The 115,343-nt window shown below is 55.1% G+C and carries 94 protein-coding genes and 1 pseudogene (2 of these 95 running past the window's edge); 49 read left to right on the top strand and 46 right to left on the bottom strand.

Annotated elements, in window-relative coordinates; genetic code table 11:
• Positions 1-1,139 carry the start of a DNA internalization-related competence protein ComEC/Rec2 gene (locus AAFH99_RS10415; protein ID WP_406827697.1) on the bottom strand. The gene continues 1,402 nt to the left of window position 1, outside the view, so 1,139 of the gene's 2,541 nt are visible here — the first part of the coding sequence; the start codon lies at positions 1,137-1,139; its stop codon lies beyond the left edge, outside the window.
• Between the two features lie 200 nt (positions 1,140-1,339).
• On the opposite strand from AAFH99_RS10415, the gene AAFH99_RS10410 reads away from it, so the two are divergent.
• Complete coding sequence (locus AAFH99_RS10410; protein WP_406827696.1) at positions 1,340-2,272, top strand: porin; 933 nt, start codon at positions 1,340-1,342, stop codon at positions 2,270-2,272.
• A gap of 209 nt (positions 2,273-2,481) precedes the next feature.
• On the top strand, positions 2,482-5,436 hold the full coding sequence (locus AAFH99_RS10405) for a M16 family metallopeptidase (protein WP_406827695.1): 2,955 nt from the start codon (positions 2,482-2,484) through the stop codon (positions 5,434-5,436).
• A 94-nt stretch (positions 5,437-5,530) separates the two neighbouring features.
• Here the strand turns inward: AAFH99_RS10405 and AAFH99_RS10400 are convergent, their stop codons facing one another.
• Positions 5,531-5,896 carry a hypothetical protein gene (locus AAFH99_RS10400; RefSeq protein WP_406827694.1) on the bottom strand — a complete coding sequence of 122 codons (366 nt, stop codon included), beginning with the start codon at positions 5,894-5,896 and terminating at the stop codon, positions 5,531-5,533.
• Between the two features lie 162 nt (positions 5,897-6,058).
• A complete protein-coding gene (locus tag AAFH99_RS10395) occupies positions 6,059-8,272 on the bottom strand; it encodes an OsmC domain/YcaO domain-containing protein (RefSeq protein WP_406827693.1) in 2,214 nt (737 codons plus the stop codon).
• 258 nt (positions 8,273-8,530) lie between these two features.
• Here AAFH99_RS10395 and AAFH99_RS10390 point away from each other — a divergent pair, with 258 nt between their 5' ends.
• Positions 8,531-8,971 (top strand): hypothetical protein, encoded by a 441-nt coding sequence (locus tag AAFH99_RS10390; protein WP_406827692.1) that lies wholly within the window; start codon positions 8,531-8,533, stop codon positions 8,969-8,971.
• 61 nt (positions 8,972-9,032) lie between these two features.
• Here AAFH99_RS10390 and dbpA read toward each other — a convergent pair whose 3' ends face one another.
• Positions 9,033-10,436: an ATP-dependent RNA helicase DbpA gene (dbpA, locus tag AAFH99_RS10385; protein ID WP_406827691.1), complete on the bottom strand. Its 1,404-nt coding sequence runs from the start codon at positions 10,434-10,436 to the stop codon at positions 9,033-9,035.
• Positions 10,437-10,639: 203 nt separating this feature from the next.
• Between dbpA and AAFH99_RS10380 the strand changes: the two genes are divergently transcribed.
• The 19 genes from AAFH99_RS10380 to AAFH99_RS10290 all read left to right on the top strand — a co-directional run bounded on the left by AAFH99_RS10380 (position 10,640) and on the right by AAFH99_RS10290 (position 30,126).
• Positions 10,640-11,782: an FAD-dependent oxidoreductase gene (locus tag AAFH99_RS10380; protein WP_406827690.1), complete on the top strand. Its 1,143-nt coding sequence runs from the start codon at positions 10,640-10,642 to the stop codon at positions 11,780-11,782.
• A gap of 756 nt (positions 11,783-12,538) precedes the next feature.
• Positions 12,539-13,084 carry a flavodoxin FldB gene (fldB, locus tag AAFH99_RS10375; RefSeq protein ID WP_406827689.1) on the top strand — a complete coding sequence of 182 codons (546 nt, stop codon included), beginning with the start codon at positions 12,539-12,541 and terminating at the stop codon, positions 13,082-13,084.
• Positions 13,081-14,637 (top strand): AMP-binding protein, encoded by a 1,557-nt coding sequence (locus AAFH99_RS10370; protein WP_406827688.1) that lies wholly within the window; start codon positions 13,081-13,083, stop codon positions 14,635-14,637. Before fldB ends, AAFH99_RS10370 begins: the two co-directional genes overlap by 4 nt.
• Complete coding sequence (locus AAFH99_RS10365) at positions 14,628-15,476, top strand: hypothetical protein (RefSeq protein WP_043316390.1); 849 nt, start codon at positions 14,628-14,630, stop codon at positions 15,474-15,476. Before AAFH99_RS10370 ends, AAFH99_RS10365 begins: the two co-directional genes overlap by 10 nt.
• Entirely contained in the window at positions 15,473-16,516 is a 1,044-nt protein-coding gene (locus tag AAFH99_RS10360) for a 3-oxoacyl-ACP synthase III family protein (protein ID WP_043316392.1), read from the top strand. The genes AAFH99_RS10365 and AAFH99_RS10360 overlap by 4 nt, the downstream gene beginning before the upstream one ends.
• 55 nt (positions 16,517-16,571) lie before the next feature.
• Positions 16,572-16,826, top strand: coding sequence for an acyl carrier protein (locus AAFH99_RS10355; RefSeq protein ID WP_043316394.1), 255 nt, complete (start codon positions 16,572-16,574; stop codon positions 16,824-16,826).
• Between the two features lie 14 nt (positions 16,827-16,840).
• A complete protein-coding gene (locus tag AAFH99_RS10350; protein ID WP_043316397.1) occupies positions 16,841-18,337 on the top strand; it encodes an NAD(P)/FAD-dependent oxidoreductase in 1,497 nt (498 codons plus the stop codon).
• A gap of 4 nt (positions 18,338-18,341) precedes the next feature.
• The gene (locus AAFH99_RS10345; RefSeq protein WP_406827687.1) at positions 18,342-19,316 is read left to right on the top strand and encodes a diiron oxygenase; all 975 of its coding nucleotides are present in this window, start codon (positions 18,342-18,344) and stop codon (positions 19,314-19,316) included.
• Positions 19,316-19,645: an SCP2 sterol-binding domain-containing protein gene (locus AAFH99_RS10340; protein WP_043316402.1), complete on the top strand. Its 330-nt coding sequence runs from the start codon at positions 19,316-19,318 to the stop codon at positions 19,643-19,645. Before AAFH99_RS10345 ends, AAFH99_RS10340 begins: the two co-directional genes overlap by 1 nt.
• A gap of 20 nt (positions 19,646-19,665) precedes the next feature.
• Positions 19,666-20,655, top strand: a complete 990-nt coding sequence (locus tag AAFH99_RS10335) for a beta-ketoacyl-ACP synthase 3 (RefSeq protein WP_043316404.1) — start codon at positions 19,666-19,668, stop codon at positions 20,653-20,655.
• Positions 20,656-20,657: 2 nt separating this feature from the next.
• Complete coding sequence (locus tag AAFH99_RS10330) at positions 20,658-21,575, top strand: MBL fold metallo-hydrolase (RefSeq protein ID WP_043316406.1); 918 nt, start codon at positions 20,658-20,660, stop codon at positions 21,573-21,575.
• Between the two features lie 7 nt (positions 21,576-21,582).
• A complete protein-coding gene (gene fabG, locus AAFH99_RS10325) occupies positions 21,583-22,332 on the top strand; it encodes a 3-oxoacyl-ACP reductase FabG (protein WP_043316409.1) in 750 nt (249 codons plus the stop codon).
• A 44-nt stretch (positions 22,333-22,376) separates the two neighbouring features.
• A complete protein-coding gene (locus AAFH99_RS10320) occupies positions 22,377-23,606 on the top strand; it encodes a beta-ketoacyl synthase (RefSeq protein WP_043316412.1) in 1,230 nt (409 codons plus the stop codon).
• A gap of 9 nt (positions 23,607-23,615) precedes the next feature.
• On the top strand, positions 23,616-24,635 hold the full coding sequence (locus AAFH99_RS10315) for a beta-ketoacyl synthase N-terminal-like domain-containing protein (protein WP_406827686.1): 1,020 nt from the start codon (positions 23,616-23,618) through the stop codon (positions 24,633-24,635).
• A gap of 9 nt (positions 24,636-24,644) precedes the next feature.
• Positions 24,645-25,127, top strand: coding sequence for a 3-hydroxyacyl-ACP dehydratase FabZ family protein (locus AAFH99_RS10310; RefSeq protein ID WP_051686908.1), 483 nt, complete (start codon positions 24,645-24,647; stop codon positions 25,125-25,127).
• Positions 25,128-25,180: 53 nt separating this feature from the next.
• Entirely contained in the window at positions 25,181-27,496 is a 2,316-nt protein-coding gene (locus AAFH99_RS10305; RefSeq protein WP_406827685.1) for an RND family transporter, read from the top strand.
• Positions 27,497-27,530: 34 nt separating this feature from the next.
• The gene (locus AAFH99_RS10300) at positions 27,531-28,322 is read left to right on the top strand and encodes an outer membrane lipoprotein-sorting protein (protein ID WP_406827684.1); all 792 of its coding nucleotides are present in this window, start codon (positions 27,531-27,533) and stop codon (positions 28,320-28,322) included.
• A 47-nt stretch (positions 28,323-28,369) separates the two neighbouring features.
• A complete protein-coding gene (locus AAFH99_RS10295) occupies positions 28,370-28,849 on the top strand; it encodes a hypothetical protein (RefSeq protein ID WP_051686909.1) in 480 nt (159 codons plus the stop codon).
• A 131-nt stretch (positions 28,850-28,980) separates the two neighbouring features.
• Complete coding sequence (locus AAFH99_RS10290) at positions 28,981-30,126, top strand: hypothetical protein (protein WP_051686910.1); 1,146 nt, start codon at positions 28,981-28,983, stop codon at positions 30,124-30,126.
• Here the strand turns inward: AAFH99_RS10290 and AAFH99_RS10285 are convergent.
• On the bottom strand, positions 30,123-30,710 hold the full coding sequence (locus AAFH99_RS10285) for a tRNA-uridine aminocarboxypropyltransferase (protein WP_406827683.1): 588 nt from the start codon (positions 30,708-30,710) through the stop codon (positions 30,123-30,125). The two genes, AAFH99_RS10290 and AAFH99_RS10285, sit on opposite strands and share 4 nt — an antisense overlap.
• Positions 30,711-30,718: 8 nt before the next feature.
• Here AAFH99_RS10285 and AAFH99_RS10280 point away from each other — a divergent pair, with 8 nt between their 5' ends.
• The 5 genes from AAFH99_RS10280 (at position 30,719) to AAFH99_RS10260 (ending at position 35,954) form a co-directional block, all read left to right on the top strand.
• Complete coding sequence (locus AAFH99_RS10280; RefSeq protein ID WP_051686911.1) at positions 30,719-31,168, top strand: GNAT family N-acetyltransferase; 450 nt, start codon at positions 30,719-30,721, stop codon at positions 31,166-31,168.
• A gap of 276 nt (positions 31,169-31,444) precedes the next feature.
• Entirely contained in the window at positions 31,445-31,930 is a 486-nt protein-coding gene (locus AAFH99_RS10275) for a spore coat U domain-containing protein (protein ID WP_043316424.1), read from the top strand.
• Between the two features lies 1 nt (position 31,931).
• The gene (locus AAFH99_RS10270; protein WP_406827682.1) at positions 31,932-32,657 is read left to right on the top strand and encodes a molecular chaperone; all 726 of its coding nucleotides are present in this window, start codon (positions 31,932-31,934) and stop codon (positions 32,655-32,657) included.
• On the top strand, positions 32,626-35,046 hold the full coding sequence (locus AAFH99_RS10265) for a fimbria/pilus outer membrane usher protein (RefSeq protein ID WP_406827681.1): 2,421 nt from the start codon (positions 32,626-32,628) through the stop codon (positions 35,044-35,046). Before AAFH99_RS10270 ends, AAFH99_RS10265 begins: the two co-directional genes overlap by 32 nt.
• Positions 35,043-35,954, top strand: a complete 912-nt coding sequence (locus AAFH99_RS10260; protein WP_406827680.1) for a spore coat U domain-containing protein — start codon at positions 35,043-35,045, stop codon at positions 35,952-35,954. Before AAFH99_RS10265 ends, AAFH99_RS10260 begins: the two co-directional genes overlap by 4 nt.
• A gap of 15 nt (positions 35,955-35,969) precedes the next feature.
• Here AAFH99_RS10260 and AAFH99_RS10255 read toward each other — a convergent pair whose 3' ends face one another.
• Positions 35,970-36,893: a M14 family metallocarboxypeptidase gene (locus AAFH99_RS10255; RefSeq protein ID WP_043316431.1), complete on the bottom strand. Its 924-nt coding sequence runs from the start codon at positions 36,891-36,893 to the stop codon at positions 35,970-35,972.
• Between the two features lie 162 nt (positions 36,894-37,055).
• Here AAFH99_RS10255 and AAFH99_RS10250 point away from each other — a divergent pair, with 162 nt between their 5' ends.
• Complete coding sequence (locus tag AAFH99_RS10250; RefSeq protein WP_156035111.1) at positions 37,056-37,754, top strand: hypothetical protein; 699 nt, start codon at positions 37,056-37,058, stop codon at positions 37,752-37,754.
• Between the two features lie 25 nt (positions 37,755-37,779).
• Here the strand turns inward: AAFH99_RS10250 and AAFH99_RS10245 are convergent, their stop codons facing one another.
• Positions 37,780-40,149 carry a DNA polymerase II gene (locus tag AAFH99_RS10245; RefSeq protein ID WP_406827679.1) on the bottom strand — a complete coding sequence of 790 codons (2,370 nt, stop codon included), beginning with the start codon at positions 40,147-40,149 and terminating at the stop codon, positions 37,780-37,782.
• Positions 40,150-40,452: 303 nt separating this feature from the next.
• Here AAFH99_RS10245 and AAFH99_RS10240 point away from each other — a divergent pair, with 303 nt between their 5' ends.
• Together AAFH99_RS10240 and AAFH99_RS10235 are read left to right on the top strand one after the other, a co-directional pair.
• The gene (locus tag AAFH99_RS10240) at positions 40,453-41,238 is read left to right on the top strand and encodes a cytochrome c oxidase assembly protein (RefSeq protein ID WP_197023748.1); all 786 of its coding nucleotides are present in this window, start codon (positions 40,453-40,455) and stop codon (positions 41,236-41,238) included.
• On the top strand, positions 41,235-41,747 hold the full coding sequence (locus tag AAFH99_RS10235; RefSeq protein WP_043316437.1) for a CopD family protein: 513 nt from the start codon (positions 41,235-41,237) through the stop codon (positions 41,745-41,747). The genes AAFH99_RS10240 and AAFH99_RS10235 overlap by 4 nt, the downstream gene beginning before the upstream one ends.
• On the opposite strand, the gene AAFH99_RS10230 is transcribed toward AAFH99_RS10235, so the two are convergent.
• Positions 41,717-42,271 carry a DUF2231 domain-containing protein gene (locus tag AAFH99_RS10230; protein WP_406827678.1) on the bottom strand — a complete coding sequence of 185 codons (555 nt, stop codon included), beginning with the start codon at positions 42,269-42,271 and terminating at the stop codon, positions 41,717-41,719. The genes AAFH99_RS10235 and AAFH99_RS10230 overlap by 31 nt on opposite strands.
• Before the next feature lie 252 nt (positions 42,272-42,523).
• Between AAFH99_RS10230 and AAFH99_RS10225 the strand changes: the two genes are divergently transcribed.
• The 4 genes from AAFH99_RS10225 (at position 42,524) to AAFH99_RS10210 (ending at position 46,913) form a co-directional block, all read left to right on the top strand.
• Positions 42,524-42,946 (top strand): cytochrome c oxidase subunit II, encoded by a 423-nt coding sequence (locus AAFH99_RS10225; RefSeq protein ID WP_197023749.1) that lies wholly within the window; start codon positions 42,524-42,526, stop codon positions 42,944-42,946.
• Complete coding sequence (ctaD, locus tag AAFH99_RS10220; protein ID WP_406827677.1) at positions 42,943-45,444, top strand: cytochrome c oxidase subunit I; 2,502 nt, start codon at positions 42,943-42,945, stop codon at positions 45,442-45,444. The genes AAFH99_RS10225 and ctaD overlap by 4 nt, the downstream gene beginning before the upstream one ends.
• A complete protein-coding gene (locus AAFH99_RS10215) occupies positions 45,441-45,758 on the top strand; it encodes a hypothetical protein (protein WP_043316441.1) in 318 nt (105 codons plus the stop codon). The genes ctaD and AAFH99_RS10215 overlap by 4 nt, the downstream gene beginning before the upstream one ends.
• Before the next feature lie 558 nt (positions 45,759-46,316).
• On the top strand, positions 46,317-46,913 hold the full coding sequence (locus AAFH99_RS10210) for a hypothetical protein (protein ID WP_406827676.1): 597 nt from the start codon (positions 46,317-46,319) through the stop codon (positions 46,911-46,913).
• 108 nt (positions 46,914-47,021) lie between these two features.
• Here AAFH99_RS10210 and AAFH99_RS10205 read toward each other — a convergent pair whose 3' ends face one another.
• Complete coding sequence (locus AAFH99_RS10205) at positions 47,022-47,597, bottom strand: CGNR zinc finger domain-containing protein (RefSeq protein ID WP_406827675.1); 576 nt, start codon at positions 47,595-47,597, stop codon at positions 47,022-47,024.
• 100 nt (positions 47,598-47,697) lie between these two features.
• Between AAFH99_RS10205 and AAFH99_RS10200 the strand changes: the two genes are divergently transcribed.
• Together AAFH99_RS10200 and AAFH99_RS10195 are read left to right on the top strand one after the other, a co-directional pair.
• On the top strand, positions 47,698-48,648 hold the full coding sequence (locus tag AAFH99_RS10200; protein WP_406827674.1) for an alpha/beta fold hydrolase: 951 nt from the start codon (positions 47,698-47,700) through the stop codon (positions 48,646-48,648).
• A 126-nt stretch (positions 48,649-48,774) separates the two neighbouring features.
• Positions 48,775-49,548, top strand: coding sequence for an OmpW/AlkL family protein (locus AAFH99_RS10195; RefSeq protein WP_406827673.1), 774 nt, complete (start codon positions 48,775-48,777; stop codon positions 49,546-49,548).
• Between the two features lie 84 nt (positions 49,549-49,632).
• Here AAFH99_RS10195 and AAFH99_RS10190 read toward each other — a convergent pair whose 3' ends face one another.
• The 9 genes and pseudogenes from AAFH99_RS10190 to AAFH99_RS10150 all read right to left on the bottom strand — a co-directional run bounded on the left by AAFH99_RS10190 (position 49,633) and on the right by AAFH99_RS10150 (position 63,178).
• Positions 49,633-50,310, bottom strand: coding sequence for a DUF998 domain-containing protein (locus AAFH99_RS10190; protein ID WP_406827672.1), 678 nt, complete (start codon positions 50,308-50,310; stop codon positions 49,633-49,635).
• Positions 50,311-50,375: 65 nt separating this feature from the next.
• Positions 50,376-50,670 (bottom strand): annotated as a pseudogene (locus AAFH99_RS10185) (integrase core domain-containing protein); the annotation flags it as partial.
• Between the two features lie 68 nt (positions 50,671-50,738).
• The gene (locus AAFH99_RS10180; protein ID WP_406827671.1) at positions 50,739-52,613 is read right to left on the bottom strand and encodes a 3'-5' exonuclease; all 1,875 of its coding nucleotides are present in this window, start codon (positions 52,611-52,613) and stop codon (positions 50,739-50,741) included.
• Positions 52,614-53,407: 794 nt separating this feature from the next.
• Positions 53,408-55,129 carry a hypothetical protein gene (locus AAFH99_RS10175; RefSeq protein ID WP_406827670.1) on the bottom strand — a complete coding sequence of 574 codons (1,722 nt, stop codon included), beginning with the start codon at positions 55,127-55,129 and terminating at the stop codon, positions 53,408-53,410.
• 658 nt (positions 55,130-55,787) lie between these two features.
• Entirely contained in the window at positions 55,788-56,966 is a 1,179-nt protein-coding gene (gene prpF, locus AAFH99_RS10170; RefSeq protein WP_043318050.1) for a 2-methylaconitate cis-trans isomerase PrpF, read from the bottom strand.
• A gap of 215 nt (positions 56,967-57,181) precedes the next feature.
• Positions 57,182-59,794, bottom strand: coding sequence for a Fe/S-dependent 2-methylisocitrate dehydratase AcnD (gene acnD, locus AAFH99_RS10165; RefSeq protein WP_406827669.1), 2,613 nt, complete (start codon positions 59,792-59,794; stop codon positions 57,182-57,184).
• A 237-nt stretch (positions 59,795-60,031) separates the two neighbouring features.
• The gene (gene prpC, locus AAFH99_RS10160; RefSeq protein WP_043318052.1) at positions 60,032-61,156 is read right to left on the bottom strand and encodes a 2-methylcitrate synthase; all 1,125 of its coding nucleotides are present in this window, start codon (positions 61,154-61,156) and stop codon (positions 60,032-60,034) included.
• Between the two features lie 362 nt (positions 61,157-61,518).
• Positions 61,519-62,397, bottom strand: a complete 879-nt coding sequence (gene prpB / locus AAFH99_RS10155; protein WP_043316456.1) for a methylisocitrate lyase — start codon at positions 62,395-62,397, stop codon at positions 61,519-61,521.
• A gap of 28 nt (positions 62,398-62,425) precedes the next feature.
• A complete protein-coding gene (locus tag AAFH99_RS10150) occupies positions 62,426-63,178 on the bottom strand; it encodes a GntR family transcriptional regulator (RefSeq protein ID WP_081847910.1) in 753 nt (250 codons plus the stop codon).
• 423 nt (positions 63,179-63,601) lie between these two features.
• Between AAFH99_RS10150 and AAFH99_RS10145 the strand changes: the two genes are divergently transcribed.
• From AAFH99_RS10145 to AAFH99_RS10135, 3 genes are all read left to right on the top strand, one after another.
• Entirely contained in the window at positions 63,602-64,135 is a 534-nt protein-coding gene (locus tag AAFH99_RS10145) for a DUF2062 domain-containing protein (RefSeq protein WP_043318055.1), read from the top strand.
• A 450-nt stretch (positions 64,136-64,585) separates the two neighbouring features.
• Entirely contained in the window at positions 64,586-67,267 is a 2,682-nt protein-coding gene (locus AAFH99_RS10140; RefSeq protein WP_406827668.1) for a polysaccharide lyase family 7 protein, read from the top strand.
• Between the two features lie 552 nt (positions 67,268-67,819).
• Positions 67,820-70,492: a polysaccharide lyase family 7 protein gene (locus AAFH99_RS10135; protein WP_406827667.1), complete on the top strand. Its 2,673-nt coding sequence runs from the start codon at positions 67,820-67,822 to the stop codon at positions 70,490-70,492.
• Positions 70,493-70,594: 102 nt separating this feature from the next.
• On the opposite strand, the gene AAFH99_RS10130 is transcribed toward AAFH99_RS10135, so the two are convergent.
• The 4 genes from AAFH99_RS10130 to AAFH99_RS10115 all read right to left on the bottom strand — a co-directional run bounded on the left by AAFH99_RS10130 (position 70,595) and on the right by AAFH99_RS10115 (position 75,709).
• The gene (locus AAFH99_RS10130; RefSeq protein WP_043316459.1) at positions 70,595-71,863 is read right to left on the bottom strand and encodes a lipoprotein-releasing ABC transporter permease subunit; all 1,269 of its coding nucleotides are present in this window, start codon (positions 71,861-71,863) and stop codon (positions 70,595-70,597) included.
• A gap of 8 nt (positions 71,864-71,871) precedes the next feature.
• Positions 71,872-72,621 carry a lipoprotein-releasing ABC transporter ATP-binding protein LolD gene (gene lolD / locus AAFH99_RS10125; RefSeq protein ID WP_051686915.1) on the bottom strand — a complete coding sequence of 250 codons (750 nt, stop codon included), beginning with the start codon at positions 72,619-72,621 and terminating at the stop codon, positions 71,872-71,874.
• A 112-nt stretch (positions 72,622-72,733) separates the two neighbouring features.
• Positions 72,734-73,975 (bottom strand): lipoprotein-releasing ABC transporter permease subunit, encoded by a 1,242-nt coding sequence (locus AAFH99_RS10120; RefSeq protein ID WP_043316461.1) that lies wholly within the window; start codon positions 73,973-73,975, stop codon positions 72,734-72,736.
• Positions 73,976-74,077: 102 nt separating this feature from the next.
• A complete protein-coding gene (locus AAFH99_RS10115; protein WP_406827666.1) occupies positions 74,078-75,709 on the bottom strand; it encodes an alpha/beta hydrolase in 1,632 nt (543 codons plus the stop codon).
• A gap of 184 nt (positions 75,710-75,893) precedes the next feature.
• On the opposite strand from AAFH99_RS10115, the gene AAFH99_RS10110 reads away from it, so the two are divergent.
• Positions 75,894-76,196 carry a hypothetical protein gene (locus AAFH99_RS10110; protein ID WP_051686916.1) on the top strand — a complete coding sequence of 101 codons (303 nt, stop codon included), beginning with the start codon at positions 75,894-75,896 and terminating at the stop codon, positions 76,194-76,196.
• An 87-nt stretch (positions 76,197-76,283) separates the two neighbouring features.
• Here AAFH99_RS10110 and AAFH99_RS10105 read toward each other — a convergent pair whose 3' ends face one another.
• The 11 genes from AAFH99_RS10105 to AAFH99_RS10055 all read right to left on the bottom strand — a co-directional run bounded on the left by AAFH99_RS10105 (position 76,284) and on the right by AAFH99_RS10055 (position 87,474).
• Positions 76,284-76,751, bottom strand: coding sequence for a thioesterase family protein (locus AAFH99_RS10105; RefSeq protein ID WP_043316466.1), 468 nt, complete (start codon positions 76,749-76,751; stop codon positions 76,284-76,286).
• Positions 76,748-78,145, bottom strand: a complete 1,398-nt coding sequence (gene sthA / locus AAFH99_RS10100; RefSeq protein ID WP_043316468.1) for a Si-specific NAD(P)(+) transhydrogenase — start codon at positions 78,143-78,145, stop codon at positions 76,748-76,750. The genes AAFH99_RS10105 and sthA overlap by 4 nt, the downstream gene beginning before the upstream one ends.
• A gap of 118 nt (positions 78,146-78,263) precedes the next feature.
• Positions 78,264-78,527: a (Na+)-NQR maturation NqrM gene (gene nqrM, locus AAFH99_RS10095; RefSeq protein WP_406827665.1), complete on the bottom strand. Its 264-nt coding sequence runs from the start codon at positions 78,525-78,527 to the stop codon at positions 78,264-78,266.
• A 2-nt stretch (positions 78,528-78,529) separates the two neighbouring features.
• Positions 78,530-79,528: an FAD:protein FMN transferase gene (locus AAFH99_RS10090; RefSeq protein WP_406827664.1), complete on the bottom strand. Its 999-nt coding sequence runs from the start codon at positions 79,526-79,528 to the stop codon at positions 78,530-78,532.
• A 111-nt stretch (positions 79,529-79,639) separates the two neighbouring features.
• Positions 79,640-80,866, bottom strand: coding sequence for an NADH:ubiquinone reductase (Na(+)-transporting) subunit F (gene nqrF / locus AAFH99_RS10085; RefSeq protein ID WP_043316474.1), 1,227 nt, complete (start codon positions 80,864-80,866; stop codon positions 79,640-79,642).
• Between the two features lie 18 nt (positions 80,867-80,884).
• Positions 80,885-81,493 (bottom strand): NADH:ubiquinone reductase (Na(+)-transporting) subunit E, encoded by a 609-nt coding sequence (gene nqrE / locus AAFH99_RS10080; RefSeq protein ID WP_043316477.1) that lies wholly within the window; start codon positions 81,491-81,493, stop codon positions 80,885-80,887.
• Between the two features lie 3 nt (positions 81,494-81,496).
• A complete protein-coding gene (locus AAFH99_RS10075; protein WP_043316478.1) occupies positions 81,497-82,171 on the bottom strand; it encodes an NADH:ubiquinone reductase (Na(+)-transporting) subunit D in 675 nt (224 codons plus the stop codon).
• Between the two features lie 2 nt (positions 82,172-82,173).
• A complete protein-coding gene (locus AAFH99_RS10070) occupies positions 82,174-82,956 on the bottom strand; it encodes a Na(+)-translocating NADH-quinone reductase subunit C (RefSeq protein ID WP_043316480.1) in 783 nt (260 codons plus the stop codon).
• On the bottom strand, positions 82,949-84,160 hold the full coding sequence (locus tag AAFH99_RS10065) for an NADH:ubiquinone reductase (Na(+)-transporting) subunit B (protein ID WP_043316483.1): 1,212 nt from the start codon (positions 84,158-84,160) through the stop codon (positions 82,949-82,951). Before AAFH99_RS10065 ends, AAFH99_RS10070 begins: the two co-directional genes overlap by 8 nt.
• A gap of 2 nt (positions 84,161-84,162) precedes the next feature.
• Positions 84,163-85,503, bottom strand: coding sequence for a Na(+)-translocating NADH-quinone reductase subunit A (locus tag AAFH99_RS10060; RefSeq protein WP_406827663.1), 1,341 nt, complete (start codon positions 85,501-85,503; stop codon positions 84,163-84,165).
• 507 nt (positions 85,504-86,010) lie between these two features.
• On the bottom strand, positions 86,011-87,474 hold the full coding sequence (locus tag AAFH99_RS10055) for a glyceraldehyde-3-phosphate dehydrogenase (RefSeq protein WP_043318068.1): 1,464 nt from the start codon (positions 87,472-87,474) through the stop codon (positions 86,011-86,013).
• A 338-nt stretch (positions 87,475-87,812) separates the two neighbouring features.
• On the opposite strand from AAFH99_RS10055, the gene mfd reads away from it, so the two are divergent.
• Complete coding sequence (mfd, locus tag AAFH99_RS10050) at positions 87,813-91,298, top strand: transcription-repair coupling factor (protein ID WP_406827662.1); 3,486 nt, start codon at positions 87,813-87,815, stop codon at positions 91,296-91,298.
• A 129-nt stretch (positions 91,299-91,427) separates the two neighbouring features.
• Positions 91,428-92,411, top strand: a complete 984-nt coding sequence (locus AAFH99_RS10045) for a CsiV family protein (protein ID WP_406827661.1) — start codon at positions 91,428-91,430, stop codon at positions 92,409-92,411.
• A gap of 153 nt (positions 92,412-92,564) precedes the next feature.
• Here the strand turns inward: AAFH99_RS10045 and AAFH99_RS10040 are convergent, their stop codons facing one another.
• The 4 genes from AAFH99_RS10040 to AAFH99_RS10025 all read right to left on the bottom strand — a co-directional run bounded on the left by AAFH99_RS10040 (position 92,565) and on the right by AAFH99_RS10025 (position 96,074).
• Positions 92,565-92,780, bottom strand: a complete 216-nt coding sequence (locus AAFH99_RS10040) for a cold-shock protein (protein ID WP_043316491.1) — start codon at positions 92,778-92,780, stop codon at positions 92,565-92,567.
• 354 nt (positions 92,781-93,134) lie between these two features.
• Positions 93,135-94,277 (bottom strand): mechanosensitive ion channel family protein, encoded by a 1,143-nt coding sequence (locus tag AAFH99_RS10035; RefSeq protein ID WP_051686918.1) that lies wholly within the window; start codon positions 94,275-94,277, stop codon positions 93,135-93,137.
• Positions 94,278-94,343: 66 nt separating this feature from the next.
• Positions 94,344-95,357 (bottom strand): beta-N-acetylhexosaminidase, encoded by a 1,014-nt coding sequence (gene nagZ / locus AAFH99_RS10030; RefSeq protein WP_406827660.1) that lies wholly within the window; start codon positions 95,355-95,357, stop codon positions 94,344-94,346.
• Between the two features lie 21 nt (positions 95,358-95,378).
• The gene (locus AAFH99_RS10025; RefSeq protein ID WP_406827659.1) at positions 95,379-96,074 is read right to left on the bottom strand and encodes a TetR/AcrR family transcriptional regulator; all 696 of its coding nucleotides are present in this window, start codon (positions 96,072-96,074) and stop codon (positions 95,379-95,381) included.
• 242 nt (positions 96,075-96,316) lie between these two features.
• On the opposite strand from AAFH99_RS10025, the gene AAFH99_RS10020 reads away from it, so the two are divergent.
• Together AAFH99_RS10020 and lexA are read left to right on the top strand one after the other, a co-directional pair.
• Positions 96,317-96,649, top strand: coding sequence for a DUF6763 family protein (locus tag AAFH99_RS10020; RefSeq protein WP_051686919.1), 333 nt, complete (start codon positions 96,317-96,319; stop codon positions 96,647-96,649).
• A 169-nt stretch (positions 96,650-96,818) separates the two neighbouring features.
• A complete protein-coding gene (gene lexA / locus AAFH99_RS10015; RefSeq protein ID WP_406827658.1) occupies positions 96,819-97,427 on the top strand; it encodes a transcriptional repressor LexA in 609 nt (202 codons plus the stop codon).
• A gap of 153 nt (positions 97,428-97,580) precedes the next feature.
• Here the strand turns inward: lexA and AAFH99_RS10010 are convergent, their stop codons facing one another.
• The 4 genes from AAFH99_RS10010 to AAFH99_RS09995 all read right to left on the bottom strand — a co-directional run bounded on the left by AAFH99_RS10010 (position 97,581) and on the right by AAFH99_RS09995 (position 102,075).
• Positions 97,581-97,835 (bottom strand): hypothetical protein, encoded by a 255-nt coding sequence (locus tag AAFH99_RS10010; protein ID WP_043316497.1) that lies wholly within the window; start codon positions 97,833-97,835, stop codon positions 97,581-97,583.
• Between the two features lie 94 nt (positions 97,836-97,929).
• Positions 97,930-98,469, bottom strand: a complete 540-nt coding sequence (locus AAFH99_RS10005) for a DUF6586 family protein (RefSeq protein WP_406827657.1) — start codon at positions 98,467-98,469, stop codon at positions 97,930-97,932.
• Positions 98,470-98,551: 82 nt separating this feature from the next.
• Positions 98,552-101,296, bottom strand: a complete 2,745-nt coding sequence (gene topA / locus AAFH99_RS10000; RefSeq protein WP_043318076.1) for a type I DNA topoisomerase — start codon at positions 101,294-101,296, stop codon at positions 98,552-98,554.
• Between the two features lie 254 nt (positions 101,297-101,550).
• Positions 101,551-102,075, bottom strand: a complete 525-nt coding sequence (locus AAFH99_RS09995; protein WP_043316501.1) for a hypothetical protein — start codon at positions 102,073-102,075, stop codon at positions 101,551-101,553.
• Positions 102,076-102,299: 224 nt separating this feature from the next.
• Between AAFH99_RS09995 and AAFH99_RS09990 the strand changes: the two genes are divergently transcribed.
• On the top strand, positions 102,300-102,743 hold the full coding sequence (locus AAFH99_RS09990; protein ID WP_043316503.1) for a universal stress protein: 444 nt from the start codon (positions 102,300-102,302) through the stop codon (positions 102,741-102,743).
• A gap of 65 nt (positions 102,744-102,808) precedes the next feature.
• On the opposite strand, the gene abc-f is transcribed toward AAFH99_RS09990, so the two are convergent.
• Positions 102,809-104,713 (bottom strand): ribosomal protection-like ABC-F family protein, encoded by a 1,905-nt coding sequence (abc-f, locus tag AAFH99_RS09985; protein WP_406827656.1) that lies wholly within the window; start codon positions 104,711-104,713, stop codon positions 102,809-102,811.
• A 161-nt stretch (positions 104,714-104,874) separates the two neighbouring features.
• On the opposite strand from abc-f, the gene AAFH99_RS09980 reads away from it, so the two are divergent.
• Positions 104,875-106,884: a transglycosylase SLT domain-containing protein gene (locus AAFH99_RS09980; RefSeq protein WP_043316507.1), complete on the top strand. Its 2,010-nt coding sequence runs from the start codon at positions 104,875-104,877 to the stop codon at positions 106,882-106,884.
• A 62-nt stretch (positions 106,885-106,946) separates the two neighbouring features.
• On the opposite strand, the gene AAFH99_RS09975 is transcribed toward AAFH99_RS09980, so the two are convergent.
• Positions 106,947-107,201 carry a glutaredoxin family protein gene (locus AAFH99_RS09975; RefSeq protein ID WP_043316510.1) on the bottom strand — a complete coding sequence of 85 codons (255 nt, stop codon included), beginning with the start codon at positions 107,199-107,201 and terminating at the stop codon, positions 106,947-106,949.
• 3 nt (positions 107,202-107,204) lie between these two features.
• Entirely contained in the window at positions 107,205-108,092 is an 888-nt protein-coding gene (locus tag AAFH99_RS09970) for an FHA domain-containing protein (RefSeq protein WP_043316511.1), read from the bottom strand.
• Between the two features lie 375 nt (positions 108,093-108,467).
• Between AAFH99_RS09970 and AAFH99_RS09965 the strand changes: the two genes are divergently transcribed.
• Together AAFH99_RS09965 and AAFH99_RS09960 are read left to right on the top strand one after the other, a co-directional pair.
• Positions 108,468-109,487, top strand: a complete 1,020-nt coding sequence (locus tag AAFH99_RS09965) for a PP2C family protein-serine/threonine phosphatase (protein WP_406827655.1) — start codon at positions 108,468-108,470, stop codon at positions 109,485-109,487.
• A 16-nt stretch (positions 109,488-109,503) separates the two neighbouring features.
• The gene (locus AAFH99_RS09960; RefSeq protein WP_406827654.1) at positions 109,504-111,945 is read left to right on the top strand and encodes a bifunctional serine/threonine-protein kinase/formylglycine-generating enzyme family protein; all 2,442 of its coding nucleotides are present in this window, start codon (positions 109,504-109,506) and stop codon (positions 111,943-111,945) included.
• A gap of 29 nt (positions 111,946-111,974) precedes the next feature.
• Here the strand turns inward: AAFH99_RS09960 and rlmKL are convergent, their stop codons facing one another.
• On the bottom strand, positions 111,975-114,197 hold the full coding sequence (rlmKL, locus tag AAFH99_RS09955; protein WP_406827653.1) for a bifunctional 23S rRNA (guanine(2069)-N(7))-methyltransferase RlmK/23S rRNA (guanine(2445)-N(2))-methyltransferase RlmL: 2,223 nt from the start codon (positions 114,195-114,197) through the stop codon (positions 111,975-111,977).
• 382 nt (positions 114,198-114,579) lie between these two features.
• On the opposite strand from rlmKL, the gene rmf reads away from it, so the two are divergent.
• Positions 114,580-114,783, top strand: a complete 204-nt coding sequence (gene rmf, locus AAFH99_RS09950) for a ribosome modulation factor (protein ID WP_406827652.1) — start codon at positions 114,580-114,582, stop codon at positions 114,781-114,783.
• A 181-nt stretch (positions 114,784-114,964) separates the two neighbouring features.
• Here rmf and AAFH99_RS09945 read toward each other — a convergent pair whose 3' ends face one another.
• On the bottom strand, positions 114,965-115,343 hold the 3' end of the coding sequence (locus AAFH99_RS09945) for a quinone-dependent dihydroorotate dehydrogenase (RefSeq protein ID WP_406827651.1). The gene runs 668 nt beyond the window's last position; 379 of the gene's 1,047 nt are visible here — the last part of the coding sequence; its start codon lies off the right edge, out of view; its stop codon occupies positions 114,965-114,967.

Here is a 115,343-nt window from a genome sequence, read left to right as displayed (position 1 = left end):
AACAGGATGCCACACAGGGCAAGCGCCAGCCCCAGGTGACCGTCAAACCGGCGCCGCAGAACGACTGCCCCCAGTGCCACCATCGCCATCACGAGTGCCCGCTGGGCAGACAGTGGAGCCCCGCTGATCAGCGTATAGGTCAACGCCGCGAATAACCCGGCGGCACCGCCCAGGTACACAGGATTGCCCGCCCGCATAGCGCCCAGCACAGCGGCGGTGCGCCCCAGAACGCCTCCAAATAAAAAGAAGCACCCGGCCACCATTCCCACGTGCAGCCCAGAGATCGCAAGCAGGTGCGCAGTACCCGTATTCTGGAGGAGCTTGCGGGTCGCCTCATCAATTCCGCTGCGGTCGCCCAGCAATAATGCACGCATCAGCGGCGCCTGTTTATACGCGAGCTCTTGTAGCTGTGCCCCGCTATCCAGGTGACTGCGCAGATCCTCCCGAATGCGGTTGAGGCCCGCACCGGCTCTGAGAAACAGCGGCTCGTTATCACGATCGCGCACGTAACCCGTGGCAAAAATATCCTGTTCGAGCAGCCAGGCTTCATAGTCGAAGGTATGGGGATTGACGCTACCACGGGGCTGTTTGACCCGCACTCGCATCCGCCAGCGACTGCCGGCCTCAAGACGCTCAGCGTCCGCCGGAGCCATCCGATACCAGCCGAGCTGTAAAATGCGGCCAACAAAGCGGGCATCTTCTCCATCAGTAACACGGGCGCGAAAGCGCGCATCCAGATACCCGACGGTGGCCGCCCGGGGCGCACCGAAAAAGGAAACCGCCGGCGCGGCTTGCGGCAGCGAAACCACTTCCAGTTCCAGGGTGTGGTCGGTACCGTGTAGTGACTCAGGTAGCCTCCGCTCCAGTGCCTGGTGGTTTGCCCACAGTGCCCAGCATGTCCCGAACAAGAATGGCAGGACGACTCTGAAGAGAAGCACAACTCGCCGGTTGACTGTAACGGGCCTTACGCCGCTCAGCATCAGTAGCAGAGTGACGGCAAGCAGGCCGAGCAGTGCTGCTCCAGCCACGGTCTGAGACCCGGGCAATTCCGGCCAGTAGGCAACCTGCCCAATGCCCGCTGCACAGGCCCATAGCCCCAACAAAATATTTGGTCGGTCGTCCAACCTGATCCCTGTCATCGACCCATGCCCCGTCCCTGTGGGAACTCCCCCCGCTTTCACTCCGATTTAACTGCCATACCTGTCACGTATAAAGCGCAGTAGTAACAATTTATTCACTTTATTTTCACATTTCACATCTTTGTAACATTTCCGCAGCAAACTGCGCGCAACTCAAGAACACACAGCGTTCATTTTTTACAAACATTACGAGAGCCCCCATGAAAAAGACCGCCATGTCGCTCGCGCTGGTTGCAGTACTTCCCTCTTTCGCCAACGCGGAAATCTTTGGCTTTTACGGTAAAGCCAACGCTTCCTTTCAGTCCAACGACGAAGGTGACGGCGCAACGACCGACGTAAAAAGCAATGCCTCTCGCCTCGGTGTAAAAGGCGAGCTGCCCCTGGACAGTGGTATCAAGGGCATCTACAAAATGGAATACCAGGTCAACATGGATGGCGAAGGTGACACCTTCACCCAGCGCAATATCTTTGCCGGCCTCGAAGGCGGCTTCGGCCAGGTCATCGGCGGTAAATTCGATACGCCGTTGAAGATTGCACAGAAGAAAGTAGATCTGTTCAACGACCTGGAAGGCGATATTAAAAGCCTGATCACCAAAAGCGACAACCGCGAATCCAACAATCTGCAGTACACCACTCCGTCATTTGGTGGCTTCCAAGTGGCAGCAGCGTACATCAGTAATAAAGAGGCCGAAATCCTCGACGACGAGGGTGCGCTGATCGACACCCGCGACAACGGTACTTCCGTTGCATTTGCGTACGATAACAACGGTGTCTACCTGGCCTACGCCTATGACATGGATGTAGAGGCCAATGACTGGAATGTTGCGCGTATGGTTGCGCAGTACAACTTTGGTAATGTGCAGGTCGGCGGGCTTTACGAAGAGCAGGAAAGAGCAGACAACAGTAAGCAGGACGGATGGATGACCTCTGTCGCTTACAAAATCAATAACTGGACCGCGAAAGCACAGTACGGCCAGTCTGATATCGTGAAAACCGATGGCGAAACATTCAGCCTTGGACTGGACTACAAGCTGTCCAAAGCTGCCAAGGTATTTACCTTCTACACCGATGAAACCGCCGCAGATAATTATGCGCGCAGCTACGTAGGCGTAGGCACAGAGTTCAAATTCTGATTCAGCAATCAGGCATGTTTTGAGGCGCCATACCGCTTCCATGCCCACCGCCACGCAAATGGGGTACTACCGACTGGTAGTGCCCCTTTTGTTAGGTTTCAACTGAAGAATAGCGCGTCACCCAACCGGGGACACCGGTACCGGTCGGGCACATTCCGCCAGCTGTGCTAGGATCGGAGATTCTGAAAATAAAAAGGTCTCCTACCATCATGCATCGCACAAAAATCGCACTGATTTTCGCATCCGCACTTCTGGTAGCCTGCAGCAAGGGCACCGATCCTGAACCCCCGCAGACCTCCGCCACCAGCGAAGCTTCTCCGGAGTCGGCTCAACAGGCCAGCTTGCCCGCCGGCATTACCCTGGTGGAAACCTTTGATGGCGATGGTGCCGAGATCGCCATCCCCTACAGCAAGTACAAACTCGACAACGGCCTCACCGTCGTCCTGCACGAAGACAATTCCGATCCACTGGTGCACGTGGACGTCACCTACCATGTAGGCTCGAACCGGGAAGATCCCGGCCGCTCCGGCTTCGCCCACTTCTTCGAGCATATGATGTTCCAGGGCTCGGTCAATGTGGCGGATGAGGAACACTTCCGCATCATCACTGAAGCCGGTGGTAGCATGAATGGCACCACCAACACAGACCGTACCAATTACTACCAGACGGTACCCGCCAATCAGTTGGAAACCGTACTGTGGCTGGAATCCGACCGCATGGGGGTATTCCTCGATGCGGTCACCCAGGAAAAATTTGAAGTCCAGCGCGCAACGGTGAAGAACGAGCGTGGTCAACGGGTGGACAACCGCCCTTACGGCCGCGCCCTGGAAACCATGTATGCCACCACCTACCCGGATGGTCACCCCTACTCCTGGCCGGTGATCGGGTGGATGGAGGATCTCGATCGCGCCGACCTCAACGACCTGAAACGCTTCTTCCTGCGCTGGTATGGTCCCAATAACGCCGTGCTCACCATCGGTGGTGACGTGGACAAAGCCAAAACCCTGGAATGGGTGGCCAAGTACTTCGGCCCCATCCCCGCCGGCCCGGAAGTGGAAAACCTGCCGAAACAACCGGCCAAACTCGATGCGGATCGCTACGTCACCCTGGAAGATAATATCCACCTGCCCGCTCTGGCGATGATGGTACCTACGGTTTACTACGGCCATGAGGACGAGCCGGCACTGGATGCCGCCGCCGCGATTCTCGGTCAGGGCCAGGACTCCATGCTATATCAGCGCCTGGTACAAACCGGTCGCGCCGTGTCCGCGAGTGTCAGCCATTCCTGCAAGGAACTGGCCTGTGAGATGTGGTTTATCGTCATCCAGAACCCCGCCTCCGGTGAAACCCTGGCGGAAATGGAACAGGCAGTACGCGACACCCTCACCGAATTTGCCAGTCGTGGCGTGACCGAGGATGACCTGGTGAAATTCAAGGCCGGCTATGAATCCAGTCGCGTATTTGGCCTGCAATCCGTCTCTGGCAAGGTTTCGACCCTCGCCGCCTTTGAGACTTTTACTGGCAGCCCCAAAGGCATCGACGAAGAGATCAAAGCCTACCTGTCCGTCGCCACCGACGACGTCACCCGAGTGTTTGAAGAGTACATCGCCAAGCAGCCTGCCGTGCTACTGAGTGTGGTACCTAACGGCAAACCGGAAATGGCCGCGGCCGAACAGAATTACCAGTGGAAGCGCACCATCCCGGAGACCTACGGTGATGACGGAGAAGCCCTCGCCCTGCGCCCCGTAAAAGACACCTTCGATCGCAGTGTACAGCCAACTCCCGGGGTAAACCCGCAAGTGGAACTGCCCGAGATTCAGGATGGAAAACTGGAAAATGGTGTTCGCCTGCTGGCGGTAACCAATGACGAGACGCCAACCGTTACCGTGCGTGCGGTATTTGATTTTGGTCAACGGGATGAGCCCCGTGGAAAAGCCGGCCTCACCTCGCTGATGACCTCACTGATGAGCGAGGCCACCACCGAGCGCAGTGCCGCCGAGTTTACCGAAGCCCTGAAGCGCCTGGGTGCCAGTGTCAGCGTCAATAGTGGTCAATACGAGACCACTGTGACCCTGAATGTTCTGGCCAAGCATCTGGATACCGCAGTGCCTCTGATGATGGAGCGCATACTCAAGCCGGCATTTAGTGAAGAAGACTTTAACCGCATCAAGCAACAGACCATTGAAGGCCTGCAACAAGCCCGCAAAACCCCTCAAGGGCTGGCAACCCGAGCGGTTGGTGCGGTAATGCGCGGTGCCGAACACCCACTCAGTTTCCCGGATGCCGGCCTGCCGGACACTGTCGAGCAGATTACCCTGAATGATGTCAAGCAGTACTACAAGGCCCACTTTCCCGCCCACCTGAGTGGAGTTACCGTCAGCACCAGTGTGCCGCACGAGAAGATCATCAAGTCTCTGGAAGGGCTGGCAAAGCTAAAAACCGCACAACCGGTACGCCCGGCCATCGCGTTGCAGAAACCGGAAATCAACGGTCGCACCGTCTACCTGGTAAACAAAGAAGGCGCGGCACAGTCCAGCCTGCGCGTTGCCCAGCATGGCCTGCCCTACGATGCCCTGGGTGATTACTACCTGGCCTACCTCGGCAACTTCCCGCTGGGTGGCAACTTCAACAGCCGCATTAACCTCAACCTGCGCGAAGACAAAGGCTACACCTACGGCGCCCGCTCGTACCTGATTGGAGAGCCGCAGGAAGGCCAATACATGATGAGCTCAGAGGTGAAGAAGGAAACAACCGCAGATGCCCTGCACGAAGTAATCAAAGAGTTTGCAAAGTATGACAGCGAAGGCATGACCGAAAGCGAGTTCAATTATCTCCGTTCCGCCATCGGCCAACAGGAAGCACGCAAGTACGAAACCCCGGGCGACAAGCTCAGCCTGCTGAACAACATCCTGCGCTACGACCTGCCACTGGACTACCGCTCTCAGCAAGGCGCCATGCTCAAAGAGACCGACCGCAAAACCCTGAACAAGGTCATTACTGGCTTGCTCGAACCTGAGAATATGGCGATTGTGGTGGTTGGCGATGCGGCCAATATTCGCGAAAGCATCGCGGAATTGGGCATGCCGATTGTGGAATTGGATGAGGATGGGTATGCGATCAAGCCGGAAAAGTCGTCTTCGGAAACTGATTCCGCCAGCCGCTAACTTAATACTCACTAGGTCAACATGTAAAAAGCCCGCCATTTGGCGGGCTTTTTATTGCAAACTTACAAGCAAACCAATTTCGATTCCGGCTCCATTAGCCATTTTCATCCTCTGGCTCTTCATAAACTTTGACCTTCACTGATTCTGGTCGCTTGCACACACACACATTTCCTGCAGACGAACACACAAGCACCAATGGCTCGGTACATTGCGATGGAACTTGTACGGGACTGTTCTCAGTTTTTGGCAGCCCATCAGGAAACACGACCGACTTGACGACCATTGCATCAGTTATGGCGCCAATCTTCATAAAATCGTTTGAACGAGGTTTCTTGTCGGGCCAAGATTTCCCTTCGTTGACATGTTCATGAAGTTTCGAGTCGACCGCCGCCCCAACTAGCGTACAACCACTAGCGATCACTGCGACCAGTAACACCAGCAATTTACACGAACCTTTCATACGATATCCCTTCAATCGGAGAAAAAGGCCAATACGAGAGTATTCGCCTCAAATTTTTCTACATATATAGCTCAGTTGGTTCCACCTGAACCCTGTATCCACATACCATTCGGGAGCAGACGTACAATTAGTGGGAACGACACACCGCCTATGAGAAACAAGTCAACAAACGCCTTTAGCCGCCCGAGCAGCATGTAATTTCTTGTAACTCTCAATCAAGCGCAGATGCTTGTCCAATCCTTCCAGCTGCATATTCGTCGGCGTCAGACCATAAAAACGCAGGCTGCCATCGACTGAGCCCACCACCGCATCCATGGTGGCCTCACCAAACATCCGGTTCAGGTTATAGCGATAATCTTCCAACGCCAGATCCTCATCCAGCGCAATCTCCAGCACCGCTTGCACCGCACGATAGAACAACCCGCGTTCAACGGTATTGTCGTTGTACTGCAGGAAGGTCTCCACCAGCTCCAGCGCTTCTTCATGACGCTGCAGGGCGAGGTAAATGAGCAGCTTCAGCTCCAGAACGGTGAGCTGACCCCAGACGGTGTTCTCATCAAATTCCACACCAATCAGCGTAATGATGGTCTCGTAGTTGTCGATCTGGCTCTCTTCCAGTCGTTCAACCAGTTCCTCCAGCGCGTCATCTTCCAACCGGTGCAGGTTGAGAATGTCTTCGCGGTAGTCCAGTGCCTTGTTGGTGTTATCCCAGATCAGGTCTTCTACCGGATAAACCTCGGAATAGCCGGGTACGAGAATACGACAGGCCGATGCACCCAGGTCATCGTAAGTGGCCATATAGACCTCCTTGCCCATGTCTTCCAGGATTGCGAACAGGCGTTCCGCCTCGGCCTGGTTGGTATCTCCGTGATCGCCGGACTTGGTTTTCGGAGTAAAGTCCCACTCAACAAATGCATAATCGGATTTGGCGCTGAAGAAACGCCAGGAAACCACACCGGTGGAATCGATAAAATGCTCGACAAAGTTGTGCGGCTCGGTCACCGCCAGGCTATTGAAGGTCGGCGGTGGTACGTCGTTCAGACCTTCAAAGCTGCGGCCCTGCATCAGTTCGGTCAGACTGCGCTCCAGTGCCACATGCAGGCTCGGGTGCGCACCGAAGGACGCAAACACGCCGCCAGTGCGCGGATTCATCAGGGTCACGCACATCACCGGGAACTTGCCGCCGAGAGAGGCGTCTTTTACCAGAATCGGGAAGCCCTGCTTTTCCAGCTCTTCAATACCTTCGAGAATATCCGGGTACTTTTGCAGAATCTCTTTAGGTACATCCGGCAGCGCAATTTCCTGCTCCAGAATTTCCTTTTTCACCGCCCGCTCGAAGATTTCTGACAGGCACTGTACCTGGGCTTCCGCCAGAGTATTACCGGCACTCATACCATTACTAAGAAACAGGTTTTCGATCAGGTTGGACGGGAAATACACCGACTCACCGTCGGACTTGCGCACAAACGGCAGGGAACAGATACCGCGGTCGGCACGACCAGAATTGGTATCAACCAGGTTAGAACCGCCCAGCTCCCCTTCCGGATCGTAAATCGCCCGGGTGTAGTCATCGAGAATGCCCGCAGGCAAGGCGTCGTCGTCTTCCAGTGCAAACCACTTTTCATTCGGGTAGTGCACGAACTCGGCATCGGCGAGTTCCTCGCCAAAGAACTGATCGTTGTAAAAGAAATTGCAGCTCAATCGCTCAATAAATTCGCCCAGCGCAGAACACAGAGCGCTCTCTTTTGTCGCTCCTTTACCATTGGTAAAACACATGGGCGAGGCTGCGTCGCGGATATGCAGAGACCAGACGTGGGGCACGATATTACGCCAGGAAGCAATCTCGATCTTCATGCCGAGATCGGCAAGAATTTTCGTCATATTGGCAATGGTCTGCTCCAGCGGTAGATCTTTGCCTTCGATAAAGGTCTGATGCTCCGCGTCCGGCTCCACCATGAGCAGCGCCTGGGCGTCCTCCGCCAGATTCTCCACCGTCTCAATCTGAAAGTCCGGACCGGTCTGGATCACCTTTTTCACGGTACAACGGTCGATGGAGCGCAGGATGCCCTGTCGGTCCCTCTCGGAGATATCCTCCGGCAATTCCACCTGGATTTTGAAGATCTGGTTGTAGCGGTCATCCGGGTCCACGATATTGTTCTGAGACAGGCGGATATTGTCCGTAGGAATATCCCTCGCCAGGCAGTAAACCCGCACAAAATAGGCCGCACACAGGGCCGAGGAAGCCAGGAAATAGTCGAACGGGCTGGGCGCCGAACCGTCCCCCTTGTAGCGGATCGGCTGATCCGTGATGACCGTGAAGTCATCGAATTTGGCTTCAAGTCGCAGGTTATCAAGGAAGTTGACGCTGATTTCCATGGAAACTACCGGTTTGGGGCTGAATGGGGACAATAAATGGCCAAGCGAAGCCGCGGCATTATCCCGATTTTTCCCCGCTTCGTCTTGCCAGAATATTAAGGGACCTCTGACCAAATCCGTGATACCTCAGGTATTGCGGACTTGATCCGAGGTATCTTAGAACCGGCCGGCCTTCTCGCAACTGTGATCCACCGCAAAGCACCGCCAGGCGCCGCATCTATACTCGCCACCTTATTCATCTCCACCTAAGAGGTACCCATGAAGCTCTTTAAGCACCTGAACAAGATCGTCCTCCCTCTTCTGATTACTGCCATCAGCGCCCCGAGTTTCGCCGCCAACAAGACAGGGGTTGGCCTCGGTGTCGCCCACGACCTGGGGCTGGGCGTGACCGCGCAGTTGCGTGGAACTTCGATCTTTTTCAACAGCGATGCGATTGCCGTTGATATGCGCTTGCAGAACTTCAGCAATAATCTCGGCACCGTGCATGCTTACATCGATGCGGGCGGCTTTTATCGAGACGGCGGCGGGAATGGCGACTATTACCAGACCGGCGTTCGCCTGCCGATTGGGTTGAGCTTTGGTATTGCACCGAGCCTCGAGGCCTACATTCAGGCAGTACCGCACTACGGATTTAGCGATGTGGACTACTACGAAGGCTTCGACGTGGATGGCGCGCTGGGCATTCGTTTGCGCTTTTGATGGGATAGCTCCCCATTGCCACGAACCAGTGTGCAATGGGGTGCTCCGAACGTGAAAATGATCAAACACCGACGATACGTGCGCGGAACTTTCGGCCTTTGATTTTTCCGGCAGAGAGCTTGCTCAGTGCTTTCTTGGCCACGGGCCGCTCTACCGCCACAAAGGTAGAAAAATCGAACAGCTGAATCTTTCCGATCTGAGTGCCATCGATACCACCATCGCCGGTCAGGGCACCCACAACATCACCGGCACGCACCTTCTGTTTTTTGCCACCGTCAATCTGCAGCGTGGACATCACCGGACGTGTCGGCGCAAATCCCCGTGACAGCTCGGGCACTTCCAGCAGAGTAATTTTCTGCTGCATCAACTCTTCCAGCCGCTCCAGCTTGTAGATTTCCTTTTTACTTACCATTGAGAGCGCCACGCCCTTCTGCCCTGCCCGGCCGGTACGACCAACGCGATGCACGTGCACCTCTGGATCTCGGGAAAGGTGGTAGTTCACCACCACCGGCAACTCTTCGATATCCAGCCCGCGCGCTGCCACATCCGTTGCCACCAGAACCGAGGCACTACCGTTGGCAAACAGCGCCAGGGTGCGGTCGCGGTCCTTCTGCTCCATATCTCCGTGCAGAGCCAGCGCGGCAAAGCCTGCGCGCTTGAGCGCTTGCGCCGCTTCTTCGGTTTCCTTTTTGGTATTGCAGAACACCAGCGCTGACGAGGCATCGTAACTGGCCAGTAGCTGGTACAGCGCCCCAGGGCGCGCTTCATTGTTTTCCACCCGGTAGTAGTTCTGCTCAATGGTGCTCTTGGTGTGCGCCGCGGCCACTTCCACCTTGACCGGGTCTCGCAGCACGCGGGTTGCAAGTGCATCAATGGTTTTCGGGTAGGTAGCGGAAAACAGCAGTGTCTGACGCTCCTTCGGCAGCTCTGCCAGAATCTGATCCAGCACCGCCTGGAATCCCATATCCAGCATGCGGTCGGCTTCATCCAGCACCAGCGTATCCACATGGCTCAGATCGAGATTGCCCTTGCGCAGGTGGTCCTCAATTCGCCCCGGGGTACCGACCACGATATGAGCCCCGTGTTTGAGGGAACCGATCTGAGGCCCGAACGGCATACCACCGCACAGAGTCAGGATCTTGATGTTGTGGATGGCCCGCGCCAGCTTGCGCAGCTCCCGCGCCACCTGATCGGCCAGCTCCCGGGTCGGACACAGCACCAGAGACTGGACCCGAAACTGCTCGACCTTCAGCTTGTGCAATAACCCGAGACCAAACGCCACCGTCTTGCCGGAGCCTGTTTTGGCCTGCCCTATCACATCCTTCCCCGCAACAATCGCCGGCAGCGCCGCCGCCTGAATCTCGGTCAGTCGCTCGTAGCCCAAATCCTTCAGGTTCTTCAATAAGGGGTTTTGTAAAGGAAGAGACTGGAAATCGCGGGGGTGGTCAGCGTTGGCAATGGTCACAGCGGGAACTCGGATAGGGAAAATAGCCGCGTATTGTAGTTAAGGAGCGCGCGGTTTCCTATCCATATATCTTGAGCGAACAACCCGCAGTACACCTTTTCATGGCAGTCACCAGGCTTCTCTTGAGGTACGGGGTGTGATTTCATTCTGTAAGCAAGGCAGTAGCGCAGTAATCCGCGCTGGAACACTAGGAACTGTACAGTATGAAAACGGACATCGCGATCATAGGCGGGGGCCTTGCAGGCATGGCAATTGCCTGCGGACTCGAAACCGCGGGCATAGATTACCGCCTCATAGAACAGCGACAACTCCCAGTATCCGACGGTATGGGCATTGTCCTGCACCCTTCAGGGTTGCACGCACTGCACCTTCTTGGAGTGGATTACCAGCAGTTGAACGAGTACATACCCCTCACCCACATGGTATTCGGAACGCCCAAACACAATAGCATCGCAGAGCAACCTGTAGGTTATGAGGGCTACCCGGTCGTATCGACATTACGTTCCACACTGCATCGATTGCTGTATCGCAACGTCGACATAAAGCGCTGCCTGCCACAACAGCAACTGGTTACAGTCGAACAGTTTGGAAGCTTTACACGCCTTACGCTCTCCACAGGAGAGACAGTGGAGGCACGCAGTGTCCTTTTCACAGATGGGATTCACGGGTTTGAACCCGAAGCCGCAAAAATTGAACAGACCACACAAGGGGTCTGGCGCTGGCTGATAGACACCAACTTCGATCAGGAACGGGCGTACGAAATACACAACGGAAAATACCGCCTGGGGATCTTCCCGGTAACCAGCTCCCGCGCTTATGTATTTCTCAGTTCCCAACCATGTGCATTCAACCACGAATCCCGATACAGCAACAAAGACCTCCGACAGATACTGGAGCGTTTCGGCCAGGCTGGTGAGACGGTCAGTCGTAGCACCACCGAGCATACGAAGGTCCGATTCGACCGAATCACTGAGAACAAGGTGTGCTGGTTAAGCGATAGTGGATTCCTCCGAATAGGCGACGCTGCCCACGCAGTATCACCGAACCTGGGCATGGGTGCCTCCCTCGCGTTTGAAGACGCCGCAGAGTTGGTAAAGCTCATCAAGTCAAAACCCGAACCCAGGATCGATTCCGATCTGACACGAGCGTACATATCTGCAAGACATAAACGAGTCCTAAAAATAAAATCCTACTCAAGAATGTTCGGGAAAATCGCGCACCTGCCCGGGGAACGGCTAAACCACGTAAAACTCGCGGCAATTAAGTATTCCAGTCGCATACCAAAGATCGGAAACGGTGGCGCTATCTATAAGCCGTACTTCAAGCACACAGAGAAGACAGACTGATTCCGCCTGCATTATTTTCGGCCACTCACCACATGAACCTGGATTTTTTACCGCTACCGTCTCGCGCAAAAAACTCCGCTGCTTTCAAAGCTGAACCAGCGTGCAAGAAAAAATACGAATAAAATTCTCGCAAAACATCGCACGCAGCGATCAAAACCAAACAGATTGGACACGTGTACCATAAAATTAATACAACAAAAAAATTAATACACGCCTTGCGAGAACCCTGAAACAAAATCACACCCGCGTACCGATTAACAAACCAGAACAATGGTTCCAGGATTATCAAACTCGAAAAACCGGTTAAGTTGAAACCGATAAACACCCAAGAAACCGTCAAGCACGCAAAAACATCCTCTTCAGTAGAAACATATCTTCAACAACAAACACACCCGTACCAATACAGCCTCAGCGCGCAATTCCACATAAAGTTGAAACTCACGAAAACCCGATCTGGGCAGGTGCGACATTTCACCGCATTACACGCGAAAATAATTTTTTTGCGCATTGACGAAAAAAATAATTCCTGATGAAATGCGCCGCCTTGCCACTCAAGCAATCTTTTCCCATCGAAAAAACGTTATCGAGAATATTTTTTTACGAAGAATTTTTTATGTAACAAAACTTCGCTAGCGTACACCGCAGATCAATCGACACAGCGCGCCAAGTGGACCCGGAAAGTTTTCACGGGAAGCGAACTCGCTTTCCGTCACACCGTGGCCATGGGCATCAGAGTTACCATCGGATGGTTTTATTGTGAAAATTGGAATTTACTTCGACTCCACGTCTGGCAATACCGAAGTCGCAGCCAAGCAGATACATGGCTTCTTCGGGGATGATCTCGCTGAACTGAACACGATTTCAGATGCGGGTTTTCCCGACCTGGAAATTTATGATCTCGTGATCTTTGGCATACCAACCTGGGACTACGGGCACTTACAATCGGACTGGGAAGAACTCTGGCCCGAGCTCGAAGAGACCGATCTTTCAAATGCGACAATCGCGCTGTTCGGCCTGGGGGACCAGTATGGATACCCTGAGTGGTACCTTGATGCCATGGGAATATTGCACGATCTATGTGTGGGAAAAGGAGCAGAGATCATTGGCCACTGGCCGAATCAGGGCTACGAATTTGAAAGCTCAAAAGCACTGACGGACGATGGGAAACATTTTGTCGGTCTCGCACTTGATGAAGACTGCCAACCGGAAAAGACAGAGCAACGTATTACAGACTGGTGTACTTCACTACTGCAACAGATGAGTAGTAAGTGCGATGCTGCTGCGGAGGTCTCTGCCGTATGATCAGCAACCCATGTTACCGCGAAAACCTCTCCGAGCTACTCCTTCGAAGCAGCGATAGATCTTCCACAGAGGTACTGTACCTGTACAAAGAAAGCCGAATAAAGCGGACACAATTTTCAGCTTCGGTCAGAGCACTTGCCAGCGAACTCGAGAGCGTGATCAATCCCGGTGACCACATACTGATCATGCTGAACGACTCGCCATCACTGGCGCAGATGTTCTTGGCAATCATCGCGGTAGGTGGCGTTCCAGCGATCATCAACCCAAAGATTCGCTGTGAAACCATCGAAGCTATGATTTCGCAGAAGACCCCCGCGTTCATTGTGACCTCCTTTGAAAAAGCGCATACGCTCCCCCATTGGTCTGATATCGAGATCATTCTTCTTGAAGAAGACTTACAGGCTGATAATGGCCTCTCTCCTGAGCAGTATGGATTCGCGAAAGGTAATCCAGAATGGGATGATTTCTATGAGACATCCAGCGAAGCGCTCTGCTATCTGCAATATACATCCGGATCTACGGGCACACCGAAAGGGGTAATGCATTCCGCTGCAGGTACTTTGGCTTTCTGCGAGGCCGTCGCTGGGAAGCTGCTCAGCCTGAACAACCAACATGTGTGCTACTCAGCACCCAAAATGTTCTTTGGTTATGGCATGGGTAACTCGCTTTTTTTCCCGCTATACGCAGGCTGCACCGCTATTCTTGATGATGCCTGGCCCACACCCAAAGGAATTATCGACAACATCACCCGATACATGCCCTCTGTGCTGTTTGCCGTACCGGCCATTTACAATGCATTGCAAGGCCATGCGAGCCTGATAGCAAGATCAATCGAGCACGCGGTATCTGCCGGTGCCCCTCTTCCCGAAACCGAATACCGATACTGGTTGAAACAGGGCGTTGAAGTGTGTGACGGCATTGGCGCGACGGAAGTGGGACATATTTTTCTTGCCAATCGCCCGGGAAACACCCGTGCCGGAGCTACTGGCCGGGTGCTGCCGGGCTACGAGTGCATGCTCGTAGACGATAACGGCGACGAGATAACTGCGCCCGACACACAAGGGGTACTGCTGGTCAGAGGAGATAGTGTAAGTTCCGGCTATTACGGCCAACACGAAAAAACGTCTGAGAAATTCAATCAGGGGTGGTACCGGACGGGCGACAACTTTGTAATGGACGTCGACGGCTACTACTACTATCGAGGTCGCGAAGACGACATGTTCAAGGTAAATGGGCGCTGGGTGACTCCGGCTCTTATTGAACAGAGCCTGCTCGTGCAATTCCCCTCCTTGCTTGAGTGTGCTCTTGTTCCATCAAGTAGTGGCGCAACCCCCTCACAACCCATCCTGTTTCTGGTGGCGGATCAGCAGATTGTCACCGCACGGTCTGTGCTGGAATTTGTTCAGAATCGTTTCGACTCCTACATGCATCCCGTGGAAATTCTGTACCTCGATTCTCTTCCCAGAAATGACAACGGGAAAGTGGTTCGCAAAGAAATGACGATGATTGCAAGCCAGCACACTGAATCTGTGGAGACATCTGAATGCGCGTAATTGACGTTGATTGCCACCTTCCGGAACCCGCATTTAATAGCGTCGACCCAGGTGATAGTGATACCTACCCAATCCGTTACGCCCGGTTTGAAACCGGCAGTATCGGCGTGGACTATCTGCAACAAATGGCCGCCCGGATTCTACGCAGGCATCAGGTTAAAGCGGATGATATCGATCTGATTGTCTCTCTGTCGCTCGCGCCAGACCACTTGATCGGTGATACCAGTGTAATGGGGCCAAAAATCGGACACCCATTCCAAAGTGTGATCGGTGCGAACAAGGCTTTCGTTTTCGACCTGATGGAATCAAGCCTCGCCAAAGCACTTTCAATCATCAACACCCTGGCGATCGCCGAGTCCTACAGCAATATTTTAGTGATCCGATATGACAATAATCAGTCGTTTGATCCCGATCCCGAGAGTGGTTTTATAAGCTCCGACGGCGCTGCGATTGCCTTGCTGGAAGCGGATCGGCAACAAATTGCTGCGACATATCCCCTCAATCTAGACATTGAGCCGCTAAGCATCAATCTGAATACAAAAATCAAATCGGCAAATGACAAGAAAGGTCAGTTCAGCTTTGCTTATCACCCCAACCTTCAAAACACGGTCGAAAGCACCATCACCTCTACGCACAACCGGAATAGCGACCTGTACGACGACTACGTGATTGAATCCTGGATAGGTGGCGATTTATTAAACGCGGGGCCCTTCACATTCTTTCAATGGATGAAGAGCAATCTCGAAACAAATAGTGGAGCGACCGGCCTCTACTCGTATGACCCATTCGCATCAGCGATTGATTTCGTAACGTTGACCGTGAGCCAGGCTAAATCATGAAAAAGGCGAAAATAGCATCGATCGCGAGCCAGCTGCCCGCACGTCGATATAAAAATACTGATCCGGTCTTCAGCGAACTTCCTGAGATGTCAAAACTGTGGTGGCGTTTTTGGGGCATTGAAGAGCGCGGCTATTTCAGTCCCGAGCTCGGTGAGAATGAACTGACCGTTTCACTCTCCGTTCTCAGTCGCCTGCTGAAAGCCAACAATCTCAAAGCTGAGGATATTGATCTTATCATTTGCGCAGCATCTTGCCCTGTGTTGACAGATATCGGCAGCGTGAAAGCGGTCAATGCTCCGCGCCTGTATCCGAGATTGAGTCGGGTATTGCGTGAAGAAGCAGGCCTGACGAATGCCATGCACTTTGATATCCAGATGGAATGCGCAAGCTTTTTACTGGGTCAGAAGCTTGCAGCCTCGTTCATCGAGCAAGGGAAAGTCAGAAACGCAATCGTTCTTTGCTGTGAGTACATCTCCAACATGATGGACTACACCGACCGAAGTTCCACAATATTTTCCGACGGATGCGCAGCGACACTACTCACCGTCAGTGACGATGAAGGCGAGCTGCTCGCTAGCGCACAACACAGCGATGCTACACATTACACGATCGCCACAGGGAAATGGCGCCTCCCATCAAATGGGTGCCAGACAGCGCCCACAAAGCTTTACTTCACCCTGGACGAAGATGGCCAGAAGCAGATGCAGGAATTTGTTCCGCAAAATGTACCCATCGCAATTCACCGTGCCCTGGAAAAAGCGGATCTGAAAAGTGACAAGATCAGCGAATTCGTGTTTCACCAGCCATCTCCCCTCCTCGTGCACGCCTGGGCATCCGGCGTCGACTGCCCTGAAGAGAAATATCTCACAACCATGGATAAGGCGGGCGTCATGGTGTCCGCTTCTATCCCCTATACCCTGCATCAATCCCTGAAGCAGGCACGTATCCAGAAAGGTGACACCATCGTAATGGCTGGCGCGGCGACGGGATGGGGGTTTGCGGCACAGGTGTGGCGTGTCGGCGATATCGTTATCTGCTGAACATATGTAATTTAACCGGGGGAGTCCCCCAAATTTTCTCTAAACAGGTGACATTATGGACAATCTTATCGAGACGATCAGAAGCCTCGCAATCGAAGCCGGCGAGCTGGAAGACACGGAAATCGGTCTTCAGGACAACCTGGAAGACGTAGGCCTGGATTCTCTGGCCGGGCTGGAGATCACGGTAGGCTTGGAGAAAAAGTATAAAGTAAAGGTTCCACCGTCCCGCTATGAAGAAATGGTGACCATTCAGGCCATTGCCGATCTGATCAATGAACTGGTCGACGCGAAAGAAGCAGCGACCGCCTGATCGAGATTTGTTCAATGAAGGAACGAGCGAAAATTTTCGCTGACGAACTGGTCGTTGGTGCAGGTCTTACCGGGCTGGTCTACGGGAATGTAGCCGCCGCTTCCGGGAAACGTGTGGTTGTCATAGACAAACACACAAAAGTTGGTGGCTATGCCACCAACTTTTCCCGTAAAGGCGAATATATATTCGATTGCAGTCTTCACAAGATTACCGGGTTCGGCAAAAACGGAAACCTCGAAGATGCGTTGACCCGTACGGGACTCATTGACCTTGTGGACTTTGAGACCTACGAACACTTGACGAACATCTTTATCGGAAAGCGAAACCTTCGTCTGTCTGCACACCCTGAGCAATTCATAGCTCAGTTACTGCAGGCGTTCCCCGATGAGGCTGAGTCAATACAGCGTTTCGTCTCAGATATAAAAGGCTGCGGCTATCAGAACTACATGATCGCACGATTGGCTCTGGGCGAGCACGAACTCAGTCTGGATGAAATCGTGCGTGGGCGGAAACTAAGTCGAATCACTACATACGACTATCTCTGCGAGCTATTCAACAACCGGGAACTGATTACGCTATTTTGTGCAATTGCAATCAATCTTGGTGTAGAAGCCTATGAAGTCGATGCGCTGTACTTCCTCCATTTTGCTTACACGTTCTTCTTTACAGAGAAACGTTTTGTCAAAGGATCGTCACAGGCGCTATCTGACACCCTGGCCGGTGAGTTTACACGTCGCGGCGGTCAATTGATCGTCCGAGAGGAGGTAAACCGCTTGAAGGTGAAAGAAGGCACCGTCACCGGCTGCCTGACCAGACGGTACGACATAACCGCAGGACACACCGTGTTCACCGGTTGCCCCAATCAGATTATCGATCTCAGCCCTTCAACGACAGAGTTAGATCGTTTCGCTGAAAAGTTGGAATCTCTGGAGTTCGGGCTGGGTGCCTTTATCGTCTATCTCGGACTGGACAGACCGCCGAAGGATATCGGGATAACAGAAGACGACTATCTGTTCGCTTCGACGCAGTACCTGGACTGCGCAGAAGGACTCGCCGCATCCGACGAGCGGTATCAGCACTGGCCGCTTTCGGTATCAAACTACTCGGTACTCGATTCCTCCTACGGAAACGTCATCCAACTCGAAGTACTGGATCATCAGTCTGACTGGTTCGAACTGGATCGTCAGACATACAAGAAACGGAAAATTGCGATTGCACAACTATTGATCGATCGTTTTGCGTCACATTTTCCGGATATCAAAAAGCACATTCGGTATTTCGACGTATCGACGCCGAAGACCAGTAAAAAGTTCACCAACTCGTACGGTGGGTCCTCTTTCGGGTACAAACCAACGCCGAAAAGAAACGTGCGATTTCTACAGAAACCACCATTTCAGGGGCTTCAGTTTGTCGGAACCTGGATAAACGGAGCCGGTTACGAACCCGCCATGTGCCTCGGGTTTACCGCCGCCACCATCCGCAATCGACAACCGATCCCAGAAGGAGCATAAGACCATGTCGCAGCAGGCTGTCGTACACCAAGCCAACATTGACCGTATCAACAAAGTCACTGAGCGTCTCATTCTATCGTCTGAAAAAAAATCAATGAGCACTCTCCACGATCATCCTTGGGACATGGAGATTGTCGAACCTCCTTTTCTAAAAAAGCGTGAGCGTATTTCCATTTACGGCACAGAGTTCTGGGATAAAGCGACACCTGAAGAAATTCAGAAACTCTCCCAGGAGGAAATGATTACCTGGTGGTCAGCATTCGTGCATCTCGAATCTCTGGTCGTTGAGTACTACATGAAAGAGCTCAACAACGGTGCCTTCGATGATCTTCCATTGGTAAGAGACTACATGAAGCACTTCATCAAGGAAGAGCTCGTACACACGCTGGTATTCAAGAAAGCCATCCGTTACTACGGCAGCGACATCTATCCAATGCCTGATTTTCTCAGGACTTTCTACGATGACAATGCCGGTACCGGGCAATACCCTTTGATGGCCGTATTTCTGACCATGGTTATCGAATGGATAGCAGATGAATATCAACGTCTTGATGTCGATGCGGACTACGTACATCCGATGGCGAAAGCGGTGGTGCAAGCCCACTGGAAAGAAGAGATGCGGCATATCAAGTGGGGGCAACAGATGATTCAGAACCTCATTGACAGTGACCCCACATTCAAACAGCAAGCTCAGGAGTTGACCGCAGTATATCTTCGCCAGCTGGTGGACCAGGGCATCACAAATATCGATTGCTTCGAAAAGATCGGCTTCCAGGACCCCGCTTTCAAAGACCACGAACATCTGCTTGATGTCATTCTCTACTCCGACCACAGGCAGAAACTCAATGATCAGCTTGTGATGCCAAGCATTCACTACTTCGTAAAATCTGGTATTTACCACCCTGACTACCACGACATCTGGGTAATGCAGGGGTTCGAGCGCGTAATTAATAATGCATTAGCGAGAGGCCAGCAGTAATGACACAGCGCATAAGTTCTATCGATGAAGTGATTCAATCCATGGACGCCCGCTTTCAGCCTGCGGCCAGTAAAGGCGTAGATGCAAAGTATCAGTGGATCATCAATGGAGAGAACGGCAAAGAGTTCTGCATCCACGTTAACAATGGTGAGTTCGCCATACTCGAGGGGCGCAGGGAAAACCCAGATGTGACTTTTGAAACCGACGAGAACTCCTATCTGCGACTGGTGAATAATGAGCTGAAGGGAATGACAGCGATATTGACGCGCAAACTTCTCGTGAAAGGCAACATTTATCTCGCCAGTAAAATGGACAATATTTTCAAATAATTGAGGCAGTGGAAAATCTCATGGCTTTAGAGATAGCGGGAATGGGTTGTAAGATACCCGATCGATGTGTTTCAAATGCAGATCTTGTCAAAATGATGAATACCTCTGAGGAATTCATCATCGAACGTACGGGTGTCATCTACAGACACCATGCGGCGAGCGGACAAGCATGTAGTGACTTGATGATTCCCGCGGCCATACAGGCAATGGAAAATTCCGGAATAGGCCCTTCAGAAATCGACTTTTTGCTGGTGAATACGTTATCGCCAGACCACCACGATCCATCCCAGGCCTGCTTGATTCAGCGAAAGCTGGGCCTCGACTGCGTTCCGGCGATGGACTTACGGGCCCAGTGCAGCGGATTCGTATATGGCCTTGAACTGGCTAACGCACTTCTCAACAACGACAAATACGAGAATATTCTCATCGTTTGTGGCGAGGTGCTGTCAAAGCGTATGGATTGCTCCGACAAAGGTCGGAATCTGGCCATCCTGCTTGGAGATGGCGCCGCCGCTGCGGTTGTCCGTAAAAGTGAAAATGCTAAATCGGGGATGCTCGACTGCCAGCTAGGAGCTGATGGTAACTACTTTGATCTGCTGATGACCAAAGCCCCTGGATCTGCAGGTATCCGATTTCTAAGTCCAGAACAGATTGAGGCTGGGGATACCGAGTTTGTCATGAATGGGCGCCCGATGTTTGAGCACGCCAGTAATACGCTGATCCGACTTGCCAAGGAAACCCTTGAACACAACGAATTAACTCTCGACGATATTGACTATGTCATTTGTCATCAACCAAATCTCAGAATACTGGATTGTGTGCGAGAGGAACTACGCATCCCCAAGGAAAAGTTTCTTATAACCGTGCATAAGCTCGGCAATATGGCCTCCGCCTCATTGCCCGCAACATTGGCGTTAAATATGGACAGACTCTCCTCTGGTCAGACGGTACTCTGTCTCGCTTACGGTTCCGGTGCGACCTGGGGAAGCCTGGTGTACCGGGTTCCCTGACCATGAAATGCCACAGCCGTGAAAACTGGGTTTGCGACGAACTGAAAATTCTGGGTTCAAGTGGTGTATCGGTTTATGCCGTCCCGATCAATGACCATGAATTTGCATTGTTCGAGGGTGGTATCGGACGGGATAGCGATTTACTTCTTACGCAGTTGGCCGAACACGGGATACCCCTGGAAGCCATACGCTATTGGTTTGTATCCCACAAACACTATGACCACTGTGGAATGCTTCCCTACGTCGTACCACTTATGCCAAATGTGGAAATCGTCGCAAGTGCAGCAACGATCGCTGCCTGGCAGAGCGCGTCGACCCGTGCAGTCATCAGCAGACTGAATACGGATCTGGGTGTGCCCACTCTGTCAACGGATTGTATCAGCCTAAACGCAATGCCCAGTAGGGTGCTCGATCTCGGGGTGTCCTTTGTGGCCGGCGCCTGGCTCACAGTCGTCACTTTAGCCGCCCCAGGACATTCACCGGATCATGTGTGTTTCTATGACTTCCAGAGACAACGGCTATTCACCGGGGATTGTCTGGGGGAGCTCGATCCAGCAACGCATCAATGGCGCCCATTAATATTCGACCACGCAGCGGCATACCTGGAAACCCTGAACACGCTCAGCCGGAGCCCTGTACGTCAGATAGTGACCGCGCATCACGGCGTACTTACCCCTGAGGGCAGCGAGAATATTGTCGCCGACTGTCTTGAGCAGACGCAGCAATGTATCCGGAAGATCCGCCAAACAGCTTGCAGCGAACAGATCTCCGAGGATCTCCATCGGCACTGGCATGAACTTAGCGCGACATTCGTACCGAAAAGCCTCCATCGCAGCAGCATGAAGCGGATGGTCGACCTGATTCTGAATATGTCCCCGGACACCTTCGATAGGTGTCCGGCTTCTACAACATTAGCGTGAGAGAACTATGTATAGCTCTTTAAAAGACAAAACCGTCATCGTAACCGGCGGAACCCGTGGAATCGGTAAAGGCATTGTAGACGCCCTCAGCCAGAGCGGCGCCAGAGTGGTATTCACCTACCGCAACAACGAAGCGCTGGCACGGGATATCGAGGGCGACAGCGCCGCACAGGGCCTGTACTGCCGCGGTGTGCAAGCGGATGTCGCTGATCCGGAGCAATGCCAGGCGGTAGTGGATGATGTAATCGCCAATGAAGGAAGCCTATACGCCCTCGTCAATAATGCAGGGATTACCGCCGACCAGGCCTTCATGACCATGCCAGCGGAAAGCTGGGATCGAGTAATCGATACCAATCTTTGCGGCAGTGCCTTTATCACTCAGGCTGCGTTAAAGCACATGATCCATCACGACAACGCCAAGGTTCTTTTTATCTCTTCCGTCAGTGGACTTCAGGCAAGTGCAGGACAGGCAAATTACTCGGCATCCAAGGCGGGCCTGGTCGGACTGACAAAAACTCTCAGCCATGAAATGGCTCGTTTCGGTGTTCAGGTCAACTGTATCGCCCCCGGGTTTATCCGTACCGACATGGTCGATCAGATGAATGAGCTGGCGATGAAAAAGCTTACAAAAATGATTCCCGCCCGGCGCGTTGGTGAAGTAAGCGAGGTGGCTAAGGCCACGCTCTTCCTGCTGTCAGATCACGCCGATTATATCACCGGGCAAACACTGGTAATCGATGGCGGACTGAGCGCCTAGCACAACCTACCCCGCGCAATCAGCTGCGCCACAAGGAGAGTACAATGCGAAGAGTAGTCGTTACGGGTATCGGGGTGGTATCACCTCTGGGCAGTCAGATTCAATCTTTCTGGGGAGGATTGATGGATAGCCAGAGTGGTATCGACAGGCTTACAAAGCTGGATGCGGATAAATACCCTCGCCCTCTGGCAGCGGAGATCAAAGACTGGGAGCAACTACCACAAAGTAAGGATCCGAGTCTCGCGACATTTGGCCAGGCGGTCGGATACAGTGTGGCTGCGGCCAGTATGGCAATTACCGATGCCAATCTCGATATCGACCCGGACAAGCCAAATCGCTATGGCGTTTTGATCGGCACAACCATGGGCAACCAGGACCTGGTTGAACGGGCGATCGACCGCCACAATTTACAGGAAGATCAGGACCCCGCGATTGTCCCGAAAGCCGATATCGAGAATTTCAGCCCGGCAAAGCTGAGCACTGAGACGGCAAAACGACTGTCGCTGTACGGTGGGTCTGCAACGCTGGTAAACGCATGTGCAGCCGGAAACTACTCCGTGGGTGTCGGCTTCGACCGCATTCGTAGCGGAAGGAATGATGTCATCCTGGCGGGGGGCGCGGACCCATTCAGTCGTACCTGCTATACCATCTTCCACCGCCTCAATGCGTCCACCAAGGGCCCCTGCCGACCTTTCGATGAGAACCGCGATGGAATGGTTGTAGGCGAAGGTGCTGCGTTTCTGGTGCTTGAGGAACTGGAGCACGCTAAAGCGCGCAACGCACAGATCTATGCGGAAGTTACTGGCTACGCCCTCACCTGCGATGCCTACCACGCGACCGCACCGCATCCGGAGGGTAACGGCGCCGTCCGCGCCATGAAACAGGCGTTGGAAATGGCGGATATCGAGAAAGCGGACATTGATTATATCAGTGCGCACGGCACAGGCACTCGGGCCAACGATGAGTCAGAAGCCATTGCGCTACACCGGGTGTTCGGCGATACACTCAATGAAATCCCGGTGAGTTCCATCAAATCCCTGATCGGACACTGTATGGGCGCTGCGAGCGGCTTTGAAGCGGTTGCCTGTGTGTTGGCACTGAAAGAGCAGGCACTGCCCCCCACTGCAAACACTCAGAACCTGGACCCCGCGTTCCCCTACCCGCTGGATATCGTCCCCAATCATGCCAGAGAAGCAAAAGTAAACCATGTGCTAAGCAATGCGTTTGCCTTCGGTGGCAATGTCGCTTCCATTGTAATGAGCCGCTACGAATAAAGGTGCCCTATGACTTTTGCCATTGAACGTTTTACCGTCAAATTCCCGGAAACGGTTTCCGCGAATACATGCTTTGATGCCGTCAGAACAGGGGCACTTACCGGCACCTTCTCAAACTATGACGCAGACAAAAGTATCGGGAAGAGCCGACACCTGAGTGCTGCAACCAAGCTATTCAGCTCCACTGCGTGCAAACTTCTCGAGGATACGGAATCGGCTGAAACCCTGCAAAGAGACCCAGGTTCCATTGGTGTTTTCTTTGCCGGTGAGCACATTAATCTGGAAGACGACTTCGTTTTCGACATGTGTGCACGGAATCACGGCCCCGATTATGTCAGCCCACTGCACGCGCCAAATACCCTTGCGAATGTGGTGGCAAGCCATTTCGCCCGTTTTGCGGGTGTCCAGGGTCCAAACTGTACAGTTTCTTCAGGTCAATCCAGCCTTGCCCACACACTGGATCTCGCGTTTCTGAGTATAGAGAACGAGTCAATTAATCTGGGAATTATTGGCGCGGTAGAAATTTTCTCACCCTATCATCAGTCGCTGCACTCAAAGCCCCGAGAACTCGCCTGTAGTTTCGTGGTTCGTCGATCCCGGGAAGACGATCAGGTGCTAGTCCACATTCCAACGATTTTCACCAGTCCAACACCAGACCTGAACAGCGTCGTGACAATGATCAACCAATCGATCAACACCAAGAATCTGCCTGCGGGTCTCGATTGTCTGATCATTGCTTCTGCATCGAAATTCTACGATGACAGCAAGTCGCTTGCTGCCGCGATGTACGCCAGCAATAGCGCACAGTACGTGATAGATGGCGAAGCATGGCTCGGCCAAACTGGCGAATGCGCAAATGCCTTTGTTTTCGCGGGATGGGTTAATGAAACGTTAACCAAGGGACTTCAGGTTCCAAAGGAAGCTACTCCGTATGTACTCGGGGAACCTACTGCAGCACCGTCAACCATTGGCATCCTTGCCTGTGACGACGACGGGCAACATAGCCTTGTGATCTTTCAGAAGCGATAGGTAAGCCAAATGTACAAAACGATCGATATACGGGAATTGATTCCCCATCGCGAACCATTCTTACTGATTGATCAAATTGTCGACTACTCCCCCGGTGTTGCGCTACACGCGCAACGCTCGGTGAGTGAGAGCGACTATTGGTTTAAGGGGCACTTCCCCGGCTTTCCGATTATGCCGGGCGTTCTGGTGACCGAAGCCCTTGCACAGTCCTGTGCGGCATTCCTTGCACTGGAAGCAAAAAGCATCACGGACACACAAAAGCTGGCAGCGGATCAGGTATACGTCCTGTTGCACTCGGATATCAAGTTTCCAAAGGCGGTATTCCCCGGAGCACCTCTTGAACTGCGGGTCAAGATCGTAAGTGATAGCGACGCGTTTCGCGAATTCAAGGTTCAAGCTTTACAGAGCGGAAAGATCTGTGCCCGCGGAACACTGAAAGTGTCCGCCACCAGCCTGCAGGCGGTTGATCACACAAAGGCTCAGCCCGCCTAAAGTACCAGCAACATCAAAGCTTCGCTCCAACTCACGACCAGAAAGCGTACAACATGGACAGTTTAACCAAGAAATACCGGTATCATCTGCTTGCCCTACTGGCGATCATTGTCATTGGGCTCGCCGCAGGCATTCCTAAACTGAGTTTCAATACGGACTATCACGCTTTCTACGATAATGAGAACCCGGAACTGAGAGCGTTCGATACCATTCAGGACCGTTTTGTAAAGAGCGATACGGTGATGATCATGCTATCACCGGAAAACCATCGCGTTTTTACCGAGTCCACCATATCCGCAATTCATAAACTCACCGAACTGTCGTGGAAAATACCCTACTCGACGCGGGTTGATTCCATTACCAATTTTCAGTTCAGTGAGGCGGAAAATGACGATCTTACGGTACGAGACCTGGTTCCAACGGATCAACCTCTAACCCAGGATTTCCTGACAAGATCCAACCAGGATGCACTTCGTCAGGAAGAGCTTGTGGGTCGACTGTTGTCAAACGACAGCGCGCATACGGCACTTTATATCACCATCAGCTTTCCCGATGAGCGCACACCGGGACAGCCGAAAGAAGTGATGGAAGCCGTGAGAGAGATGATTAGCAGTGTTGAAGAAGAGCACCCGCAACTGGCCTTTTATGTCAGCGGTGTGGTTCCCATGGATTACGCATTCGCAGAAGTGTCCATGCGGGATGGGGAAACCCTTATCACCGGTGCGCTACTGCTGATGTTGGTCATCCTCTATGCACTTTTTCGCTCGCTGACCGCGGTATTTGCAACAACCAGTATCATCGTCGCATCTGTTCTTATGGCACTGGGTGCAGCGGGGTGGATTGGCATACAGCTCACTCCGCCCTCCGCCTCAGCACCTTTGATGATTTTGACCATCGCTATCGCTGATTGCATTCATTTTATTTCGTCCTATCAGCACAAGCTACAAAACACCCGGATTAAGCTGAAGGCGCTTCGCTATGCGTTCTCGCACAACTGGATGCCGATCACGCTTACCTCCATTACTTCGGCAATTGGCTTTCTCGGAATGAATTTCAGTGATTCACCACCGTTTCGGGATCTTGGCAACATCACCGCACTGGGCATCCTGTTTGCTGGCGTTCTCTCGCTGACCGTCCTGCCAACGCTACTATGGTTGCTACCGCCTGTCACACAACAAGGGATCACGCTACGCGGTACAGACAAGCTACTGGGTGGCCTCGCACATAAAATCGTTCATAAACCAGGGCTCATTGCCGCAGCTGGATTACTCATTGTCGCTGCGCTTGTTGCGCAAGTACCCAAGAACCGGATCGACGATACATTTCTTCATTATTTCGATCGCGAAATCCAGTTTCGTGCTGACAGTGACACCATAGAACAGAGTCTTACCGGGCTCTATTTTATCGACTATGCCATCGATTCTGGCACGGAGAATGGGGTTTATGACCCCGCATATCTACGTAATGTTGAAGAATTCGTGACATGGTTGAATGAGCAACCGGAAGTGACACATGTAAGTTCACTACTCAGTACCATCAAGCGCCTGAACAAAAACCTGCATGGCGATGATCCACACTATGCCCGCCTGCCAGAGACAGAGCAGGAAATCGCGCAATATATCTTTCTCTACGAGATGTCCCTGCCCTATGGGCTGGATCTGAAAAACCAGATGAGCCTGGACAAATCTTCCCTACGGGTCTCGGCAACGCTGTCAACGATACCCACTCAGCAGGTGCTTGCCTTTGAAGAGCGTGCGAAGCAATGGTGGAGCCAGCGGGGGGATATTGAGGTGCTCGCGGGCAGCCCCACATTGATGTTCGCGCACATCAGTCTACGAAATATCAAATCAATGCTCACTGGTACGGCACTCGCACTGATCGGGATCTCAATTTTGATGTTGTTGATGATGCGATCATTGAAATATGGTGCCATCAGTCTACTACCGAATCTCGCTCCGGCGCTGATGGCGTTCGGGCTTTGGGGGATAGTGGTCGGTGAGGTGGGCCTCGCGGTCTCGGTTGTTGCAGCCATGAGTCTGGGTATTGTGGTAGATGACACCATCCACTTTCTGTACCGCTGTCTGCGCTATCAGCGCGCCGGTCTTGGAATCGAGCAGGCTGTTCCCCGCACCATACGTCATGTCGGTCGCGCTATCGTCAGCACAAGTCTGATTCTGGCGGGCGGGTTCGGCATACTGGCGTTATCGCACTTCAAGGTGAATTCCGAGATGGGGCTTCTCACTGCGGTCTGTATACTGATCGCCCTCGTGCTTGACCTCATAGTTCTCCCTGCTCTACTCATCATCACCCTTCGCAGAAGGCGCGCGGCTTCTGCACTTCCGGTGGACGTACAGCCTCAATCGGCTTGAAGTCAATCAATAACGGTTTACAGTGAGGTTAACCATGAAATGGAACAAGACAATCCCGCATCTCATCCTGGCGATAGTACTGGCCGGGCAGGCCTGGGCTGTGGAACAAAATAATGAAAAGGCACTCGCAATCGTTACCGAAAGCAAGCAACGCGATGCTGGGTGGGTAGATGCATCCGCAGAAATGACCATGACTCTCTTCGACAAAAATGGTAATAGCGTCAGTCGAGAGTTGCGGACCATGATGCTCGAAGTAGCCGACGATGGTGATAAAAGCCTGACGATTTTCGACACACCACATGACGTCAAAGGCACCGTCTTTCTGAATATATCCCGCGTTCTCGAGCCGGATCAGCAATGGATCTACATGCCCGCTCTGGGGCGTATCAAACGGATCGCCTCGCGGAACAAATCCGGACCATTTCTTGGCAGCGAGTTCGCCTACGAGGACGTCGGCTCATTTGAAATCGGAAAATACGACTATCGATACGTGGAACTGGAAGACTTTCAGGGAAAACCGAACCATGTCATCGAATACATTCCGAAATACGAAAATTCCGGATATACCAAACTGAAAGTCTGGTTAGACACCAAGCATCTGCGCCAGAGCAAGGTCGAATATTATGATCGCAAAGATAGCCTTCTCAAGACGCTACTGCTATCAGACTACAATCTGTATGAGAATCGCTATTGGCGGGCGAATACGAAAACCATGGTCAACGTACAGAATAAGAACAAAACCATACTCGCCACCAATAAATTGTCTTTTGGTGTGGATTTCGACCCCGCGACCTTTCATCGCAGCGGTATGAAGCACCAGAAATAAAGCGCGCTTCTAATCAATCCGATGTTTCGTAGATGCAAGGACTTTCCATGATCAGCCAACGCAGTACCCTTATCGCCGCCGGTGTTATCACTCTCGCAGGAGCACTTCTTCATATTTTCATCATTATCGGAGGACCCGATTGGTATCGATTCTGGGGCGCCGGTGAAGAGATGGCCAGAATGGCAGAAAGCGGGTCTACCTACCCTGCGATCGTAACGCTGTTCATCGCCTCTGTTCTCCTGATCTGGTCTGCTTATGCTTTTGGCGCTGCCAATGTCATCCGGCGGTTGCCACTGACCCGCGTTGCTCTCTACACAATTGGAGCAATTCTGCTCGCCCGGGGTCTGCTCGGTGTCCCCCTGCTATTCGTGGGAGAATCTGCCTATTTTGCCGAATTGCAGGTCAGACCCGCCTTCCTATTCTGGTCTTCCCTGCTATGCATCGGCCTGGGAAGCCTATATACCCTCGGGGCCATTCGCCTGAATAATGGCGCAACTGAATCGACGTCTTCCTCCTCAACCCCCTGAGTACTCCCATGTGTAGGATCATTTCGCATAGGACGCGTCGCACGGAGAGACATGATTCGCGTACAAAGTCGCTTCCGGCGGGCAAGCGATCTTGTGTTAATTCCCGTCTATTTGGAGCCTTCACCCTGCTTTTGCTGCAATCCCATAGTATTGGTGCAAGCACTGACGGATACCTCGCGGCGCAGACACGGTATTTCCCGCAAAATCCACTGTACGCAGAACAATCTGAGCATTCCGCTTCCATTTCTGCAGAGCTTGAGCAGTATTACGAAGTCTCAGATGCTCACCAGATACAGGTCAAAGCATTCGGGCGTCTTGATAGTGCCGACAGTCAGCGATCCCACTTTGATCTTCGGGAGGCCTATTGGCTTACCACGATTGAAAACGGCAGTGTCTCCGTCGGTGTCCAGAAGATATTCTGGGGCGTCACCGAGTCTGTCCACCTGGTCGACATTATCAATCAGGACGATTTTGTCGAAGATATGGATGGAGAGGAAAAGCTCGGACAGCCCATGGTACAGCTGAGCTGGACAGAAAATTGGGGATCGCTGCAGGGTTACCTGCTTCCCTACTTTCGTAGCAGAGAGTATCCATCAGAGTCTGCGAGGCTGCGATTTCCACTTATCGTTCACTCGGACCCGGTCTTTCAATCCAGTGCTGGCAAGCGTCATGTGGATTGGGCGCTGCGTTGGTCTAATTATTTCGATATCTGGGATATCGGTATCAGCCATTTTTCTGGAACCAGCCGCACGCCACTCCTGGTGCCCGAGTTGAGTGGCGAAGTTTGGGGGTTGCGGCCACATTATCAGCAAATCGAACAGACTGGTTTCGAAGTCCAAGCCACACTGGATGCCACGCTGTTGAAACTTGAGGCCGTATCCGTCTATGAGACAGGGCACGGTCGCAACACGGCCTTCGTCGGTGGGTTTGAATATACTCTCTATGGCCTCGGTGGAAGCAGTGCTGATCTTGGAATAATTACCGAGTACCAGTTCGACGATCGCGCAGGCTTGCGCCAACGATTGAGTCAGAACGATATCGCGGCCGGTCTCAGGCTTTCACTGAATGATTTCAACGGAACCGAGGTACTCGCATTACTCGCAACAGACCTCGATAACGGCAATCGATTTATATCCATCGAAACCGAACGCCGGCTGAACAGTTTCTGGCACCTTGGGATTGAGGCAAGGGTATTCTCCTCTATCGATACCACATCCCCGGAATTCAGTTTTCATCGCGACGATTACCTGCAACTTGAAATACGGCGTTACTTCTAACGCGAATGAGAACGGGCCAGCTCCAGTTGCGTTGACACCATCTTTTCGAACGGTCGGAGCAACCGCGTAAAGCCGCCCTCAGGCTCCAATGCATCCATCGCGAGAGCAATGCTTTCCAGCGACGATAGACTGTTTTCCATCGAGGAATGGCGGATCTGGTAGTTTGAGTTGATCGCACCGGCAAAGCTTACCCTCGGCAGTTTTTGCAGTACTGGGTGCAGATGGAGCATTTTCTTTGATTTGCGCCAGGTCGCATCGATCACAACCAGCTGCTCCAGCTCACAGGCGCCTGATCCCCCTGGGACTAACTCCGGCACTTGCGGGAGCCACTCCAGGGAAGGATAGAGTAGCGCCGATCGGGGCTTCAACAGCTCAGCTAGTTTTTTGCCAGGCAGGCGCTCTGCAACCACCAACGTACTATTCGGTAAGCACAGATGTGCCATACGCCCGGTATTGAACGGGTGCTTCTCCTCCAGAGGATGCTGTATGATCACTACCTTGATATGACTGGGAATACACACCAGGTCATCGCAATAGCACGTCTTGAGTGGGCGTCGGCAGTCAGGACAGGTTTCGCGTGGCATAAAGAAATATGGGCTTGGATACATCGACTGAATTTTATACTACCCAATGGCTCTCCGACCAGGAGATACCTTTAGCCAATAAGTTCTATCGCAACCAAAAATTACGCGGTAAAGCCCGGCGGCATGACCCATGTATGGTAATCCGGGATAGCACCAACCAGATCATTGCCTGCGGCTCGCTTCGCAAACTCACCGACAGCCAATTACTCACCGGTGTCGCCGTCGCAGAAGGCTACCGGGGTAAAGGCGTCGCGCGACTGCTTCTGACCCACATGGCAGAAGCCTACGACGACAGCACATTTACCTTCCCCTATCAGCACCTGACTCCGTTTTACGAATCACTCGGTTATGCCCTTGTGGGAGAAAATGGCTTGCCTTCCGCCATCATTGATAGATTCCACACATATCAAAAGCAGGGGCGGGATATTGTGATCATGCGCTATCAGATGCGCACATAACATCTACCCCGAGTGACTGAGAAATCCCCAAGAAAGTTTTTATCAGTTCACTCAATCGCAATAGATAGCCATCACCAAAAAGCGTTTAGGCGACCACACCAAGAACCATGTCACACATTCGGACGGGTACACCTCACAGCTGTGACACCTCTGAGCTCAATTAAGGTTATCTTTTCCGCCAACCTTTCGCGATAAACCATACAGCTGTCCGGAATTGGGCTAGCTTTAGCCTACATAAAAATTTTCCGGCAGCGTCTAAAAACAGCTGAGGTTATCGTGAATAAAAAGAAAACACTTTCCCTTATCGCCCTACTGCTTTCGGCCCCCGTGTTCTCCGCCACAGATGTAACAACATTCGATGTATCCATCACTATCGAAAATGACTGCACTATTTCTATTAACGACCTCAGTTTCGGTACCGTCAATGATTTGACGCCTTCGATTTCCGGCTCCACTACCGGCTCTATCACCTGTACCGGTATTGCGCCCGTAAGCGTTGCCTTCAGCGCAGGGACAGGCGGCACTAGCTCATTTACCACCAGGCAAATGGACGACGGTACCAATACCATCGACTTCAACCTTTACCGTGATGCGGCGAATACCGAAATTCTCGGTGATGGAAGTACCGGCACGTTTACCATTGACCTCACCAGTACGGGCGGTGCTGATACTTTCGATGTTTATGGGCTCACTGGCCCAGGGCAAAACCCCAAGCCTGCAGGCACTTACGACTCTACGATCACCGCCACGGCAACCTTCTAAGATGCGGATTCCGCACGCGCGTCTGCGTTGGTTCATATTGTTCATCAGCGCTATTTTCTGTGCTGCGGCGTTCGCCAAAGGTCAACTGCAGGCAGGTCCTATACTGGTGCAGATCGGCGCTAGAGATAAGGCTTCACGCTTAAGACTTTCCAATACCGGTGACGGGCAACTTTCCGCGCAGGTTCGAATATTCCATTGGCAACAGGTCGATGGCGAAGATCAACTGACACCCAGTGATGCCGTAGTTGCAAGCCCGCCGATAGTCCAGCTCGCACCCGGCGCAGAGCAGATCGTGCGCATCGTACGGCTGGGGCCAGCGGCTTCGGGGCAAGATCATAATTTCCGCCTAGTAGTGGACGAGTTGCCATCAAACAACCGCGATGACAACGCAAAAGTCCATGTTCGGATGCGCTATGTTCTGCCGCTGTTTGTACGTGCTGGAGACGCACTTCCCGCCCAGATTTCCTGCAGTATCAATGAAGGCGCGGGCTTATTGGAATGCCTCAATTCCGGTGGCCGAGCAGCTCAGCTAGGCGCCACTCGCCTGACCGATGACTCTGGTTGGGCTGTGCCACTCAGTGCAGGTTTACTCGGCTACGTATTACCTGGCAGTCGCAGGGTTTGGACACTACCAGACAATACCCATCTACCTGAATCGAATTCCACGCACCCCTTGCGACTGGAAACACTGCTCAATGGACAACCCAGCACTATCCCTCTGCAATAGCAAGCTTGGTGTCCGCTCAGTCCGCGCACTCCTCTACCTGTTTGTCGGTAGCCTCACTGTCACAACAGAAGCATTTACCTCTCTCGATCGCCACCAACTCGCTGCCGATCACCTTCCTACGGAGGCAATGTCGACTCAGGACTTGTACCTGGAAGCTTTTTACGGTGAGCGCAGCAGTGGATTTATCGTACATGCACAACTTCGTGAAAACCGGCTGTTTGTCATCGCCGGGGACCTTCACGAAATTGGTCTCACGATAGCGGAAACAAACGCGACCCAATGGGTACCTCTGGACTCTGTGGCCGGTCTTTCCTATCGCTACGATATTCCAACTCAGTCTCTGGTTCTCCATGCACCTGCGAGTCTCCGTCACAGGCAGCAACTGGGCTACCGGCCACCGCCACCGGTTGAGGTGCGCCGGGATCACGGACTGCTGCTCGGGTATGACGTCTACGCCCGGCACTGGCGGGGGCAAAGCAACGCGTCCCTCGGTACCTCATTAAACTGGTTCGGTCGTTACGGGAGCCTGCAGATTGCCGGGGTAAGTCGCAGCGGTGGTGAAGCCGTTGGTTATCGTCGGCTAGATAGTTACTGGACCTACAGCGACCCCATACGAATGTGGACATGGACCGCGGGTGACCTGATTAGCGGAGGACATAGCTGGTCTCGCCCGGTGCGCATGGCTGGAATTCAGTGGCGGCGTAACTTCGATGTACGCCCCGACCTGATCACGTTACCGGTACCGCGATTCGATGGCAGCGCTGCCCTTCCCTCGACCGTCGAGCTCTACGTCAACAATATTCTTCAATATGATGAAGCCATCGACAGTGGGCCCTTTGTGCTGAATACCCTGCCCAGAATCAGCGGGGCCGGGATCGCGACGCTGGTGGTAACCGATGCCCTCGGTCGAACATCAGAAACCAGTGCCCCCCTTTATGTCGATCACCGCCGCCTTGCACCCGGGCTCAGCGATTTCAGTTTCGAGGCCGGTGTACTGCGTACCGATTTTGCAGGGGGCTGGGATGATTACAGAGAAGATCCAGTAGCCAGTGCCAGTTGGCTGCAGGGTATTTCAGATGCGTTTACATTCGAGGCACACGCCGAGCTTGCGCATGACCTTTCGCTTGCGGGGATCGGAGGCGTATGGTCACCGGGCAGGCGCTGGGGGCTGGTCTCCACCGCCCTTGCCTACAGCAACTCCACAGCCCCTCGCGAGCATCATGAATCTGGATTTCAATACAGCCTGGGCTATCAATGGGTTGGCCCGGTTTTGGGCATAGATGTGCAATCTTTGCGCCGCTCCCGGGGCTATCGCGATCTGGCTGATATGGATACAGACAGAACCCTGACGGAGCGCTGGCTCAACGCGCAGGACCGTGCCACCACCTGGCTCCAGATTGGACGTGGCAGCCTCGCCTACAGTTATCTGCGCCGACGAGATTACCGGGAGCGCTTGCTGCCGCAAGAATTTAACAGCACTCACAGCCTCAGCTGGACGCAAAACATCGGCCGACGACTTTCTATTTCTGCTGCGCTGTTTCGGGATGACGAAACCGGCTCCGGAGGTAATCTGACATTCAGCATTCCACTGCAGCACCTGGCCTACGTCGCGGTCGGCGCGCACCGTCGCAGTGGTGGATCAATGGAACCGCAGGCACAACTTCGGCGCACCACTCCCTATGATGGTGGCTGGGGCTGGTGGCTTCAGGGTGGTGACGCGGACGGCGGTTACGGCCAAGCCACAGTGGAAACCCGTGGTCGCTACCTAGAGGCACGTGCTGGCATTGACTGGGATCGTAGTGCACGCGGCTATTTTGTTGAGGCCGGAGGCAGCGTTGCCGTTATGGACAGGCAACTTATCGCCAGTCGGCGAATCCACGACGCCTTCGCGCTGGTGTACACCGGCATGGGAAATATTCCCGTCCTGAGTGAAAACCGCATCTATGGTCACACGGATGAAAAGGGCTATCTTCTGATTCCCGATTTACGTGGCTGGCAACGCAACAGGATCGGCATTGACCCTGATCAACTGGCGGCAAATGTACAAGTCGCAGAGCTGGAACAGTTCGCAGTCCCCGCCGATCATGCCGGTCAATTTGTTGTCTTTCCAATGGCTCAGCTACAGCCCGCGATAATTACGCTGCTGGACCAGCACAACCGGGAGCTAGCCCCCGGTAGCCACGCCATCCTCCACCGGGCAGACGAACATCGCGGCCTACCGGTGGGGTATGATGGCGAGATCTACCTGGATGACATCTCAACGGGTGCACGTATCGAAGTACAACAACAAAACCTCCTGTGTCACTACACCGCCCGCCCCAGCGTCGAATCGAAACCCGGATTCATTCGGCTTCGACTGTCACCCGAACGCTGCGAGGCACTACTTTGACCGTCAAACGCGTACTACCACTGATGCTCCTATTGGTCGGAATAAAGTGCTGGGGGCAGGCATGCAACTACACCGTAGCGCCAATTCTGGATTTCGGCGCCATGGTCGGCCTACCGACGACACAGATAGATGTAAGTGCAAATATCACCGTCCAATGCCCCGCCCTCGGCAGCCTGCTGTTAAGGCGCGTATGTATCAGTCTACCTATTGGCAGTGGTGGCATTTCCCTGTCGGATCGACGCATGATCAGCGGCGGTTATGACCTTCAATACCAGTTATTTCGGAATGCAGCGCGCACTCAAGTTTGGGGAGATGTACCCGGAGGCCAGCAACTGACACTGGACTTTACTGTACTCGGCGGCACTCAGGTAACAACGGTGTACGGGCGTATATTTGCAGGGCAGACCGGAAAGCCAGTGGGCCTTTACCAGTCAGTACTGAATGGAATTGAAGTGCGGGAAGGGCTAACCCTGGAAAGCTGTTCTTCGATCAGTTCTGTATATATTCTGCCGGACAGCATGACGTCCCAGCTACAGATCGAACCAAACTGCACCATTTCAGCGAGCCCGCTCGACTTTGGCTCTGTCACCAGTATCGGCCAGACAGACGCCAGCAGTAATTTATCGGTGACCTGCACACTGAACGGTGCCTACAGCATATCCCTGGACGGCGGAAATAACGGCGACATGAACAACCGCAAAATGCAGCTAGGCGCGGACACAATCGATTACCAGCTCTACCAGGATGCCGCGCGTACCCAAATTTGGGGAGATACTGCAGGTTCCACCGTAAGCAGCACCGGTAACGGTAACACCCAGTCACTCACGGTATATGGTCGCGTGCCTATACAAGGTGCAAAGCCGACGGGAACTTACCAGGACACTATTACCGCAACGGTCACATACTGAGCGTGCCCCCGACAATCATCCGTGTGTCAACGCATACTCAATCGCCGCACACACCGCCACTGCCTGCGCAGTATTGCACTGTTCAGGCGTCACGCGAGGGCTATCCGGATATACCTCGGTAGTGGTTTTATAAAGCGCGCTGGTTACGCTGGCGCAAAGACCCAGCTGTTTGAGGGGGTATTCGATCACACCGCGGGCCACTACCGGCGAACCGATGATTTCGTTATTTTCGTCAGCCGGGGCAATATGGGTCACCTGCTCTACAGCAGTAATTATCACCTGCTGGAATTCGGGCTGCGGATTCTCACTGTCATCCACCAGATAAAAACCGTCGGGAATACCGCCCGGGGAAAATGGTTTGCCGTCACGGGCCGCCAGTGCCGGGCGGAATTCGGTTTCGTCAGTATCGGTGGTTTCGTGCAGGTCGATATGCATGACCACACGATCGCGGATCGGTGCCACAAGGCGCATCAGAGCTGCGGATTCTTCTGCGGGGCTGTTGCCATAGAAAGAACGGTTCGGATCGATGGCGTTGGGGTTCCAGCGGTGGATACGTTCATAAGCCCAGGGGCTGACGCAGGGCGCCACCAGCAAGTTCACGCGACCGGCGTAATCTGCAGCATGTTGATCTACGAATTGCAGCGCACCGTGTACACCACTGGTCTCATAACCGTGCACTCCGCCGGTCACCAGCATTACTGGCAGATTGTCATTCCAGTCGCGGCTGCGAATGGCCATCAGCGGAAAGCTTTCATCGCCATATTCCAGACGACCGTACTCTTCCACATCAAAGCGCGAACGCAATTGATCGATGTTGCCTAACACCTCAGATTCGTAGCTGCGCTGACAGGCCTGCCGAGACAACCACTGGCTGCGTTCAGCGTCACCCCAGGGGGTGCCAGGGGAACCAATGGAATAGTAATTGGTGGGAGTACTCATCGTTTATACCTCTGCTTGGTGCATTGTAAAGCTCGCCCATTGCCCCGTCTCGACCGACCGCGATTGACCCGATTCACATTCAGGGTCGCATTTCGTGACTTACTCGCAACACAGGAACGATATATCATCTTTTAACCAATTAAAGGAATAAAGGGTCGAAAAATGCCACTACAGGATCAAATTAATTCCCGCAATGCCCTAAGGGATTTGAAACAAAACCCGCAAACCGTACTTCAAAATAACCCCCTGCTGGTTGGCCTGCCAGGCGGACACCAAACAAGCTGTACAAGAGTGCCATTTGCGTTGACAGCGGGAGGTCTGAATATTGGTCCAGGGGCGCCTAACAATGATGCACGCATTTATATGAATGCGGTGGTCACTCCAACGCGAGCTCACAACTCCCCAAACAGATTTACCGCGATGGTCCGACCGAACACTGCTGGGGCCGACTTTTGGGTAACTGAACGGCAAACGGGCTGCAGTTTGATCATCGTAGATTGGGGTGGCGGCCAGTTGTCTATGGCGCATATGTTACCCCACCCATTTTCCACTTATGGGCAAGTTAGCCGGAGTATCCTCGGTAACACACCATTAAGCGTTTTTGCCGGCGCCCAGAGAACCCACCTCCGTACAGAAGTAACCCAACTGATCGACGCGTCGAAGATTGGAGGTGTCGACCCGGCGAGGTACATACTTGTCCAGTCAAACTTTGCCGCGATCAACCTACAAAACAAAAATGTTATTGGCGTTAAAAATGCTGGCCGATGGAATTTCTACATGCAGACAAATGGCGTCAACAGAACCGTCCAACAACTAGCCTGGAGCAACTGGAACAACTATTTACCGTATGCAGCCTATTAGGCATCTAGGCTTCGTCCACCTGGGCTTAATCGGCCGGCCCGAATAAGCCCAACTGGCCATCTACAAGAGATTCAAAGTCGAGGTCGATAAACGGCAATATGGCATCAGCCACCGGCTTGAGCTGTCTGTCGATATAGTGCTGGTAATCAATCGGTGAGAGTTGGTACTCCGCCGGTTCCGGGCCATTGCGTGTGATAACGTACTGGATCCAGCCCTTGTTCTGGTATTTGGGTGACAGCCCCTGCAGGCGGCGCTGTTCATCTGCCAGCCGCGCGGCGCGAACCTGGGGAGGTATGTTTTTGACGTATTGATCCAGCCTGCGCCGGAGTCGTTTGCGATACACCAGCTGCTCGTCCATCTCCCCTGCCCGGGTCTTCTCCACCGTCTCGCAGATATAGTCGGACGGATCTTCGCCCTTGAAAACCATTGCGTAGAGCTTGGTCTGGAACTGTTTGGCGAGGGCCGTCCAGTCACTGCGCACCGTTTCCAGACCTTTGAACACGAGCTTTTCTTCACCCTCTTTCACCACCAGGCCCGCGTAGCGTTTCTTGGAGCCGGCCTCGGACCCACGGATAGTAGGCATCAAGAAGCGCTGGTAGTGGGTTTCAAATTCCAGCTCCAGTTCGCACGCCAGCGCCAGCTCGTCTTTGAGCTTGTTGCGCCAGCGCGTGTTTATCTCACTGGCAAGATTCTTACCGACCGCATCCGCCTGTTGCGGGCTGGGCTGGCCACTCAACCAGACAAAGGTGGAGTCGGTATCGCCGTAAATAACCTGATGGCCCAGCTCCTCAATCCAGCGGGCGGTCTGCTGCATGATCTCGTGACCCCGCAGGGTGATGGAGCTGGCCAGACGCGTATCGTAAAAACGGCAGCCTCCGCTTCCCAACACCCCGTAAAACGAATTCATGATGATCTTGATCGCCTGCGAGCGGGCGGCATCCTGCTCCTGCTTTGCGATATCACGCTGGGCCCAGAGATTGGTAATGATGTCCGGCAGGAAGTGTTTGTCGCGGGAAAAGCGCGCGCCGCGAAAACCGGGGATACTGCTCTCACCGGCGTCGTTCTCCGCCAGCCCCTCAGCTAACCCTTCAATCAGACCCATAGGGTCGATCTTGAAGGTGCGGATAATGCTGGGATACAGACTCTTGAAATCCAGTACCAGCACGTTGTCATAAAGGCCGGGCCGGGAATCCATCACATAGCCGCCGGGGCTTGCCAGGCCACCGTCCGCCGGCAGGTTGGGGGCCACATAGCGGCTGCGATGAAGTTTGGGGAGATAAAGATTGGTAAAGGCCGCCACCGAGCCACCGCTGCGGTCGAGTTCCAGGCCCGTAAGCTGAGCCCGCAGCCGCAGGTAGTCCAACAAACGGGTGTGCTCATAGATATCCCACACCAGACAACAGTCTTCCAGGTTGTAGGCGGCGAGTTTGGGCTTGTCATGGCGAAAATCGTGTTCGATCGCCGCGAGACGATTATCTACATCTTCGGTGTCCTTGCCCCGGCCCAGCAAAGTCTGGGCTACGAACTCCAGACTGAAACTTTCGAAGTTGTAGGTGGCATTCTTCAACCCGTCGATGCCATCGAGTACCACTCGGCCCGGCAGTGTCACGAAGCCCTGGTTGCCCTCCCGGCCATCCCGCCAGCGGGCATCAGAACCACCGCGCCCCAGTTTCAGGCGCAGCCCATAGCGCCCGGCCCGCTTCAGTAGCAGCCGAAAGTCAAAGTCCACCACCGCCCAGCCGATGATGACGTCCGGATCCAGTGACTGGATTCTTTCTTCCAGGGCTTGCAATAGCGCCCGCTCGTCGTTCACCCAGTGGATGTTGGTTTCGGCACTTTCCGGCTGCCCCACCATCAGCACCTCTTCCACTCCGTGCCCGTAAAGTCCAATGGAATACAGCACACCCTGGCCGGAACACTCCACATCCAGGGAGACCACCTTGAAGCCCGGCTGCACCTCAGCGCCCTTGAGGCGCACGTTGCGGTATTCCGTATAGCCCTCTTTGGCACGGGCCACACCTTCAAAGTAGAGCCCACCCCGTGCAAAGCGCTCCATCAGGTAGCGGTCGTGAAGCCGAAAATCTGCCTCAAACACCTCAATGCCGCGATCAGTCAACAAAGCCTGAGCCCGGCGGTGCGCATCAATGGTAGGGAAATACAGCATGGCCGCTTCTTCACGGCTGAAGGTCTGAAAGCCAAGCTGCTGCCATTCATGGGGCACCCCAGCCAGCACCTCGCTTACCTGAGTGCGGTCCGCCACCTTGACCATAAAGACCGGGCGCTCACCTTCGATAACCAGCTTGACCGGGCCCTCAGGGGTAGCCAGCCAGTAGTGGATACAGGTGCTGTTGCGCTGATCAAAGCTGTGGCGAGTGAGGAGGAAACCTTGGGGCAAGAGGCTGTACTGGGTTGAGGCTTGATTTAGAGACTAGCCCTATTGTACTGGACGAATAAACAGGCGTCACCCATCGCCACATGGACCCCGGCCGGCGCTCGAGTGCCGGCCGCCGCCCATCGGGGGGTGACGTGCTAGACTCTTCTGACTCACTAGCTAGATCAGGAAAGATCGCGATTCGATTCAGAAAAAGTGAATCCATAAAGGGTGGACACCGGGAAACCGGGTACAGCGAACGCGCTCAACTGCAGACACAAAAGGGTAACCGAGCGTCTCGCCTAAGGACGTGGCGCCATTGACACCATGCAACTATTCCTCGACACCAACTGGGCAAGTATGGCCAACGCCATGAAGAACAGCGGAATCGGTCCGGATAGTTTGTACCGCACCTATTGTGGGGACCCACCCATGCCGGAAAGCCTCTGGGTACATTGGAATTTTGATCCGTTCGTTCTGTGCTTTCTGGGCCTTCTGCTGTTTTTCTCTTACCGGTCACCTAAACGCTACATCGGGATAGCCGCCACTCTGGTACTGTTTCTAACGTTTGTCTCCCCGCTCTGCGCGCTTTCCTCAGCGCTGTTTTCCGCGCGCGTGGTTCATCACGTCCTGCTATTTACTGTCGCGGCTCCGCTACTGGCAGTTTTTGCACCAGCCAAGCGAATTGCTGCAGGCGCCGGCGCAGCGTTTACTGTCTCTTCATTAGTTCTCTGGATCTGGCACGCGCCGCCACTTTATGACCTGGCGCTGTCTCACGTCGGTGTGTACTGGTGTATGCAGGCGAGCTTACTGCTCAGCGCCGTCTGGTTCTGGCAGATTGTGCTAGATAGGCGGCGGCCTGCGATTCAATCCATCTATCTCACTGTCGCAGGGCTCACGCAGATGGGGTTACTGGGTGCTCTTTTGACATTTGCGCCGAATCCGCTCTACGCCGCGCATTCCAACGCCCCTCTGGCGTGGGGGCTGACGCCACTGGCCGATCAGCAATTGGCAGGATTGATCATGTGGGTCCCCGCTATTTTGCCCTATATCATCGTCGGCGCATGGCGAGCCCGTATCGCTTGGTCGGAGCTTACGGACCAGGCTGCATGATTGAATTTTTGTTTGCGCTCATTCCACTTTTTAAAGCTGTGCACATAACGGCTCTGATCGTTTGGTGCGGGGGCCTGGTGACCTTGCCGCTGATGCTTGCGCATCATGATCCAAAGGATACCGCGGAGGAATATCGGCGCATTCGCCACGCCACTCATCAAACCTATATTTACTATGTCACTCCAGCCGCAGTAACTACCGTGGTGGTTGGCACCTGGTTGATTTTTTTACGCGGCGTATTCGAGCCCTGGTTTTACAGCAAGCTATTTTTTGTCGCACTGATGGTTTTCGCCCATGCCTGGATTGGGCACATCATCGTAGAGGTTGCGGAAACCAAAGGCCGCACACATATACCAACACCGTTTATTGCTCTACTGGTTGTTCTATTACCGATGCTGGCAGTTTTATTTTTGGTGTTGGCAAAACCGGAATTGTCGGGTATCGAATTTCCCGAATGGCTACGTGAGGCACGCGATAATCAGCTGCCTTTCGAGACTCCTAAACGATAGTCAAATACAAGCTTGCCGCCATGCCAACCTGTTACGATCACGAGCACAACGGACAGAGCCGACATCAGAATGCCATAAGGCAGAACGCCCGCTTCGTAGCCGGAGAGCCGTTGTCCCCAATTTGCACCCAACAGAGAAAGCAACATCACGGCAATAATGGAATGGGTCCAGGGAGCTGCACGAGCCCGAATACCTCTGACGAGCAACAATTCAAACAAGCCTGTGAACCCGGCCATCATGCCGAAGAAAAACCCGGTTCCAGCTGCCCAGATGGCAGCCCTTGCCAAAAAAGACTCGCCGGTAAACCAATACAGACAGTCAGCCCCGAAAGTGCAAAAGGTGAGCGCCACAGGAAAAGCAACGCTCATAGCGTGAATCGGGTGCCCCAGAATGGCGACGCGGGTTTCGGTGGCGTTATACCCGGGAATTTCCTCAATAGGATCGCGAAAAGCATCGTCGGGCGATGCTTCGTCAGTGGCGTCTTCGGGCTGGTTTACGCCTGGCGTGGGCGAATGTTTAGACATGCTAAGCCCCTGATACTTTTTTCGCTCGTAATGTTGGCAGGCTGCGGGGGATCTTTATCGGTGCTTGATCCAATCGGCCCTGCCGCGGCTGAAATAAATACCCTCTGGTGGATCATGCTAGCGGGATCCACTTTGATTGTCATTATTGTAGCAGCGCTGATCTGGCGCAGTTTCAGCAGTACTCCCCCAACGGATAAACCTCTGGGTCGCAATATTCGCATTTGGATCTACGGATTGGGTCTGGTGTTTCCGATGAGTGTCTTGGCCGCGTTGCTTATTTACGCACTGGTCGTGGGCGAGCGCCTGCTTCCGCATCTGGATGATGAGGTTGTGAGAGTCAATGCCATTGCCGAACAGTGGCGCTGGCAGTTTACTTACACCGACCGCCCCGAATACGTTAGCGAAGGTGTATTGCATATTCCCGCAGGGCGTCCCGTGGATGTGGCCATTACCACACGAGATGTAATCCATAGCTTTTGGGTGCCCCGCCTCGCCGGAAAGCTCGATGCGATCCCGGGCCACGTCAATGTTCTTCGGATTGAGGCAAGCGCACCCGGGCTCTATCACGGCCAGAGCGCGGAGTTTTCGGGAAAAGGCTACACCGGCCATACGTTTATTGTGCAGGCCCACAGCGCCGCTGATTGGGCTCGCTTCCTGGCCGGAGAACCGATGTGAATGCACTTAAACGCCATCGCCTACTGACCAGAATCTGGGCATCGGATTCCGGCTGGAAGCGCTGCTTTACCACCGTCAGCCACACAGATCTTGGGCGCATGTTTCTGGGTATGGCGTTTTTCTACTTCGCTGTCGGCGGTGTACTCGCAATGCTCATTCGGGCTCAACTGGCCAGTCCTGACGCCGCATTTATGGGGCCTGATATTTACAATCAGGTTTTCACCATGCACGGCACAATGATGATGTTCCTGTTCGCAATTCCCGCGTTTGAGGGACTCGCGGTCTACCTGTTGCCCAAAATGCTCGGCGCGCGCGATCTTGCTTTTCCCAGGCTCACTGCATACGGTTTCTGGTGCTACACCTTTGGCGGGTTCATGATGCTGACCTCAATGCTGGTTGGCCTTGCACCTGACGGTGGCTGGTTTATGTATCCCCCCTTGACCGGCCCGGCGGCGTCACCAGGGGTCAACACGGATGTCTGGCTGCTCGGCGTGACCTTTGTGGAAATCTCGGCGATTTGTGCGGCGGTAGAGCTATGCGTTTCGATTCTAAAATTTCGCGCTCCGGGCATGTCGCTGGACAAAATGCCGATATTTGCCTGGTACGCGCTAGTCACCGCCCTGATGATCCTGACCGCTTTTCCGCCACTGATCCTCGGCTCCATATTACTGGAGCTGGAGCGCGCCATCGGCCTACCTTTTTTTGATGCGGCCCTAGGGGGAGACAGTCTGCTGTGGCAACACCTGTTCTGGCTGTTCGGCCATCCCGAGGTGTACATTATCTTTCTACCTGCCGCAGGACTGATTTCAACCATCATTCCCGTCATGTCGCGCACATCACTTCTCGGCCATGGCTGGGTTGTGGCCTCGGTCGTCGCGCTGGCCTTCTTAAGCTTTGGGCTCTGGGTCCACCATATGTTTGCCACCGGTATTCCCCATATGGGGGTGGCGTTTTTCTCAGCGGCCTCGACACTGGTCGCGGTGCCGACGGCGGTACAGGTGTTCGCCTGGATCGGCACCATGTGGCACGGGCGACCGCAGTTACAAATGCCGATGCTTTACATACTGGGCTTTTTCGCCACCTTCGTCATTGGTGGGTTGACCGGTGTCATGCTGGCGATTGTCCCCTTTGACTGGCAAGCACACGACACCGCGTTCGTCACCGCGCACCTGCACTATGTATTGTTTGGCGGTTTTGTATTTCCGGTTCTGGCGGGACTTTATTACTACGCCCCTCTGGTGACCGGCAGACGACGTTTTTTTCGCATCGGCGAATATGCATTTGGCCTCGTATTTATTGGTTTTCACGGCACTTTTTTCGCGATGCACTGGGTCGGCCTGCTGGGCCAAAGACGGCGTATCTATACCTATGACGCGGACACGGGATGGGAACTGATCAACTTGATCTCATCCATTGGCGGATTTGTGCTCGCAATCGGTCTGGCGATGGTATTGCTTGATCTAGCGCTTAACGCCATTGTCGCCATACGGGGCAAACGCAACCCCTGGCGATCGGGAACGCTGGAATGGTCTATGATGCTGCCACCTTCGGCCTACAACTTCGCCAGCCTGCCGAGGGTGACTAGCCGAGAGCCGCTCGCCGACATACCGGATTTACCCACTCGCCTCGCCCGCGGGGAAGGGTATCTTGCGGTGCCCCGCGACGGCCGACGGGAGATGCTTACGGTCAGTACAACCCACGCCCACCCTGAGAGTCTCGTGGTATATCCAGGTAATACAGCGCTGCCAATACTAATGGCTGCGGTGACTGGAAGCTTTTTTCTTTCGCTGCTGTTCAAGATTTACTGGTTCACACCATTCGCGGTACTGGCTGTGGCGGCCCTCGCCTGGCGGTGGGTCTGGGGGCTGGGAAGCCAAACCGATGAAGAGGACCAGGAAATAGGTTTTGGCGAGACGGTCCCGCATGCCATGCAGACCGACCGATCACAAGGATGGTGGGGTAGCGTCTTCTTGATGGTTGCCGATGCGACCCTGTTCGGCTCCTTGATCTTTGGCTATACCTTTCTCTGGACGATCGCACCTAACTGGCCACCACCACAATGGCTGGCCTTCTCGGTCTGGGAACCACTGATTGGGGTTGCCGGGGCGGCAGTAGCGATCATTGCCGCGCGCCAGACACCCAGGCCTATGCAACGAAGAAGTGGCACTACCACTGGCATGCCCCATTTACTGCCCACCTGGCAGTCTCTACTCGGCCTGAGCGCACTCGCGGCCGCTTTCATCGGCCTCCTATTGCGCACCCCATTACCAACAGAACACGCTTATGGCGCGGTCCTCTGCGTTATCAGCGCTTTCGGGCTTTTTCATGCACTGCTGGCCATTCTGATGCTCGTTTTTCTGGTGTTCCGTATCCGTCGTGGTTTTATTTCCAGCCGACGCCGCTCCGAAGTGGAAATTGTCAAACTCTGGATCAACTACGCGGCGCTCATCGGCGTTGTCTGTCTGGTGCTTATCCTCAGCCCGGTCTTGTTCACATGAGAGACCTACTGCGCATACTCATTGCACCGTTGATCTGGCTTGCTGCGTTTAGCGCTGTATACGCCCTTCAGGGGTTCGGCTGTGCAGCCGGCCTGAACGAAGCCATCTTTGTAGGCATGTCATTTCTGCGTGCAATGCTGATTCTTGCATGGGTGCTTACCATCGCTACGCTCGTAGGCATTTTCTATTGGCTCGAGCGCACCGCCCCGAGACTCCCCTGGACCTCGGCAATCAGCCGTATCACCGCCTGCGTTGCCATGGTGGCCGCAATATGGTCACTGTTCCCCGTCACATTTACAAGTATTTGCAACTGATACGAGCAGGTGATTTAGACCTGTAAAATCTCGAGTTACATCATGGTGTTCGCCATGGACACAAAATGAACTGTGGCAGGTCACGCGCGAAAGCCCCTCGATAAATGTCGCAGTGGGCTGCTTGAGCTCAAGAGCGAATACTTCCCATCCCTCCCCGTAAGCTCACCTCATTAAAACCATTAACAAGCCGCAGCAACCACCGAAAAGCTACTGCCTTTTGATTAAGCCGTCGGCGAATAAGAAGAGCGCCAAATGGCGCCAATTTGTAGCATAACTTTCATCTTTCCCTTCTCTTTTATTCACGCCATCAACGGCACCAGGCAAAATGATAACCACCACGCGAATCAGATTTTTTCAGCAAGAACATCGAGACAAAATTAGTTTAGAATCCACGCTTAGCGCAAAAACAATGCCCGCGGCTACCGGGCACCTGCTTTCGGGCAATACAACCTGGTACTGAATTCAGGTTGTCATCTGACAAACGGGCTGATGTGGCACGATTGTCCCAGGTGCAAAAAGCAAAACAGGTTTTCAAAGACGTTACGAGGATAAATGGATATGTCTATTAACGAACATGCAACCAAGGAACAGGTAAAGCGACTGGTGGCCACCGCACTGGCAGCGATAAAGAGCAAGGATAAAGATCCCGGCTGGAATCGCACACTGAATCACGCACTGGAACAGCTCGCTCTAATCAGCCGCAATCTGAATACCGCCAAACACAACGTACAGCACTTTGGCAAAATGAAGGCAGCCAGTGCTGGCCACAACACCTACCGAGCCAATCAGTCGGTGAACTCAAAGCTCGGGACACTCTCTTCGCTCGAAGCCTTTCTCACAGAAGAATGGAAAAAAATTGGCAAAGCGCTGAAAACGGACATTAAAAAACTGCCAACGGACGGTAAAAACGAAATGGAACTCCTGGACATGCTCGCAGGAGAAATTGAGTCGTTCGATAAACTACTGAAACAAAATACCAGCCAGATTTCCAAGCATCAGTCCAACCCACATCAAACGATGATTATCCAAAGGGAAATCTCGCAACTGAAAACCATGCCCGACCTTACAGCGCCGAGCATGCTCGTTCTGATTTCCATAGGCCTTCGGTTACTTGCCATGTACGTTGGGGCGAGAAAAGCGAACAGCGCTAGATAGTCGACACAGCGATCCTAGAAGGGAGTGGACCGAAATCTGCTCCCCGAAGTGTAAGCATGATCACAGCCGCACCAGAAAACCGCTAACTGTTACAGATCACGGTACTTCTCAACGTAACTTCTGCTGTGCCCTTGTCCTGTGTGCCGCCACTTTCATTCGATTCCCACACAGCGCCATACTGCACCAACGTCTGCGGTGGGACTTTGTCTGATCATGAAACATCAAAATACAATCAGGTGCCTCACATTGCTTAACGAGGTTTAAGTCGATGTCGGTAACCAGGTTAACAAATGCATGTGCAACAGGGTGCAGTAAGACTTCATCGGTAATAGCACCATAACGCTCGGTAACAATAAATCTTCCCGATTTATCACCCCACCCCAGATTCGGTGTTGGTGCCCCTTTCTCAAGAATCAAGTTAACGGTATCTGCCTCATAAGCCTTCCCCAGCTTTGCCATCCCCAGGCACTCTTTCATTTCCTCACGTAGCCTAATCGCCAATTCGAGCAGGTTGGGCGAAGCCTCACTGGTCCGCAGTGATCGGGGTGCAGCCTCTTGCAACCAATCTAAAACCTTTTCGCCGCTCGTTAATCGTTCAACCACGCTCTCCCCTGCCAATGACTCTGTATTCAGGAAATCTAGTGCCAGGTTGTTTGCCACAAAAATAAAGTCTGAAGAAGACATCAACTATTCCACCAAGCGTAACCATCTAAACTGTGATTGACAGGTTACACCATTCACAACTAACCTGCAAAAACACTTCTTACGGGTTACAGGATCGAAAATGAAATCAAAATCAACTTCAGCGACGCTACTCGCAGCAAGTATCGCTATGGGGAGCGCATCCGTTGGCGTACAAGCGGATGCTCAGGCGCAGCAAGTAAGTTTCAATTATGAACAGGTAGAAGGGGTCAACATCTTCTACAGGGAAGCGGGAAGCCCCGATGCGCCTACCGTGGTGATGCTGCATGGCTATGCGGCCTCTTCCTATATGTGGCGTAATGTGATTACCGCATTAGCTGATGACTATCACGTAATCGCACTGGACCTGCCCGCCTTTGGGTTTACGGAATCCCCTAAAGGTACTGAGTACGACTACACATTCGCCAACCTTGCCAATACGGTAGATCAGTTCCTTGATCAAAAAGGAATCGCCTCCTTCGCCATCGCTGTTCACGATTACGGTGCCCCTGTTGGATGGCGTTTAGCGGTCAAGCATCCAGACAGGGTGACGGCGATCATCTCTCAGAATGGCAATGCCTATGAAGAGGGCCTGGCAGATGGATGGGCGCCCATCAAGAAGTACTGGAAAGAGCCATCGACTGAAAACAGGGAGGCGCTTAACGACTTCCCAACGGCAGCTTCGATCAAATGGCAGTACATCGAAGGTGTGCCTGATACGAGCAAAGTGGCTCCTGACGGATATACCCTCGAAGGGCTGCATGTATCAAAGCCTGGAATGGCGGATATTCAGTTAGACCTGTTGCTCGATTATGCCTCCAACGTTGCGCAATATCCCGAGTACCAAGAGTACTTTCGCAAGTATCAACCGGCCCTTCTGGCGGTATGGGGCAAGAATGATCCCTTCTTCTCACCAGAAGGGGCTGAAGCATGGAAAAGAGATATTCCAGACGCCGAAGTGCATTTTTTTGATACGGGCCACTTTGCGCTAGAGACGCACCAAGCAGAAATTATTCCGGTGATCAAAGAGTTTCTGGATCGCAACTTGAAGTAATTGAATACTGACGGGGACTATTTTTCGACATGGCGCCTAAAGTACGCAGTTTGTTCTTTAGGCCATAACTGGCTGTATTACACTTTTTATTCCACGGGTATAAAGGAGTTACCTCGGATGAAAAGGATGTTGAAATTTTCACCTCTGTTAGCGCCTCTGGCACTGGCGCTTTCCACCCCAGTCTCTGCCGGCGCTTTCGGCCTCTCCGACCCACAGGACTTTATCGTCCGTGTGGGTGGATACTATATGTCCCCGGGCGATGACGAAGTCAGCTTTGTCGATGATACCTATCAGTATTTCGACGCCTTCCGCGCCAACGTCGATCCCGGCTCCGAATGGGGTTGGTACATGAACCTCGAGTGGAAGCCTGTCGAGCACTGGGGCATCGAGCTGGCCTATATGGACGGCGATAATCACACCAGCAGTCACGCGGACGGCTTTTTCTCTCTGGGATTCGACAACGTTGAATTTCGTGATGTAGTCAGTTTTGACGCCGACATTAGTACTGCAAGCCTGAAATTCTACCCTCTGGATGAGACCTGCATGGTACAGCCGTATATCGGTGGTGGCGTTAGCTACACCGACTTCGGCGAAGGCAGCCTAAGCCGCAAAGCACGCGACGACCTCGCCGACTTCGGCCTGCGCGGCGACTTCGATCTGGGATCTTCCTGGGGTTATACCTGGCAAGTGGGTATGGATTTCAATTTCGGACGCGAGAGCGCCTGGCTGGTAAACGTCGCCGCGGTTTACGCGCGATCCATGACCGATATGCGTTTGCAGCTGATGGATGACGTACCACCGCCACCAAATGTAGAGCCGATTTATGAGTCCTATTCCGGGGATTACATCTATGATCCCTGGATGTTCAATCTGTCAGTGGGATACAAATTTTCCTTCTGACATTGAAGATTCGGCAGATTCTGTTGGGCGCTTCGGCGCCCTTTTTATGGATGGGATAAAACCGGCTGAATTGGGTATTCCCTCCTACTTTCCAGCAAGCTCAATTTTTATGCGTTCATCCTCATTCGTGATAAATGGCAGCATGCGGCTCGCAGTCAGCCATGCAACACCAAAGGCAAACAATCCAGTCGCTTCGACGTAGTAAGTCAGCCGCTGAGTAATACCGCTAAAATCTACCCCCAAAATATCGAGCAGCTGCACGGCCATAGCGCCAACCATAACGGATGCGCAGACTCTATAAATTAGCCCCCTAGCCTTCGCCTCCTTAGAGTTCTTTTCTTTAGCCCTCAGGTAAAAAAGCCAGCAAAAGATTGCGAGGATAATGAACATTGAAATTGCTGAGATCGTATGAACAACCCCAGTCATCGTGGCCTCTCTAGTTACCCCGTCGTCAAACCGGCCGGTAAAGCAATCACATGGGGAAAATGCCACAGATGCAACAGCTATTGCTGCGAATTTACTCAAGACAGCTTGAAACAAGGAGTAGCCGTTATACGACCAGAGAAAAGCCGATATAACACAGAGAGAGCCAACGAATACATTTCGGGCATTGTCCGTTAAATGATATGACAGGCTAATCGACCTAATACTGACCCCGGGCGTCAGCAAGTCTGTGAAAATCGCAAGCGACAAAGCGATAAATCCCACGATAAATTTGGCAGTGTGGTGATCAATTTCTGTGTCTAGTGGTTTCCTATCCATGAACCCAACCTAAAATGTTCTGAATTACCCACATGTAGTGGTCAACTCTTTTTGGCCACCGAGTTCTAAGCATTCCAATATTTCTCTTCCGCCACATTCGGCGGCATCCCATCACTTATAGGAGGGACGTATTTGGCTGTAGTAGCCATTGATATAGCTCGTGCTCCCCTGTTTAGCCACAGGAAAGGACTTGTAGCCGGTTTCCGGCACCCACTCGGTTTTAAGGCTCCTGAAGAAGCGCTCCGTCGGTGCATTGTCTCAGCAGTTTCCGCGGCGGCTCAGGCTCTGCGTCATTCTGTAGCCCCATAGTAGTTGCCGAAACGTGAGGCTTGTGTACTTGCGTCCTTGCTCGGAGTCGAACAAGAATAAATGGGGTCAGATTACCATTTCGGCACCAAATTCTCCCAATCAGAATAACCTTACATAAATTACTCAATCCCGACCCGACCTCGGCTAGACAGCATTGTGCTCAACTCATTCCGTCGGTGGTGGCTCACCAGTAAATGCTCCTGCGCTCGTGTCAAACCAACATACATTCGACGCACATCACCAGCCAAATCAACATCTTCCTCGTGGCTGGATCGATAGCTGGCATCAAGAATAATTACAGTATCGAACTCCAGCCCCTTACTACTCGGAATCGGCATGATGCAGACACTTTCAAAATTTGGGTCATAGCGCTTTTTATACTCGCTGGAGGCGAGCCATGCGCACGGTATGCGCTCCCTTTTCAATGCGGCAGCCATCCGCTTCCCAGCAGTGCCCCCCGGGTACAGCACTGCCATATCCTTCCAAGCCTTCCCTTTACTATTCCAGACCTTCAAACAGCGTACCGCATACTCAATTTCCTCCTCCAGGGTTTCAACGCATTTTACATAAGGTTCAACACCACTCTTACCCGCTGCCTCAGGCTCAACTAGAGGGATTTCGGAATCAGAATTTTGAGAAAAGTAGTCCTTGGCGAATTGATACGCGAAGGCAAGGATTTCTCGGGTATTACGGTAATTCAATCGAAGTATCGTAGTCCGCCCCTGGGCCTTGATTCCCACGCTCGACAAGCTAAACCCAAGGCTTGATTTCCGTTTGTAAATAGACTGCGCATCGTCATACAGCAGAAGAAGCGAATCCGTCTCTGGGTCAACCATTTGAGAAATTAAAGTCAACCACTCAGCTTCAAAATCGTGCCCTTCATCAATCAACACCGCCCCGTACTGGCCTTTGGGAATACGCCCCTTCTCAACGGCTTTAATCACGGAAAGCACTTGACGCTCCCAAACCGGAGCATCTATATCGATCAGATCAACGTGGTAAGCTCGCAGCTGCTCGCCACACCAATCGTGAAAGTGATAAACCTGGACTTTATCGTTTATCCCCTTTTCGGCGATAAAGCTACGTAAGCGAGCAGCCAAGGTAATGTTGAAACAAAGCACCAAGATAGGCTTATTTAACGCCTCCGCTAGATAGAGGCACCTATACCCCAAAATCAACGTTTTGCCAGAACCAGCAACACCGTGAACAACCCGATGACCATCCCCCAAACTGCGGGCCAGTTGCTCTTGCTGGATATCCATGATTTTCACAATATCTGGCATGTTTTCGGCCAACGAGGCCTCAGGCATATCTTCACCGGCCTCCTCCGCACCAAACAAATCATCCTGGGCCGCCTCAATACGGATTTCAGGAAATAAATGCCAGCGAACTCTATCTATCTGAGGTAACGTCAGTTTATTGCCAAACTGATAATTGAACATTCCCCATAGCCGCTCCTGGAACTCTTCAGCCGTAACACTTTCGGACATTTCATCCTGGCAGATTAATAGGTGCCCAGGCAGCAGCTTTTGGCGATATTCTTCTGGGATACCTTTTTCAATTTGATTGCGAGTGATATTGGAAAATACTGCACCATACCCGTAGGGGAAACACAGTTTTCCCTTGTATTTTCCCATCAGCTGCTTTAACTGAGGGTCGCGCTCAAGTACCTGCAAAACTTGATAACTGCACTGCCTGGCCTGTTCAATCGGATTACTTACCGTTTTACGACCGCTGGAGGTTTCAAGATCAACTTCAGCATGGCTTACACGTTTGATGCTGGATACCTTCCAATCCTTGACCTCTAAAAAAAGAATACCCCTAGCGGGATGCAGAATTATAAAATCCGGGTAGCGACGCTTTCCCCCCAAGGGAATATCAAACCAACAGAGGTAATCATCTTCCAGCAGTGCTTCGAGGCGCCGAGCAAAGCGTTTCTCGCCGGAGGTCATTCTGGACAGACAGGAACTGAGGGATGGAATCAGTTTAGCCATAACGCCCTCTGCACATGGTGCGTTAGGGCGGTAGGCAAGCGAACTTCCTTGATTGATATTTGCATATCCAACTCGATTACAGAGCGCTGGGGCATATCAGCGCCGGCAATTGATTGCCAAAAAGGACGGAGCCTTCTATCCATACACAACGGGGCGCCATGTTTCGACGGACATTTCCCATATATCCGTTAAATTTTTCTGATCTAGATAGTATTTGAATTCGGTTTTAAGTCAATGACACAGGTTTGCCCACTGAAGTCGCGATTAAGTAATCCGTCATCGTGGTTTCAACATGTAATTCGGCTAAGATTTAATCAGCGACTGACGCATATAGAAAAGCGAGCTTCAAATGAGGCTCGCTTTTTCGCATTGTGAAAATTCGCTACTTTGTACCGGCCACTAATATTGGCGTCCAAACCAAATGCAGTCACCGGGCACCTGTACCCACCCTCTTACGGATATCCTACTCAGAGCCAGAGAACTCGAGCAACCGTCAATGCATCAATCAACAACTCTTCCTGCAGCGCGTGCATCCTTCAAGAAGAGGTCGACCAGGCTAGCGTCATCCTTCTTACAGCCCTCTCGACTCTCAAAATAGGTGTAACAGACATAGTGTTTGAGGGTCGTATCACATAGACGGGCACTGTCATAGCGCACCTTGACTACTTTTGAAACATCACTCGCCCCCCATCCAGCGCGATCCACATACACGTGGCACCGAGGTACCTCCTGGGCTGTGACTGCGTAAGAGGTCATCGAAGCGCAAATGGTAAGAACGGTAATCCGTAAGGTCTTCATAGTTTGATTGGCTTCCCTGCAGATAATTGGATGTCGTAATCTGTGTACTGCGGTGGTCGACCCGGCGGGAAATCAACCACTCTTGCCGTAACACGATCGCCGGGTTTATAGCGACGTAGAAAATCCTCCGCCTCCAACGATGAGGTGAACAGCTCACCATCAAAATCAGCCACAATCATGCCAGGAATAATACCTGCTGAGCGAGCTGGACCATTCTCAGTTACACATGTGGGCATGACGCCTACCTTCTGTACCCATTGCCATCCATTCCAACGTTCGATCGGCACCTGATAGTTATACGAGACCACTCCACAAATGCCCATGTCAGGCCACTGCTCCCGCGTATTCAGGCGATCAGCCTTCATCGTCAATGAGCGCTGGACCGACACCGTCCGGCTTTGACTCCAGGCTTTATTTTTGTCAATCGCCGCTTGCTCATTTATCACTCGGCGGAACGAGCTATTACCGGTGGCCCGGTGGTCACCCCAACGGACCCCTTTTGCTAAAAACCCTGCGTAATCACCGGCAGAGAGGGAAGCCACGGCATCCGCCACATCCACTTCCAGATCGGGGTTACTATTTTCAACCGCATCGGCGTACTTCAAGTGCAGATCGCGAAGCTTTTCATTTCCAGATGCCGCAGCAATTCGGGCCGCTTCGAGATGGTTCTCTATCACTGATTGGCGACTTAGCTCCGGGAAGAAGTCCGCCTCGAACTGTTCAATCATGCTGTCGTCAGCATCAAACATTTCAATCGTAGTCGACTCGGATGTTGAACCTTTAAACTGACTATCCACACTCTGATTGAAGGCTGTTTTTAGGGTACTGCGGCGGGATCCAAATCCGAGAAACTGCCAACCAGACGACTTCTTTTTCACTGAAGACTGTTGAACCTCGCGAAGAAATCTATTGACAATCCGCTTCGCATCGAAGCGCGCTGAAATGGTGGAGGTCTTAGCATCACGGAATTTGTAGGCGACCAGCACATCCATCTTGCCTTGTCGGATTCTGTTCTGCTCATACATTGAGGGGTTTTCAACCGCGACAGACAGCGTGTCACCCATCGTTATAAAGCTATGAGGGTACGACACAACGGAAATTTGCTCAGACCCAATTCGCACCGAAATTTCTAGCTCCAAGAGGTTTACAAGCTCCGGCGCATAGTTATCAAACTGCTCGATCATTTTTTGTTGTTCGGCGAAGAGCCTGTCTCTTTCCATGTTTGCTTGATGCAACTGGGGAGCCAGGCCTTGCGCAGGGGGATAAATTAGAGACATACCGTTAGGTGCTTTCGCACTCGGGTACATATAGTTGGTCACAGAGATACCGTCGCTTAGTGCGCTAACAAATGCTGGTGTATGTTCTTTACTTGGTAGTTTCTGGTGCAACGCCAACGGAATGCTAATGGAACGTGCGAGCTGCTTCGGACTATCGGCTGGGTCATATAGGAAACCATCGTCGTCGTAGAATTCAATCGCGTTGGTTCGTGCTTCAACCAATGGCAGTAGAAATATTTTCGTTTTTATATTGTCTGCGCTCTGTAAAGCAAATCCATGCGCTCGATAGAGCTCATATCCACCACTTCCGTCGGGGCCGTAATAGTCATTGATCTGAAAGCGCCGAGAGTTGGGCGGAATTTGCGCAAAAATTTCGCCGACCCAGAAACAAAAAAGTAACCCCACCACAACCTTGGGTGCCCACATTCTAATATTGATCACTATATCCCCCTGAGAAAATTACTATTAGTCTATTTTGGCGGCCGATCTCGTCTCGTGTCAGCCTTCACGTGAGCATCTATTCAATATTGCAACTAACGGTTCTATTAATCACAGCGAATAAAATCTACTGCATTATTACTATTTTATTTTCAAAGCATTAGCACCTGCTGATGGAACAGCAGCCAATATCGAATTATTCAAGTTTCGCGGAATAGACTGGAGAAACAAAAAAGCGAGCCCGACTTGTAGCTCGCTCTATCTGAACATTGTAAATCCGCGATCTCTCCTTACGCTTTTACGGTCTTGGCAGTTCGGTGCAAGGGCAAAGAGGACCCTGCTATACACCCAAACTCTCACCGAATTACCCACCAAACTATTCATTAATACATTCACATATCATGCTCTACAAGATTTTTTAATTTTTCGTAGAACTGTATTCGATCGTATTTCAAATACGAATTGAGTCAATCACTTATCTTTAGTCGGGTGATTTTCACGCCAAATTCTATCCAACGGAGAGTGCACATAGCCCTTTATAGCTAAGGGACAATAAGAAATTCGGCACAAAAAAAGCGAGCCCAAATTTTGACTCGCTATTTCGACTTTCACTGCTTGTTCAAACAGTATGCACCGTTTTGCGGCGGTTCCTGAACTCGCACTAAAAAGTGCTCCCAGGCACCCGCACCCACCCCTCCATCAAAATCCTCGCACTGCGACTCATAATGGCCTTGGTAGCAGTCCACTGCCCATTGGCGATTTCTGCTTCCGCACCGACCCGCAAGGTGCCGGACGGATGACCGAAGGTCACGGCATTGCGCTCCCCTCCCCCCGCGGCCAGATTTACCAGTGTGCCGGGGATGGCGGCGGCGGTGCCGATGGCCACTGCCGCGGTGCCCATCATGGCGTGGTGCAGTTTGCCCATGGACAGGGCACGCACCAGCAAGTCGATATCACCCGCAGCCACTTCTTTGCCACTAGAGGCGATATAGCCCTTGGGTGCCGCGACGAACGCGACCTTGGGGGTATGCTGGCGAGCGGCTGCCTCTTCTACCTTTTCGATCAGGCCCATCTTCAGCGCGCCGTGGGCGCGGATGGTTTCGAACATGGCCAGGGCCTTGTCGTCACCGTTGATGGCCTCCTGCAGTTCGGTGCCGGTGTAACCGATATCCGCGGCGTTGACGAAAATGGTCGGGATGCCTGCGTTAATCATGGTGGCTTTAAGGGTGCCGACGCCGGGCACTTCCAGATCGTCCATCAGGTTGCCGGTGGGGAACATTGCTCCGTCCCCATCCGCCGGGTCCATGAATTCGATCTGCACTTCGGCCGCCGGGAAGGTGACGCCGTCCAGTTCGAAATCACCGGTCTCCTGCACTTCCCCATTGGTGATGGGGACGTGGGCGATGATGGTTTTCTTGATGTTGGCCTGCCAGATGCGCACGGTGCAGATGCCATTCTCTGGAACCCGCGCCGCATCGACAAAACCGCTGTTGATGGCGAAGGCACCGACGGCGGCGGTGAGGTTGCCGCAGTTGCCGGACCAGTCTACGAACGGCTTGTCGATGGAGACCTGGCCGAACAGGTAATCCACGTCGTGACTCGGCTGCTCGCTTTTGGACAGGATGACGGTTTTGCTGGTGCTGGAGGTGGCTCCGCCCATGCCGTCGGTCTGTTTGCCGTAGGGGTCGGGGCTGCCGATTACGCGGAGCAGGAAGTTGTCTCTTGCTTGGCCTGGGGTTTGAGCGGATTCGGGGAGGTCTTGGAGGCGGAAGAAGACGCCTTTGCTGGTGCCGCCGCGCATGTAGGTGGCTGGGATACGTATTTGGGGGGCGAATTTCATTTTGCTTCTCGCGAAAATGGCGGATGCGCTGCGCTTATCCGCCCTACGGTTTGGTTCTTTCGCCATCCCGGACTTGCCCCGAGGTCCAGTGCTTCGATCCTCTGGATACCGGATCGAGTCCGGTATGACGAGGGTTTTTACTGGATGCCGGATCAAGTCCGGCATGACGAGGTATTCTGGATCCCGGATCGTGTCCGGGATGACGAGGGTTTGGTTTAGGCGTTTGCTTCGGCTTCGAGGAAGTCGTTGGCGAAGCGTTGCAGTACGCCGCCGGCGTCGTAGATGGAGACTTCTTCGGCGGTATCCAGGCGGCATTTCACCGGTACTTCTATGGTTTCGCCGTCTTTGCGGTGAATGAGAAGTGTGAGTGTTGTGCCTGGGGTGCGCTCGCCGATTACGTCGAAGGTTTCGGTACCGTCGATGCCCAGAGTCTCGCGCGTAGTACCCGGCTGGAACTCCAAAGGCAGCACACCCATGCCGATGAGGTTGGTGCGGTGAATGCGTTCGAAGCCTTCGGCCACGATGGCTTCGACACCGGCGAGGCGCACGCCCTTCGCCGCCCAGTCGCGGGAGGAGCCCTGGCCGTAGTCGGCGCCGGCGATAATGATCAGCGGCTGCTTGCGGTCCATGTAGGTTTCGATGGCTTCCCACATGCGGGTGACTTTGCCTTCCGGCTCCACGCGGGCGAGAGAGCCCTGTTTCACGGCACCGCTTTCATCGCGCACCATTTCGTTCAACAGTTTCGGGTTGGCGAAGGTGGCGCGCTGGGCAGTGAGGTGGTCGCCGCGGTGGGTTGCGTAGGAGTTGAAGTCCTCTTCCGGCAGGCCCATTTTCGCCAGGTATTCACCGGCGGCGCTGCTGGCCAGGATCGCGTTGGACGGCGACAGGTGATCGGTAGTGATGTTGTCACCGAGTACTGCCAGCGGGCGCATGCCTTTCAATGTACGCTCACCGGCGAGTGCGCCTTCCCAGTATGGCGGGCGGCGGATGTAGGTGCTCTGTGGGCGCCAGTGGTACAGCGGCTCGCCCTTCTCTGCTTCCGCTTTATTGAGATCGAACATCGGGATGTAGACCTCGCGGAACTGCTCGGGCTTCACGCTCTGTTTGACGATCGCGTCGATCTCTTCGTCGCTCGGCCAGATATCTTTCAGGGTCACCGGGTTACCGTCTTTGTCGTGGCCCAGTACATCTTTCTCGATATCGAAGCGGATGGTGCCGGCGATGGCGTAGGCAACGACCAAGGGCGGCGAAGCCAGGAAGGCCTGCTTAGCGTAGGGATGGATACGACCGTCGAAGTTGCGGTTGCCGGACAGTACGGCGGTGGCGTACAGGTCGCGATCGATCACTTCTTTCTGGATTTTCGGGTCCAGTGCGCCGCTCATGCCGTTACAGGTAGTGCAGGCAAAAGCGACCACGTCGAAGCCCTGTTGCTGCAGTTCCGGCAGCAGGTCGGCTTCTTCCAAGTACATTTTTACGGTCTTGGAACCCGGTGCCAGGGAGGTTTTTACCCAGGGCTTGCGGGTCAGGCCGAGCTTGTTGGCGTTGCGCGCGATCAGGCCTGCGGCAATCATATTGCGCGGATTGCTGGTGTTGGTGCAGCTGGTAATCGCGGCGATGATCACCGCACCGTCCGGCATCTCGCCTTCTTTCTCTTCCCACTCTTTGGCAATACCGCGGTTCGCCAGTTCGGAGACCGGCAGCAGTGCGTGCGGGTTGGAAGGGCCTGCGAGGTTGCGGCCTACAGCAGAGAGGTCGAATTTGAGTACGCGCTCGTATTCAGCATTCTTCAGGCTATCTGCCCAGAGGCCGGTTTCTTTCGCGAACTTTTCTACCAGGGCTACCTGCTCGTCATCGCGGCCGGTGAGCTTCAGGTAGTCGATAGTCTGTTCGTCGATGGCGAACATGCCGGCGGTGGCACCGTATTCCGGGGTCATGTTGGCAATGGTGGCGCGGTCGCCCAGGCTCAGGCTGGAGGCGCCTTCGCCGAAGAATTCGAGATACGCACCTACTACGCGCTCGCGACGCAGGAATTCGGTCAGGGCCAGAACCATGTCGGTACCGGTGATGCCGGGGCGCAGTGTGCCGGTCAGCTCGACGCCGACGATGTCGGGCAGGCGCATGTAGGAGGCGCGGCCGAGCATCACGCTTTCGGCCTCTAAACCGCCCACACCTACGGAGATTACGCCGAGCGCATCCACCATCGGGGTGTGGCTGTCGGTGCCGACGCAGGTATCCGGGAATACCACTGTGCTTCCGTCTGGGCCCTCTTTTTTCTGCACCACCGGAGACATTTTCTCCAGGTTGATCTGATGCATGATGCCGTTGCCGGGCGGGATGACGTCGACGTTTTCAAACGCGGTTTTGGTCCAGTTGATGAAGTGGAAGCGGTCTTCGTTGCGGCGCTCTTCCACGGCGCGATTTTTCTCAAACGCGTTTTCTTCAAAACCGGGGTGTTCGACAGCCAGGGAGTGGTCGACGATCAACTGGGTGGGCACCACCGGGTTTACTTTGGCGGGGTCACCGCCCTTCTCTGCGATCGCATCGCGCAGGCCGGCGAGGTCCACCAGTGCGGTCTGGCCGAGAATATCGTGGCAGACGACGCGCGCGGGGAACCAGGGGAAGTCGAGGTCCCGTTTGCGCTCGATGATCTGTTTCAGGGCTGCGGTGAGGTTTTCGGGTTCGCAGCGGCGTACCAGGTTCTCCGCGAGGATGCGGGAGGTGTACGGGAGTTTTTCGTAGCTGCCCGGCTGGATGTTTTCGACGGCTTCGCGGGTGTCGAAATAATCGAGGTCTGTGCCGGGAAGTTTTTTGCGGTATTCGGTGTTCATCGTATATCACCCGTTCGGGTTGATTGGTGCTTGATGTTCTTTACCCGTCATCCCGGACTTGATCCGGGATCCAGTGCCCGCGTTTGGGGGAGCTGGATTCCGGCCTTCGCCGGAATGACGGGAAGGCCGGAATGATGGGCATTTCTTTCGTCATCCCGGACTTGGTCCGGGATCCAGTGCCCGCTGGTGGTTCAGGGGAGCTGGATTCCGGCATGCGCCGGAATGACGGGGTACAAATTAGCGATCGGAAATTGGGGTTACCTTGCGCAGTTCCGGGCCGGTGTATTCCGCGCTTGGGCGGATGATGCGGTTGTCGGCGCGCTGTTCGAATACGTGGGCGGCCCAGCCGGTTACGCGGCTCATCACGAAAATCGGGGTGAACAGCTTGGTGGGAATACCCATGAAGTGGTAGGCGGACGCGTGGAAGAAGTCGGCGTTACAGAACAGCTTCTTCTCGCGCCACATGACTTCTTCGCAGCGTACGGATACCGGGTACAGTACGTCGTCGCCAACATCGGCGGCCAGTTTCTCGGACCACTGCTTGATGATGGCGTTGCGCGGGTCGGATTCGGTGTAGACCGCGTGGCCGAAGCCCATGATCTTTTCTTTACGCTCGAGCATGCCCATCAGTTCTTTTTCTGCTTCGTCGGCAGAAGAGAAACGCTCGATCAGTTCCATGGCGGCTTCGTTGGCGCCGCCGTGTAGCGGGCCGCGCAGGGAGCCGATGGCGCCGGTGATGCAGCTGAACAGGTCAGACAGGGTGGAGGCACATACGCGCGCGGTGAAGGTGGAGGCGTTGAACTCGTGCTCTGCGTACAGGATCAGGGAGACGTTCATTACCTGTGCGTGCAGGTCGTTGGGCTTTTCGCCGCGCAGCATGTGCAGGAAGTGGCCGCCGATGGAGTCGTCATCGGTTTCGGTTTCGATGCGCACGCCCTCGTGGCTGTATCGGTACCAGTAACAGATGATGGATGGGAATGCAGCCAGGAGACGGTTGGCGCGGTCCTGCTGCTGGTCGAAGGACTCTTCGCCTTCCAGATTACCGAGCATGGAACAGCCGGTGCGCATCACGTCCATGGGGTGTGCGTCAGCGGGGATGCGCTCGAGCACTTCGCGGAGGGCTACGGGCAGGCCGCGCATGGTTTTCAGGGTGCCCTTGTAGTCGTTTAACTGGGCCTGGGTGGGCAGTTCGCCGTTGAAGATCAGATAGGCGACTTCTTCGAACTCGCAGTTTTCTGCCAGGTCTTTTACGTCGTAACCGCAGTAGGTCAGGCCGGAGCCGGATACGCCTACGGTGGACAGTGCGGTTTTACCGGCTACCTGGCCGCGCAAGCCTGCTCCGCCAACTTTTTTCTCTGCCATCTCTAATTCCCCTATCAGTTTGCGTTTTTGGTTCGTCATGCCGGCGTATGCCGGTATCCAGTTCGGTGCCTGTCGACAACCTCTGGCTGGATCCCGGGTCGAGCCCGGGATGACGCTGGGTTTGTTGTTCGTCATGCCGGCGCATGCCGGTATCCAGTTCGGTGCCTGTCGACGACCTCTGACTGGATCCCGGATCGAGCCCGGGATGACGCTGGGTTTGTTGTTCGTCATGCCGGCGAATGCCGGGAACCAGTTCGGTGCCTGTCGACGACCTCTGACTTGATCCGGCATCCAGGTTGGTGGTTCTTGTCTGCCTCCGCTCTGGATCCCGGCATGCGCCGGGATGACGGTAGGTGGATCGATTACTTCTTGAAGAGTGCGTCGAGCTTGTCTTCAAACTCGTGGTAGTTCAGGTAGTCGTAGAGTTCCGCGCGGGTCTGCATGGTGTCGACAACCGCCTGCTGGTCGCCGTTTTGCAGGATGCTGGTGTAGACGTTTTCCGCGGCCTTGTTCATGGCCCGGAAGGCGGACAGCGGGTAGAGGACCATGTCGGCACCGGACTCGCCCAGCTCGGCTTTGTTGTACAGCTTGGTTTTACCAAATTCGGTGATGTTGGCGAGGATCGGGACGTTCAATGCGTCTTTAAAGGCGCGGTAGTGTTCGAGTTCGGTCACGGCTTCGGCGAAGATGCCGTCGGCGCCGGCTTCGATGCAGGCCTGGGCGCGGTCGATGGCGGCTTCCAGTCCTTCCTGTGCGAAGGAATCGGTGCGGGCCATGATGAAGAAATCGTCGTCATCGCGGGCATCTACTGCGGCCTTGATGCGGTCGACCATTTCCTCTTTGGAGACGATCTCTTTGTTCGGACGGTGGCCGCAGCGCTTCTGGGCTACCTGATCTTCGATATGTACCGCAGCGGCGCCGGCGCGGATCATTTCTTTGATGGTACGCGCGATATTGAATGCACCACCCCAGCCGGTGTCGATATCTACCAGCAGCGGCAGGTGGGTGGCGGCGGTGATGCGGCGTACGTCTTCCAGCACGTTATCCAGGCTGGTCATGCCCAAGTCCGGCAGACCGTAGGAGGCATTGGCCACACCGGCGCCAGACAGGTAGATGGCCTGATGGCCGATACGCTCCGCCATGATGGCGGTGTAGGCGTTGATGGTGCCGACAACCTGCAGTGGCTGGTTGTCTTTCAGGGCCTGACGGAAGCGTGCGCCGGCGGATTCTGGTCTGCTCATAACTGCCTCTTCTCTGGTAATTTTCGCGTTAATTCTGCTGGGAAAGCTTGTTTTCGATATTGCTGCGCGACGCACGGATATGGCGGCGCATCAGGATTTCTGCCAGTTCACCATCCCCTGCTTCGATGGCTTCGATGATGTGGCTGTGTTCGCGGAAGGCGCGGTGCGCGCGGGGGCTGGCCATGCCGAGCTGATAGCGGTACATGCGCACGCGGTAATAGAGTTTGTTACACAGGGTGTCGATCAGCAGATCATTGTGCGACGCCTGCACAATCCGGAAGTGAAAGTCGAAATCCCCTTCCGGCTGGTAGTAGGCGGTGCCCTTCTTCAGTTCTTCCTGCTGTTCGTGGCGGTTGAGCATCTGGCGCAGTTCCACCAGGTCTTCTTCGCTGCGGTTCTCAGCGGCAAGGCGGCAGGCCATGCCTTCCAGGGCCTCGCGCACGTCGTAGATTTCCAGCAGGCCGCGCTCGGTGAGTTCCACTACCCGTGCGCCCACATTGACCTTGCGCTCGATCAGGCTGAGGGACTCCAAACGCATCAGCGCTTCCCGCAGGCTGCCACGGCTGGCGTCGAAGCGACGGGCCAGCTCCGGTTCGCTGATCTTGCTGCCCGCGGCAATTCGACCTTCGACGATATCTTTACGCAGTGACAGGAACAGTCGGTCAGCCAGGCTCTGAGTACCGCGGGCGGGTTTGCCCGCGGGTGCGTTGGATGCTTCCCCTTGTCGCGCTGATGCCGCGAGGCCGGACGTGTCGCTCGGCTGGTGTTTGGCGGATTCCATCGTCATCACTATCCCGATTCGAGTGCCGGTATATGCCGACCAAGATTGTCGACACTTTTTAGTTTGAAGCAGGATATTTGCCCACCTTTTCCGCGTCAACCGCAAATTGTGTCAACATTTTGTCATTTAGCGACTGACTCGCAGGTCACTGACTTTAGAGCTGAACTTGCCGACAATAAGGACGGATCTGGAGGGATTAGAGCGGAACCCGGGTACTTCGTGGGGTTCGGGCCAGGAATGGTAGTCTTGAAATAGCGATATGGGCATAATAGCGCCCGCGCCGGCCCAGGGCCGCGCCAGCGGAATCTATGCTGAACACTCTATCCTTATAAAGTATCGGCAATTGAACACCAGATCCGCCGCTTATGTAGTACCGGTGACCCGACCGGACCCAATTTCGAGAGTACCGAGCAGAACGACATCATGCCTAAGAGTATTATCAGGCGCTGGCTGCCAACTCCCGAACAGGTGCGCGCCAATAACGGCCTGAAGTTCCTTGGCACCCTGCTGCACGACCCCAACCTGTTCCACCTGAACCGCCATTCGGTGTCGGTGGCCTTTGCCGTTGGGATCTTTACCAGCTTCCTCCCCCTCCCCGGCCAGATGCTGATCGCCGCACTGCTGGCGCTGTGGTTCCGCTGTAATCTGCCGCTGTCCATGGCTCTGGTATGGATCAGCAACCCGGTCACCATGCCGGCGATTTTCTATAGCGCTTACAAGCTTGGCGCATGGATACTCGGCACCCCGCCCATGCAATTCAAGATCGAGCTGTCCTGGGAGTGGCTTACGGAAGAAGTCGGGCGTATCTGGTTGCCGTTGTTTTCCGGCTCCCTGATTTTCGCGATCTTCTTTGCCACCGCCGCGTACTTTGCGATGCAGGCCATCTGGCGCTGGCAAGTGGTGAAGCGTTGGAAAGCGCGCCTCGCTCAACGTAAATCCCAACTCGACCAAAGCTGAAAAACAGTCACAGATTTACTCTCGCACCTCCGCCCCGCGTCACACATTGTTTTCTTATTCCCCTCCTTTTCCACCCGAACGTCCCTTTCTTCTGACTTGTTTCCATTAAATATTCACCGCCACTCAAACAGAATTTTATTCGGAAAAAGTATCATGATTTTGACGTAGTTCTCGAAAAAGTCGAACTGGTCAACCAATTATTTCAATTTCTCGGGATTTTAATTGACGAACGATTTTTCGTTTCAGTAATGTAAATATCGATCAGGCCTTATCCACATAATAACTATTGGCTTGATCGTTATTGCAATGACCACATTCGTGGTTTCGTAGTTTGTAATAATTTCTTTAATGAATTTCATCGCGCGGCACACTCTCTAGGCGAGCTTCCTCCAAAAGCTTGTCCGTGGGTTCGTGCGCGCTGTGAAAAACAATAATGCAAGGAATTATGTAATGAATGTGCAGAAATACTCGCCTATGAAATTGGCGGCTGCGCTGTTGCTTGCTTCGCAAGCGACAGTGAGTTTTGCTGCTGATCCTGTGGGTGTCACTGCGTCTAGCGATGATGGCAACACACCTGAAAATACTCTCGACAACAACCTCTCTACACGCTGGTCCGCGCAGGGTGACGGACAGTGGATCCGATATGACCTCGGAACCAGTTACACCGTCGAAGCGCTTCAAATTGCTTTGCACAAAGGCGATCAGAGAACCGCGACACTGGATATTCAGACCTCTGCCGACGGCAGTAGCTGGCAGACGGTTTTCTCCGGCGATCAGCCTTCCAGCACCGCCGCGTTGCAGACATTTGATGTGACTGATAGCAGCGCGCGTTACGTGCGCATTGTGGGTTACGGCAACAGTTCTAACGACTGGAACAGTATCAGTGAAGTGGACATTACCACCTCCGAAGATGACCCCGGTGATCCGGGCGATCCCGGGTGCCCGGCCTGTGAGCCTGCGGTGGTCGCCACTGCGAGCAGCGATGACGGCAACGGTCCGGAAAATGTCCTGGACGATGACCTGGGCACCCGCTGGTCCGCAGATGGCAGTGGCCAGTGGCTGCAACTAGACCTGGGTCAGTCGCAGGTAGTGGGCAGTGCAAATATTGCATTCTACAAGGGAGATCAGCGCACCTCGTCGTTCGATATCCAGACCAGTGACGATGGTTCCGTTTGGGAAACCGTACTTTACGGCGGTGTCAGCAGTGGTAATTCCACTGCGCTGGAAAACTTCTCTCTGTTTGAAACCGAAGCGCGCTACGTGCGCTACGTGGGTTACGGCAACAGCTCAAACTCCTGGAACTCACTAACTGAAATGAACGTCAGTGAAGAGAACGGCAACACCGATCCAGTGGGCGGTGGAAGCAGCAGTAGTAGCAGCGGTGGCAGCAGCAGCGGTGGCTCCGGGAACTGTGAAACTTCCAGCACCGGAAGCAGTGTGACTGTGGGCTGCCTGGAGTATGGCTCTGGTGGCACTCTGCCTCTGGCCAACCTGGACCCATCCGCCGATCCCGATGAAAACTTTGATCTGAGTAAATGGAAAATCACCTATCCGGATGCCAGTGAGGAGTACCCGCCGCAGGTCAGTGCGAATGAGTTCTACACCGATCCGGCAACTGGCGCCATGGTATTCCAGTGCCCCAACAACGGCGGTTCCACCTCCAACTCATCGTATTCCCGCAGTGAACTGCGTGAGATGTTGAACCAGAGTGCGGGAACCACCAGCTTGGGCAACAACTGGGTAATTTCCACCGCTTCCAGCTCTGACCAGAGCGCTGCTGCGGGCGTGAATGGCAATATGAAAGCCACCATCTCTGTAGACCGCGTGTCCGACACCTACGACTCCGGTTCTGAGTGGCGTGTGGGCCGCGTTGTTGTCGGTCAGATTCATGCGTCTGACAACGAGCCGTTCAAGGTGTACTACCGCAAACTGCCTGGGCACACCAAGGGTTGGGTATACATGGCCTATGAAGATTCCGATACGGAAATCTTTATTCCATTGTTTGGTGAATCCGGCACCAACGAGTACGGCCTGACCTCTACCGTTGAGCCGGTAGAAGACGGTATCGAACTTGGCGAGAAGTGGGGCTATGAGGTCAACGTCGAAGGCCGTGAAATGACCGTGACAGTGACCAAAGCCGATGGCACTTGGGCACGTCAGACCATTTTCTGGGCTGAAGAGTACAACGACGACTGGTTCTACTTTAAAGCCGGTTCCTACAACCAGAACAATGGTGGCGACAGCGACGATTACGCCCAGGTTTCCTTCTACAACTTTGAGGTTACCCACGACGGCGATAGCGGCTCTTCCAGCTCCAGTTCTGGCGGCGGTTCTTCCAGTAGTTCTTCTGGCAGCTCTTCCGGCGGTTCCTCTGGTGGCTCCTCTTCCGGTTCCGGTTCTGTTCCGTCTGACCTGATGGAAAACTGTAACCAGTGGAAGATCACCTACCCCACCGGTGAAGAAGATAAAACCTTGTGCGGCGAGCCCAACAACGAGTACTTCTACGTAAACGATGCGGGCGACGGTATGGTGTTTTACGCTCCGATTCGTACCGACAACGGCACCACGCCAAACTCCAGCTACATCCGTTCGGAGCTGCGTGAGCGTGAGCCCGACGGCAGCAAGGATGTTTACTGGACCACCGATGGTCAACACATCGTGTACGTGAAGCAGGCAATCACCCATCTGCCGATGGTGAAAGATCACCTGGTAGCAACGCAGATTCACGGCAATAAAAGTGAAGGTATCGATGACGCTATGGTCTTGCGACTGGAAGGCGATCACCTGTTCCTGAGCTTTAACGGCGGCAAACTGCGGGATGATCTCACCATCAAAACCGGCTACCAGCTGGGCACCACTCACGAAATTATTTTCGAAGTAGTGGATGGCCGGCACTACGCCTATTACAGCGAAGACGGCAACCTTGCCAACGCCTTCCTATCTGGCAATGCCGACCAGTACCTGGTGCGTGACGGTTCCAACGACTATGTGATGGATCGCAGTTACGGGGACGCCTACTTCAAGATCGGTAATTACACGCAGAGTAATGCTGATCGCGAAGGAGATCTGGCGGATCACCCGGACAACTACGGTGAAGTAGTTGTTTATGATTACTGGATTGACCACCAGTAAGTGACGTGCCCCCCGCGTAGCGGGGGCACTTTTTCCGTATCCCGGGCTCAGCCCGGGATACCCCTTCTCACCCGTTTTACGAACTAGGTCTCAATTTTTTATTTCCCGCCGTTTTACCAGTGCTCGTAAACGACCAGTCCCACGCACCCACTTGGTACTATCCTCCCAATTAATATTTGATGTATTTCCCCGAAAAAAACCATTTATTAGACGCGAGTCACCTTTCTTACCAACTGGTCAACCAATTCAGAGAATTTGTCAGAATTTTCATTGACGAAGGTTTTTTCACTTCACTAATGTAGCCAGCGATTAAGCCACTCGAATCCATCCTGAGCTGACTTGATCGTTTTTACAAAAGCCACAAATGTGGTTTCGCAGTTTGTAAAAATTTCTCCATAAAACAATTGCGTCACATTTCATAGGTGAACCTGAGCGTTCATCGGTGGGATTGTGCGCGCTAAAAAAACCCAAAGGGAATCAAAAATGAACGCGCGAAAATGGTTGCCAACAAAATTGGCAACGGCGGCTCTAGTGTTTGCTTCACAAGCAGCGATGAGCCAAATCGTAGAACCAGTAAATGTTACTGCTTCGAGCCACGACGGGAACAAGCCCGAAAATACGCTCGACAATAATTTATCCACTCGCTGGTCAGCCGAAGGTGAGGGTCAATGGATCCAGTATGATCTGGGTAAGTACTACACCGTCGACTCGCTGGAAATTGCCTTTTTCAAAGGTGATGAGCGTACAAGTACCATTACGATTCAGACTTCCATTGACGGAAGTAACTGGAAAACCGTGTACGACGATGAGCAGCCCTACAGCTCTGACGAGCTGCAAGGTGTCGAAGTTTCCGACTCCTACGCGCGCTATGTACGCATTGTTGGCTACGGTAATTCGGCCAACGCTTGGAACAGTATCAGCGAAGTCGATATCCTCACTACCGGCGGCAGCGGTTCTGATGATCCCGGTGATGAAATTGAAGATCCCGGCTGTACTGCCTGTGTACCCGAGATAGTCGCAACCGCCAGTGGTAGCGAAGCGGAAAACATCGCGGCCAACGTCCTGGATGATGACCTGGAAACTCGCTGGTCTGCCGATGGCAGTGGCCAGTGGCTGCAGCTGGACCTCGGCAAAAGCCAGACAATCGGCAGTGTTGACATCGCCTTTCACAAAGGCGACGAGCGCAGCTTTTCATTTGACATCCAGACCAGTGATGACACTTCCAGCTGGCAAACCGTTCTTTCCGGCGGTGTAAGCAGCGGCGACACGGCTTCCTGGGAAAGCTTCTCACTGTTTGAAACCGAAGCGCGCTATGTACGCTATCTCGGTTATGGAAACAGCGATAGCTCCTGGAACTCGCTGTCTGAGATCCGCATCAGTGAAGACAACGGTCACTCCGACCCGATCGGCGGTGGGAGCAGCAGTAGCAGCAGCGGTGGCAGCAGCGGAAGCGGAAGCAGCGGCGGTAGCAGTGGTGGTTCCTCCGATTGCGATACCTCCAGCTCCGGCGACAGTGTTACTGTGGGCTGTCTCGTTTACGGTACCGATGGCACTCTGCCGTTGGCCAATCTGGATCCTTCCGCAGACCCTGATGAAAACTTTGATTTGAGCAACTGGAAAATCACTTATCCGGATGCCGATGAAAAGTTCCCACCAGAAGTAAGTGCCGATGAGTTTTATACCGACCGCGACACCGGCGCCATGGTATTTCAGTGCCCGAATAACGGCGGTTCTACCTCCACCTCCTCTTACTCCCGCACCGAGTTGCGTGAGATGCTGAACGAAAGTGCAGGCACTACCAATCTCGGCAATAACTGGGTCATTTCCACCGCCTCCAGCTCCGACCGCAACGCCGCGGGCGCTGTGGACGGCAACATGAAGGCCACGGTTTCTGTAGACCGGGTATCCGACACATACGACTCCGATTCCGAGTGGCGTGTGGGTCGTGTGATTGTTGGCCAGATTCACGCCTCGGATCACGAGCCCTTCAAACTGTATTACCGCAAACTACCGGGCCACACCAAAGGCTGGGTCTATATGGCCTATGAAGACTCCGATACTGAAGTATTCATCCCGCTGTTTGGTGAGTCCGATACCGACAAGTATGGTCTGACCTCTACGGTGGAACCGGTGGAAGACGGTATTGCCCTGGGTGAGAAATTTGGCTACGAGGTCAATGTGGAAGGCCGTGAAATGACGGTAACCGTGACCAAGTCCGATGGTACCTGGGCGCGCCAAACCGTTTTCTGGGCCGAAGAATACAACGATGACTGGTTCTACTTTAAAGCCGGTAACTACAACCAGAACAATGGTGGTGACAGCGACGACTACGCGCAGGTTTCCTTCTACAACCTGGAAGTGTCACACGATGGAGACAATGATTCCGGCTCCAGCTCTGGTGGAAGTTCGTCCAGTAGCTCTTCCGGTGGCTCTTCCAGCTCTTCAGGCAGTTCGTCCGGTGGCAGCAGCGGTGGTTCTTCCGGCTCCGCAACCGTTCCATCTGACCTGATGGAAAACTGCAACCAGTGGAAAATCACTTACCCCGACGGTGGGGAAGACAAGACTCTGTGTGGTGAGCCCAACAATGAGTATTTCTTCCTGAACGAAGCCGGCGACGGTATGGTTTTCCGCGCACCGGTTCGCAGTAACAATGGCACTACGCCGAACTCGGATAACATTCGCTCAGAGCTTCGCGAGCGTGTGGCCGATGGCAGCAAGGATATTTACTGGACCACAGACGGCCAGCACATCGTATATGTGGATCAGGCGATTACCCATCTGCCGATCGTGAAGGATGAGCTGGTTGCCACACAGATCCACGGCAACAAGGACGAGGGCATTGACGATTCTCTGGTTGTACGTCTGGAGGGCGAGCATCTGTTCCTGAGCTTTAATGGTGGCAAGCTGAGAAGCAATGTCACTATTAAAGAGGACTACAAGCTCGGCACCCGTCACGAGGTGATCTTTGAGGTTGTGGATGGCAAGCACTACGTCTACTACAGCGAAGATGGCAATTTGAATGAAGCATTCCTGTCAGGTAATGCAAGCCAGTATCTTGTAAAAGACGGTTCCAACGATTATGTGATGGATCTGGACTACGGAGATGCCTACTTCAAGATTGGCAACTACACCCAGAGTAATCCCAAAGAGGAAGGTGACTACACCGATCATCCGGACAACTACGGTGAAGTGGTTGTTCACGATTTCTGGGTAGATCATCAGTAAATAATGTGCCCCCGGCCACGGGGGCATTTTCGTCATCCCGGGCTTGCCCCGGGAGCCAGTACTTCGATTCTCTGGATGCCGGACCCAGTCCGGCATGACATATTAGAAGTCCTGTCGCAGTGCGGCCGCTGGCTGCACGCGACTTGCCTGAAGCGCGGGATAGAGCGTTGCAATCAGGCTCAGCAGGAAGCCGGCACCGACCACCAGTGCCACATCACCCCACTGCAACTCAGATGGAAGATAATCTACCGGATACACATCGGACTTGAGGAACTGAATACCAAACAGGGACTCCAGCCCCGCTACCGCATCGGTGACCACCAGTGAGCCAAGCACACCGAGCGCACCGCCCACCAGCACACCCACCAGACCAACCAAAGCACCCTGACTGACGAACGTCAGCAGAATCTCCTTGGTACTCGCCCCCATGGTACGCAGAATTGCGATATCGCCATGCTTGTCGATCACCACCATTACCAGAGTGGAAACTACGTTAAATGCAGCAATCGCAATAATCAGGAAGACCAACAGACTCACGAGATTGCGCGACATCTGGATCGCCTGGTAAAGATTGCCGTGGGTACCAGTCCAGTCGTTGCCGTAATAGCCCTCGACCGGGAGTTGATGCAGCAGGCTCTGGAATACGGAGAAGGAACGCAGCATATCCTGCATTCGCATCTGCACACCGGCTCCCCCTGCCCCACCGGCGAGGGATTGCGCCTGCGCCCAGTCCACAATGGCCAGGGAATGATCCAGTGCGGTACCGGAATGGAAAATATCGACAACCTTAAAACCGGCAAGTTGTGCTGCGGAACGACCGCCACTATTCCCACTGGCACTCTGGGGCACGATTACAGACAGTTGCTCGCCCACACCGATTTCCAGTTTATCGGCAATGCCTTTACCGAGAATTATGCCGGGCTCGGCGGGGTCACTGGTCAGTGCAGCAAAACTACCCGGCTGTAAAAAGTCGCCGATCGTCGACACATTGACGATAGTTTCCGGATTTACACCCTGCACCAGCAACGGTGTTACTTCCAATCCGCTTTTTGCAAGCCCATTCACCTGCCACACTTCCGCGGCGGCGGTAATACCGTCGGCAGCGGCAATCTGGTCCCGTACCGCGGTCCAGTTGATATCCGGGTTGGTGTTGTAGACGGTGGCATGGGGCATGATGCCGAGAATCCGCTCGCGCAACTCGCGGTCAAACCCGTTCATCACCGACATGACAATGACCATCAATGCCACACCGAGAATCAGCCCGATCATGGAAAGGCCGGATATAAACGACACCAGACCGGCGGAGTCTTCGTCGCTGCGCTGGGCGCCTGCGTACCGCAGACCGATAAAGGCAGGTAAAGGTTTGAACATTATTTTCCTTAAACGCCGTCGCTCGGCTTCCAGTCTTCCACCAGCTCGCCATCTACCAGATGCAGACAGCGATCCAACGCACCGGCCAGATCCGGGTCGTGGGTGACGATGACAAAGCTGATGCCGGTTTCGCTGTTTAAACGATCCATCAGCTTGTGAATTTCCTGAGCGGTCGCACGGTCGAGATTGCCGGTGGGCTCATCCATCAATACACAGGCGGGACGCGCCACCAGCGCGCGGGCAATGGCCACACGCTGACGCTCCCCACCGGACAGTTGCGCGGGCTTGTGATCCAGGCGCTCTCCGAGGCCAACGGCCTGCAGCATTTCCGTGGCTGCCGCACGGGCTTCCGACACTGACTGTTTGCCAATCAGCAGTGGCATGGCCACATTTTCCAGCGCGTTGAATTCATTCAGCAGGTGGTGAAACTGATAGACAAAACCGAGACTGCTGTTGCGCAGCCAGCCACGCTCGTTGGCATTGAGCGCCGCCAGGTTCTTGCCACCCACCCAGACTTCACCAGAGGTGGGTGTATCCAGGCCACCAAGCAAATTGAGCAGCGTCGATTTACCGGAACCGGATGCACCAACAATGGCAAGACGCTCCCCCTTGGGAACCTGCAATTCCACCCCCCGCAGCACCGCCAGTTCATTGGCGCCCTGCCGGTAGGATTTGGAAAGCTGTCGGCAGGCCAGTACCACATCAGCGGCCGGGTACGGGGTCGATTCTTCCGGGTGTATTTCCACTTGGCTATTCATCTTATATTCATTTCCAGTTGGTGGATGCGCTGCGCTTATCCACCCTACGGTTTTGGTGCTTTCGTCGTTTCAGGGCGGATAAGCGCAGCGCATCCACCAGACACTACAGCGGTTACTCGTAGCGCAGCGCTTCTGCCGGGGCGATCTGTGCGGCGCGCCACGCTGGGAACAGGGTTGCCAGCAGACTCATGATGATCGCGGCACTCAACACCGTAATGGCGTCCCCCAGTCGGAATTCCGATGGCAGGAAGCTGACGAAAAAGACCCGCGGATCAAAAATCTGCGCACCAATCACCTGCTCAATCCAGGACACGATATCCGTTAGATTCAGCGCAATCAGGGTGCCCAGCAGTCCGCCAGCCAGCGCACCGATAATGCCGATGGCACTGCCCTGCACCACGAATACCGCCATGATCTGACGTGAAGTCAACCCGAGGGTACGCAGTACGGCGATATCTGAACGCTTGTCCGCCACCATCAACACCAGTGCGGAAACAATATTGAAGGCCGCCACAGCGACGATGATCATCAGCATCAGGGTGACCACGGTCTTTTCCATTTTGACCGCCTGGAACAGACTGCCCTGGGAGTGGCTCCAGTCTTCGCCGGTAAACCCCTCCCCGAGGTTTGAGGCATACCCTTGCACACGACCGAGGGCGTTGTTCATATCATCAAACTTGAGCTGCAGCCCCTGGACTTTTCCGGGCATCCGCAGCAGGCGCGCGGCATCTTGCAAGTGCATAAGCGCCATATTCTGGTCCACCTGAGCGCCCACGGAGAAAACACCGGCAACGGTAAAACGCTTGGTGCGGGGGAAAATACCGGCGGGGGTAATCACGACATCCGGCAGCGTAAGAATGACACTGTCGCCAGGCATGACACCCAGCTGACGCGCGAGAATACGCCCGAGCACGATGTTGTAGCTGCGCGACTCCAGCCCATCCAGGCTGCCTACCAGCATATGCTCGCCCACCGCGGAAACTTCCCGTAGCGCCACCGGGTCGACGCCCTGAAACTCCACCCCCTGGGATTGATTGTTGGCACCAAGCAGTGCGAAGCCGCGTACAAATGGACTGGCGGCCTGCACATGCGGTTGCGCGCGCAATTGAGTGGCGATGGCTGGCCAATCTTCGAGGCCGCCTTTCTGCTCCACAAACCCATGGGGCACGACTGACAGGATTCGGGTTTTCAACTCTCGATCGAAACCGTTCATGACCGAAGTCACCACGATCAGCGCGAAGACCCCCAGAGCCATACCCAATAGGGAGAAACCATTGATAAAGGAAATAAACTGCTGGCGCCGGCGGGCGGCCACGTAGCGCAGGCCGATATAGAGAGGAACAGGTTTTATCATGACGGTGATTTAAGCGGAAAAACGCCAAGAAATCCAAGTATTTAGAGCCGGATGCGCCGCCCCGATACCAGGTCGGAAGCACTCAGGTTTGGACGACATAACTCAACGAGGATTCCATTTTGATAGATGTTTATTGAGTTGTTCGATTTTTGCCTTGTCCCAACCGGGTACGGCCAGTAACTGGTGCCACGCACGCACATAGTCTTGCGGCGCATAGCTGTGCCCGTACCCCATCGGGGCGAGCCCAGCGTGCATATCCATTGCCAATTGCAGCATGGTCACAATCGGGTACCAATGCAGATCCGGGGACACATCCCGCGCGCGAGTGCCTTTCATCCAGGCCGGTTCGCGGTAGGCCGCGTTTGGATCAAAGAACACAATGGGGTCGCTGCCGTGCTGCAAGTAGGCAATACGGAAGTGGCCCCAGTTGGCGTCCCCGCGGTTGTAGCCCTCAAAGTGATTGCCGAAGCGTACCACAGCCCCCCCGCGAAATTCGGGTAGCCAGACAGGCGAGCCCTTGTCCCGCTCTGCGGTCACCATACGCCAGGTATCGCTGCGAAATGGCGGCCCAACCCACAGGGCACCGTGGAAGGGGTCATCGATAATGTCGTAAAAATCAAAGGAGCGATCGGAGTTGAGCGCACCTAGGCTCAGGCCGAACAGGTACAACTTGGGACGGGAGCTGTGAGGTAACTTGCGCCAGTACCCATAGATTTCCTCAAAAGCCGCCCGCGCTGTCTCGCGACCGTAGGCATCCTGGGTCATCAGAGCGATCGGGCTTGGCAGATATGAGTACTGGGCGGCGACACTGGCGACGTCGCCACCCAACAGATATTCCACAGAATTGATGGCACCCGGGTCGACCCAGCCGGTACCGGTGGGTGTGATCAGAATCAGGTAGGAGCGCTCGAAGCCCCCTACCCGCTTAAGTTCATCCAGAGCGAGCTTGGCGCGCTGAGCGGGGGTATCGGCGGCGTTCAACCCTACATAGACCCGGACGGGATCCTTGGCGTCGCCGGTAACTTCGGCGATATCCTTCGCCCTCGGGCGGAGAGACAGATAGCGTCGCCCCTGATGGCCCATATCCTGCCAGCGCACCAGAGAATCCGGACCGCCCGGCGCCAGCGCACCGGTGGGTGCCGGCAGATCCGGGGCTTCGCTGGCGTCCAGACGCTGATAGATACCATCAACCCGGTGCAGCACCTCTTTAATCAGTAGCTTGTTGAACACTGCCCAGAACAGCGCAAAAGCGCCGCACAATGCCAGCAGCCCCGCAATCCGTCGGGGCACCCGGTGCTGGAAGCGGGCGGCAAGGAAATAAAACAAGCACCGAAATGCCTTGGCGATCAGCAGCAGTACCAGAAACAGCAGTACCGCCACCATCGCAATCACTATGGGGCGGACGCCAGGCGCCTCTTCCATTCCCATCAATGCGCGTACGGAATTCTGCCAGTGGGCGGCCCGCCATAGGAATCCCACTGCGAGTAGCAGACACGCCCCGCTGACCACCCAGCGCAGCCGGGTGCGGGTTCTGTCACTCAGCGAAGGCAGTTCCAGAAACCGCCACAACCACGTCAGAAAAACACCCACACCGTAGCCTGCCGCCAGTGCAACCCCGGAGATCACCCCCTGAGTGACACCCTCTCGCGGAATCAGTGAGGGCGTCAGCGAGAGCGCGAAAAAGATGGTGCCGACCAGCAGGCCACCACTGGTGAAGAAGTGTGCAAACCTCATCCGTGACTGTCCGGTTATCCCTGTTCGAGATTCAGCCTAGCACAGGGCTGGAGCCGGCGGGATAAGACGTCGGGCAGCACGGCACATGAAAAACGTGAAGAATGCCGCGTGTTTGGGCAGAATATCTGGTTTAATCGTGGCAACGTCCATTATCCGATTCCAATAATCAGACCGGAGAGCCCCAATGTTCTCAAGCAATCGCATGCGCACGCTGACACTCGCCAGCCTGACCTGTGCCGCCCTGTCAGGCGCCGCATTTACCCAGGCAGACACCGTCGAGGTTCCCGTTGGCGAACAGGGTTACGCTGCAGAGGCTGATCACCTGCGCGGCAAAAAGCAGGAAAAAGTCACAGAAGAATTCGGTGAACCGCTCAACATTCAGGGCCCGGTGGGCGAGCCAGCAATTACCCGCTGGGAGTACGCCGACTTCTTCGTCTATTTCGAGTACGACCGCGTATTGCACACCGTTGCCAAGCATCGGGGTTGAATCGGCGAAACTGCCCCACGGGCACAAAAAAACGCGCTCACTTTTCAGTCAGCGCGTTTTTTATGTTCACATGCCGAGCCCGATCAATCAGTACAGGAAGGTCGCGGTACCTGTTGAAATAAGTTCCTGCTTCTCATTGTGCAATTCCATACGACTGACCACCAGTTTGTTGCCTACCCGCAGAATCGATCCCGCACAGATAAACTCTTCACCACGACCGGGCTTGAGGTAGTCCACACGCATGTCCACGGTGCCCAGGCGCGTGAGCCGCTGGACTTTTTCTTCCCAGTCAATGGCGCCCCCCATACGATGATAGGCCGCCACCATCGCGGTAAAGCCACCTACGGTATCCAGCGCCGTGGCGATCACGCCACCGTGCAGGATATTGTGATAGTGGTTTCCAATCAATTTCGGGGTGCGTGGAAATTTTGCCGACAGAGTCTGTTCGGCAAAATTGAAATCATGCAGTTTGAGTCCAATTTCGCGGACAAAGGGCACCTGTTCAAAGACGCCCTCCATCAGCTTGCGAAACTCATCTGCCGATGGTTCTGTCACAGTCGCATTACCCGATTGAGCCCATCCAGCGCAGCACTGCGATACGCTTCCGCCATGGTGGGATAATTAAAGGTGGTATTGACGAAGAAATCGATACTGTTGTTCGGCGCCGGTTGCTTCATGATCGCCTGGCCAATATGGACGATTTCCGCGGCCTCCGCACCAAAGCAGTGGATACCCAAAATTTCGTGGGTCTCGATGTGGAACAGAATCTTCAGCATGCCCACACGCTCGCCAGAAATCTGTGCCCGTGCGGTATGCTTGAACAGCGCGCGCCCTACTTCGTATGGCACCTTGGCACTGGTCAGTTCCGATTCAGTTTTACCGACGGAAGAAATTTCCGGCAGGGTATAAATACCGGTGGGCGCGTCTTCGATCACGCGGTGCCCACGGCCGACAATCGCTGCCGCTACCGCGCGCCCCTGATCATAGGATGCCGATGCCAGGCTCGGCCAGCCGATCACGTCACCCACCGCAAAAATATTCTCAACAGACGTACAGTAATGCTCGTCTACCGCGAGCTGGCCACGGTGGTTGGCTTCCAGCCCCACGTTCTCCAGGCCGAGGCTCGAGGTGTTACCGGAGCGGCCGTTACACCACAGCAGGGCATCGGCCGAAATACGCTTGCCGGATTGCATTTCCATCACCACGCCGCGATCACTGCCGGTTACCTTGGCGTACTCCTCCCGGTGGCGAACGGTGACGCCCATATCCCGCAGGTGATAACTGAGCGCATCGGAAATTTCGTCGTCGAGGAATTCCAGCAGATGCTCACGGCTGTTGATCAGGTCGACCTTGATACCGAGCGCAGCAAAGATGGACGCGTACTCACAACCGATAACACCGGCACCATAAATAATGATCGCCTGTGGGGTGTGCTCCATATCCAGGATGGTGTCACTGTCGTATACCCGCGGGTGGTCAAAGTCCACGTCCGCTGGCCGATAGGGGCGAGAGCCAGTGGCCACGACGAATTTTTCCGCGGTAATAATTTCCTTGGCACCATCGGCCAACTGCACTTCCACCCGGTTGGCATCGAGAAACTTGGCATCACCGATGATCAGATCTACACGATTGCGCGCATAAAAACTGGTGTGCATCTCCACCTGATGGTTGATGACCTTGTTCACCGTACGCATAACCTGCGGAAAGGTGAGGCGGCGGGGCTCACCCAGTGCACGAAACACGCTTTGGGTGTTGTAACGCATCAACTGCTTTACCGAGTGGCGCAGTGCCTTGGAAGGAATAGTGCCCTTGTGGGTGCAGTTGCCGCCAACCGCTACGCTGCGCTCGATTACTGCGGAGCGCAGGCCCTTTTTAGCGGCGCTCATGGCCGCGGCTTCTCCGGCGGGGCCGGAGCCAATCACTACCAGATCGTATTTGGAATCTGCCATTGAAGTACTGTCTTGATTTTAATTTTCGTTTGTTATCGGGAGCACGACCGACGGGCAGCGCTCTTCTCCATCCGAATGTGTACGGCCATAATTTGCGCAGGCGCCACTGAGCAGCCGTTTACTGGTCCGACTTACCTTTTGCGGTTGCATCGTAAGCGAGATCCGTTGACGCAGCCTTGGCCAGAGCGGCCTGGCGCTGACGTTCCTGCTCTTTCTCGCATTCGTCGTCGTCACCACCGCAGATATCGCAGTCTTTCTTCATGCCGATCTTGTTCAGACCACCACAGGAACCCTTGAGGGGCTTGTTCTGGACAATGGCCCCCAGCGCCATACCGGTAATGACCAACAGTACAACAATGAACGCAAGAATATAAATAGTCACGGTTACCTCCCCTGACTTTCAGCCTGATTTGCTAGATAGGGCGCAAAAGCGCTACTGACGCGCTCTTCAAACCCGGAATCGGTCTTGACCAGCAGGAAAACCGCCAATTGCAGCTCTTCTGCCAATTTTAACGCAGCCTCAGCCCCCATCACATTGAGCGCTGTGGCGTAGCCGTCGGCCATTGCACAGGTATCCGCGATCACGGTTACCGACGCAAGGCGGTGCTCTACCGGCCTGCCGGTACGGGGATCAATGGTGTGCGCATAGCGTTTACCATCCCGCTCGTAGTAGTTGCGGTAATCACCCGAGGTGGCAATGCCCTTGTCCGCCACCTGAATCGGCTTCTGGACCACCTGCCCTGCGGATGGCCGCTCGACACCGATCCGCCACACCCGCCCGGCGGGATTGACGCCCGCGGTGCGCAGCTCGCCACCGACCTCCACCAGGTAATTCTCGATTCCCTGCGCAGTCAGCAGATCGGCCACACGATCTACGCCATGGCCCTTGGCGATGGCCGACAGATCGATCTGAACCGGGCGACTGCGGCTGAGCTGTTGCCCCTCGAGGGTCAGCGCATCGGAGCCGATCTCTGCACGCAGCGCGTCGATTTCTTCTGCCGCGGGTATCGTTTCGGGTTCAGGTTGGGGTCCAAAGCCCCACAGGTTTACCAGTGGGCCAACCGTGACATCAAACGCGCCACCGCTATTGCGATAGATCTCCAACGCCTGACCGATCACCAGCGCCAGGTTGGGCGAAATTGCCACCGGCTGAGACACCGGGCCGCGATTGAAGCGCATCAGCTCGGATTCGGGAATGTAGGTGGACATTTCCTGATTCACCGCGGCCAGCTCCCCATCGATCATTGCCTGCAATTCTGCCTGATCCAGCACGCCGGGCGCATCCACCACGGTGACGTGGTAGGCGGTCCCCATAGTGGGGCCGGAGAGCTTCCAGACGGTCTTTTCCTGGCTGCACCCGGACAGCGCAAACAGTAAGACCATTAGCAGCGCAGCTTTGGCTCGACACGAAAACCCGCGATGCACAAACAAAAACAGGGCCGAATTCATCGGCCCTGCTTTCGTGGATGTGGTGTCACTTCCAATCATGGGTGATCAGCCACCGAAGTCGTCGAGCAGGATGTTCTCATCCTCAACGCCCAGGTTCTTCAGCATGTTGATCACTGCCGCGTTCATCATGGGCGGCCCACACATGTAGTACTCACAGTCTTCCGGTGCCGGGTGGTCCTTCAGATAGTTCTCGTACACCACATTGTGGATGAAGCCGGTGTAGCCTTCCCAGTTGTCTTCCGGTTGCGGATCAGACAAAGCGATGTGCCACTGGAAGTTATCAAACTCTTCCTGCAGACCGTTGTAATCGTCTTCGTAGAACATCTCGCGCAGGGAGCGCGCGCCGTACCAGAAGCTGATCTTACGGGTGGAGTGCAGTCGCTTGAGCTGGTCAAAGATGTGCGAACGCATCGGCGCCATACCGGCACCACCACCAATGAAGACCATTTCGTTGTCGGTATCTTTGGCGAAGAATTCGCCGAAAGGACCGTATACACGCATTTTGTCGCCCGGCTTCAGATTGAAGACGTAGGAAGACATCTGGCCCGGCGGAATACCTTCGGTGCGCGGCGGCGGAGTCGCGATACGGATGTTGAACTTAACAACGCCCTTCTCTTCCGGATAGTTCGCCATGGAGTAGGCGCGAACCACTGGCTCGGTGACCTTGGACTCCAGCTTAAAGAAGCCGAAGTGCTCCCAGTCGCCACGGTACTCTTCTTCGATATCGAAATCGGAGAATTTTACGTGGTGAGGCGGCGCTTCCAGCTGAACGTAACCGCCTGCGCGGAAGTCTACGTTTTCGCCTTCCGGCAGCTTCAGGGTCAGCTCTTTAATGAAGGTGGCCACGTTCGGGTTGGATTCCACAGTGCACTCCCACTGCTTCACACCAAACACTTCTTCCGGCACTTCAATTTTCATGTCCTGCTTAACAGCAACCTGACAGGAGAGGCGCTTGCCTTCCTTCGCTTCACGCGGAGTGAAGTGGGCAGCTTCGGTGGGCAGCATGTCACCGCCCCCCTCTTCTACCACACACACACACTGCGCGCAGGAGCCGCCACCACCACAGGCAGAAGCCAGGAACAGATTGTTAGCTGCCAGGGTCTGCAGCAGTTTACCGCCGGCAGGTACGGTGAGTGTTTTTTCACCGTTTACCAGGATGTTGACGTCACCGGTGTTCACTAGACGTGAGCGGGCAACCAGAATGATGGCTACCAGCGCGATCACGATCACGGTGAACATGCCGACGCCGAAATAAATATCCGTTAATTCCATGTTATTCAACCTCCCCGCTTAGATGTCGATGCCGCCGAAGGACATGAAGCCCAGCGACATGAGACCAACGGTAATGAAGGTGATACCCAGGCCTTTCAGACCGTTCGGTACGTCGCTGTACTTCATGCGCTCGCGGATACCCGCCAGAGCAGCAATCGCCAGCGCCCAGCCGAGACCGGCACCGAAGCCGTAGGCAACACTTTCACCAAAATTGTATTCGCGCTCCACCATGAACAGAGAAGCACCCATGATGGCGCAGTTCACGGTAATCAGCGGCAGGAATACACCCAGGGCGTTGTAGAGCGCCGGTACGTATTTATCCAGGAACATTTCCAGGATCTGTACCAGTGCTGCAATTACGCCGATGTAAGACAGCAGACCGAGGAAGCTCAGATCCACTTCCGGATAACCGGCCCAGGCCAGCGCACCGTCTTTCAGCAGGTAGGTGTAAATCAGGTTGTTAACGGGAACGGTGATGGTCAGTACTACGATTACCGCAACACCGAGACCAATCGCCGCTTCGACCTTCTTGGATACCGCGAGGAAGGTACACATCCCGAGGAAGAAGGCCAGCGCCATGTTTTCTACGAAAACGGCGCGGATGATGAGAGAAATAAAATGTTCCATCGATCAGGCCTCCTGTTGCGCCAACGGCATTTTGGAGTTGGGCGCAATCTTGAACTCGTCCTCTTCCACCTGCTCCGGCTTCCAGGCGCGAATTGCCCAGATAAACAGACCGATCAGGAAGAAGGCGCTTGGCGGCAGCAGCAGCATGCCGTTCGGTACGTACCAGCCACCGTTGTTCACGGTTTGCAGGATTTCCACACCGAACAGTTTGCCCGCGCCGAAGAGTTCACGGATAAACGCGAGACCGATCAGGATCACACTGTAACCCAGGCCGTTGCCGACACCGTCGAAGAAGCTGTCTTTGGGACCGTGCTTCATGGCGAAGGCTTCCGCGCGGCCCATTACGATGCAGTTGGTGATAATCAGACCAACGAATACCGAGAGCTGCTTGGAGATATCGTAGGCGTAGGCTTTCAATACCTGGTCAACCAGAATTACCAGCGAGGCAATCACGGTCATCTGCACGATGATCCGGATGCTGTTTGGAATCTGCTTGCGGATCAGGGAGACCGCGGTGTTGGAGAACGCCACAACCGTGGTCAATGCGATACACATTACCAGCGTCACTTGCAGCGAGCTGGTTACCGCCAGTGCGGAACAGATACCGAGGATCTGCAGTGCAATGGGGTTATTGTTGAATACCGGCTCCAGCAGAGTATCTTTTAATTTCTTGCTCATGCTTATGCCTCCCCTGCTTTAAGGTTTTTCAGGAAGGGACCGTAACCGTCGCTGCCAAGCCAGAACTTGATCAGGTTATCGACACCTTTACTGGTCAGGGTCGCACCAGACAGACCGTCTACCTGGTGTTCGGCATTCGGGCTGCTGGGGTCCACACTGCCTTTTACGACGGTCAGATCAACGCTGCCGTCTGCATCGTAGACTTCTTTCCCTTCCCACTGGGATTTCCAGCGCGGGTTGTCCACTTCACCACCCAGCCCCGGTGTTTCCTTGTGCTCGTAAAAACCCAGACCGGCAACGGTGTTGAGGTCTTTTTCCAGAGCGAGGAAGCCGTACAGCTGACCCCATAGGCCATAGCCGCGAACAGGCAGGATGATGCGCTGCATTTCACCGTTTTCTTCCACCAGATACACCTCTTTGGTGTTCTCACGGCGAATGATCTTTGCGGTGTCCTGGTCCGCCGGCAGCTTCTCACTGGCGCTGGCGATTTTGGCTGCAGCGCGACCGCTGCCACCTGCCGGCGCTTCGTCAGTGAACTTGCCAGTGCGCAGATCCACATACTTGATGGTGACGTTGTCGAAGGCCTCTTCGATCGCCTTGCGACTGGTCTGATCCGGCTCGATCAGGCCACCGGCCAACAGTACGTTCTTCTTCATGTCCAACGCGGCGTTGGCTTCCTGCGTGGGCTTGAGCATCACCGCCGCAGTGGAGACCACCACGGAACAGACGATACACAGTACCAGCGCAACAATCAGAGTACCTTTTACTGAATCTTTATTAGCCACGTGCCAACCTCCGTTTGATATGGGACTGCACAACGAAGTGGTCAAACAGCGGCGCGAACAGGTTGGCGAACAGGATCGCCAGCATCATGCCTTCCGGGAATGCCGGGTTCACCACGCGGATCAATACACACATCACGCCGATGAGGATGCCGTACCACCAGCGGCCGGCGTCGGTCATGGCAGCAGACACCGGGTCAGTGGTCATGAAGATCAGACCAAAGGCGAAGCCGCCTACCACCAGGTGCCAGTACCAGGGCACACCGAACATCGGGTTGGTTTCAGAACCGATGAAGTTGAACATGGTGGCGGTGGCCATCATGCCCAGCAGAGTACCGGCAACGATACGCCAGCTGGCAATCTTCATACCGATCAGGATCACACCGGCAATCAGCATGGCCAGGGTGGAAGTCTCACCAATGGAACCCTGCATATTGCCCAGGAAGGCGTCCATCCAGGTCAATTGACCTGCCGGCACACCTACGGCGCCGTTCTGGAGACCTTCACTCGCCAGTACAGACAGCGCGGTAGCGCCGGTGTAGCCATCCACCGCCGTCCATACGGTGTCACCGGACATGGCCGCCGGATAGGCGAAGAACAGGAAGGCACGGCCGGTAAGCGCCGGGTTGAGGAAGTTTTTGCCGGTACCACCGAACACTTCCTTACCGATCACCACACCGAAGCTGATACCCATCGCCACCATCCACAGGGGCAGGTCCGGCGGACAGGTCAGCGCGAACAGGATGGAGGTTACGAAGAAGCCTTCGTTCACTTCGTGGCCGCGAACCGCCGCGAACAGCACTTCCCAGATACCACCGACGATGAAGGTCACCGCGTAGATAGGAAGGAAGTACATGGCACCGTGGATCAGGTTATCCCAGGCGCTATTGGCATCGTAGCTGGACAGTGCGCCGATGATGGCGTGACGCCATCCGCTCAGGTCCACGTTTTCCATGCCAGCAATGATGGTGTTGGCCTGGAAACCCACGTTCCACATACCGTAGAACATCGGAATCATGGCACAGGCCCACACGGTGATCATGATGCGCTTCAGGTCGATACCGTCGCGCACGTGTGCGGTGGCCTTGGTGCGGTCTGCAGGCTGGAAGAGACCTGTGTCGATCGCTTCGTACAGGGCATACCATTTTTCGTATTTGCCGCCTTTATGGAAATGCGGCTCCATGGAGTCGAGTAGTTTACGCAACATCCTTAACCCTCCTTCTCAATACGGGTGAGGTTGTCCCGCAAAATGGTGCCGAAGTCGTACTTGCCCGGGCACACAAAGGTACACAGCGCCAGATCTTCTTCGTCCAGTTCGAGAGCACCCAATTGCTGGGCAACCTGGGTATCGCCTACGATCAGCGCACGCAGCAGCTGAGTCGGCAGGATATCCAGGGGCACCACACGCTCGTAGGTCCCGATGGGCATCAGTGCGCGCTCGGAACCGTTGGTGCTGGTGGTGAAATTGAAACGCTTGCTCTTCATAAAACGGCTGATATAGATCGGCAGCACGGAAAAGCGGTTCGCACCGGGAGTGAAGTAGTGGAACATCGGGCGCTCACGGCCCTCTTCCAGCACACTCACCTGGTTGTGGTAACGACCGAGATAGGCCAAAGGACCAGCTGCGGTGCGACCACCGAATACGGAGCCGGAGATAACGCGGTTATCGCTCCCCTCAGTCTCACCAGCGACCAGCGCTGTCAGATCCGCGCCCAGACGGGTGCGCAGCAGACGCGGCTTGGTCACACGCGGGCCACCCAGGGCTATCACACGATCGGCGTAAAGTCTGCCGGTTTCAAACAGTTTGCCTACGGCAATCACGTCCTGGTAGCCGATGGTCCAGACCTGACGACCAGGCTTCACCGGGTGAAGGTAATGGATGTGGGTACCGGAAAGGCCGGCGGGATGCGGGCCCGCAAAGGCTTCGCGCTGAATATTTGCAGCACTGGGCACCGGGATATCGGCGTCCGGCGCGGTACAGACAAAGGTCTTGTCGGCGAGCTTGGACAGAATCTCAACACCCTGGGCGAATGCATCGCGCTGCTCGGCAATGACCACGATCGGGTCCGCCGCCAGCGGATTGGTATCCATGGCATTGATAAACAAGGCAGAAGGCTGGGCATCAAGGGCCGGCACCTTACTGAATGGGCGGGTACGCAGGGCGGTCCATAGGCCGGACTCCACCAGGTTCACGCGTACCTGCTCAGCAGTCAGGGTGGCAAGCTGGTCAGCGCTGTAGCTGGCGAACTGCTCTGCCTCGTCCCCTTCCACCTCGATCACGACCGACTGCAGCACACGGCGAACACCGCGGTTGACTGCAACCACGCGGCCTGCGGCCGGGGCGGTGTAGCGCACACCGTCTGTCTTCTTGTCTGTGAACAGCAATTGTCCGAGTTTGACGCTATCCCCTTCCGCAACCGCCATGGTGGGCTTCATCCCGTTGTAATCGGGACCAATCACCGCAACAGTTTTGGCTGCAGGGCCATCATAGATGACCTGCTCGGGCGCGCCGGATATGGGTAAATCCAATCCCCGACGGATCTTTCTCATACGCCTGTGCCTAGTTCTAAGTTGGTAGATTTAGTAGGTTTTAAAAATTTCTGGACCTTTTGGGCCCGGAAGAAAAGGAAACCCGGTGCGGGGGCTTAAGCCTTGGAGAGCCTGACACAAGCCTTGAGGTGGACCGCGAAAAGAGCAGCCACACGTCGACGGCCACTGGTCCCGGCATGTCTGGCCGGTCGGCACCTATCAGGTATAAGAAGAAGTCACTCACAGTCCGGGAAGCAAAGATCCGCAATTGCCTTCGCAACCCGCAATCTTTGCGCAAGAATTCCCGGCGCACAGCAGCCCCGCAAAATCGCGCGCATTATAAGGATGGGAGGTGGGGTTTACCAGAGCAGATAGGGCCAAATAGCCCGAAGATGAGGAAATTTTTGCTGAAAAAACAACGACTTTAGTTGGAGGCGCCACCACCGGCCGGACCGCCGGGGGTGGCGCGGGATTAATCTGCCTGACCAGCGGCCCTGCCGATTACCCCCACTGATGCGGATTGCCCGCTCAGTCCTTCTTCGGGAACAGCTCGTAACGAACCCCGGCCATATCTTCCAGGCAGCGCACTACCTGACAGCTGTAGCCGAATTCATTGTCGTACCAGCAGTAGAGTACCGCGCTGTCACCATCGACAATGGTGGCGATGGAATCGAACACACAGGCGCGACGGGAGCCCACGAAGTCACTGGACACCACTTCCGGGGAGTTGGTGAAGTCGATCTGCTGGCGCAGTGGCGAGTGCAACGCCACATCGCGCATGTAGTCGTTCAGCTCTTCCTTGGTGGTCTCCTTGCCCAGGCGCAGATTCAGGATCGCCATGGACACGTTCGGGGTCGGCACGCGGATGGCGTTACCGGTAAGCTTACCCTTCAGCTCCGGCAACGCCTTGGAGACCGCCTTGGCAGCACCGGTCTCGGTCAACACCATATTGAGAGCGGCGGAACGACCGCGGCGCTCACCCTTGTGATAGTTGTCGATCAGGTTCTGGTCGTTGGTGTAGGCGTGTACGGTTTCCACGTGGCCGTGCTCAACACCGTACTTGTCCATCATCGCTTTCAGTACCGGGACGATGGCGTTGGTGGTACAGGATGCGGCCGAAAGGATCTTGTCGTCCGGGGTGATGTCGCCGTTGTTGATACCGTATACGATGTTTTTCAGGTCGCCCTTGCCCGGCGCAGTGAGCAGCACTTTCGCCGCGCCCTTGCTCTCCAGGTGCTGGGACAGGCCTTCTTCATCGCGCCACACACCGGTACTGTCGACAATCAAGGCATTGTTGATACCGTGCTGGGTGTAATCCACTTCCTGCGGGGAGTTGGCGTAAATTACCTTCACTTCATTGCCATTACAGATCAGGGTGTTGGTCTCTTCGTCCACACGGATGGTGCCATTGAACGCGCCGTGCACCGAGTCGCGACGCAACAGTGAGGCGCGCTTGACCAGATCGTTATCCGCCTTGCCCTTGCGCAGTACGATGGCCCGCAAACGCAGCACATCACCACTACCCGCCTTCTCGATCAGCAGGCGTGCCACCAGGCGACCGATACGCCCGAAACCGTAGATCACCACGTCCTGAGACTGCGGCAGAGGCTTGCCAGCGCCGGAAGCGTCCGCCAGCTCTTCACGCACAAAATCCTCGATGGACAGGCCGCGCTGGTCGCGCATGTACTTGTTGGTCAGAGTGCCCAGGTCGATATGCACCGGGCCCAGCTCCAGCTTGCAGATGGCCTCAAGCACTGGATAGGTCTCAAACTCAGACAGCTCGTTCTCCTCCACCTGACGCACAAAGCGGTGCGCCTTCATGATGCTGAGCACGGAGCGGTTCACCAGGTTTTGGCCGTACATATAAATGCCGACATTACTTTCCCGGTTGAGCTTACCAATCATCGGAATCATGGATTCCGCCAGCGCTTCACGCGCTTTCCAGTCCTTGAAAAAGTCAGCGGGCTTCGGTCGCTTCTGAGTCACAGTCAGACACCTCTGCAAAGTAGAATTTGGGGCTTGCCCGGGACGGAGAAATTCATCGAGCACACCACCAAGAATGGCTCAAAATTCTGTCTCTGCCCCGAAGGCGGGCGAATTATGTGGATTCACCTGAGGCCGCGCAACAGCGCAAAAAACAGCCTAAAAACTGTAGTTAAACTACATTTGTCAGCGGGCTAAACCTGGCTTTCATCGGTGCGCAACACGACCCCGGGATTGCGTGAATTCCAACCCTTTGAACCCCAAACCTGCAACGGTCACGGTTCGCCGCTACAATACGCCTCCTCCCCGGCCGGCACTGGTCAGAAAGCACGGAATTATAAGGAAAGATGAGTCAGTTCCCCCCTTTGTCCCCACCCGCATTTCGCAGCCAGAATGACCGACAATTCTGGGGTCAGCTGCACGGCGCAGGCGCCGCACTCGCGATCCTGAATGCCGCGCGCGCCAGCACCGCACCCACTCTGCTGATCGCGCGCAACAGCCAGGAAGCGCATCAACTTGAGGTGCAGCTGAAATTTTTTAACAAGCCGCGGCGAGATAGCGATGCCGGCGGCCGCAACGGCGAGCTGAAAATTTTCCAGTTCCCGGACTGGGAAATCCTCCCCTACGACACCTTCTCCCCACACCAGGATATTATCTCGGACCGGCTGGCCACCCTGTATCAGTTGCCCCAAATGGGCAGCGGTATCGTTATTGTGCCAATCAGTACCCTGCTCCACCGACTGGCGCCGAAGGATTACGTGGCCGGCAACGCACTGATTCTCAGCGAGGGGCAGAAGTTTGACCTCAATGCCCAGCGCAAATTACTCGAACAGGCGGGCTACCACTGCGTCGACACCGTATACGAACACGGGGAGTTTGCGGTGCGCGGCTCACTGATGGATATCTTCCCCATGGGCAGCAACCTGCCCTACCGTATCGACCTGTTCGACGATGAAATCGAGTCTCTTCGCACCTTCGATCCCGAGGACCAGCGTACCGTCGACAAGGTCGAGCAGATCCATCTGCTGCCCGCGCGTGAATTCCCCATGCACAAACCGGCGCTGGCAAAATTCCTCGAGCGCTGGCACGGCCAGTTTGATTGCGACCCGGGCCCGGTCTCTATTTATCAGGACATCAGCGCCGGAATCGCCCCGGCGGGGATCGAATATTATCTGCCGCTGTTTTTTGACAAGTGCGCGAGCCTGTTCGATTACCTCCCGGACAACAGCCAGGTATTTATCCAGGGCGATCTGCAACAGCCGGTGGAATCCTTCTGGCGGGAAGCGGAAAACCGCTACCAGAGCCGCCGTGGTGATCTGACCCGGCCGATACTGGAGCCACGCCAGGTACTTCTGAATATCGACGAATTCTACGGCGCACTGAAAAGCCTGCCGCGCGCCTTTTTCTCCAATGAAACGCTGCCGGAGGCGGAAGGCAACTACAACTTCGCCACCACCCAACCCCCGAGCCTGCCGGTGAACGGAAAGTCCGAGCAACCGCTGAAAGCGCTCGAAGCCTATTTAATGGAATACAAAGGCCGCGTGCTGTTCTGTGCGGAAAGCGGTGGTCGCCGCGAAGCCCTGCTGGAGCTGCTAAGCGGTATTCGACTGAAACCGAAAACCATATATTGCTGGCAGGACTTCCTCGACAGCGACGATCCGTATGCGATCACCGTGTCACCGATCGATCAAGGCATGGTACTGGACGACCCGGACCTGAACCTGATTGCAGAACCACAGCTGTTCGGCGACCGGGTGCTGCAGCAGCGCCGACGCCGCAAGGCCAAGGAAGACGCCGACAACGCGGTCAAGAATCTGGCGGAACTACGTATCGGTGCACCGGTGGTTCATATCGATCACGGCGTGGGCCGCTATAAAGGACTGCAAAGCCTGGATATTGACGGCCAGCAGGCAGAATTTCTGACACTCGAGTATGGAGATGGCGCCAAGCTGTATGTGCCGGTCGCCAGCCTGCACCTGATCAGCCGCTACTCCGGTGCCGACGAAGAACTGGCGCCGCTGCACAAACTGGGTAGCGAAACCTGGCAGAAAGCCAAGCGCAAGGCTGCGGAAAAAGTGCGCGACGCCGCCGCCGAGTTACTGGATATTTATGCCCGCCGGGAGGCCCGCGTGGGCCACGCCTTTGGCGACCCAGGCATGGCGTATCGCGAATTCGCCTCCGGCTTCCCATTTGAGGAAACCCCGGACCAGCAGCTGGCCATTGAAGCAGTGGTCGGCGACATGCTTTCCGACAAACCCATGGACCGCCTGGTGTGTGGCGATGTGGGCTTCGGTAAAACCGAAGTTGCCATGCGCGCGGCTTTTGTCGCCGCGCACGGGGGAAAACAAGTGGCCATGCTGGTGCCGACAACCCTGCTCGCGCAACAGCATTTCCAGTCCCTGCAAGACCGCTTCGCCGACTGGCCAGTGACTATCGAGGTGATTTCCCGCTTCCGCAGCAACAAAGAAGTGGAAGCCATCAAGGAGCGCGTGGCAGACGGCAAGGTGGATATTCTGGTCGGCACGCACAAACTACTGCAGAGCGATCTCAAGTTCAAAAATCTGGGCCTGCTGATCATCGACGAGGAACACCGGTTTGGTGTGCGCCAAAAGGAAAAACTGAAGAGCCTGCGCTCCGAGGTCGACATCCTCAACCTCACCGCCACGCCAATCCCACGTACCCTGAATATGGCCATGGCCGGCATCCGTGATCTCTCCGTGATCGCCACGCCGCCGGCGCGACGGCTGTCGGTGAAGACCTTTGTGCGCGAGCGCGACGACGCCCTGATCAAGGAGGCAATCCTGCGGGAAATTCTCCGCGGCGGCCAGGTGTATTTCCTGCACAACGAAGTGAAGAGTATCGAACGTATCGCGCGGGAGCTTCAGGAACTGGTACCCGAGGCGCGCATTGGCATCGGTCACGGCCAGATGCGCGAGCGCGAGCTGGAGCAGGTGATGAGCGACTTCTACCACAAGCGTTTCAATGTGTTGGTGTGCACCACCATCATTGAAACCGGGATCGACATCCCCACCGCCAACACCATCCTGATCGAGCGCGCGGACAAGTTTGGCCTGGCCCAGTTGCACCAGCTGCGCGGCCGGGTGGGCCGCTCTCATCACCAGGCCTATGCCTACCTGCTGACCCCCAACAAGCGCGCCATGACCGGCGATGCGGTGAAACGGCTGGAGGCCATCAGCGAGGCGCAGGATCTGGGCGCCGGCTTTACCCTGGCCACCCACGATCTGGAGATCCGCGGTGCCGGCGAGCTGCTGGGCGAAGAACAGAGCGGCCAGATCCAGAGTGTCGGTTTCAACCTGTATATGGAAATGCTTGACCATGCGGTGAAGGCCATCCGTGAAGGGCGCACCCCGAATATCGATGAGCCGCTGGAATCACCCGCCGTGGACGTTAACCTGCGCGTGCCTGCCCTCATCCCGGAAGACTATCTACCGGACGTACACAGCCGTCTGATCATGTACAAGCGCATTGCCAATGCCGAAAACAAGGACGCCCTGAAGGAGCTGCAGGTAGAGATGATCGATCGCTTTGGGCTGCTGCCGGAGCCAGTAAAGCACCTGTTCCGCATCACCGAGATCAAGCTGAACGCCAACAAGATGGGCATCCGCAAACTGGAGGCGTCCGCCACCGGCGGGCGCATCGAGTTTGCCGACAATGCCAATGTTGACCCACTGACACTGGTAAAACTGGTGCAGACACGCCCGACGACCTATCGCCTGCAAGGCGCCAACCAGCTGAATTTCGTACTCGATGAGAGCGGGCCGGAACAACGTCTGCAACAAGTCAACGATGTGCTGCAACAGCTGTCGCAATAACGGTACCGGCGGCAGATCCCGCCGCCAAAGGGTGCTAACATGGATGAATTATTCGCCAGGGCATCGAGCCCTGGCAGGTACATCCCTGGCAAGCCCAAAAAGCGGTTTAGAACAAACGCGGTAGTGATAATGACCACTTTCAAGACCTTGGTCGCCGAGCGACTGACCCAATCCATCAAAACGGGCGCCGCAGTGGCGGCGACTTGCCTGGCTGCCAGCCTCGCACTGGGTGTGAACGGTGCGCAGGCAGCAGGCTATGCGGGGACCCAATTTGAAATCGAGATGGTGGTATTCAGCCGCACCCAGGGCATGAACGCCTCCCGGGAAACCTGGCCAACCAACCCTACGCTTAGCTATGACAGCAAGTGGGTCGATTTCAATACACCTTCCTCCGCTGACCCCATGGTGCCGGCCCTGCAGCCTGCCGCCAACCAGCTGAATAACAAAGCGGCGGCCCTGCGCCGAGACCCGGCTTACCAGGTGCTGTTTCACAAGACCTGGCGCCAGGTGCTGCAAACCGAGCGCAATGCGCCGTCGGTTCTGATCGATGGCGGGGAAGTCAATGGCGATCACCACCAGTTGGCAGGCAGCGTCAAACTCAGCGTTTCCCGGTATCTGCACCTGAGTACGGATCTGTGGTTGAGCGAATGGGCAGATCAATCAGAAAATAGCGGCCAGTGGAGTCCTGCAGCGCAGAGGAGCTTCCCATCGGGTGATGAAAGCGCTCCAGCTGGTATCGCGGTACCCACGCGCCCACGTGCGTCTGTCGCGCGACAGGTACACATGCCGGGCGACGAACCCATGGGGCTGACATCAGCGGCCGACCAGGGCACCGTAGCGAACAGCAACAGCCGCACAGATAGTGGCGGCTTCAGCACCAGCGTGGACCGCGCCGTATTCCAAGGCGAGGATGGCGAAATCGATGCCATGAGCGCCACAACCCACCCGCTGGAAAAAATCGCAAAGCGTGTAGCGGTATTGCAGGAAGAACGCCGACTGCGCAGTGGCGAGCTGCATTACATCGACCACCCCAAACTCGGGGTATTGATTGAAGTACGCACGGTGACACCATCCGCTGAAGACGATATCGAGCCGGCCGGTCTCACCGATTAATGGCACGCCGCGCTGTTCGCGCGGCACCAGCGCACAAAAAAGCCCACGGAATAGCAGTATCAGTCTGCTACCCTGTGGGCTTTTTATTTTGGGCCGGTGTCAGCGGCGCAGCATCGGTGCGCCACCAGAAGCCAACCTGAACGAGGTTGCGATTTACTCGCAGGGAACCACGTCTTCTGCCAGCAGGCCCTTGTCACCCTGCTGCATTTCAAACTCTACCGCCTGCCCTTCATTCAGGGTCTTGTAGCCGTCGCCGCGGATGCTGCGGTAGTGAACAAAAATATCTTCCGAACCTTCCGAGCTGGTGATAAAGCCATAACCCCGGGCATTGTTAAACCACTTCACGGTACCCGTAACGCGATCACTCATTAAGCCAACCTCATTTATTGTTATTGCGTTCGCCCCGGTTGCGGGCGACTCGCCTACCCCAATTGCGGTGACCGTACCCGATATAAAACTCCAATATCGCAAGGCCGGCCACTGTCTCGAAGCACCTGCTCGACATCGCGAGCAGGTCGTTACCGATTCTTAGATAAAACTGCGCCAGTGTCTAGGTTTGCACGTGAAATTAATGTTACTTCCCATGCACAATGCGCAACATATCACCAATTTGGTAACGAAAGTGCCACACTTTTTGACATTTCATGCTCTTTCGCCCCAAATCCCGATTCAGACCAGACGCACAATCCTGTCTTTCCTTGCGCAACCATGGTTTTGCGCAAGTCAGGCACCGACGGGGCTCGACGGTTCCGCACGCCGATCGCTCAAGGCCAGCTCGGGAATGTCGGCAATATGCAGAGTCGATGTCGGGAAGGCACAGGAAGCGCCCTGATCCTCGACAATCTTCAGAATCTTCAGCAATACATCCTGCTTGATTTCGTGATAGCGCACCCAGTCGGTGGTCTTGGTAAATGTGTAAATAAAGAAATCCAGGGACGAAGGCGCAAACGAATTGAAGTTTACGATCAAGGTCTGATTGGTATCAATCTCAGGATGATTCTCGAGCATGGTGCGCACCTCTTTAACGATGGGCGCCATTTTCTGTGCGTCGTCATAACGAATACCAATCGTTTCGTAAATTCGACGATTCAGCATTCGGGATGGGTTTTCTACCGATATCTGGGTAAACACCCCATTGGGTATGTAGAGCGGACGCTTGTCGAAAGTGCGAATACGTGTGAGGCGCCAGCCGATATCTTCCACTGTGCCCTCGATTTCCTTTTCTGGTGAGCGCACCCAGTCTCCCACTTTGAATGGTCGATCCAGATAGATCATCAAACCACCGAAGAAATTCGCCAGCAAATCTTTCGCCGCAAAGCCGATCGCGAGGCCGCCGATGCCCCCCATCGCCAGAATACCGCTGAGGTTGTAGCCCAGCCGCTCCATGACAACCATTGCCGCGGTAATCAGAATAGAAGCGCGAACCAACTTGCCAATCGCACGTACGGTGGTGGTATCGATGGGTTTGCGTGTATAGCGTGGGTCCGCCATGTTCTGCTCGACTTCTTTTGCAAATCGCAGCGCAAACCAGGTAACCACCACGACAAACCCGATGGCCCGCGGCTTACCTTCGAGCCAGAGCAGGAGCTCGGCGCCGGTGGCATCACCGGCACGGGCGGCGGCGAACGTGAGCCCCAACAACCAGACCAGAATCGACGCGGGCGGATTGATCGAATTGACCAACGCATCATCCCACGGGTTGACAGTGCGCTCGGCGCGCTCCCGCAGCCGGTTGACAAAAATTCCAAGAATCCACGATGCGGTTGCCGTAATTAATACGATGACGAATACTTCGGCAATCCAGAAGCGGTCATCCCCCACCAGGGAGCGCAAAAACGCTATAACTGACTCCACAAACAACTCCATTGGCTACTGACTTTATTGCTGTGCTCACTAACACGCGCTGTGTTTTTATCAAAGATTGAGCGGTATTTACATCCAGGAGGCCAGCCACTGACGGGTTTCCTGCCAGCGCGGACTAGCCTCCAACGCCTCCCAGGATTGAATTTTCGCACGGCCACGCATGCGCTCCAGTCGCTGACTGGATGCAGGATCTGGCGTAAAACCCTCCAGCGCTTCCAATACCTCTTTTGCACCGGCGCGATTGTTACACACAACGCCCATGTCACACCCCGCAGCCATAGCCGCGTGAATTCGCTCCCGGTAGCCGCCGGCGGCGCCAGCCCCCTCCATGGTCAGATCGTCGCTGAAAATCACACCATCAAACTTGAGACGTTTGCGCAGGATCTCCTGTAACCAGAAGCGCGAAAAGCCCACCGGATTTTCATCCACCCGGGCAAAGCGAATATGTGCGGGCATTACCGCCTCCAGCTCGCCGGCAGCAATACACTCGCTAAAAGGCGTGCAATCGGTAGCCATAACCTCTTCCAGGGAGCGCTGATCCACCGGCAGTTCTTCATGGCTATCTTCCAGCACCTGCCCATGCCCAGGGAAGTGCTTGCCGGTAGTCGCCATGCCGGCGTCGTGCATCCCCGCCATAAAGGGGCGGGCTTTCTCCGCCAGCTGCAGTGGGTCCTGCGCAAAACTGCGGTCGCCAACAATGCGACAGAAGTCATCGTCCGCATCCAGTACCGGTGCAAAACTGAAATCGATGCCAACCGCCAGTAACTCCGCGGCCAGCAGCCAGCCCACATCTTGCAACTGCTGCTTGTCGGCGCGCGCGCTCAGCGCCTGCATAGACGGGATACGGGTAAACGAATCGCGGAAGCGCTGCACTCGCCCACCCTCCTGATCCACCGCCAACAGGATTTCAGGGCGCACAGCGCGAATTTCTTCAATCAGCGCCTCCAGCTGCGGACGGCTTTCAAAATTGCGCGCGAAAAAAATCAATCCACCGACATGGGGGTGCTGCAACAACGCGCGGTCTTCGTCGGTGAGGGAGTGCCCCTCCACATCAATCATTACCGGGCCAATCGGCTTAGACATCGGCATGAACTCCAAGATGAATTAACGGTTGTCGCCGGTACTGCCCCCCGGCGCACTAGCCCCCGGAACCTGTCCCGACCCCACTCCTGGCATTGGCGCGGTCAGCATGGCCACTGCGGCCGGCGCCAGGCGCGCCAGGGTTTCTTCCAAGCTACTCTCGGCGCCAAAATCTTCCCGAAGGATAGCTTCAATGGCGTCAAAGCTCGAAAGAGAAAACACTGTGGCGCCGAGCATAAAGTAAAGACGCCAATAAAAGGTCACTGGATCGACATGGGGCAGGGCCGCCGCCAGCTGCCCCGCGAAACGCCGGTAGCTGTCACCGTAGCGAGAGACGATAAATCGCCGCAGATGGCCCTGAGATTGGGTGTAAGCCAGCCCGAGCAAGCGCATAAAGCGCTTGGGATCGCGCCCCTGACTGGCAAGACCGGCCAAAGCAACGCGGTAGAGGCTCTGCAGGAGGTCATCCAGCTGTAAAGGTTCGCTGGCCGCGCCCCGCCGGGTCAGCTCGCGATTCAGAATTTCCGTAAAAGGTGTAAGAAAGCGCTCGAAAACCGCCTGAATCAACTCTTTTTTAGAACCAAAATGGTAATTCACCGCCGCCAGGTTCACCCCGGCAGTACTCGTGATGGTACGCAGCGAGGTCTCCGTGAAGCCTCGCTCTGCGAACAGAACTTCCGCGGCGTCCAGAATACGATGGACCGTGTCTGTCTGACTCATGCCGATTTCACACCAATTCAAACCAACAATTAAAACGCTCGTTTTACCCGGAGACTAGCATATACCGCCAGCGATGAAACCTGCGCTATTGCGTTGCCCCTCGCAGAAAGCCCCAGTACAGAGTGCGCCGCCAAAGTACCAAGCCCGCAACCGGCACATTAGAACGGGTATATCGGCTCTGAAAGCGCCGGGAAGGAACCGAAGGCGGACACATCACAACAGTAATAGAGGAGGAGCATGCCATGGCACGAATCGCTCCGGAAATTGGCAATTGGTTTGAAAATTTCGACACAGGCGACCTCTTCGAAGTGGTTGCCGTAGACCACCCCGCGCGCACCATAGAAATCCAGTATGTCGACGGGAGCCTGGATGAAATCGATTTCCAGAACTGGCCTGGGATGCCGGTCATCGGCGCAGCCGCGCCGGAAGATCCAAACGCCGGGTACGGCACCGTTGCGGATGAAATGCAGGACGAGGAAGACGCCGGCTACCGCAGTCCGATTTTCTCCCCTGCACAGAGTGCAATCGATCGCCTGGAGGGTGAATCCTTTCCCGGTACCGACGAGGGGTTCTGACCGACTCCGGCCATAACTGGCAACCACAGTACGGCACTTGTGCAAAGCACCGTGTGCTCCGTCGGCACAGATTCCAAATCTTCGGATAATCGGCACTTGATTGCGCGCCCCTGAAATCTGTATATAATCACAGCAACTGTATAAAAATACAGACAACAGGAAGGCGCTCATGACAAACCTCACCGCACGCCAGGCTCAGGTACTGGAATTGATCAAATCCTATCTGGATGACACCGGCTACCCGCCCACCCGAGCCGAAATTGCCCAGGAGCTGGGCTTCCGCTCTCCCAATGCGGCGGAGGAGCACCTCAAAGCGCTGGCGCGTAAAGGCGCAATCGAAATGGTCGCCGGCGCATCCCGCGGTATCCGTATTCCCGATTACAACAGCGGCCTGCCTATCGTTGGCCGCGTGGCCGCCGGCAACCCGATTCTGGCGGAAGAAAATATCGAAGAGTATTGCGAGATTCCCGCCGAGTTTTTCCACCCACCGGCGGATTACCTGCTGCGGGTACATGGTATGAGCATGAAAGATGCCGGTATTCTTGACGGGGATTTACTGGCGGTACAGCGCACCGACAATATCCGCAACGGGCAGATTGTGGTCGCGCGCATCGAGGACGAAGTGACGGTAAAACGCTTCAAGCGACGCGGCAATCAGGCGACGGTGCAACTGCTGCCGGAGAACCAGGACTTTGATGTGATTGAAGTTGATATGCGGGATCGCAGCTTTGCCATTGAGGGTCTGGCGGTGGGTGTGATTCGACAGAATCCTATCTGATGTTGGCGGTGTAAGCGGCGAGCCCTCAGGTTTTCTGGATCCCGGCATTCGCCGGGTGGACAAATCGCCAAACATTCCGTGTCTCGTATTTCGAATATAAAAAAACAGGGCTTTAGCCCTGTTTTTTATGTCTGCGAATTAACCACAGAATGATCAGTGAATGGTGTGCTCGGTCAGATCCACGTCTTCTTCCTCGAACGGCTCCGGCTCCATCTCATTGATGTCCTGTACCGCTTCGATACCAGCCTCAAGCATGGCGCGGGCTACCGCCACCTTGTGTTCCCGCAGAAAGTGCTGGCTCTCGTCCGAGAAATGAATACGTACCAGCGGTTCCCCTTTGTGACCAGCGCGTCGCAGCGCCACATCACCATTGGACAACTCAATGATTTCGTAAGTCTCGGTAGACATTCACTTCTCCAGTAACCGCGTGATTTGGAGCAGTGTAACACAGCGGCGCCTGATTAATCAGCGGGCCGCAGGTGATAGGTTTCGCGACAGACGCTCACCACTCCTGACTGTGTGCCCGCTGGCGCTGAATCAACTCGGACAGGCTCCGGTGCCACTGTTGGACCCGCTCCCGGGTCAGAGCCTGCTCTGGTGCGACCTCAGCAGAATCCAGCTGACGCACGGGAATCATCGATTGAACGCCCACCGACGTGGTGGATTGTGCATGACCCGAGGACCCGGAGGCGCTCAACACCCATAACTTGTGCCAGGCGGCAAAGAGGCCTGCAAACCAGCTGTCCGGGTTTTCAGCGAGATTGACCAGTTCACTGGCCTCGCCGCTGAATTTGCCCCGCTGGGCCACCAGGTTTGCCAGCGCTTGAGCCGTTTGCGGCTCGGCACCTGCGGCGAACCCCAGCTGCATCTGATACCCCTGCTCCGCCAGAAACCCCCGGTATCCCCGCCACAATTGCAGAACCGCGGCCTCCAGCAGGGAAGCTTCCAGGAGAGGCGTATCGTCCACTTCGGCACTGGACTGCAGCAGCAGCTGTGCCTTGCGTAACGCCGACGCCACGGTACCGGTGTAGGGATTACTCAAACTGCATTACCCCCTAGTCTTTCTCCCAGATTTTCTGGATCCCGGCATGCGCCGGGATGACGGATAGCGGCCTCCCGGCCAATCACTTGGCCGGGGATTTTTTGGCTACTGCCTTTTTCTTCGCCGGCGCTTTTTTGGCTGCAGCTTTCTTGGCCGGTGCCTTTTTAGCGGCGGCCTTTTTCTTGGCCGGAGCTTTTTTCGCCGGGGCATCTACCTGCCACTTACCATCGCGATAGAACGCCTTCCAGCCCGTTGCCTTGCCCTCTTCTTCACTCTGGACGTACTGCTCCTGCGTCTTGCGGCTGAAGCGCACAACGGTGTCACGACCTTCGTTGTCTTCGGTAGGCGCCGAGAACAGGAAGCTGTACTTCGGATCGATCTCATCCTTATGTGGCAACAGCTCCTTGACCAGCGGAGCGCGGGTCTCGCGATTTTTCGGGAACTGGCTGGCGGCCAGGAACAAGCCGGATGCGCCGTCGCGGAGTATATAGGTATCCTCAACTTTCTCGCAGGCCAGTTCCGGCATGGGTACCGGATCCATTTTCGGCGGTGCTGGCTGACCACTCTTCAGGAGTTTGCGGGTGTTCTTGCAACTCTCGTTAGTACACCCGAAGTACTTGCCGAAGCGGCCGGACTTCAGCTGCATGTCCGACCCGCACTTGTCGCACTCGATCACCGGGCCGTCATAACCCTTGATCTTGAAGGTGCCCTTCTCCACTTCAAATCCACTGCAATCCGGGTTATTACCGCAGATATGCAGCTTGCGATGCTCGTCCACCAGGTAGTTATCCATGGCGGTGCCGCACTTGGGACAGCGGCGCTTATCCCGCAGCTGGCGGGTTTCCGCATCTTCGTCTTTCTCCGCATCAACCGCTTCTTCACCGGACACCAGGTTCATGGTGTTGGTACAGCGCTCTTTGGGCGGCAGCGCATAACCGGAACAGCCGAGGAAAACGCCGGTGGAGCCAGTGCGAATCTGCATGTGGCGACCGCATTTACTGCACTCGATATCCGTGTCCGTTGGCGAGTTGCGACGCATGCCGCCCTCTTTATCCTGAGCTTTCTCGAGCCGCTTGCTGAAGTCGGAATAGAATTCATTCAGCAGGTCTTTCCAGCCTTTCTTACCCTCCGCCACCGTATCCAGTGACTCTTCCAGGCTGGCGGTAAAACCGTAATCCATCAGATCAGTAAAGCTTTCACTCAATCGATCTGTGACGATATCGCCCATTTTCTCCGCGTAAAAACGACGGTTCTCCAGACGCACGTAGCCGCGGTCCTGGATGGTGGAAATAATGGATGCGTAGGTGGACGGACGGCCGATACCACGTTTTTCAAGCTCTTTTACCAGTGCCGCCTCACTGAAACGCGCCGGCGGCTTGGTGAAATGCTGTTTCGGATCCAGCTTTTTCAGATTCAGCTTTTCACCGACCTTGATGTCCGGCAGCACCAGATCTTCGTCTTTCTTGCTCTGCGCGGGCGCGACCTTCAGGAAACCGTCGAACCGGATGACGCGGCCACGGGTGCGCAGCTCAAAATCACCGGCAGTAACCACCACAGAGGTGGAGGTAAATTGTGCGGGAGTCATCTGACAGGCCACAAACTGCTGCCAGATCAGGGTATACAGGCGCTCAGCATCACGCTCCATGCCCGACAGCATGTTCGGCTTGACCCGCACATCAGATGGCCGGATCGCTTCGTGCGCCTCCTGAGCCCCTTCTTTGCTGCTGTAGCGGTTGGGGTTTTCTGGCAGGTACTTCTCGCCGTAATTCTCGCCGATAAATTCGCGCACGGAAGCCACGGCTTCGGCACTCAGGTTTGTGGAGTCGGTACGCATATAGGTGATGTAACCCGCCTCATAGAGTCGCTGGGCCATCATCATGGTTTTCTTCACGCTGAAACTGAGGCGATTACTCGCGGCCTGCTGCAGCGTGGAAGTAATAAAAGGTGCACTGGGCTTTGAGCTGGTGGGTTTGTCGTCCCGTGCACTTACGGTGAAATCGCTGGACTGCAGCGCCTTCAGCGCTGCCATGGCCTGTTCTTGGTTGGTGGGCTTGAACGCTTCACCAGCCTGTTTTTTCACTTCCAGGCGCAGGGCGTCTGATTTGGCGGTTTGCGTATCCGCAAACAGAGTCCAGTACTCCTCGGGGATAAACGCGCGGATTTCACGCTCGCGCTCCACCACCAGTTTTACCGCTACGGACTGCACGCGACCGGCAGAAAGACCACGGGCGACTTTTTCCCACAGCAACGGAGAAACCATGTAGCCCACGATACGGTCCAGGAACCGGCGCGCCTGCTGCGCATTGACTCGGTCGATATCCAGAGGGCCCGGATCTTCGAATGCTTCCTGGATCGCGGACTTGGTGATTTCGTTAAACACCACGCGTCGGTAGCGCTGCTCATCACCACCAATGGCTTCCCGCAAGTGCCAGGCGATGGCCTCTCCCTCGCGGTCCAAGTCCGTTGCGAGATAGACGTGGTCGGCATTGGCGGCCAGCTTACGCAGCTCGTCCACCACCTTTTCTTTTCCAGGAAGAATTTCGTAGTGGGCTTCCCAGTTGTGGTCCGGGTCGATACCCATGCGCTTGATCAGCTGCTCACGGCTTTTCTTGCGCTTGTAGATCTCTTTCGCTTCCGGCGATAGCTTGCGGGTTTCCGCTGCCCGGCGCGCGCGCTCTTTGGGATCCACGGCCTGTTTCGCCGATGCACCGGTAGGAAGATCCCGGATATGACCGATACTGGACTTCACCACAAAGTCCTTTCCGAGATACTTGTTGATCGTTTTTGCCTTCGCCGGCGACTCGACGATGACCAGTGATTTACCCATAAGCTTTTGATTTTTAATAGAAAATTTACTGCTCACGCACCCGGCACCAGAATCCGATTGGGCGGTGCGCTGCGCGAATATATATGCTCCGCCCCCAGTGTGGTCAAGCAAATCGGCAAAATCAGAGTCAAATTGGTTACCAATTCCTGACTCATATTGACGCCTGTGACCGACGATTGCGGGGATGGTTCAACCGGTTAAAACAGTAGCCCAGATCTGCCTGGCGGCCAGTTTCACCTCTCGCAGGGGTCTGTTCAAACCTCACCCGACTCGCTGCGTGTGGGCTGTCTTATTGCTTCTTCTATTACCGGCCGCTGGACGGCCAGCGCTTGCTGAATTTTTGCGAATCCGACGTCACCGGTGCGCTCCCGCCATTGCACACCGAGGCCGCTGTCATTGGCAAATATCGCGGTGACATCGCTCGGCAGCATCGAAATCAACTCCCTCAGCGGTGGCTGCGCCGCTTCCGGGGCGGCGCGCCCCTTGCGCCAGTCCCATGTCCCCTCGAAATGCATTTCGTGAGACATACGCTGCATTTCCAGCACCCACCCGGTGTTCAGCCGACGCGGGTTACGCCACTGGGAAAAGTAGGTCGCCGCAGTGCCCTCTCCTATCGCGGCGGGCAGGGTCTGCATTTGCACTTTCAAACCGGCACTGGCAGCCTTGTGACGTAATTCAGCAAGCTTACGATCGCGACTGCTGGGCTTCAGCCACATAACCGGGCCAATCACCAGCACTACGGCGAATATGATGACTACGATGGGTACCCAGCTGGCCATGATGGTATTCCTGTCTAGAGGTCGCAATTTGCGCAGTAAAGCGTCTCCCAAAAGCAGAGACACCCAATTGAGGCGCGCATTTTTCTCTGCAACGGGGCGGTTGTGTCAAGTCTGTTTTTTTAAAGTAGACTGAGTGAAGGCATCGGCGCCCGGATTTTGTTACCCGTTTGCCGCACATTCACGCATGAGATATGTGAACTACCAACGGAGATTGAGAGGAGCCCATGTCAGGCTATAAGAACATTCTGGTAGGACTGGACCTATCGGTGGAATCTTCCCAGGTATTGGCGCGCGCGAGCGATATTGCCGCCTGTTCCGGCGCGCAAATGAGCCTTGCGCACATTATCGAGCCACTGACTTTCGCTTACGGCGGCGACATTCCTATGGACCTGTCTGAAGTGCAGGAACAGCTGCAAAACCAGGCAAAAGAACAGTTGCGCAAGGCCTCGCAGGGCCTGAATATTCCCGCGGAGCGTCAGTACGTGGTGCTCGGGCAACCGGCCACGGAAATTCACCGCCTGGCGGAGGAAAGCGGCTGCGATCTGATTGTGATTGGCAGCCATGGGCGCCACGGCCTGGCGTTGCTGCTGGGATCTACCGCAAACGGTGTATTGCACGGAGCTGGCTGCGACGTCCTGGCAGTACGGGTTCACCCACCGAGTGACTAATCGAGCGGACAGGCTCCAGGGCGGGTACTGACGTACCCGCCCTGGAAAGGTGAACCATCAAAGGGTTACATGCTATCCAGCTCTGCCCACCGTTCAAACGCTTCTTCCAGCGCTGCCTGCAAATCCGTCAGTACCTGTAAGCGCGCCTGCACCACACCACTGTCTTGCTGATAAAAATCCGGCGCACCGACTTCCGCCTCCATCGCGGCGATCTCACTTTCCAGCTTTTCAATCTGTGCTGGCAACGCATCCAGCTCCCGCTGCAGTTTGTAGCTGAGCTTTTTCGGTTTTGCTGCCGGCTTATTTGCGTCGATGGAGGGGGCGACCACTGGCGTCTTTTCATTTTCCGCAGCCTGTTTGCGCGCCTTCAACTGCTCTTCAGCACTGAGAAACTTGCCGCCCTGCCGAACAAAGTCTTCATAGCCGCCGACATACTCCCGCACCACGCCATTGCCCTCGAATGCGAGGCAACTTTCCACCACATTGTCGAGAAATGCACGGTCGTGGCTCACCAACAGTACGGTCCCGGAGAAATCCAGCAGCAACTGTTCCAATAACTCCAGCGTCTCCACGTCCAGGTCATTGGTCGGCTCGTCCAGCACAAGAATATTGGCCGGCTGGCTGAACAGCTTGGCAAGCAGTGCTCGGTTGCGCTCTCCACCACTCAGGGCGCCCACCTTGGTACGGGCCTTGACGCCGGTAAACAGGAAGTCGGCAAGGTACCCCATGACATGCTTGCTGCTGCCACCGACCTGGATGTTTTCACGGCCCTCAGCGATATTGTCCACCACGCTGAGATCGGGGTTGAGCACATCGCGACGCTGATCAAAATACGCCACCTGTTGCTTGGTGCCGAGGCGGATACTGCCCTGTTGAGGCTTGAGATCCCCGAGCAACAGCTTGATCAACGTACTTTTGCCGACACCATTGGGGCCGATCAGACCCACTTTGTCGCCGCGCATCAGGGTGAAATTCAGATTGCGGATTAGCGGTGCCTCGTCGCCCTGCTCCCCAGCATTCTCGCCTCCAAAACCGAAGGTGACGTTTTTCATCTCCGCCACCAGCTTGCCCGACTTTTCGCCAGAATCCAGAGACATTTTCGCTACGCCCTGCCGATCACGGCGAGCCTTGCGCTCATTGCGCAGGGCCTTCAGTGCACGTACACGTCCCTCATTGCGGGTGCGGCGGGCCTTGATACCCTGCCGGATCCAGGCCTCTTCCTGGGCCAGCTTTTTGTCGAACAGGGCGTCATTGCGCGCCTCTTCCTCCAGCTGTTTCTCTTTTTCCTGCTGATAGCGGTCAAACGGGCAGTTGAACACCCGCAAAATACCGCGATCCAGATCCCACACGGTATTGGCGAGCCGCTGGGCCAGAGCGCGGTCATGGCTGACAAACAGCAGCGCCCCGCGGTAGCTGGACAGGAAATCTTCCAACCACTCTACGGCGGCGATATCCAGATGGTTGGTCGGCTCATCGAGAATCAGCAGATCCGGCTCCGTCACCAGTGCCCGCGCGAGCGCGGCACGGCGCTGCCAGCCTCCGGAAAGATCCTGCACCAGCGCACCCTCATCCAGATCCAGCCGGTCCAGCACGCTGTCTATTTTTGCCAGCAGTTCCCAGCCGTGCGCATTTTCGATCTTTGCCTGCAGATCGGGGTTCTGACTGTCGCGATATTCGGCGAGCCAGGCGCCAACATCGCCCAGGCCCTCGGCAACGTAACGGTAAACGGACTGATCGCAATCCTCCGGCAGCGCCTGCTCCAGTGTGGCGAGTACCATCCCGGTCTGGCGAATGATCTCGCCCTCATCCGGGTCGCCCTTGCCGCCGATCAGGCTAAGCAGGCTCGATTTACCCTCGCCATTGCGGCCCACCAGACAAATCCGGTCACCGCGATCCACCTTGGCGCTCACACCATCCGCCAGAACCTGCACGCCATAGCGCAATCCGACGCCATCCAACTGAAGCAACATAATTAACCACTACAATGTCTTTGAGACGTTCAAACAAATCGGAAACGGGAAAGTCAGGATGACCGCTCCACCCAGTTTGTGTCAGCGTCCGTGTAAAAAGGGCATTTTACGCATTATTCTTCATCCCATCGAATAAGCGATTTCTCAATCGGGTTTTCAGTATGTCGATTGGCAGCAAGGGATTCGCCACTCTCTTTACCAGCCTCACCATCACGGTTGCCGTTCTACTGGCCTGCCCGGCCTCTGCGCGGGCAGCAGATACCGCGGAAGCCAAGGCCGCCGTCGCACAGCGGGAAAAGCTGCAACAGGCACGCCTTGCCATTGCCAACAATGACCAGCGCCGCTTGAACGCGCTCAAGAAAGAGCTGAAAGACTATCCTCTGCTGCCCTATATCGAATACTGGGAGCTCAGCAAACGCCTTCCTCGCCTGCCGTATGACGATATCGATGCGTTCCTGGAGAAGTATGAGGGCACCGCGCTCGGTGACTGGATGCGGATACGAGTACTCCGCGAACTGGGCGGCCGCGACCGCTTCAAGGCGTACCTGAAATACTATGACCCGGAAAAAGTTCGCCGCACCCAGCTGCGCTGCTATTACGTCGACGCGCTGTCCCGCTATGGCGACAAGCAGCAGGCGTACGACCTGATCGCGGAGCTTTGGACCGTGGGCGCATCACAGCCAAAAGAGTGTGACCCGGCTTTCGCGCGATGGATGAAAGACGGCGGACTCACGCCAGCCCGCACCTGGAAGCGCCATACCCTCGCGGTGCAGTCGGGCAACCTGGACCTGGCTGCCTATATCGCCCGTCAGCTGGATAAAACCGGTGCCGCCCGGGCAGAACTGATGCGAACGGTGTACCGTAAACCCGAACAGATCCTCGAATACAAAAAGTTTATCCGTGACGAACCGGAGTACCGCGACATCGTCAACATTGGCCTTCGGCGACTGGCCGTCAAGGACGCCCCCAAAGCCAGCCAGGCGTGGGACCGATACAGCGCAAGCTACCTGTTCAGCGACGAAGAGCGCGACGATTACCTGCAGTATCTCGCCTTGCGCTTCGCCCGTCAGGACGACAAAAAAGGGCTGGAAGCGCTGATCGAAAACAATCCGGGCTTTTACGACCTGCGCACCTCCGAATGGCTGATCCGCCAGTCACTCCGAGAAATGGACTGGGCACAGATTGAATTCTGGATTGACCAGCTACCGGCGGAGGATCAGAAGCTGGACCGCTGGTTGTACTGGAAAGCCCGCGCCATTGAAGAGCAGCTGGCGAACGCCAATAAGAAAGACCCGGCGCGCCAGGCGCTGGCGAAGAAGCTTTACCAGCAGGCCGCGACGGAACGCAGTTACTATGGCTTTCTCGCCTCCGATACCATTGGAACCGACTACAGCTTTGTGGATCGCCCGGCGCCGATCACGCCTAAACTGGTGAATGAAGTAGCAGCGCGCCCCGGCATGCAGCGCGCCCGTGAATTGCAGGCCATCGGTGAGTTTTACCATGCGCGGCGGGAGTGGGACTATGCCACGGATCCGATGACCACCGAAGAGTTGATGACCGCAGGCAAGATTGCCAGCACCTGGGGCTGGTACCACAAGTCCATCCAGTCAATTCTCGCCGCGGATTATCTGGACGATCTTGAACTGCGTTTTCCGCTGGCGTTTTCCGACATCGTCAGTGATGTAGCCAAACGTATGGGCAAAAAAACCGCACTCAACGACTATCTGGTACTCGCCGTTGCCCGCCAGGAAAGCCATTTCAGTCACGATGCAAAGTCTCACGCCGGCGCCATGGGCCTGATGCAACTACTGCCGTCCACCGCACAGGCGACCGCGCGCAAGGCTGGCGTTCCCTACCGACGTAGCTGGGACCTGCTGAATCCCAGCACCAATATCAACCTGGGTGCTTACTATCTGAACTCGCTACTGAACCGCTTTGACAACAATCGCTTCCTTGCCGCCGCCGCCTACAACGCCGGCCCGACGCGAGTATCGCGCTGGCTGAAAGACACCAATAAACAGCTGCCGTTTGACGTATGGATCGAGACCATTCCCTACAGTGAAACCCGCAAGTATGTGCAGAACGTGCTCTCTTACTCGGTAATTTATGCCTACCGCAGTGGCAGCAAAGCTCCCCTGCTCAACAAGAATGAGGCGGAATCCAAGTGGTGAAGCAGTGCCGCAATCGGGCACCGATGCAGAAAATTAGCCGAGAAGCGTTCGGGGAGGATAGATCACTCGCGCCTTTCGGCCAGCCAGACATCCAGCTCTTCAGCGGTAAACGGCCAGCATAGAACATCGTCGGTCGCGCCTAGTCCAACCACCGGAATGCTCCAGCCAAAAAGCCGACTCAAGGTCTCGTCATCGGCGATATCCACCGGGCGGAGCCGCAACTGATATTTTTCCAGCAGCGGCCAGATTTCCACCTTGGCTTTTTCACACAGGCTGCAGCCCAGTGTGGTGTAGAGAAGCAGATCCCGTTGTTCCACGGACTACACCAACCCCTGACCCTTTGCCCACATAAAACCGGCGATACCGGCACAGGACAACAACACACCCAGCCAGATCCACCCGCTGATGCCTCCGGCGGTAGCCGATTGCGAACCGCCGGCGTGCCCCGGAGAAACCCCGCCGCTGCCGGTAATTTCCCTCACCAGCCCCCGATGCTCCCCCTGCCGCCCACGCTGCATTGCCTGATCCAGCGTCGCGCTCTGACGCGTCGCTTCCGGCATGGCAACAGCCTGGCGCACCGTGGTCTTGTCCAGATCGTCCGCCGGACCCACAACACTGAAGCTGAGACTGTCAAATCGCAGTTCATCACCGCGGCGCACCCGCGACTCGGTTATGCGCTGGTTATTCAGAAAGGTGCCATTGGCGGACCCGAGGTCCACCACGAATAACAGGCCTTCGCGTACCTCGAGGCGCGCATGTCGGCGGGACAGATGGGACATGGCAAAGGTGAGGTCACATTCGTCGGAGCGCCCGACCACACTGGTTTCCCGCACAGGGAATACCCGCCCCACAATGGCGGGATGGTTGGCACGCAGCGCCCAGGAAACATTGGCCGCGTTGCCGGCGCTCTTCACGCGGGTAACCTTCGGATCTACCACGGCGAGATTGCTGTTGCCGAGCTGGATCCGGTCATTCCGGCACACCGCACAACTGCTCTCCACCGGTTTACCATTGACGGTCACCTGCCCGCCACCAGAGAGATTGCGCAATTCCAGCTCTTCGCCGTCCACCAGAATCTCAGCGTGCAGCTTGGCGACAGACGGGTCAGCCAGTGTCAGGTCACACTGACTTCCCCGCCCAATGGTGACCTTGGGCGCTACCAGCCACACACTCTGGCTGGCGTCTTTCACGTCACACAATTTCAACATGGTTTGGGCTTCCTTGAAGACGCCAAAAAGCGTACAATTTTTAACCAATCACATTGATCGACACGGGGGCTCAGCTCTGAGCAGAGACTGCAAGACCGGTGACTCCGAGTGTCGATGCACCAAATTACCGCCAGCCTGGGGCCTGTGGCGGTCATTTTTCAAATTCAGCGTGTCTGAAAATATCGCCGGCAGTTTATCACGGCCAATTTCATTGGCCTGTGATTCCGTTTGCAGCTTACAATGCCCTCAGGCTCTAGTATGGAAGCGCGATTTACCTCAAGGAACCCCACCCCACGGATTTCAGGGGCGGAAAGAGGCAAACCACAAGTTTGGCGCTTTCGACAATAACGACAGGTAACAGGTAGTTGCATACCAGTGAGTGAAGCCAACCTACGGGAACACCCCAGTGGTGTGAGCCAACCCGCCGTCCGCGCAACCACGCGCAGTGCCGGCGCGACCCACACCGGATATCGCCGTGAACAGAACGAGGACGCGTTCTGGGGTGACGAGACCCGCGGAGTCTGGGTGGTGGCCGATGGCCTCGGCGGCCATCAGGCTGGGGAAATTGCCAGCCAGACCGTTGTCGAAGAGATTCAACGATCCTCAGCTACTGATCGCCATTACGAGCAGGCCCTGCGTCGCGCACACGCCTTACTCGCCGGCGACGAGGGAAGCGCTACCGCCATGGGCACTACCGCCGTTGTGGTTGCGGAAGATGGAGCCTATTTCCATATCTACTGGGTAGGCGACAGCCGAGCCTACCTGTGGACCCCTCCAGAGAGTCATGGCGAGGGACCAACCGCCTCTGATAATACCCGCTCACCCCACGGTTCACTGAAGCAGCTCACCGTGGACCACTCCTATGTACAGATGCTTGTTGATTCCGGCGCGATCAATCAGGAAGAAGCGGCGAATCATCCCAATCGACACGTCATTACACGCTGTATCGGCGGCTCTGCAAACCCGAGCCTCGAGATCGACCGCGCCTCTTTTTCCTGGGGCAGCGGGCAAAAACTTTTGTTGTGCAGCGATGGATTAAGCAACGACGTGAGCGCCGCGGAAATCTGCCAGGTACTCACCGAAAACCCCAATAACCAGCGCGCCAGTGAATTACTCATTGCTGCGGCACTGGATGCCGGTGGTCGCGACAATATCACCGTGCAGGTCATCAGCGCTCCCAACAACGATGCTGAAGGTGAAGCCGGCGAAAATGCGCACAGCTCTGACAAAAATGGTCAGCCGACATTCGAAAACCGGAACTTCCGCACATCCCAGCAGCCACCTGTGTCCGATAAATTTCGTTTTGCACGGGGCACACTGATCCGCAGAATCACTACACTTGCGATAATTTTTTCGCTAAGTGTTTACGCGGCCTGGCAGCTGCTGATCGGATAATAAGGAATGGGTGCGAATGGAAGTAGTCAGCAGCGGCATCGCCTCGCTGGAAATTCCCGGCTACCAGATCCTGAAGAAAATCAATCAGGGGGGCATGTCCACTGTTTATCTGGCGACCCAGCGCAGCATGGGACGCCAGGTGGCCCTCAAGGTCATGTCGCCGGTTTTGAATGCCGATCCGATTTTCAGTGAGCGCTTTCAGCGCGAGGCCAATATCGTTGGCCAGCTCTCCCACCCCAACATTGTCGCCATCCACGATATCGGCCGCTACCGCAGCCTGAACTACATCGCGATGGATTACCTGCCCGGTGGGTCCGTGGCCGACGCACTGACCAAGGGCGCCATCGAACCCCTGGAAGCCCTGCACATTACCCGGCAGATCGCCATGGCCCTGGATCACGCCAGTAAAAAAGGCTATGTGCACCGTGACCTGAAACCGGAAAATATCCTGTTCCGCGAGGACGGCTCCGCGGTACTCACGGATTTTGGCGTTGCACGGGCGGTGGCCCGCACCACGCGAATGACCAACACCGGTATGGTTGTGGGCACGCCGCACTATATGAGCCCCGAACAGGCCCGTGGTGCCGCGGTTGATGGACGCGCAGACCTCTACAGCCTGGGTGTGGTATTTTATGAAATGCTGACCAGCGCGGTGCCCTACCAGGCAGAAGAAGCGGTCGCCATTGCCATCAAGCACCTGACCGATCCTATTCCGCGCTTGCCGGCACGCCACTCCCTGTACCAGGGGTTGATCGACCGTTTTCTTGCCAAAGACCCGGAGCAGCGGTTCCAGCGAGGCCTGGATGTGGTTGATACCATCGACCAGCTGCTGGCCGCGCTCGATGGCAAAACTCCGGCGCCGAACACCAAGCTGAACAACACTTCGGTGCGTGTCTCCAGCCTGCTGCGCGCTCTGATAATGACACTCTACGGCACCTTGACCGACCGCCTGTCAGCGACCTGGGCCCGGCTGCGCGACAAGCCGTTGCACCAGCAGAATCCACGCGCTGAGCAGCAGACCATCATGCGCATTCAACAGGTCATGCAACAGGCCACACCGGAGAAAAAGCGCTCCTGGCTATTCGCGGGCATGCTCGGAGTGAGCTTTTGCCTGGCCTGGATTCTGTTCAGTCTGTTCAGCAACAAGTTTCAGTGGCAAACAGAGTCCGGGCTGGTGAATAACGCGATGGACATGACATCGCAGGTACTGCTGCCAGCCAACATCACCAAATCCGTCGAGCCGGCGCCATCGGTGAATAGCCTGCCGGGCCCAATCCAGCCTCAACCCCTGCCAGGTACCGGATCAGCAGCCGATCAGATTCGTCCTGTGCTTCGCGATACCGCAGCTACCGGACTGGATGGAGGCAATTCTGACTCAGACCACGCCACAGCAGAAAGCCTCGACGGAAACTCGGGATCACACGTTATCGCCGATGCAGATACCAGTGCGGGTGATGGAATACATACCGAGATCACACCACCGGCCGCTGAAGTACAGGAAGAGGTCATTGCCACCTATGCGCTGATGGTTTCCGCCAACCCTGCGGATGCGCGTATCCGGATCATGAATATCGTCCCCCGATATTCTCCAGGTATCGCCCTGGAGCCAGGTCGCTATGATGTGGAGGTAAGCAAGCCCGGGTACGTTACTGTGCGGCGTTGGGTCGAGATCAGCAGCGCCGATGTCAATCTTGCCGTGCAGCTCGAGCGCAAGTTTTTCCCGGGCAAATCCTTTCAGTCGCCGCTGAAGGATGGCGGAAACGGGCCGGAAATGGTGGTGGTGTCACCGGGCTCCTTTACCATGGGCAACAATGCCCGCCCGTTCACCAGCCCGGAACACAAAATTACCATTCGCCGCCCCTACGCAATCGGCGTGCATGAAGTCACGTTTAACGACTATGACCGATTCGCAAAAGCCACGGGGCAGGGCCTCCCCGGAGACCAGGGGTGGGGCCGCGGTACACGCCCGGTCATCAACGTCAGCTGGCAGGAAGCGCAGGAATACGCGCAATGGCTGAGCGAACAGACGGGGCAGAAATACCGCTTGGCCAGTGAAGCCGAGTGGGAATATGCCGCCCGCGCGAACAGCGATGCCCTGTACTGGTGGGGCGACAGCAGCGCACGGGGTAAAGCCAACTGTCGCCGTGGATGTGCCAGTGAATTCAATTCACTGTTTTCAATATCCAGCGCGCCCGTTGGTCACTACAAGGCAAATAAATTTGGACTTTACGATACCGCAGGTAACGCTGGTGAATGGGTGCAAGACTGTTTCCTCGGTGATTTCACCAATCACCGCAGTGATGCGCGCCCGGTTCAGCTGAAAAACTGCGACCTGCGGGTAGTACGTGGCGGCTCAATGCGTGAACCTCTGCGTAACATCAGTTCCGATTACCGCACCGGCCTCAATGAACAGGCCCGCTCCAAAGAAGTCGGTTTCCGCCTGGTGATGGAGCTGTAAGCTTTACCACACAAATGAGATCGCGCAGCTCAACGCGCGCGAATTTCCCACACGTTGTGGATCTTCGGATTGCGTTGAAAATCCTTGTCCAGCAATCTGGCTGACAGGTTTTCCACCGCAAACGCACTCTGGATATTCTCATCCATCTTGAAGCTGCGCAGATTGTTGGAAAACAGCAACACACCACCGCTATTCAGTAACGCCATACACTGGCGAATCAGGTCTGGGTGGTCCCTCTGGATATCCAGGATGCCCTGCATTTTTGCGGAATTCGAGAAGGTTGGCGGGTCGAGGAAAACCACATCGTAATGCCCGCGCCGATTGTCCTGGGCGGCCTTCAGCCACTGAAGGCAATCGGCCTCAACCAGTTGATGGCGATACGAGTCCAAGCCATTTTCACGGAAATTTCGCTGCCCCCAGGCCTGATAGGTCTTAGATAAATCCACACTGGTACTTTCACTGCAACCACCCAGAGCTGCCTGTACCGTGGCGGTTGCGGTGTAACAGAACAGGTTCAATAGCCGCTTGCCGCTGGACAGCCTGCTCAGGTATTGACGCACCGGGCGATGGTCCAGAAACAAGCCAGTATCCAGATAATCCCACAGATTGATTTCCAGTCTCGCGCCGTACTCTTCCACCCAGAAAGTGCGTGCACCTTCCGGGTTCTGATCATCGCGTTTACGACCACCACGCCTGTGGTTTGTTTGCTTCTGGTACTGACTGCCACTGTCTTTATGGCTATGGCGGCGGCGCTCTTTGATAGAGATATTTTCCGGGGCCAAATCCAGCACCTGACGGGTCGCGCGCACCAGATCCATCAGACGAGCACGCGCTTTCTGTTCCGGTATATTTGCCGGTGCGCGATATTCCTGAACGTGCGCAAAGTGCTCCCCTTGCAGAGACTGATAAACGTCTATCGCTGCCGAATACTCGGGCAGATCCGCATCGTAAAGGCGATAACAAGAAATTCCGTTGCGGTGCGCCCACTTACCCGTCGTACGGAGGTTTTTCTGCAGGCGGTTGGCCACCATCTGCGCCTCTTCGGACAAGCGTGGCGCGCGGCCTTCCGCCCCACGCCCAGTCTGCGCATGTACGTCAAACAGGAGCAACTGACTGGGGATGCTGCCATTAAACAGCTTGTACTGTTTGTGGGAACGAAGACCGGTGGAATGACACAGTTCCGGGTTTCCGGTAAAAATTGCCGCTTTCCAGCCGCCAAACTCCCGCTTCAGTTGCTGCCCCAGTTCGGCATAGGTTTCCCGCAGGGCCTCCTGCTCACCAAGACGTTCACCGTAAGGGGGGTTAACAATCACAAGTCCGGGGGTCACTTCCCGGTGACTGGGCACCTTGAATGCGGCGACCGGCCGGCAGCTGACTCGCACATGTTTGTCCAGACCTGCCCGCGCAATATTGGATTCAGCCGCAAAAAGAACCTTGGCATCGGCATCGTAACCGCGGATTTCCGGCAGGGCTCTTGCCAGGCCCTCCGCGCGCCGTTGCAACGCCTCTTCGCGCAGGGACAACCAGATATCACTCTGGTGATTGAGCCAGCGTTCGAAACCGAACACCTCGCGCAGCAGACCCGGCGCTACATCGGCGGCCATCAGGGCCGCTTCCACCAGAAAAGTGCCGGAACCGCACATGGGGTCCAGAAGGGCCCCGCCCTCCTCGGCAATTTTGGGCCAACCGGCACGCAATAGAAGAGCCGCGGCGAGGTTTTCCTTGAGTGGAGCGGCACCAATATGTGTGCGGTAGCCACGACGGTGAAGGCTGTCGCCGCTGAGGTCGATGGCAATTTCCAGCAGATCACGGTGTAACCGCAACATGACGGAGAGGTCCGGTTCGCGCTTGTCTACATCCGGGCGTGCACCAGTAACCTTGCGCAAGCGGTCAACGATCGCATCCTTGGCTTTCTGCCCACCAAACTGACTGTTGCGAATTTGCCCATTGGTCCCCGAAAACTGGACCCATAACACGCCATTCGGGCTGATGTGCTCTTCCCAGGGCACATCGGCCACCGCGCGATACAAGGCTTCCGCGTCCTCAATCCGCGACTGCCCCAGGTTCAACAGTATCCGATTGGCAATACGGCTCCACAGATTGACTCGGTAGCCCATGGCAAGATCGCCCACAAACCGCACTGCCGCCGGCTGTTCTTTCTCAACGGTCGCACCCAGCTGCCGCAGCTCCTCTGCAAGGACATTTTCCAGGCCTTTCGGGCAAGTGGCGGTAAATTGGTACTTCTCAGTCAAGGGATAAACCTCACAGGGCCGCAGAGTCACAGTCGATTTCCCTGCGGTGATAATCAATGCCATTCTGGCAGAATTGGCGTGGCCATTCTGGCCACGCGGTGCATTCGTGGCGCAAGCATACCGCAATCGGAGATTCTGTTCTGCCCGCTCTGCTCCTGCCCAAGACAACTTTTCTCGGCCTAGATGGATTGTGCCTAAACCCGTGGCTTTTCATAAAAAATGGTTCGTTCCCGGTGGCGCGTGAATTTGGTTAACTGCAGCTCTTCTCAGCGGCCAGGCTCCACAATAAGCTGGAAATCAGGAAGGGGGGAAAATGAGTGACGTCGGCTCGGACCTTCCGTTGGAACGGCCGACACGAAAACCAGAATGAGGTATCACATCTATGAAACGCCAAAAACGTAATCCGAACGATAGAGCTTTCCACAAAGGTTACGTTGCTGCCATTCAGGGCAGAAACCATGACAGCTGCCCTCACGAGAACGGATCACTACACCAGGAATGGGTGAACGGGTGGCGACAGGGGCGAGAGGATATCTGGAGTGGCTTCGGGCGTGCCGCCCAAGCCCAGCGCATGGAGAGTATGTAGCGGACAGGTGGTGAAATCACCTCTCTTTCGACAACAACTTCTACACTGAAAACTTAACGGTTTTACTCAATGTAACGCATACGTTTGTCACGTGCTTGTTTCGTTATTGGGTAAGAAAATCCCGAGCCAGCGCGATATGCATGGCTCGGGATTTTTTTTGCTCGATAGGCTATTTTGCGGATTACTTCGCTCGTTCCATTACACGGGCTTTGTGGAGCTCGGCAATACCCGCTGCAGCTTCGCGAATGACTTCCGGACCGCGGTAAATGAAGCCGGAATAGATCTGGACCGCAGTCGCACCGGCGCGGATTTTCTCCGCCGCCGATTCACCGTCAAAAATCCCCCCCACACCGATAATCGGCAGCTTGCCGTCGAGAGCAGAGGACAGTTTCCGGATGACTTCTGTGGAGCGCGCGGTCAGGGGGCGACCACTCAAGCCACCCTGCTCCGCGCCGTGTTCCATATTTTCCACGGAAGACTTGTCGATAGTGGTATTGGTTGCAATAACTCCGTCGATTTCATGCTCCTGTAAGGTTTTCGCCACCTGTGCAATGGCATCG

Origin of the sequence: Microbulbifer sp. ARAS458-1 (assembly GCF_045348205.1) — a bacterium.
Classification (GTDB): Bacteria; Pseudomonadota; Gammaproteobacteria; order Pseudomonadales; family Cellvibrionaceae; genus Microbulbifer.
This window is presented reverse-complemented; position numbering and strand designations above follow the sequence as displayed.

What these genes read in the sequence shown, in the direction of transcription:
- AAFH99_RS10410 (WP_406827696.1), top strand. Translation starts at nt 1,340, where the DNA reads ATGAAAAAGACCGCCATGTCGCTCGCGCTGGTTGCAGTACTTCCCTCT.
- AAFH99_RS10405 (WP_406827695.1), top strand. Translation starts at nt 2,482, where the DNA reads ATGCATCGCACAAAAATCGCACTGATTTTCGCATCCGCACTTCTGGTA.
- AAFH99_RS10400 (WP_406827694.1), bottom strand. Translation starts at nt 5,896, where the DNA reads ATGAAAGGTTCGTGTAAATTGCTGGTGTTACTGGTCGCAGTGATCGCT.
- AAFH99_RS10395 (WP_406827693.1), bottom strand. Translation starts at nt 8,272, where the DNA reads ATGGAAATCAGCGTCAACTTCCTTGATAACCTGCGACTTGAAGCCAAA.
- AAFH99_RS10390 (WP_406827692.1), top strand. Translation starts at nt 8,531, where the DNA reads ATGAAGCTCTTTAAGCACCTGAACAAGATCGTCCTCCCTCTTCTGATT.
- AAFH99_RS10380 (WP_406827690.1), top strand. Translation starts at nt 10,640, where the DNA reads ATGAAAACGGACATCGCGATCATAGGCGGGGGCCTTGCAGGCATGGCA.
- AAFH99_RS10370 (WP_406827688.1), top strand. Translation starts at nt 13,081, where the DNA reads ATGATCAGCAACCCATGTTACCGCGAAAACCTCTCCGAGCTACTCCTT.
- AAFH99_RS10365 (WP_043316390.1), top strand. Translation starts at nt 14,628, where the DNA reads ATGCGCGTAATTGACGTTGATTGCCACCTTCCGGAACCCGCATTTAAT.
- AAFH99_RS10360 (WP_043316392.1), top strand. Translation starts at nt 15,473, where the DNA reads ATGAAAAAGGCGAAAATAGCATCGATCGCGAGCCAGCTGCCCGCACGT.
- AAFH99_RS10355 (WP_043316394.1), top strand. Translation starts at nt 16,572, where the DNA reads ATGGACAATCTTATCGAGACGATCAGAAGCCTCGCAATCGAAGCCGGC.
- AAFH99_RS10350 (WP_043316397.1), top strand. Translation starts at nt 16,841, where the DNA reads ATGAAGGAACGAGCGAAAATTTTCGCTGACGAACTGGTCGTTGGTGCA.
- AAFH99_RS10345 (WP_406827687.1), top strand. Translation starts at nt 18,342, where the DNA reads ATGTCGCAGCAGGCTGTCGTACACCAAGCCAACATTGACCGTATCAAC.
- AAFH99_RS10340 (WP_043316402.1), top strand. Translation starts at nt 19,316, where the DNA reads ATGACACAGCGCATAAGTTCTATCGATGAAGTGATTCAATCCATGGAC.
- AAFH99_RS10335 (WP_043316404.1), top strand. Translation starts at nt 19,666, where the DNA reads ATGGCTTTAGAGATAGCGGGAATGGGTTGTAAGATACCCGATCGATGT.
- AAFH99_RS10330 (WP_043316406.1), top strand. Translation starts at nt 20,658, where the DNA reads ATGAAATGCCACAGCCGTGAAAACTGGGTTTGCGACGAACTGAAAATT.
- fabG (WP_043316409.1), top strand. Translation starts at nt 21,583, where the DNA reads ATGTATAGCTCTTTAAAAGACAAAACCGTCATCGTAACCGGCGGAACC.
- AAFH99_RS10320 (WP_043316412.1), top strand. Translation starts at nt 22,377, where the DNA reads ATGCGAAGAGTAGTCGTTACGGGTATCGGGGTGGTATCACCTCTGGGC.
- AAFH99_RS10315 (WP_406827686.1), top strand. Translation starts at nt 23,616, where the DNA reads ATGACTTTTGCCATTGAACGTTTTACCGTCAAATTCCCGGAAACGGTT.
- AAFH99_RS10310 (WP_051686908.1), top strand. Translation starts at nt 24,645, where the DNA reads ATGTACAAAACGATCGATATACGGGAATTGATTCCCCATCGCGAACCA.
- AAFH99_RS10305 (WP_406827685.1), top strand. Translation starts at nt 25,181, where the DNA reads ATGGACAGTTTAACCAAGAAATACCGGTATCATCTGCTTGCCCTACTG.
- AAFH99_RS10300 (WP_406827684.1), top strand. Translation starts at nt 27,531, where the DNA reads ATGAAATGGAACAAGACAATCCCGCATCTCATCCTGGCGATAGTACTG.
- AAFH99_RS10295 (WP_051686909.1), top strand. Translation starts at nt 28,370, where the DNA reads ATGATCAGCCAACGCAGTACCCTTATCGCCGCCGGTGTTATCACTCTC.
- AAFH99_RS10285 (WP_406827683.1), bottom strand. Translation starts at nt 30,710, where the DNA reads ATGCCACGCGAAACCTGTCCTGACTGCCGACGCCCACTCAAGACGTGC.
- AAFH99_RS10280 (WP_051686911.1), top strand. Translation starts at nt 30,719, where the DNA reads ATGGGCTTGGATACATCGACTGAATTTTATACTACCCAATGGCTCTCC.
- AAFH99_RS10270 (WP_406827682.1), top strand. Translation starts at nt 31,932, where the DNA reads ATGCGGATTCCGCACGCGCGTCTGCGTTGGTTCATATTGTTCATCAGC.
- AAFH99_RS10265 (WP_406827681.1), top strand. Translation starts at nt 32,626, where the DNA reads ATGGACAACCCAGCACTATCCCTCTGCAATAGCAAGCTTGGTGTCCGC.
- AAFH99_RS10255 (WP_043316431.1), bottom strand. Translation starts at nt 36,893, where the DNA reads ATGAGTACTCCCACCAATTACTATTCCATTGGTTCCCCTGGCACCCCC.
- AAFH99_RS10250 (WP_156035111.1), top strand. Translation starts at nt 37,056, where the DNA reads ATGCCACTACAGGATCAAATTAATTCCCGCAATGCCCTAAGGGATTTG.
- AAFH99_RS10240 (WP_197023748.1), top strand. Translation starts at nt 40,453, where the DNA reads ATGCAACTATTCCTCGACACCAACTGGGCAAGTATGGCCAACGCCATG.
- AAFH99_RS10235 (WP_043316437.1), top strand. Translation starts at nt 41,235, where the DNA reads ATGATTGAATTTTTGTTTGCGCTCATTCCACTTTTTAAAGCTGTGCAC.
- AAFH99_RS10230 (WP_406827678.1), bottom strand. Translation starts at nt 42,271, where the DNA reads ATGTCTAAACATTCGCCCACGCCAGGCGTAAACCAGCCCGAAGACGCC.
- AAFH99_RS10225 (WP_197023749.1), top strand. Translation starts at nt 42,524, where the DNA reads ATGAGTGTCTTGGCCGCGTTGCTTATTTACGCACTGGTCGTGGGCGAG.
- AAFH99_RS10215 (WP_043316441.1), top strand. Translation starts at nt 45,441, where the DNA reads ATGAGAGACCTACTGCGCATACTCATTGCACCGTTGATCTGGCTTGCT.
- AAFH99_RS10210 (WP_406827676.1), top strand. Translation starts at nt 46,317, where the DNA reads ATGTCTATTAACGAACATGCAACCAAGGAACAGGTAAAGCGACTGGTG.
- AAFH99_RS10205 (WP_406827675.1), bottom strand. Translation starts at nt 47,597, where the DNA reads ATGTCTTCTTCAGACTTTATTTTTGTGGCAAACAACCTGGCACTAGAT.
- AAFH99_RS10200 (WP_406827674.1), top strand. Translation starts at nt 47,698, where the DNA reads ATGAAATCAAAATCAACTTCAGCGACGCTACTCGCAGCAAGTATCGCT.
- AAFH99_RS10195 (WP_406827673.1), top strand. Translation starts at nt 48,775, where the DNA reads ATGTTGAAATTTTCACCTCTGTTAGCGCCTCTGGCACTGGCGCTTTCC.
- AAFH99_RS10190 (WP_406827672.1), bottom strand. Translation starts at nt 50,310, where the DNA reads ATGGATAGGAAACCACTAGACACAGAAATTGATCACCACACTGCCAAA.
- AAFH99_RS10180 (WP_406827671.1), bottom strand. Translation starts at nt 52,613, where the DNA reads ATGGCTAAACTGATTCCATCCCTCAGTTCCTGTCTGTCCAGAATGACC.
- prpF (WP_043318050.1), bottom strand. Translation starts at nt 56,966, where the DNA reads ATGAAATTCGCCCCCCAAATACGTATCCCAGCCACCTACATGCGCGGC.
- acnD (WP_406827669.1), bottom strand. Translation starts at nt 59,794, where the DNA reads ATGAACACCGAATACCGCAAAAAACTTCCCGGCACAGACCTCGATTAT.
- prpC (WP_043318052.1), bottom strand. Translation starts at nt 61,156, where the DNA reads ATGGCAGAGAAAAAAGTTGGCGGAGCAGGCTTGCGCGGCCAGGTAGCC.
- prpB (WP_043316456.1), bottom strand. Translation starts at nt 62,397, where the DNA reads ATGAGCAGACCAGAATCCGCCGGCGCACGCTTCCGTCAGGCCCTGAAA.
- AAFH99_RS10150 (WP_081847910.1), bottom strand. Translation starts at nt 63,178, where the DNA reads ATGGAATCCGCCAAACACCAGCCGAGCGACACGTCCGGCCTCGCGGCA.
- AAFH99_RS10145 (WP_043318055.1), top strand. Translation starts at nt 63,602, where the DNA reads ATGCCTAAGAGTATTATCAGGCGCTGGCTGCCAACTCCCGAACAGGTG.
- AAFH99_RS10140 (WP_406827668.1), top strand. Translation starts at nt 64,586, where the DNA reads ATGAATGTGCAGAAATACTCGCCTATGAAATTGGCGGCTGCGCTGTTG.
- AAFH99_RS10135 (WP_406827667.1), top strand. Translation starts at nt 67,820, where the DNA reads ATGAGCCAAATCGTAGAACCAGTAAATGTTACTGCTTCGAGCCACGAC.
- AAFH99_RS10130 (WP_043316459.1), bottom strand. Translation starts at nt 71,863, where the DNA reads ATGTTCAAACCTTTACCTGCCTTTATCGGTCTGCGGTACGCAGGCGCC.
- lolD (WP_051686915.1), bottom strand. Translation starts at nt 72,621, where the DNA reads ATGAATAGCCAAGTGGAAATACACCCGGAAGAATCGACCCCGTACCCG.
- AAFH99_RS10120 (WP_043316461.1), bottom strand. Translation starts at nt 73,975, where the DNA reads ATGATAAAACCTGTTCCTCTCTATATCGGCCTGCGCTACGTGGCCGCC.
- AAFH99_RS10115 (WP_406827666.1), bottom strand. Translation starts at nt 75,709, where the DNA reads ATGAGGTTTGCACACTTCTTCACCAGTGGTGGCCTGCTGGTCGGCACC.
- AAFH99_RS10110 (WP_051686916.1), top strand. Translation starts at nt 75,894, where the DNA reads ATGTTCTCAAGCAATCGCATGCGCACGCTGACACTCGCCAGCCTGACC.
- sthA (WP_043316468.1), bottom strand. Translation starts at nt 78,145, where the DNA reads ATGGCAGATTCCAAATACGATCTGGTAGTGATTGGCTCCGGCCCCGCC.
- AAFH99_RS10090 (WP_406827664.1), bottom strand. Translation starts at nt 79,528, where the DNA reads ATGGTCTTACTGTTTGCGCTGTCCGGGTGCAGCCAGGAAAAGACCGTC.
- nqrF (WP_043316474.1), bottom strand. Translation starts at nt 80,866, where the DNA reads ATGGAATTAACGGATATTTATTTCGGCGTCGGCATGTTCACCGTGATC.
- nqrE (WP_043316477.1), bottom strand. Translation starts at nt 81,493, where the DNA reads ATGGAACATTTTATTTCTCTCATCATCCGCGCCGTTTTCGTAGAAAAC.
- AAFH99_RS10075 (WP_043316478.1), bottom strand. Translation starts at nt 82,171, where the DNA reads ATGAGCAAGAAATTAAAAGATACTCTGCTGGAGCCGGTATTCAACAAT.
- AAFH99_RS10065 (WP_043316483.1), bottom strand. Translation starts at nt 84,160, where the DNA reads ATGTTGCGTAAACTACTCGACTCCATGGAGCCGCATTTCCATAAAGGC.
- AAFH99_RS10060 (WP_406827663.1), bottom strand. Translation starts at nt 85,503, where the DNA reads ATGAGAAAGATCCGTCGGGGATTGGATTTACCCATATCCGGCGCGCCC.
- mfd (WP_406827662.1), top strand. Translation starts at nt 87,813, where the DNA reads ATGAGTCAGTTCCCCCCTTTGTCCCCACCCGCATTTCGCAGCCAGAAT.
- AAFH99_RS10045 (WP_406827661.1), top strand. Translation starts at nt 91,428, where the DNA reads ATGACCACTTTCAAGACCTTGGTCGCCGAGCGACTGACCCAATCCATC.
- AAFH99_RS10040 (WP_043316491.1), bottom strand. Translation starts at nt 92,780, where the DNA reads ATGAGTGATCGCGTTACGGGTACCGTGAAGTGGTTTAACAATGCCCGG.
- AAFH99_RS10035 (WP_051686918.1), bottom strand. Translation starts at nt 94,277, where the DNA reads ATGGAGTTGTTTGTGGAGTCAGTTATAGCGTTTTTGCGCTCCCTGGTG.
- nagZ (WP_406827660.1), bottom strand. Translation starts at nt 95,357, where the DNA reads ATGTCTAAGCCGATTGGCCCGGTAATGATTGATGTGGAGGGGCACTCC.
- AAFH99_RS10025 (WP_406827659.1), bottom strand. Translation starts at nt 96,074, where the DNA reads ATGAGTCAGACAGACACGGTCCATCGTATTCTGGACGCCGCGGAAGTT.
- AAFH99_RS10020 (WP_051686919.1), top strand. Translation starts at nt 96,317, where the DNA reads ATGGCACGAATCGCTCCGGAAATTGGCAATTGGTTTGAAAATTTCGAC.
- lexA (WP_406827658.1), top strand. Translation starts at nt 96,819, where the DNA reads ATGACAAACCTCACCGCACGCCAGGCTCAGGTACTGGAATTGATCAAA.
- AAFH99_RS10010 (WP_043316497.1), bottom strand. Translation starts at nt 97,835, where the DNA reads ATGTCTACCGAGACTTACGAAATCATTGAGTTGTCCAATGGTGATGTG.
- topA (WP_043318076.1), bottom strand. Translation starts at nt 101,296, where the DNA reads ATGGGTAAATCACTGGTCATCGTCGAGTCGCCGGCGAAGGCAAAAACG.
- AAFH99_RS09995 (WP_043316501.1), bottom strand. Translation starts at nt 102,075, where the DNA reads ATGGCCAGCTGGGTACCCATCGTAGTCATCATATTCGCCGTAGTGCTG.
- AAFH99_RS09990 (WP_043316503.1), top strand. Translation starts at nt 102,300, where the DNA reads ATGTCAGGCTATAAGAACATTCTGGTAGGACTGGACCTATCGGTGGAA.
- abc-f (WP_406827656.1), bottom strand. Translation starts at nt 104,713, where the DNA reads ATGTTGCTTCAGTTGGATGGCGTCGGATTGCGCTATGGCGTGCAGGTT.
- AAFH99_RS09980 (WP_043316507.1), top strand. Translation starts at nt 104,875, where the DNA reads ATGTCGATTGGCAGCAAGGGATTCGCCACTCTCTTTACCAGCCTCACC.
- AAFH99_RS09970 (WP_043316511.1), bottom strand. Translation starts at nt 108,092, where the DNA reads ATGTTGAAATTGTGTGACGTGAAAGACGCCAGCCAGAGTGTGTGGCTG.
- AAFH99_RS09960 (WP_406827654.1), top strand. Translation starts at nt 109,504, where the DNA reads ATGGAAGTAGTCAGCAGCGGCATCGCCTCGCTGGAAATTCCCGGCTAC.
- rmf (WP_406827652.1), top strand. Translation starts at nt 114,580, where the DNA reads ATGAAACGCCAAAAACGTAATCCGAACGATAGAGCTTTCCACAAAGGT.